The sequence below is a fragment of the Janibacter limosus genome, from assembly GCF_004295485.1.
Classification (GTDB): domain Bacteria; phylum Actinomycetota; class Actinomycetes; order Actinomycetales; family Dermatophilaceae; genus Janibacter; species Janibacter limosus_A.
The window spans coordinates 848,804-961,803 of sequence record NZ_CP036164.1 but is presented as its reverse complement, the minus strand read 5'-3'; the positions used below and the strand labels follow the sequence as shown (position 1 = coordinate 961,803).

At 70.5% G+C, this 113,000-nt stretch carries 109 protein-coding genes and 1 riboswitch (2 of these 110 running past the window's edge); of the genes, 47 read left to right on the top strand and 62 right to left on the bottom strand.

What is annotated here, in order from left to right; genetic code table 11:
- Positions 1–1,284: the 5' portion of a sensor histidine kinase gene (locus EXU32_RS04665; RefSeq protein ID WP_207233876.1), read on the bottom strand. 252 nt of this gene lie to the left of the window's left edge; 1,284 of the gene's 1,536 nt are visible here — the first part of the coding sequence; its start codon is at positions 1,282–1,284; the stop codon falls past the left edge of the window.
- 143 nt (positions 1,285–1,427) lie between these two features.
- On the opposite strand from EXU32_RS04665, the gene EXU32_RS04660 reads away from it, so the two are divergent.
- Positions 1,428–1,730, top strand: a complete 303-nt coding sequence (locus EXU32_RS04660; RefSeq protein ID WP_130628853.1) for a hypothetical protein — start codon at positions 1,428–1,430, stop codon at positions 1,728–1,730.
- A 32-nt stretch (positions 1,731–1,762) separates the two neighbouring features.
- Here the strand turns inward: EXU32_RS04660 and EXU32_RS04655 are convergent, their stop codons facing one another.
- The 3 genes from EXU32_RS04655 to EXU32_RS04645 are packed head-to-tail and all read right to left on the bottom strand — an operon-like array spanning position 1,763 to position 4,545.
- Positions 1,763–3,082 carry a uracil-xanthine permease family protein gene (locus tag EXU32_RS04655; protein WP_130628852.1) on the bottom strand — a complete coding sequence of 440 codons (1,320 nt, stop codon included), beginning with the start codon at positions 3,080–3,082 and terminating at the stop codon, positions 1,763–1,765.
- 15 nt (positions 3,083–3,097) lie between these two features.
- Positions 3,098–3,571: a hypothetical protein gene (locus EXU32_RS04650; RefSeq protein WP_130628851.1), complete on the bottom strand. Its 474-nt coding sequence runs from the start codon at positions 3,569–3,571 to the stop codon at positions 3,098–3,100.
- On the bottom strand, positions 3,568–4,545 hold the full coding sequence (locus EXU32_RS04645) for a GNAT family N-acetyltransferase (RefSeq protein ID WP_165399574.1): 978 nt from the start codon (positions 4,543–4,545) through the stop codon (positions 3,568–3,570). The genes EXU32_RS04650 and EXU32_RS04645 overlap by 4 nt, the downstream gene beginning before the upstream one ends.
- Before the next feature lie 46 nt (positions 4,546–4,591).
- On the opposite strand from EXU32_RS04645, the gene EXU32_RS04640 reads away from it, so the two are divergent.
- From EXU32_RS04640 to EXU32_RS04625, 4 genes are read left to right on the top strand one after another with little or no spacing between them, the layout of a single operon-like run.
- The gene (locus tag EXU32_RS04640) at positions 4,592–7,177 is read left to right on the top strand and encodes a DEAD/DEAH box helicase (protein WP_130628849.1); all 2,586 of its coding nucleotides are present in this window, start codon (positions 4,592–4,594) and stop codon (positions 7,175–7,177) included.
- Between the two features lie 24 nt (positions 7,178–7,201).
- Positions 7,202–8,677 carry an ABC transporter substrate-binding protein/permease gene (locus EXU32_RS17640; protein WP_130628848.1) on the top strand — a complete coding sequence of 492 codons (1,476 nt, stop codon included), beginning with the start codon at positions 7,202–7,204 and terminating at the stop codon, positions 8,675–8,677.
- Positions 8,664–9,497: an amino acid ABC transporter ATP-binding protein gene (locus EXU32_RS04630; protein ID WP_130628847.1), complete on the top strand. Its 834-nt coding sequence runs from the start codon at positions 8,664–8,666 to the stop codon at positions 9,495–9,497. The genes EXU32_RS17640 and EXU32_RS04630 overlap by 14 nt, the downstream gene beginning before the upstream one ends.
- Positions 9,498–9,504: 7 nt before the next feature.
- Positions 9,505–9,789 (top strand): DUF4031 domain-containing protein, encoded by a 285-nt coding sequence (locus EXU32_RS04625; protein WP_130628846.1) that lies wholly within the window; start codon positions 9,505–9,507, stop codon positions 9,787–9,789.
- Here EXU32_RS04625 and EXU32_RS04620 read toward each other — a convergent pair.
- Complete coding sequence (locus EXU32_RS04620) at positions 9,746–10,405, bottom strand: HD domain-containing protein (RefSeq protein ID WP_130628845.1); 660 nt, start codon at positions 10,403–10,405, stop codon at positions 9,746–9,748. The genes EXU32_RS04625 and EXU32_RS04620 overlap by 44 nt on opposite strands.
- An 18-nt stretch (positions 10,406–10,423) precedes the next feature.
- Here EXU32_RS04620 and EXU32_RS04615 point away from each other — a divergent pair, with 18 nt between their 5' ends.
- A complete protein-coding gene (locus EXU32_RS04615) occupies positions 10,424–11,923 on the top strand; it encodes a purine-cytosine permease family protein (RefSeq protein ID WP_130628844.1) in 1,500 nt (499 codons plus the stop codon).
- A complete protein-coding gene (locus EXU32_RS04610; RefSeq protein ID WP_278044456.1) occupies positions 11,920–12,489 on the top strand; it encodes a cysteine hydrolase family protein in 570 nt (189 codons plus the stop codon). The genes EXU32_RS04615 and EXU32_RS04610 overlap by 4 nt, the downstream gene beginning before the upstream one ends.
- A 3-nt stretch (positions 12,490–12,492) precedes the next feature.
- Here EXU32_RS04610 and EXU32_RS04605 read toward each other — a convergent pair whose 3' ends face one another.
- Positions 12,493–12,912 carry a VOC family protein gene (locus tag EXU32_RS04605; protein ID WP_130628843.1) on the bottom strand — a complete coding sequence of 140 codons (420 nt, stop codon included), beginning with the start codon at positions 12,910–12,912 and terminating at the stop codon, positions 12,493–12,495.
- A gap of 9 nt (positions 12,913–12,921) precedes the next feature.
- Positions 12,922–13,839, bottom strand: coding sequence for a LysR family transcriptional regulator ArgP (locus tag EXU32_RS04600; RefSeq protein ID WP_130628842.1), 918 nt, complete (start codon positions 13,837–13,839; stop codon positions 12,922–12,924).
- Between the two features lie 69 nt (positions 13,840–13,908).
- Here EXU32_RS04600 and EXU32_RS04595 point away from each other — a divergent pair, with 69 nt between their 5' ends.
- Positions 13,909–14,502: a LysE/ArgO family amino acid transporter gene (locus EXU32_RS04595; protein WP_130628841.1), complete on the top strand. Its 594-nt coding sequence runs from the start codon at positions 13,909–13,911 to the stop codon at positions 14,500–14,502.
- Positions 14,503–14,508: 6 nt separating this feature from the next.
- On the opposite strand, the gene hflX is transcribed toward EXU32_RS04595, so the two are convergent.
- The gene (hflX, locus tag EXU32_RS04590; RefSeq protein WP_207233875.1) at positions 14,509–16,008 is read right to left on the bottom strand and encodes a GTPase HflX; all 1,500 of its coding nucleotides are present in this window, start codon (positions 16,006–16,008) and stop codon (positions 14,509–14,511) included.
- An 82-nt stretch (positions 16,009–16,090) separates the two neighbouring features.
- On the opposite strand from hflX, the gene EXU32_RS04585 reads away from it, so the two are divergent.
- A complete protein-coding gene (locus EXU32_RS04585) occupies positions 16,091–17,506 on the top strand; it encodes an amino acid permease (protein WP_242612883.1) in 1,416 nt (471 codons plus the stop codon).
- Here EXU32_RS04585 and EXU32_RS04580 read toward each other — a convergent pair.
- Positions 17,476–19,002 carry an alkaline phosphatase D family protein gene (locus tag EXU32_RS04580; RefSeq protein ID WP_130628839.1) on the bottom strand — a complete coding sequence of 509 codons (1,527 nt, stop codon included), beginning with the start codon at positions 19,000–19,002 and terminating at the stop codon, positions 17,476–17,478. The genes EXU32_RS04585 and EXU32_RS04580 overlap by 31 nt on opposite strands.
- Before the next feature lie 67 nt (positions 19,003–19,069).
- A complete protein-coding gene (locus EXU32_RS04575; protein WP_130628838.1) occupies positions 19,070–20,776 on the bottom strand; it encodes a glycerol-3-phosphate dehydrogenase/oxidase in 1,707 nt (568 codons plus the stop codon).
- 59 nt (positions 20,777–20,835) lie between these two features.
- Here EXU32_RS04575 and glpK point away from each other — a divergent pair, with 59 nt between their 5' ends.
- Positions 20,836–22,368 carry a glycerol kinase GlpK gene (glpK, locus tag EXU32_RS04570; RefSeq protein ID WP_130628837.1) on the top strand — a complete coding sequence of 511 codons (1,533 nt, stop codon included), beginning with the start codon at positions 20,836–20,838 and terminating at the stop codon, positions 22,366–22,368.
- Positions 22,369–22,381: 13 nt separating this feature from the next.
- Here the strand turns inward: glpK and EXU32_RS04565 are convergent, their stop codons facing one another.
- Complete coding sequence (locus EXU32_RS04565; protein ID WP_165399573.1) at positions 22,382–24,028, bottom strand: HNH endonuclease; 1,647 nt, start codon at positions 24,026–24,028, stop codon at positions 22,382–22,384.
- 145 nt (positions 24,029–24,173) lie between these two features.
- On the opposite strand from EXU32_RS04565, the gene EXU32_RS04560 reads away from it, so the two are divergent.
- Complete coding sequence (locus EXU32_RS04560) at positions 24,174–24,785, top strand: class I SAM-dependent methyltransferase (RefSeq protein ID WP_130628835.1); 612 nt, start codon at positions 24,174–24,176, stop codon at positions 24,783–24,785.
- Here the strand turns inward: EXU32_RS04560 and EXU32_RS04555 are convergent.
- Together EXU32_RS04555 and EXU32_RS04545 are read right to left on the bottom strand one after the other, a co-directional pair.
- A complete protein-coding gene (locus tag EXU32_RS04555) occupies positions 24,748–25,653 on the bottom strand; it encodes a hypothetical protein (RefSeq protein ID WP_130628834.1) in 906 nt (301 codons plus the stop codon). The genes EXU32_RS04560 and EXU32_RS04555 overlap by 38 nt on opposite strands.
- Before the next feature lie 697 nt (positions 25,654–26,350).
- Positions 26,351–26,761, bottom strand: coding sequence for a hypothetical protein (locus tag EXU32_RS04545; RefSeq protein WP_130628833.1), 411 nt, complete (start codon positions 26,759–26,761; stop codon positions 26,351–26,353).
- Positions 26,762–26,771: 10 nt separating this feature from the next.
- Here EXU32_RS04545 and EXU32_RS04540 point away from each other — a divergent pair, with 10 nt between their 5' ends.
- Both EXU32_RS04540 and EXU32_RS04535 read left to right on the top strand, forming a co-directional pair.
- Entirely contained in the window at positions 26,772–27,146 is a 375-nt protein-coding gene (locus tag EXU32_RS04540) for a DUF6318 family protein (protein WP_130628832.1), read from the top strand.
- Between the two features lie 308 nt (positions 27,147–27,454).
- Complete coding sequence (locus tag EXU32_RS04535; protein ID WP_130628831.1) at positions 27,455–28,081, top strand: hypothetical protein; 627 nt, start codon at positions 27,455–27,457, stop codon at positions 28,079–28,081.
- Positions 28,082–28,272: 191 nt separating this feature from the next.
- Here the strand turns inward: EXU32_RS04535 and dapF are convergent, their stop codons facing one another.
- The 4 genes from dapF to EXU32_RS04515 all read right to left on the bottom strand — a co-directional run bounded on the left by dapF (position 28,273) and on the right by EXU32_RS04515 (position 31,324).
- On the bottom strand, positions 28,273–29,142 hold the full coding sequence (gene dapF / locus EXU32_RS04530) for a diaminopimelate epimerase (protein WP_130628830.1): 870 nt from the start codon (positions 29,140–29,142) through the stop codon (positions 28,273–28,275).
- Positions 29,139–30,062, bottom strand: coding sequence for a tRNA (adenosine(37)-N6)-dimethylallyltransferase MiaA (miaA, locus tag EXU32_RS04525; protein ID WP_242612882.1), 924 nt, complete (start codon positions 30,060–30,062; stop codon positions 29,139–29,141). The genes dapF and miaA overlap by 4 nt, the downstream gene beginning before the upstream one ends.
- On the bottom strand, positions 30,059–30,670 hold the full coding sequence (gene def, locus EXU32_RS04520) for a peptide deformylase (RefSeq protein WP_130628829.1): 612 nt from the start codon (positions 30,668–30,670) through the stop codon (positions 30,059–30,061). Before def ends, miaA begins: the two co-directional genes overlap by 4 nt.
- Positions 30,671–30,760: 90 nt before the next feature.
- Positions 30,761–31,324 (bottom strand): YceI family protein, encoded by a 564-nt coding sequence (locus EXU32_RS04515; RefSeq protein WP_130628828.1) that lies wholly within the window; start codon positions 31,322–31,324, stop codon positions 30,761–30,763.
- A 193-nt stretch (positions 31,325–31,517) separates the two neighbouring features.
- On the opposite strand from EXU32_RS04515, the gene EXU32_RS04510 reads away from it, so the two are divergent.
- Entirely contained in the window at positions 31,518–31,697 is a 180-nt protein-coding gene (locus EXU32_RS04510) for an Rv0909 family putative TA system antitoxin (protein WP_130628827.1), read from the top strand.
- Between the two features lie 74 nt (positions 31,698–31,771).
- On the opposite strand, the gene miaB is transcribed toward EXU32_RS04510, so the two are convergent.
- The 10 genes from miaB to EXU32_RS17405 all read right to left on the bottom strand — a co-directional run bounded on the left by miaB (position 31,772) and on the right by EXU32_RS17405 (position 41,618).
- Positions 31,772–33,310 (bottom strand): tRNA (N6-isopentenyl adenosine(37)-C2)-methylthiotransferase MiaB, encoded by a 1,539-nt coding sequence (gene miaB, locus EXU32_RS04505; protein ID WP_130628826.1) that lies wholly within the window; start codon positions 33,308–33,310, stop codon positions 31,772–31,774.
- Between the two features lie 22 nt (positions 33,311–33,332).
- Entirely contained in the window at positions 33,333–34,181 is an 849-nt protein-coding gene (locus tag EXU32_RS04500) for a transglutaminase family protein (protein ID WP_130628825.1), read from the bottom strand.
- Entirely contained in the window at positions 34,178–35,098 is a 921-nt protein-coding gene (locus EXU32_RS04495; RefSeq protein ID WP_130628824.1) for an alpha-E domain-containing protein, read from the bottom strand. The genes EXU32_RS04500 and EXU32_RS04495 overlap by 4 nt, the downstream gene beginning before the upstream one ends.
- Complete coding sequence (locus EXU32_RS04490) at positions 35,098–36,654, bottom strand: circularly permuted type 2 ATP-grasp protein (RefSeq protein ID WP_130631046.1); 1,557 nt, start codon at positions 36,652–36,654, stop codon at positions 35,098–35,100. Before EXU32_RS04490 ends, EXU32_RS04495 begins: the two co-directional genes overlap by 1 nt.
- 166 nt (positions 36,655–36,820) lie before the next feature.
- On the bottom strand, positions 36,821–37,501 hold the full coding sequence (locus EXU32_RS04485) for a regulatory protein RecX (protein ID WP_242612881.1): 681 nt from the start codon (positions 37,499–37,501) through the stop codon (positions 36,821–36,823).
- An 8-nt stretch (positions 37,502–37,509) separates the two neighbouring features.
- Positions 37,510–38,517 carry a recombinase RecA gene (gene recA, locus EXU32_RS04480; RefSeq protein WP_431603060.1) on the bottom strand — a complete coding sequence of 336 codons (1,008 nt, stop codon included), beginning with the start codon at positions 38,515–38,517 and terminating at the stop codon, positions 37,510–37,512.
- 311 nt (positions 38,518–38,828) lie between these two features.
- Positions 38,829–39,620, bottom strand: coding sequence for an ABC transporter permease (locus EXU32_RS04475; protein ID WP_130628822.1), 792 nt, complete (start codon positions 39,618–39,620; stop codon positions 38,829–38,831).
- Entirely contained in the window at positions 39,617–40,432 is an 816-nt protein-coding gene (locus EXU32_RS04470) for an ABC transporter permease (RefSeq protein WP_130628821.1), read from the bottom strand. The genes EXU32_RS04475 and EXU32_RS04470 overlap by 4 nt, the downstream gene beginning before the upstream one ends.
- A complete protein-coding gene (locus tag EXU32_RS04465; RefSeq protein ID WP_130628820.1) occupies positions 40,432–41,367 on the bottom strand; it encodes an ABC transporter ATP-binding protein in 936 nt (311 codons plus the stop codon). Before EXU32_RS04465 ends, EXU32_RS04470 begins: the two co-directional genes overlap by 1 nt.
- Positions 41,364–41,618 (bottom strand): DUF3046 domain-containing protein, encoded by a 255-nt coding sequence (locus EXU32_RS17405; RefSeq protein ID WP_130628819.1) that lies wholly within the window; start codon positions 41,616–41,618, stop codon positions 41,364–41,366. The genes EXU32_RS04465 and EXU32_RS17405 overlap by 4 nt, the downstream gene beginning before the upstream one ends.
- Positions 41,619–41,693: 75 nt before the next feature.
- Between EXU32_RS17405 and EXU32_RS04455 the strand changes: the two genes are divergently transcribed.
- The 4 genes from EXU32_RS04455 to EXU32_RS04440 are packed head-to-tail and all read left to right on the top strand — an operon-like array spanning position 41,694 to position 44,856.
- Positions 41,694–42,740: an agmatine deiminase family protein gene (locus EXU32_RS04455; RefSeq protein WP_242612880.1), complete on the top strand. Its 1,047-nt coding sequence runs from the start codon at positions 41,694–41,696 to the stop codon at positions 42,738–42,740.
- The gene (locus tag EXU32_RS04450) at positions 42,737–43,423 is read left to right on the top strand and encodes a lysoplasmalogenase family protein (RefSeq protein ID WP_130628818.1); all 687 of its coding nucleotides are present in this window, start codon (positions 42,737–42,739) and stop codon (positions 43,421–43,423) included. Before EXU32_RS04455 ends, EXU32_RS04450 begins: the two co-directional genes overlap by 4 nt.
- A gap of 39 nt (positions 43,424–43,462) precedes the next feature.
- The gene (locus EXU32_RS04445) at positions 43,463–44,323 is read left to right on the top strand and encodes an SDR family NAD(P)-dependent oxidoreductase (protein WP_130628817.1); all 861 of its coding nucleotides are present in this window, start codon (positions 43,463–43,465) and stop codon (positions 44,321–44,323) included.
- On the top strand, positions 44,320–44,856 hold the full coding sequence (locus EXU32_RS04440; RefSeq protein WP_130628816.1) for a carboxymuconolactone decarboxylase family protein: 537 nt from the start codon (positions 44,320–44,322) through the stop codon (positions 44,854–44,856). The genes EXU32_RS04445 and EXU32_RS04440 overlap by 4 nt, the downstream gene beginning before the upstream one ends.
- Positions 44,857–45,026: 170 nt before the next feature.
- On the opposite strand, the gene EXU32_RS04435 is transcribed toward EXU32_RS04440, so the two are convergent.
- Positions 45,027–46,253, bottom strand: coding sequence for an IS110 family transposase (locus tag EXU32_RS04435; protein WP_130628815.1), 1,227 nt, complete (start codon positions 46,251–46,253; stop codon positions 45,027–45,029).
- 247 nt (positions 46,254–46,500) lie between these two features.
- Here EXU32_RS04435 and EXU32_RS04430 point away from each other — a divergent pair, with 247 nt between their 5' ends.
- A complete protein-coding gene (locus EXU32_RS04430) occupies positions 46,501–51,108 on the top strand; it encodes an ATP-dependent helicase (protein WP_130628814.1) in 4,608 nt (1,535 codons plus the stop codon).
- Positions 51,109–51,111: 3 nt separating this feature from the next.
- On the top strand, positions 51,112–51,975 hold the full coding sequence (locus EXU32_RS04425; RefSeq protein ID WP_130628813.1) for an Fpg/Nei family DNA glycosylase: 864 nt from the start codon (positions 51,112–51,114) through the stop codon (positions 51,973–51,975).
- Positions 51,976–52,081: 106 nt separating this feature from the next.
- On the opposite strand, the gene EXU32_RS04420 is transcribed toward EXU32_RS04425, so the two are convergent.
- From EXU32_RS04420 to EXU32_RS04400, 5 genes are all read right to left on the bottom strand, one after another.
- Complete coding sequence (locus EXU32_RS04420; RefSeq protein ID WP_130628812.1) at positions 52,082–52,381, bottom strand: helix-turn-helix domain-containing protein; 300 nt, start codon at positions 52,379–52,381, stop codon at positions 52,082–52,084.
- Between the two features lie 81 nt (positions 52,382–52,462).
- Positions 52,463–52,939 carry a CinA family protein gene (locus EXU32_RS04415; protein WP_130628811.1) on the bottom strand — a complete coding sequence of 159 codons (477 nt, stop codon included), beginning with the start codon at positions 52,937–52,939 and terminating at the stop codon, positions 52,463–52,465.
- On the bottom strand, positions 52,929–53,579 hold the full coding sequence (gene pgsA, locus EXU32_RS04410; RefSeq protein ID WP_431603047.1) for a CDP-diacylglycerol--glycerol-3-phosphate 3-phosphatidyltransferase: 651 nt from the start codon (positions 53,577–53,579) through the stop codon (positions 52,929–52,931). Before pgsA ends, EXU32_RS04415 begins: the two co-directional genes overlap by 11 nt.
- Positions 53,576–54,982, bottom strand: a complete 1,407-nt coding sequence (rimO, locus tag EXU32_RS04405; protein WP_130628810.1) for a 30S ribosomal protein S12 methylthiotransferase RimO — start codon at positions 54,980–54,982, stop codon at positions 53,576–53,578. Before rimO ends, pgsA begins: the two co-directional genes overlap by 4 nt.
- A 51-nt stretch (positions 54,983–55,033) precedes the next feature.
- Complete coding sequence (locus tag EXU32_RS04400) at positions 55,034–55,738, bottom strand: ion channel (RefSeq protein WP_130628809.1); 705 nt, start codon at positions 55,736–55,738, stop codon at positions 55,034–55,036.
- Positions 55,739–55,760: 22 nt separating this feature from the next.
- Between EXU32_RS04400 and EXU32_RS04395 the strand changes: the two genes are divergently transcribed.
- Positions 55,761–56,789, top strand: coding sequence for a TlpA family protein disulfide reductase (locus EXU32_RS04395; RefSeq protein WP_130628808.1), 1,029 nt, complete (start codon positions 55,761–55,763; stop codon positions 56,787–56,789).
- Here the strand turns inward: EXU32_RS04395 and EXU32_RS04390 are convergent.
- Complete coding sequence (locus EXU32_RS04390; RefSeq protein ID WP_130628807.1) at positions 56,773–59,634, bottom strand: DNA translocase FtsK; 2,862 nt, start codon at positions 59,632–59,634, stop codon at positions 56,773–56,775. The genes EXU32_RS04395 and EXU32_RS04390 overlap by 17 nt on opposite strands.
- A 110-nt stretch (positions 59,635–59,744) precedes the next feature.
- On the opposite strand from EXU32_RS04390, the gene EXU32_RS04385 reads away from it, so the two are divergent.
- Both EXU32_RS04385 and EXU32_RS04380 read left to right on the top strand, forming a co-directional pair.
- Positions 59,745–60,389 (top strand): prepilin peptidase, encoded by a 645-nt coding sequence (locus EXU32_RS04385; RefSeq protein WP_130628806.1) that lies wholly within the window; start codon positions 59,745–59,747, stop codon positions 60,387–60,389.
- Positions 60,390–60,463: 74 nt separating this feature from the next.
- Positions 60,464–60,579, top strand: a riboswitch (SAM riboswitch).
- A 40-nt stretch (positions 60,580–60,619) separates the two neighbouring features.
- Positions 60,620–61,834: an aminotransferase class V-fold PLP-dependent enzyme gene (locus EXU32_RS04380; RefSeq protein WP_130628805.1), complete on the top strand. Its 1,215-nt coding sequence runs from the start codon at positions 60,620–60,622 to the stop codon at positions 61,832–61,834.
- A 70-nt stretch (positions 61,835–61,904) separates the two neighbouring features.
- On the opposite strand, the gene EXU32_RS04375 is transcribed toward EXU32_RS04380, so the two are convergent.
- Positions 61,905–63,590 (bottom strand): ribonuclease J, encoded by a 1,686-nt coding sequence (locus EXU32_RS04375; protein ID WP_130628804.1) that lies wholly within the window; start codon positions 63,588–63,590, stop codon positions 61,905–61,907.
- Positions 63,587–64,483, bottom strand: a complete 897-nt coding sequence (gene dapA, locus EXU32_RS04370; protein ID WP_130628803.1) for a 4-hydroxy-tetrahydrodipicolinate synthase — start codon at positions 64,481–64,483, stop codon at positions 63,587–63,589. The genes EXU32_RS04375 and dapA overlap by 4 nt, the downstream gene beginning before the upstream one ends.
- Before the next feature lie 43 nt (positions 64,484–64,526).
- Here dapA and EXU32_RS04365 point away from each other — a divergent pair, with 43 nt between their 5' ends.
- Genes EXU32_RS04365 through EXU32_RS04350 form a run of 4 tightly spaced genes read left to right on the top strand, consistent with a single transcriptional unit; the run spans position 64,527 to position 67,745 of the window.
- Positions 64,527–65,336: a thymidylate synthase gene (locus tag EXU32_RS04365; protein ID WP_130631043.1), complete on the top strand. Its 810-nt coding sequence runs from the start codon at positions 64,527–64,529 to the stop codon at positions 65,334–65,336.
- Complete coding sequence (locus EXU32_RS04360; RefSeq protein WP_130628802.1) at positions 65,333–66,295, top strand: dihydrofolate reductase; 963 nt, start codon at positions 65,333–65,335, stop codon at positions 66,293–66,295. Before EXU32_RS04365 ends, EXU32_RS04360 begins: the two co-directional genes overlap by 4 nt.
- 59 nt (positions 66,296–66,354) lie before the next feature.
- Positions 66,355–66,984 carry a SatD family protein gene (locus EXU32_RS04355; RefSeq protein WP_130628801.1) on the top strand — a complete coding sequence of 210 codons (630 nt, stop codon included), beginning with the start codon at positions 66,355–66,357 and terminating at the stop codon, positions 66,982–66,984.
- Positions 66,981–67,745 carry a hypothetical protein gene (locus EXU32_RS04350; protein ID WP_130628800.1) on the top strand — a complete coding sequence of 255 codons (765 nt, stop codon included), beginning with the start codon at positions 66,981–66,983 and terminating at the stop codon, positions 67,743–67,745. Before EXU32_RS04355 ends, EXU32_RS04350 begins: the two co-directional genes overlap by 4 nt.
- Before the next feature lie 21 nt (positions 67,746–67,766).
- Here the strand turns inward: EXU32_RS04350 and EXU32_RS04345 are convergent, their stop codons facing one another.
- Positions 67,767–68,756: an SMP-30/gluconolactonase/LRE family protein gene (locus EXU32_RS04345; RefSeq protein WP_130628799.1), complete on the bottom strand. Its 990-nt coding sequence runs from the start codon at positions 68,754–68,756 to the stop codon at positions 67,767–67,769.
- 75 nt (positions 68,757–68,831) lie between these two features.
- Between EXU32_RS04345 and EXU32_RS04340 the strand changes: the two genes are divergently transcribed.
- Genes EXU32_RS04340 through EXU32_RS04325 form a run of 4 tightly spaced genes read left to right on the top strand, consistent with a single transcriptional unit; the run spans position 68,832 to position 71,137 of the window.
- Entirely contained in the window at positions 68,832–69,554 is a 723-nt protein-coding gene (locus tag EXU32_RS04340; protein WP_130628798.1) for an enoyl-CoA hydratase-related protein, read from the top strand.
- Positions 69,554–70,108, top strand: a complete 555-nt coding sequence (locus tag EXU32_RS04335; RefSeq protein WP_130628797.1) for a GNAT family N-acetyltransferase — start codon at positions 69,554–69,556, stop codon at positions 70,106–70,108. Before EXU32_RS04340 ends, EXU32_RS04335 begins: the two co-directional genes overlap by 1 nt.
- On the top strand, positions 70,098–70,820 hold the full coding sequence (locus EXU32_RS04330) for an AzlC family ABC transporter permease (protein WP_130628796.1): 723 nt from the start codon (positions 70,098–70,100) through the stop codon (positions 70,818–70,820). Before EXU32_RS04335 ends, EXU32_RS04330 begins: the two co-directional genes overlap by 11 nt.
- Positions 70,817–71,137: an AzlD domain-containing protein gene (locus EXU32_RS04325; protein ID WP_130628795.1), complete on the top strand. Its 321-nt coding sequence runs from the start codon at positions 70,817–70,819 to the stop codon at positions 71,135–71,137. The genes EXU32_RS04330 and EXU32_RS04325 overlap by 4 nt, the downstream gene beginning before the upstream one ends.
- A 30-nt stretch (positions 71,138–71,167) precedes the next feature.
- Here EXU32_RS04325 and dapB read toward each other — a convergent pair whose 3' ends face one another.
- Positions 71,168–71,908, bottom strand: coding sequence for a 4-hydroxy-tetrahydrodipicolinate reductase (dapB, locus tag EXU32_RS04320; RefSeq protein WP_130628794.1), 741 nt, complete (start codon positions 71,906–71,908; stop codon positions 71,168–71,170).
- 114 nt (positions 71,909–72,022) lie between these two features.
- On the opposite strand from dapB, the gene EXU32_RS17120 reads away from it, so the two are divergent.
- A complete protein-coding gene (locus EXU32_RS17120; RefSeq protein ID WP_165399572.1) occupies positions 72,023–72,184 on the top strand; it encodes a hypothetical protein in 162 nt (53 codons plus the stop codon).
- Positions 72,185–72,254: 70 nt separating this feature from the next.
- On the opposite strand, the gene EXU32_RS04315 is transcribed toward EXU32_RS17120, so the two are convergent.
- Both EXU32_RS04315 and EXU32_RS04310 read right to left on the bottom strand, forming a co-directional pair.
- Positions 72,255–74,123 carry an acyl-CoA synthetase gene (locus tag EXU32_RS04315; protein ID WP_165399571.1) on the bottom strand — a complete coding sequence of 623 codons (1,869 nt, stop codon included), beginning with the start codon at positions 74,121–74,123 and terminating at the stop codon, positions 72,255–72,257.
- Positions 74,116–74,880, bottom strand: coding sequence for an IclR family transcriptional regulator (locus EXU32_RS04310; RefSeq protein WP_130628792.1), 765 nt, complete (start codon positions 74,878–74,880; stop codon positions 74,116–74,118). The genes EXU32_RS04315 and EXU32_RS04310 overlap by 8 nt, the downstream gene beginning before the upstream one ends.
- A gap of 159 nt (positions 74,881–75,039) precedes the next feature.
- Here EXU32_RS04310 and EXU32_RS04305 point away from each other — a divergent pair, with 159 nt between their 5' ends.
- The 7 genes from EXU32_RS04305 to EXU32_RS04275 are packed head-to-tail and all read left to right on the top strand — an operon-like array spanning position 75,040 to position 83,182.
- A complete protein-coding gene (locus EXU32_RS04305; protein ID WP_130628791.1) occupies positions 75,040–75,918 on the top strand; it encodes an ABC transporter ATP-binding protein in 879 nt (292 codons plus the stop codon).
- Complete coding sequence (locus EXU32_RS04300; RefSeq protein ID WP_130628790.1) at positions 75,911–77,896, top strand: AMP-binding protein; 1,986 nt, start codon at positions 75,911–75,913, stop codon at positions 77,894–77,896. Before EXU32_RS04305 ends, EXU32_RS04300 begins: the two co-directional genes overlap by 8 nt.
- Positions 77,893–78,765 (top strand): branched-chain amino acid ABC transporter permease, encoded by an 873-nt coding sequence (locus EXU32_RS04295; protein ID WP_130628789.1) that lies wholly within the window; start codon positions 77,893–77,895, stop codon positions 78,763–78,765. Before EXU32_RS04300 ends, EXU32_RS04295 begins: the two co-directional genes overlap by 4 nt.
- A 7-nt stretch (positions 78,766–78,772) precedes the next feature.
- A complete protein-coding gene (locus EXU32_RS04290) occupies positions 78,773–79,837 on the top strand; it encodes a branched-chain amino acid ABC transporter permease (RefSeq protein ID WP_130628788.1) in 1,065 nt (354 codons plus the stop codon).
- Positions 79,838–79,888: 51 nt separating this feature from the next.
- Complete coding sequence (locus tag EXU32_RS04285) at positions 79,889–81,085, top strand: ABC transporter substrate-binding protein (protein ID WP_130628787.1); 1,197 nt, start codon at positions 79,889–79,891, stop codon at positions 81,083–81,085.
- Entirely contained in the window at positions 81,082–81,924 is an 843-nt protein-coding gene (locus EXU32_RS04280; protein ID WP_242612879.1) for an ABC transporter ATP-binding protein, read from the top strand. Before EXU32_RS04285 ends, EXU32_RS04280 begins: the two co-directional genes overlap by 4 nt.
- Before the next feature lie 40 nt (positions 81,925–81,964).
- Positions 81,965–83,182, top strand: coding sequence for a phenylacetate--CoA ligase family protein (locus EXU32_RS04275; RefSeq protein ID WP_130628786.1), 1,218 nt, complete (start codon positions 81,965–81,967; stop codon positions 83,180–83,182).
- 19 nt (positions 83,183–83,201) lie between these two features.
- Here the strand turns inward: EXU32_RS04275 and EXU32_RS04270 are convergent, their stop codons facing one another.
- The 11 genes from EXU32_RS04270 to EXU32_RS04220 all read right to left on the bottom strand — a co-directional run bounded on the left by EXU32_RS04270 (position 83,202) and on the right by EXU32_RS04220 (position 95,635).
- Positions 83,202–84,830, bottom strand: coding sequence for a hypothetical protein (locus EXU32_RS04270; protein ID WP_130628785.1), 1,629 nt, complete (start codon positions 84,828–84,830; stop codon positions 83,202–83,204).
- A gap of 176 nt (positions 84,831–85,006) precedes the next feature.
- Entirely contained in the window at positions 85,007–87,439 is a 2,433-nt protein-coding gene (locus EXU32_RS04265) for a polyribonucleotide nucleotidyltransferase (RefSeq protein ID WP_130628784.1), read from the bottom strand.
- A gap of 167 nt (positions 87,440–87,606) precedes the next feature.
- The gene (gene rpsO, locus EXU32_RS04260) at positions 87,607–87,876 is read right to left on the bottom strand and encodes a 30S ribosomal protein S15 (RefSeq protein WP_130628783.1); all 270 of its coding nucleotides are present in this window, start codon (positions 87,874–87,876) and stop codon (positions 87,607–87,609) included.
- A 199-nt stretch (positions 87,877–88,075) separates the two neighbouring features.
- Complete coding sequence (lpdA, locus tag EXU32_RS04255; protein ID WP_130628782.1) at positions 88,076–89,473, bottom strand: dihydrolipoyl dehydrogenase; 1,398 nt, start codon at positions 89,471–89,473, stop codon at positions 88,076–88,078.
- Positions 89,474–89,665: 192 nt separating this feature from the next.
- A complete protein-coding gene (locus tag EXU32_RS04250; RefSeq protein WP_130628781.1) occupies positions 89,666–91,657 on the bottom strand; it encodes a penicillin-binding transpeptidase domain-containing protein in 1,992 nt (663 codons plus the stop codon).
- Positions 91,654–92,142 carry a rod shape-determining protein MreD gene (locus EXU32_RS04245; RefSeq protein WP_130628780.1) on the bottom strand — a complete coding sequence of 163 codons (489 nt, stop codon included), beginning with the start codon at positions 92,140–92,142 and terminating at the stop codon, positions 91,654–91,656. Before EXU32_RS04245 ends, EXU32_RS04250 begins: the two co-directional genes overlap by 4 nt.
- Entirely contained in the window at positions 92,139–92,915 is a 777-nt protein-coding gene (gene mreC, locus EXU32_RS04240) for a rod shape-determining protein MreC (RefSeq protein ID WP_130628779.1), read from the bottom strand. The genes EXU32_RS04245 and mreC overlap by 4 nt, the downstream gene beginning before the upstream one ends.
- On the bottom strand, positions 92,915–93,961 hold the full coding sequence (locus EXU32_RS04235; protein WP_130628778.1) for a rod shape-determining protein: 1,047 nt from the start codon (positions 93,959–93,961) through the stop codon (positions 92,915–92,917). Before EXU32_RS04235 ends, mreC begins: the two co-directional genes overlap by 1 nt.
- Positions 93,962–93,965: 4 nt before the next feature.
- Positions 93,966–94,394 carry a nucleoside-diphosphate kinase gene (gene ndk, locus EXU32_RS04230; protein WP_130628777.1) on the bottom strand — a complete coding sequence of 143 codons (429 nt, stop codon included), beginning with the start codon at positions 94,392–94,394 and terminating at the stop codon, positions 93,966–93,968.
- A 14-nt stretch (positions 94,395–94,408) separates the two neighbouring features.
- A complete protein-coding gene (locus EXU32_RS04225; protein WP_130628776.1) occupies positions 94,409–95,236 on the bottom strand; it encodes an undecaprenyl-diphosphate phosphatase in 828 nt (275 codons plus the stop codon).
- Between the two features lie 3 nt (positions 95,237–95,239).
- Positions 95,240–95,635, bottom strand: coding sequence for a DUF4233 domain-containing protein (locus tag EXU32_RS04220; protein WP_130628775.1), 396 nt, complete (start codon positions 95,633–95,635; stop codon positions 95,240–95,242).
- Positions 95,636–95,674: 39 nt separating this feature from the next.
- Here EXU32_RS04220 and EXU32_RS04215 point away from each other — a divergent pair, with 39 nt between their 5' ends.
- The gene (locus tag EXU32_RS04215) at positions 95,675–97,879 is read left to right on the top strand and encodes a DUF4185 domain-containing protein (RefSeq protein WP_130628774.1); all 2,205 of its coding nucleotides are present in this window, start codon (positions 95,675–95,677) and stop codon (positions 97,877–97,879) included.
- A gap of 9 nt (positions 97,880–97,888) precedes the next feature.
- Here EXU32_RS04215 and EXU32_RS04210 read toward each other — a convergent pair whose 3' ends face one another.
- Together EXU32_RS04210 and EXU32_RS04205 are read right to left on the bottom strand one after the other, a co-directional pair.
- Positions 97,889–99,325 (bottom strand): bifunctional folylpolyglutamate synthase/dihydrofolate synthase, encoded by a 1,437-nt coding sequence (locus EXU32_RS04210; protein WP_130628773.1) that lies wholly within the window; start codon positions 99,323–99,325, stop codon positions 97,889–97,891.
- A gap of 19 nt (positions 99,326–99,344) precedes the next feature.
- Positions 99,345–100,943: a bifunctional NAD(P)/FAD-dependent oxidoreductase/class I SAM-dependent methyltransferase gene (locus EXU32_RS04205; protein WP_130628772.1), complete on the bottom strand. Its 1,599-nt coding sequence runs from the start codon at positions 100,941–100,943 to the stop codon at positions 99,345–99,347.
- A gap of 87 nt (positions 100,944–101,030) precedes the next feature.
- On the opposite strand from EXU32_RS04205, the gene EXU32_RS04200 reads away from it, so the two are divergent.
- The 5 genes from EXU32_RS04200 to EXU32_RS04180 are packed head-to-tail and all read left to right on the top strand — an operon-like array spanning position 101,031 to position 105,552.
- A complete protein-coding gene (locus EXU32_RS04200; protein WP_130628771.1) occupies positions 101,031–101,579 on the top strand; it encodes a helix-turn-helix domain-containing protein in 549 nt (182 codons plus the stop codon).
- A 53-nt stretch (positions 101,580–101,632) separates the two neighbouring features.
- Positions 101,633–102,667 (top strand): iron-siderophore ABC transporter substrate-binding protein, encoded by a 1,035-nt coding sequence (locus EXU32_RS04195; RefSeq protein ID WP_130628770.1) that lies wholly within the window; start codon positions 101,633–101,635, stop codon positions 102,665–102,667.
- A 10-nt stretch (positions 102,668–102,677) separates the two neighbouring features.
- Positions 102,678–103,697, top strand: a complete 1,020-nt coding sequence (locus tag EXU32_RS04190) for a FecCD family ABC transporter permease (RefSeq protein WP_242612878.1) — start codon at positions 102,678–102,680, stop codon at positions 103,695–103,697.
- Positions 103,694–104,752: a FecCD family ABC transporter permease gene (locus tag EXU32_RS04185; RefSeq protein WP_130628768.1), complete on the top strand. Its 1,059-nt coding sequence runs from the start codon at positions 103,694–103,696 to the stop codon at positions 104,750–104,752. The genes EXU32_RS04190 and EXU32_RS04185 overlap by 4 nt, the downstream gene beginning before the upstream one ends.
- Complete coding sequence (locus EXU32_RS04180) at positions 104,749–105,552, top strand: ABC transporter ATP-binding protein (RefSeq protein WP_130628767.1); 804 nt, start codon at positions 104,749–104,751, stop codon at positions 105,550–105,552. The genes EXU32_RS04185 and EXU32_RS04180 overlap by 4 nt, the downstream gene beginning before the upstream one ends.
- Positions 105,553–105,591: 39 nt before the next feature.
- Here the strand turns inward: EXU32_RS04180 and EXU32_RS04175 are convergent, their stop codons facing one another.
- Complete coding sequence (locus EXU32_RS04175; RefSeq protein WP_130628169.1) at positions 105,592–106,896, bottom strand: ISL3 family transposase; 1,305 nt, start codon at positions 106,894–106,896, stop codon at positions 105,592–105,594.
- Positions 106,897–107,020: 124 nt separating this feature from the next.
- Complete coding sequence (locus tag EXU32_RS04170; protein ID WP_130628766.1) at positions 107,021–107,356, bottom strand: cupin domain-containing protein; 336 nt, start codon at positions 107,354–107,356, stop codon at positions 107,021–107,023.
- Between the two features lie 54 nt (positions 107,357–107,410).
- Between EXU32_RS04170 and EXU32_RS04165 the strand changes: the two genes are divergently transcribed.
- Both EXU32_RS04165 and EXU32_RS04160 read left to right on the top strand, forming a co-directional pair.
- The gene (locus tag EXU32_RS04165; RefSeq protein ID WP_130628765.1) at positions 107,411–107,746 is read left to right on the top strand and encodes an ArsR/SmtB family transcription factor; all 336 of its coding nucleotides are present in this window, start codon (positions 107,411–107,413) and stop codon (positions 107,744–107,746) included.
- Positions 107,743–108,249, top strand: a complete 507-nt coding sequence (locus tag EXU32_RS04160; RefSeq protein ID WP_130628764.1) for an SRPBCC domain-containing protein — start codon at positions 107,743–107,745, stop codon at positions 108,247–108,249. The genes EXU32_RS04165 and EXU32_RS04160 overlap by 4 nt, the downstream gene beginning before the upstream one ends.
- Positions 108,250–108,307: 58 nt before the next feature.
- On the opposite strand, the gene EXU32_RS04155 is transcribed toward EXU32_RS04160, so the two are convergent.
- From EXU32_RS04155 to EXU32_RS04125, 7 genes are all read right to left on the bottom strand, one after another.
- Positions 108,308–109,453, bottom strand: coding sequence for an ABC transporter permease (locus tag EXU32_RS04155; RefSeq protein ID WP_130628763.1), 1,146 nt, complete (start codon positions 109,451–109,453; stop codon positions 108,308–108,310).
- The gene (locus EXU32_RS04150; protein WP_130628762.1) at positions 109,454–110,173 is read right to left on the bottom strand and encodes an ABC transporter ATP-binding protein; all 720 of its coding nucleotides are present in this window, start codon (positions 110,171–110,173) and stop codon (positions 109,454–109,456) included.
- Entirely contained in the window at positions 110,170–110,928 is a 759-nt protein-coding gene (locus tag EXU32_RS04145; RefSeq protein WP_130628761.1) for a hypothetical protein, read from the bottom strand. Before EXU32_RS04145 ends, EXU32_RS04150 begins: the two co-directional genes overlap by 4 nt.
- A gap of 134 nt (positions 110,929–111,062) precedes the next feature.
- Complete coding sequence (locus EXU32_RS04140; RefSeq protein WP_130628760.1) at positions 111,063–111,530, bottom strand: hypothetical protein; 468 nt, start codon at positions 111,528–111,530, stop codon at positions 111,063–111,065.
- Between the two features lie 126 nt (positions 111,531–111,656).
- Positions 111,657–111,890, bottom strand: a complete 234-nt coding sequence (locus tag EXU32_RS04135) for a hypothetical protein (protein WP_130628759.1) — start codon at positions 111,888–111,890, stop codon at positions 111,657–111,659.
- Between the two features lie 281 nt (positions 111,891–112,171).
- Positions 112,172–112,879 carry an LrgB family protein gene (locus EXU32_RS04130; protein ID WP_130628758.1) on the bottom strand — a complete coding sequence of 236 codons (708 nt, stop codon included), beginning with the start codon at positions 112,877–112,879 and terminating at the stop codon, positions 112,172–112,174.
- On the bottom strand, positions 112,876–113,000 hold the 3' portion of the coding sequence (locus tag EXU32_RS04125; RefSeq protein WP_130628757.1) for a CidA/LrgA family protein. Its footprint extends 235 nt past the window's final position; only the last 125 of its 360 coding nucleotides appear in the window; the start codon falls outside the window, past its right edge — the gene reads right to left on this strand; the stop codon is at positions 112,876–112,878. The genes EXU32_RS04130 and EXU32_RS04125 overlap by 4 nt, the downstream gene beginning before the upstream one ends.

Below are 113,000 nucleotides of genomic sequence, written 5' to 3'. Positions count from 1 at the left end.
CTCGATGCTGATGGTCAGGGCCCGGCCGAGCTCGGGGTCGTCGACGAGCTGCGAGGACAGGGTGATCGCGTCGCCGTCGGCGGTGTGCTGCACGGCGTTCTGCGCGAGCTGGAGCACCGCCTGCGTGATCCGCTGCGTGTCCAGGCGCGCGGTGCCCTCGGCGATCTGGCTGACCTGCCAGCGCCGGGAGGCCAGCGCCGAGACCTTGGCCTCGAGCGAGACGGTGAGCAGCGCGACGTCGACGTCGTCGGTGGGGCGGATGAAGTCGGGCCGGTCGGAGGTGGCCAGGGCGAGCAGGTCGGTGACGATGCGCCCCATCCGGTCCAGCTCCTGGGTGACGATGCGCAGGGTGACCTCCCGCGACGCGGGGTCGTCGTCCATCAGCTCCAGGTGGCCCCGGATGACCGTGATCGGCGTGCGCAGCTCGTGGCCGGCGTCGTCGACGAAGCGCTGCTCCGCGCGGAAGGCCTCCTCGAGCCGGTCGAGCATCCGGTTGAAGGTCGAGGCCAGCCCGGACACGTCGTCGTCACCGACGTCGATGCGTCGGGTGAGGTCGTGCTCGGTGATCTCCTCGGCAGCCGTCTGCACCAGACGCACCGGGTGCAGCAGTCGGCCGGCGACCAGCCAGGAGACCACCCCGGCGAGGAGCAGCGCGACGAGCGAGACCAGGGCCAGGGTCTGCACGATGCGGTCGGCCTCGGCGCGGTCACCCTGCGTGAAGACCGCCACGAGGAGCATGGCGTCGTCGCCACCTCGCACGTCGACGACGGTGCGGGCCCAGCGCATCTCGCCGGCGGGCGTCTCGCTCGTGCCGGACGTGGAGCGCTCGGCGGCCCGGACCAGGGCGGTGTCGCGGGTCAGGTCGTACTCCTGCAGCGAGGGCGTACCGGGACCGTGGGAGATGGTCACCACGCCCTCCTTGCCGACGTACCCGACGATCACCTCGCCGTTGCTCGGGCTCTGCCGTGACAGGTAGACCTGCAGCAGCCGCTCCGCCGAGGTGAAGGGCTTGGCGGTCTCGGGGTCGACGCCCTCCTGCGTGAAGGTCCGGAACTCCTCGATCTCCTGCGCCACGTCGGCGTTGGCCCGCTCGGTCACCGACAGGTGGAGGCTCTCGCGCACGACGATGACGACGCTGAGCAGGCTGACGAAGAGGACGAGCACCATCCAGCCGACGATCGTGTCCCGGGCCAGACGTGGCCGGGGGCGACGAGCCCGCCCGGGGGCCGGCTCAGTCGTCATCGTCCCCGTCGTCCCCGTCGTCGTCGTCCCCGTCGTCGTCATCATCGTCACCGTACGACGGAACGTCGGTCTGCGACGTCCAGGTCGGTGTGCGAGTGGGCGTCCACGTGGTGCGCGGGGCTGCGGGCGGCGGTTGTGTGGTCCTCGGCGCAGAGGTCCTCGTCGAGCTCGGGGACGATGTCGGCGTGGGCCGCTTCGTCGAGGATGATGAGGTCTTCGTCGAGGACTTCGTCGAGGTCTTCGTCGGTGACGTGGTGGTGGTGGTCGGCCGCGGTGACGGGGTCTCGCTGGTCAGCTGGATCGACCGTTCTTCGACGGGCGGCGGGTCCGACGGTGACGCCGCCACCCGGAACCCCAGCAGGACGAGCAGGGGCACGCAGAGCATGGCGGCGATGAGGACTCCGTCGCGGCCGACGCGACGGCGGGGGCTGGGCTTCATGGGCCTCACGCTAGGCCGACGGGATGAGCCGTGGGTGAGCGCTGGATGAGGAGATCTTCATCTTCGGTGCTCACCCGGTGCTCACGCGGTGGGCGTGAGCGGGTCGGGCACGGCTCGGGTCACGAGGTTGATGCCGCGCATGAGGTGGAAGCCGACGAGCGCGGCGACCGTGCCGAGGGCGATCCCTGCGAACTGCAGGTCGCCGACCGACCAGGTGAAGTCGGCGATGCCGATGATCAGGGCGACCGCGGCCGTCATCAGGTTGATCGGGTTGCCGAAGTCGACCTTGGCCTCCACCCAGATCTTGGCGCCCAGCAGTCCGATCATCCCGTAGAGGACGACGCCCGCGCCGCCGAGCACGCCCTGGGGCACGGTCGCGATGGCCTCGCCGAACTTGGGCGAGAAGGACAGCAGGAGCGCGACGACCGCCGCGACCCAGTAGGCGGCCGTCGAGTACACCCGGGTCGCCGCCATGACCCCGATGTTCTCGGCGTAGGTCGTCGTGCCGGACCCACCGCCAGCCCCCGCCAGGGTCGTCGCCAGCCCGTCGGCGATGAGCGCACGCCCGGTGATCGGGTCGAGGTCCTCGCCCGTCATCGAGGCGACGGACCGCACGTGCCCGACGTTTTCGGCCACGAGGACGAGGACGACGGGGATGAAGAGCCCGGCCACGGCGATGTCGAAGTGGGGCGCGGTGAAGGTCGGGGCACCGAGCCAGTCGGCCGTCTGGACCTTGGCGAAGTCGACCTCCCCACGAACGACAGCGGTGAGGTAGCCCGCCGCGACACCGACCAGGATCGCGATGCGGGAGAAGAGGGTCCGTGTCGCGACGGTGACGAGCAGGATGACGGCGACCGTCACGAGGCCGGTCACGGGCGAGACGATGAAGTTGGTCTTCGCGCTCGGCGCGAGGTTGAGCCCGATGAGCGCGACGATCGCGCCGGTGACGGTGGCGGGCATGATCGCCCGTAACCACCGGTCTCCGGCGAGCTGGACGACGACCCCGAGCAGGGCCAGCGTGATGCCCGCCATGACGACGCCGCCGAGGGCGGTCGGCATGTCATGGCTCGTGGAGGCCGCGGCGAGAGGTGCGATGAAGGCGAAGGAGCTGCCGAGGTAGCTCGGCACCCGCCCCGCGGTGATGAGCAGGAAGAGCATCGTGCCGACGCCGCTGAAGAAGAGCGTCGTCGCCGGCGGCAGTCCGGTGATGAGCGGGACGAGGAAGGTCGCGCCGAACATCGCGACGACGTGCTGCGCCCCCAGGCCGATGGTCCGCGGCCAGGACAGCCGCTCCCCCGGCGTGACGACCTCGCCCGGCAGGACCTCGCGGCCGTCGCCGTGCAACCGCCACCCCAGGCCGAAGGGGGGTCGGGTCTCGGTGTCCTGATCGGTCTGGGTCATGCGCCGAATGCTAGGTCAGCGGCGGACGAGCTTGGACCACAGCCACGGTGTGCGCGAGGGGATCTCCACGGAGGCACCCGTCGGCGGGCCCTCGTCGACGTCGTCGAAGAGCAACGCGTGGCCCGGCACCTCGCCGGTGAGGGTCCTCGGGTCGATGCTCTCGACCGCGGCCCGGGCGAGCACGTCCTCGCCGGTGCCGGGGTCACCGGCCGTGTCGTAGAGGAGCACCTGCGTCCCCAGCAGCGCCGCGAGGGAGCTCAGCCGCCTGGACGAGATGCCGGCCAGCCCGGCACTCACCGCGAGGGTCCAGCGACCGGTCGCCCCGGGCAGCGGAGGCAGCAGCCCCGTCGCGGAGGAGGCCCGGACGGCCTCGGCTGCCTCGACGGTGCGACCACCGGTCAGGCCGAGCGCCTCGGCGACCTCGGCCTGGGACCGGTCGAGGACCGCGAGCCACGCCGTCGCCTGCCCGAAGGGCTCGAGGTGGGTCACAGCGAGCGCGCCATGATCACACCGTCCCGGTCGTCACCGGGGGCGACGCGGACCCCGCCGGGGATGCGGCCGACCTCGGTGTAGCCGTACCGGGTGTAGAACTCGCCGAGGCCCGTGCCTCCCCGGTAGTCCAGGGTCACCAGCTCGACGCCCATCTCCCGGGCGGCCCGGTGCAGGCCCGCCACGAGGAGCGCACCGTGGTTGGTGCCACGACGGGCCGGGTCGGTCATGATCCGCTCGAGGTTGGCGGTGTGCGCCACCGTCGCCCCGGTCGAGCGCGCCACGAAGCCGAAGCCGAGCAGCTCTCCGAGCGGGGAGTTCAGCGCGACGCAGACGGTGCGGCCCTCCGCGAGCCTGGCGATGTAGCCGTCGAGGACCTCGGCCACGTCGTCCTGGCCGGCCCCGGGGGCGAAGCCCACCGCGCCTCCGGAGTCGTTGACCTCGACCCACATCGCGAGCATCGCCTCGCGGGCGCGTGCCGGAACCCGGTCGGCGATGCGGACATAGGGCAGCTCCAGCACCTGCCACTCGTCGCCGTCGACCGTGTGGTCCAGGTCCGGTGCGTGCGCCATGCCGGCGGCCTGGGCGACGAGACGGGTCGCGACGTCGTCGGGAGCGATCCGGATGCGCAGGGGCAGGTCGGGCAGCCACTCGAGGGCGTGCGCGACGACCAACCGCAGCGCCCGCGTGGCCAGGTCGTCACCCCCTTCACCCTCGGTGACGCGGATCGTGACGCGGATGAAGTCGGGATGTGTCCGCAGGCCGACGAACCCGAGCCGGCGGCCGGCCGCGTCGGTGATGATCCACGTCCCGTAGCCGTGCTCGTCCCAGTGCTCGCGCCACATGCGCACGATCTGCGCGGGACGCTCGGCGGTGATCGGCACGCCCATCAGCTCGGCGACGAGCTGGGTGTCGTCGTCGAGCGGCGGGCGCAAGGACAGGTCGTCAGCGGTGATCAGTCGCGGTGTGGTCACGGACCCCATGGTGACACCCGGGTGACGCCGCTGGGACGATGGGCGGATGGCAGCCCCGCTCACCGTCCCCGTCGGTACCGAACCCGACGACCTCTTCGAGCGGTTCTCGGCCTGGACGGCCGGTCGCGGGCTGACGCTCTACCCGCACCAGGAGGAGGCGCTCCTCGCCCTCCTCGGCGACGACCACGTGGTCCTCGCGACGCCCACCGGCTCCGGCAAGTCCCTCGTCGCGACGGGCGCGATCGCCCACGCGATGGCCAAGGACGAGGTCGCCTTCTACACCGCGCCCATCAAGGCGCTCGTCTCCGAGAAGTTCTTCGACCTGTGCGAGACCTTCGGCGCGGACAACGTCGGCATGCTCACCGGGGACGCGTCGGTCAACGCCGACGCGCCCGTGATCGTCTGCACCGCAGAGGTGCTCGCCAACCTCGCCCTGCGCGAAGGGAGCGAGGCCGACGTCGGTCTCGTGGTCATGGACGAGTTCCACTACTACGCCGAGCCCGAGCGTGGCTGGGCCTGGCAGGTCCCGCTGCTGGAGCTGCCGCAGGCGCAGATGCTGCTGATGTCCGCGACGCTCGGGGACACCCGGGCGATCGAGGAGGACCTGCTCGAGCGCACCGACCGCGATGTCGTCGTCGTCAAGGACGCCGAGCGACCCGTGCCATTGACCTTCTCGTGGGCGCTCACCCCGATCCAGGAGACGATCGAGGAGATCCTCGAGTGGCGCCGGGCTCCGGTCTACGTGGTCCACCAGACCCAGGCCAATGCCGCCGAGCACGCCAGGCTGCTGCAGACGCTCAAGCTGCTCGACAAGGACGAGAAGCAGGCGATCGCCGACCGGCTCGCCGGCTTCCGCTTCTCCGCGGGCTTCGGCCGGACGTTGAGCGGCATGCTGCGCCGCGGCGTCGGCGTGCACCACGCCGGCATGCTCCCGCGGTACCGACGGCTCGTCGAGCAGCTCGCCCAGGCGGGGATGCTCAAGGTCATCTGCGGCACGGACACGCTCGGCGTCGGCATCAACGTGCCGATCCGCACGGTCCTCTTCACCTCCCTCACCAAGTTCGACGGGTCGCGCCACCGGGTGCTGCGGGTGCGCGAGTTCCTCCAGATCGCCGGCCGCGCGGGTCGCGCCGGCTACGACACCGAGGGCTACGTCGTCGTGCAGGCCCCCGAGCACGTCATCGACAACCACCGAGCGCTGCTCAAGGCGGGCGACGACGAGAAGAAGCTCAAGAAGGTCCAGCGCAAGAAGCCGCCGGAGGGCTTCGTCGTGTGGACCGAGGAGACCTTCACCAAGCTGACGACCAATGCGCCGGAGACGCTGCGCTCACGGATGAAGGTCGACAACTCGATGATCCTCAACGTCGTCGCCCGCCCGGGCGACCCGGTCACCGCGCTCTCGCGGCTCACCCGGGACAACCACGAGGACGCTCGCGGACGCACCCGTCTGGCGCAGCGGACCATCCGCCTGGGCCGCAGCCTGCTCGACTCCGGTGTGCTGGAGCGCCTCCCCGAGCCGGACGAGACCGGCCGCACCGTGGCCCTGACCCTCGACCTGCCGCGCGACTTCGCGCTCAACCAGCCGCTCGCCCCCTTCGCGCTGGCGGCTCTGGACCTGCTCGACGAGGACTCCCCCACCCACGCCCTCGACGTGGTCTCCACCATCGAGGCGGTGCTGGAGGCTCCCTTCGCCGTGCTCATGGCCCAGCAGCACGCCGCCCGTGGCGAGGCGATCGCCGAGATGAAGACCGACGGCATCGAGTACGAGGAGCGGATGAAGCTCCTCGAGGAGATCACCTGGCCACGACCGCTCGCCGACGAGCTGGCAGCGGCCTTCGAGACCTACCGGCAGACCCACCCGTGGCTGCCGGAGGAGTCGCTCATCCCGAAGTCGATCGTGCGACTGATGTGGGAGGAGGGCATGTCCTTCGCGGACTTCGTGCGGCGCTTCACCCTCGGCCCGCGCGAGGGCCTCGTCCTGCGCTACCTCACCGACGCCTACCGCACCCTCATGCGCACAGTGCCCGATGTGCACTCCTCCCCCGAGCTGGAGGAGATCATCGACTGGCTCGGCGAGACCGTGCGCCAGACCGACAGCTCGCTGCTCGACGAGTGGGAGGCGCTCGCCGACCCGGACTCGGTCGCCGCCCTCGCCCAGGGGCGCGACGCGGCCCCGCCGCCACGCCCGCTGAGTGCCCGCACCGGCCCCTTCCGCGCGATGGTGCGCGGCGCCCTGTGGCAGCGGGTGGACAAGGCCGCGCGCGACGACCTCTCCGCGCTCAGCGCGATCGAGACCGCCGCGGCCGAGCTCGCCGACGACGACCGCTCACCGGTCATGCGCCACGACGACTGGGACACCGCCCTGGGCGACTACTGGGAGGAGCACGACCGCATCGGCACCGACCAGGACGCCCGCGGACCCCACCACCTGCACATCGAGGAGGCGACGGGTCGCCCGCCCGGCGTCGACGACGCGGCCGAGGTCGACGACGCGCGGCTGTGGCGGGTGCGCCAGACCCTCGCCGACCCTGCCGGTGACCACGACTGGGTCATCGAGGCCGAGGTCGACCTCGATGCGTCCGACCGCATCGGTGAGGCCGTCGTGCTCGCGACCGCCCTGCGCCGGCTGTGACCCCGGGCATATCCTGAGCCCCTGATGATCACGCTCCCCCGGCGCCTGGCGCACCTCGTCCTCGCCCTGGCGATCGCGTTGACCCCCGCGCTGCTGTCCGCACCCGGGGCAGCAGCGGCCCCGAGGTCGGGCTCGGTCGCGCCGGCCGCCGCCTCGGACGCCATCCCCAACCCCCTGCGGGTCGGCACCGAAGGGGTGTACGCCCCCTTCTCCGTCAAGAAGGGCGACGAGTTCACCGGATTCGACGTCGAGGTGATGAAGGCCGTCGGCGAGCATCTCGGGGTGGAGGTCGAGTTCGTCGGGACGCCGTGGGACTCGATGTTTGCCGCCCTCGGCGCCGGGCGCTTCGACATCGTCGCCAACCAGGTCAACGTCAACCCCGAACGCAAGCAGCTCTACGACCTGTCCGATCCCTACGTCGACACCTCGGGTGTCCTCGTCGTGGCCGAGAACAACCCCGAAGGCATCACCAAGCTCACCGATCTCAAGGGCAAGCGGTCCGCGCAGAACATCACGAGCAGCTGGGCCGGCGTCGCCAAGGACTACGACGCCAAGATCATCGGCGTCGACGGCATGAACGAGGCGATGGCCAGCCTCAAGGAGCACCGCGTCGACGCGATCGTCAACGACAAGCTCGCCGTGCGCAACTACATCGCGACCAGCCCCGACCCGGGGGTCAAGATCGTGGCCGAGACGGACGAAAAGGCCCAGTCCGTTTTTGCCGCGAAGAAGGGCTCGGGCTACATGCCCGCCATCAACAAGGCCCTGGCCGAGATGGAAGCGGACGGCAGCACCCAGGCGATCTACGACAAGTACTTCACCGCCGACAACGCCACGCCGGGCGCATGGGAGCTCATCAAGGCCAATGCCTGGCCGATGGCCGTCGCCGCAGTCAAGGTGACCATCCCCCTGACGGCGATCTCGTTCGTCGTCGGCTTGGCTCTCGCGCTTGCTGCGGCCCTGGGCCGGATGTCGACCTCGGCCGTGCCTCGCGGCATCGCCCGGGCCTACATCTCGATCATCCGCGGCACCCCCCTGCTCGTGCAGCTGTTCCTGATCTTCTACGCGTTGCCCGAGATCGGCATCGACCTGCCGCCCTTCGTCGCCGCGGTCATCGCCCTGTCGCTCAACGTCGGTGGCTATGCGGCAGAGGTGATCCGCTCGGCGGTCGAGTCGATCCCCAAGGGGCAGTGGGAGGCGGCTCAGACGATCGGCATGAGCCGGGCGACCGCGATGCGACGGATCGTCCTGCCGCAGGCCACCCGCACCGCGATCCCACCCTTGTCCAACACGCTGATCTCCCTGCTCAAGGACACCTCACTCACCTCGATCATCCTCGTCGTCGAGCTGACCCAGGCGGCGCGGTTCGCGGCCGCCCCGACCTTCCAGTACATGCCGATGTTCGGTCTCGCCGCTCTCTACTACTGGATCATCTGCACCGTCCTGTCGCTCGTGCAGGACCGCGCCGAGGAGAGGTTCAGCCGCTATGTCGCCGTCTGACGCACCCGTCACCACGCCCCGTGTGCCCGCTGCGTCCGGCACGCCGGTCGTGTCCGCGCGCAATGTGCGCAAGAGCTTCGGGGACAAGGAGGTCCTGCGGGACATCTCCTTCGACGTCCCCGAGGGTGGCGTGACCGTCGTCCTCGGTCCCTCCGGGTCGGGCAAGACGACCCTGCTGCGGGCCCTCGGAGGTCTCGAGCGCCCTGACGCCGGCACCATCACCATCGGTGACGCGAGCGTGGACTTCGCGCAGCTGACACCCAACCGGCACGGCCGCCTGCCCCGCGCCCAGCGTGAGCAGGAGGACGCCCTGGCCGCGCAGAGCGGCTTCGTCTTCCAGGGGCACAACCTCTTCGCCCACAAGACCACCCTCGACAACATCACCGAGGGACCGATCGTCGTCCAGGGCGAGGACCCGCAGTCCGCTCGCGAGCGGGCGAAGGCACTGCTGGAGCAGGTGGGCCTGTCCGAGCACGCCGACAAGTACCCCTTCCAGCTCTCGGGCGGTCAGCAGCAGCGGGTCGGCATCGCCCGGGCCCTCGCCCTGCGGCCCTCGGTCGTGCTCTTCGACGAGCCGACCTCCGCGCTCGACCCGGAGACCGTCGGCGAGGTGCTCACCGTCATGCGTGACCTGGCCGAGCAGCGCTGGACCATGGTCGTCGTCACGCACGAGATCCGCTTCGCCCGCGAGGTGGCCGACGACGTGCTCTTCATCGACGGCGGTGTCGTCGTCGAGCGAGGCGCCCCGGAGCAGGTCATCCTCGAGCCGCAGGAGCCTCGCACCCAGGCCTTCCTCAAGCGCATCCTCGACCCGCTGTGAGCCACGCGTGATCCTTGTCGACCCGCCCACCTGGCCCGGCTGGGGACGCGTCTGGAGCCACCTGGTGTCCGACTCCTCGCTGGAGGAGCTGCACGCCTTCGCCGAGGGGGTGGGCATCCCGCGCAAGCTCTTCGACGAGGACCACTACGACGTGCCGATCGAGCGCTACGACGAGGTCGTCGCCGCGGGGGCGAGCGAGGTCAGCGGGTCCGAGCTGATCCGTCGGCTGATCCGCAGCGGGCTGCGGATCACGCAGGCCCAGCGAGACGGGCGATCTCCCGACGCAGGTTGAGCCGGGCGCGCTGGGTCCAGTGCTCGTGCGCGTGGTCGGTGAGGTAGAGGCGCTCCCGCTCGACGAAGGGGGTCAGCACCGCGATCCGTCCGCGTGCGTAGTCCGCGGGGGCGAACATCCCGTACTCGATGCGGACCTGGTGGCAGTAGGCGTCGAAGCGCTCGGCCGGTGCCGAGAGGATCCACAGGTCGGCGTCGTGGAAGGCGCGGGTCGCCGGGTCGTCGGCGGTCATCTCGTGGGTGGCGCTCTCCCGCACCAGCATCGCCACGGTGTCCGTCAGCTCCGCCGGCAGCCCGATGGCCGGCAGGCGCTCCTCCGCCAGGCGCGCCGAGGCCTCCTCGTTGGCACCGGGCGCGGCAGCCGGGTCGTAGACCGCGTCGTGGTACCAGGCCACCAGACCGGCCAGGTGACGCTCGCGAGCGGGGAGGTCACCCCCTTCGTGCAGCTCGTCGAGGGCCGCGAGGACCTCGGCCAGGTGCACCGCGTCGTGGTACGAGCGGTGGTCCTCCAGCCAGCGATCGAGCAGGTCGGTCCCCTCCGCGGCGAGCAGCGAGCGGTCCGCCGCCGGGCACAGTGCGACGACATCGGCGTGCCATCGGCTCCTGAGGGTGTCCACGTGTGCAATTCTGCCCGAATGAGCGCTGATACCCGCAGGGGCGACACCCTCGACTCGGTCCGTCGTGCCGGGGTCGAGACCACCGGCATCGAGATCATCGACGAGGCCGACCGCACCGCCAAGCCCGCGGACCTCTTCTGGCCGTGGTTCGCCGCCAACGTGTCCGTCTTCGGGATCTCCTACGGCAGCTTCGTCCTCGGCTTCGGGATCTCCTTCGTCCAGGCGCTGGTCGTCTCGGTGCTGGGGATCGTCATCTCCTTCCTGCTCTGCGGGCTCGTCGCCGTCGCGGGCAAGCGGGGCTCGGCCCCGACGATGGTCATCTCCCGGGCCGCCTTCGGCGTGCAGGGGCAAAAGCTCCCCGGTGTCGTCTCGTGGATCGTCTCGATCGGCTGGGAGACCTTCCTGGCGATCATGGCGACCCTGGCGACCGCCACCGTCATGCGCGAGCTCGGCTGGGGCGGTGGGACACCCACCAAGATCATCGCGATGCTCGTCGTCGCCGCCCTCATCGTCACCGCCTCCGTGGCGGGCTACCACCTGATCATGCGGATGCAGTCCCTGCTCACCTGGCTGACCGGCATCGCGACCATCGTCTACATCGCCCTGACCGTCGGGCACATCGACTTCTCGGCCCTCACCGCGCTCGAGGGCGGCTCGCTGCAGCAGGTGCTCGGCGCGCTCATCATGGTGATGACCGGCTTCGGCCTCGGGTGGATCAACATCGCCGCCGACTGGTCGCGCTACCAGAGCCGGGAGGCCTCCTCCGGCGCCATCGTCGCGTGGAACACGCTGGGCGGTGCCCTCGCCCCGGCCCTGCTCGTCGCCTACGGCATCGGGCTCGCCGGGTCGGACGCCACGCTGAGCGAAGGCATCGCCGCCGACCCGGTCGGCACCCTCGCGACGATCCTGCCGACCTGGTACCTCGTGATCTTCGGCGTGGCCGCCGTGCTCGCGCTCGTCTCCGGCGCCGTCCTGGGCATCTACTCGTCGGGGCTGACGCTGCTCAGCCTCGGGGTGCGCATCCCGCGTCCCGCCGCGGCCGGCGTCGACGGGCTGCTGCTCACCCTCGGCACGATCTACGTCGTCTTCTTCGCGGAGAACTTCCTCGGCCCCTTCCAGTCCTTCCTCATCACCCTCGGGGTCCCGCTCGCCGCGTGGGCAGGGATCTTCCTGTCCGACTTGGCGCTGCGCCGCCGGGACTACGACGAGGAGGCGCTCTTCGACTCCCGCGGCCGCTACGGCGCCGTCGACTGGATCTCGGTCGGCACGATGGTGCTCACCTCGATCATCGGCTGGGGCCTGGTCACCAATGCCATGCCCGACTCCACATGGAACAACTGGCAGGGCTACCTGCTCAAGGCCTTCATGGGCACCGAGCTCGTCGAGGACCCCACCGGCAACTATTGGAACGGCGACTGGTCCTATGCCAACCTCGGCGTCCTCGTCGCGCTCGTGCTGGCCTTCGTCATCACCTACATCGCCCGCCGCGGCGTCGTGCGCCGTCAGGAGCAGGTGTGAGTGACCTCCCCGACCTGAGCGACGCCTGGCTCGTCGTCATCGACCCGCAGAGGATCTTCGCCGACAGCGGCAGCGAGTGGGGCTCGCCGATGTTCGACGCGGCACTAGGCCCGATCAAGAGCCTGCGCTCGGGCTTCGGCGCGGACCGCACCATCGTCACGCGCTGGCTGCCGGGCACCGACAGGGATGGCTCCTGGGGGCCCTACTTCGAGCGGTGGTCCTTCGCCGACAAGCCCGACACCGACCCACTCTTCGACCTCGTCTCCCCCGCCAACGGCTGGAGCAGCCGCGGCACGGTCGATGTCTCGACCTTCGGCAAGTGGGGTCCGGGCCTGACCCGGCTCACCGGCGAAGCGCCCACCCTCGTCCTGGCCGGGGCGGCCACGGACTGCTGCGTCATCTCCACGGCCCTGCCCGCCGCCGACGCCGGCGCCACCGTCGTGGTGGCCGCCGACGCCTGCGCCGGGTCGAGCGAGGACAACCACGCCGCGGCCCTGCAGGTCATGGGGCTCTACGCCCCGCAGATCGAGGTCGTGAGCAGCGCCGAGGTCCTGGCGGCGCGCTAGGACTCAGCCCGGCTGACCCGGGCCAGCGATGTTGACCATCCACGGGATGCCGAAGCGGTCGGTGAAGGAGCCGTACTCGTCGCCCCACATCTGCATCTCGAGGGGCATCTCGATGGTGCCGCCCTCGGTCAGACCCGCCCAGTAGCCACGGAGGCGCTCGGTCTCGTCGCCGCTGATGCTCACGGTGATGCTGGTGCCCGGCGTGGACTGCATGCCGGGCGGGGTGTCGCTGGCGAAGATCGTGTAGCCGGCCTCGGTCTGCAGGCTGGCGTGCATGACCTGGTCGGCGATGTCGCCGGCGTCGGGCATGTACTCGCCGAAGGTGTTGATGACCAGGTCACCCCCGAGGACCGACTGGTAGAACTCCATCGCCTCGCGGGCGTTGGCGTCGAAGTTGAGGTACGGGTTGAGTGTGGAAGCCATGCGCCAACGCTAGACCTGCGCACCGACAGCCGGAAGACTCGATCGACGAACGGGTCTCAGCCCACGAGCGGCGGCGTGGACGGCCTCGGTGAGGCGGGTGATCCTGGGCGTCTGCAGCGTCCAGACCTGCCAGTGGAGGGGCACGTCCCGGTGCGCCCGCTGGCGCAGGAGCACCAGCGCGCCGCTCTCGAGATCGTCACCCAGCTGCGCCTCGGGCACCATCGCCCACCCCAGGCCGGCCTTCACCGCCGCGACAAAACCCTCCGACGACGGCACCTGGGAGGCCGGCGGGGCCACCGTGACGCCGAGATCCCGCAGCACCCCCTGCTGCAGGTCGTCCTTGGCGTTGAAGCGCAGCACCGGCATCGCGTCCCACGCGTACCCGCGACCTCGGGCGAAGCGCTCGGCCAGCTCGGGTGACGCCACCGGCAGGTAGCGCATCGCTCCCAACGGCTCGGTGCGGCACCCCGCGACCGGCACCGGGTCGGCCGTCACCGCGCCGACCACGGCTCCCCGACGCAGGTGGTCGGCGCTGTACTCCTCGTCCTCGACCTCCAGGTGGAGCAGGGTGTCGTCCCACCCGGCTGCTGCCGCGAGGACCGGCACGAACCAGGTCGCGAGGGAGTCGGCGTTGACGGCGACGGGCAGGTGGACGGCGGCAGCACCCCCTTCGCCAGCGTCGCCGAGCGCCACCCGCACGTCCTCCTCGAGGAGGACCATCTGGCGCGCTGCCCGCACGATGGTCTCCCCCGCGTCCGTCGCGCGGCAGGGGGTCGTGCGCTCGACGAGGACCCGACCGGTGTCGCGCTCGAGCGCCTTGATCCGCTGGCTGACGGCGGAGGGGGTGAGGTGCAATGCCCGCGCCGCCGCCTCGAAGGTGCCATGGTCGAGGACCGCCAGGAGCGCGCGCAGCTGATCGAGGTGCATGCAGCAACTCTAATGATCGGATCAAAACATTCGCTGGGCTTCACGAGACCAGCGACCTAGTGTCATCGCGTGACCCTCTCCGCGCTCGCCGGCCTGCTCACCGGCCTCACCCTCATCGTCGCCATCGGCGCGCAGAACGCCTTCGTCCTGCGCCAGGGCATCCGACGCGAGCACCTCGCCCCCGTGGTGCTCATCTGCATCGTCGCCGATGTCCTGCTCATCGGGCTGGGCACCGCCGGCGTCGGAGCACTGGTGAGCGCTCACCCCGGGCTCGTGCGGGTCGTCACCTGGCTGGGCGCGGCCTACCTCGTCGGCTACGGCCTGGTCGCGCTGCGTCGGGCAGCCCGCCCGGAGGCGTTGTCCGCCTCGGTGGCGGCCTCCCGCGGGTCGGTCGTGGCGACGACGCTGGCCATCACCTTCCTCAACCCGCACGTCTACCTCGACACCGTGCTCATGCTCGGGTCGATCGCCAACGGTCACGGGGAGCAGCGCTGGGCCTTCGCGGGAGGCGCGGCCGCGGGCAGTGCGATCTGGTTCACCGCCCTGGGTCTGGGCGCCCGCGCGTTGGCCGGCCCGCTCGGCCGACCGGGGACCTGGCGGGTCCTCGACGGGGTGATCGGCGTGACGATGGTCGGCCTGGCGGTCCTTCTCGTGACGAGGTGAGGAGCCTCAGCCAGCAGCGGCGAAGGGGGTCAGCTCCGATGCGAGGTCGGGGTTGACCCGGGCGCGCAGACGGGTGCCGTCGGCGACGTGGTCCTCCGAGAGGATCTCGGCCTCGTCGTGCAGCCGGCTGACCAGGTCACCGCGCGCATAGGGCACGAGGACCTCGACATCGATGTCCGGCTTGGGCAGCTCCTCGGCGATCAGCTCCAGGAGCTCGGGGATGCCCCGGCCCGTGCGGGCGGACACGGCGAGGGAGTGCTTCTCGTGCAGGAGGATACGGTCGATGACCTCGGGGTCGGCGGCATCGGCCTTGTTGATGACGATGACCTCCTTGACGTCGGTCGCCTCGACATCGGCCAGCACGCTGCGCACCGCCGAGATCTGCCCCTCGGGGTCGGGGTGCGAGCCGTCCACGACGTGGAGCAGCAGGTCGGCCTCGCCGACCTCCTCGAGCGTGGAGCGGAAGGCCTCGACGAGCTGCGGCGGCAGCTCGCGGACGAACCCGACGGTGTCGGCGAGGGTGAACTCGCGCCCGTCGACCGTCTCGGAGCGCCGCACGGTGGTGTCGAGGGTCGCGAAGAGCTGGTTGTCGACGAGCACCCCCGCGTGGGTGAGGCGGTTGAGCAACGTCGACTTGCCGGCGTTGGTGTAGCCGGCGATGGCGACGGACGGCGTGCCGTTGCTGCGGCGGGAGGAGCGCTTGGTGTCGCGGTGGGTCTTCATCCCCGCGATGTCGCGCTTGAGCTTGGCGATGCGGGTGTTGATGCGACGGCGGTCGAGCTCGATCTTGGTCTCACCGGGACCACGCGACCCCATGCCCTGGCCACCGGCCGCCTGACCACCTGCCTGACGGGACATCGACTCGCCCCAGCCACGCAGACGAGGCAGCAGGTACTGCAGCTGGGCCAGCTCGACCTGTGCCCGGCCCTCACGCGACTGGGCGTGCTGGGCGAAGATGTCCAGGATCAGCGCGGTCCGGTCGATGACCTTGACCTTGACCACGTCCTCGAGCGCGCGCCGCTGGCTCGGGCTCAGCTCGGTGTCGCAGACGACGGTGTCGGCGCCCTGCGCCTCGACGATCTCCCGCAGCTCCAGCGCCTTGCCGGAGCCGAGATAGGTGCCGGGGTCGGGGTTCTGCCGGCGCTGCAGGACGCCCTCGAGGACCTCCGAGCCGGCCGTCTCGGCGAGGGCGGCGAGCTCGCGCATCGAGTTCTCGGCGTCCTCGACGCTGCCCTGCGTCCACACGGCCGCGAGGACCACGCGCTCGAGGCGCAGCTGGCGGTACTCGACCTCGGTGATGTCCTCGAGCTCGGTCGACAGGCCCTGCACACGGCGAAGGGCGGAGCGTTCCTCGCGGTCGAGCTGGTCGCCGTCGTAGGTCCCGCCGTCGACGAAGCCGTCGTCGTCGGCCAGCGCCTGGGCGCGGCGGGAGAGGACTCGGTCGATCGTGGCGTCGATGGCGCCTTGGTCGCTCGTCACGTCGTGGTCGTCAAGTGGTTCTGTCATGTTCTCCTCAGGATCTCACCTTCCAACCCCATCGATCCACCCATTAGTCCCCCATCGCGCTCCGCGCGTAGTCTCGGACCTCGTGTCCGACCACCTCGAGCGGGGCCTGAACCCTCGCCACGTCCAGTTCATCGCCCTCGGTACCGCCATCGGGACCGGCCTCTTCTTCGGCTCGTCCGAGACGATCCAGGCCGCCGGACCGGCGGTGCTCATCGCCTACCTCGTGGCCGGCGCGATGGTCTTCATCGTCATGCGGGCACTCGGTGAGATGGCCGTGCGCCACCCCGTCGCAGGGTCCTTCGCCCAGTACTCCGGGTCCTTCCTCGGGCCCTTCGCCGGATTCATCACCGGGTGGGTCTTCTGGCTCGAGCTGGCGGTCGTGGCCGTTGCCGACATGACGGCCGTCGCCACCTACATGGGGCTGTGGTTCCCCGACGTGCCCGGCTGGGTGTGGATGGTCGCCGCCATCGCCTTCATCGGCTGCCTCAACCTGATGGCCGTGCAGGTCTTCGGCGAGATGGAGTTCTGGTTCTCCCTCATCAAGGTGCTGGCGATCATCGCCCTCGTCATCGGCGGGCTCGCGCTCATCGTCTGGGGCAAGGAGGTCGGCGGGACCACCCCCGACTTCGCCAACCTGTGGAGCAACGGCGGGTTCGCCCCCTTCGGCCTGTGGGGGATCATCATGAGCCTGAGCGTCGTCGTCTTCTCCTTCGGCGGGATCGAGACGCTCGGCATGACCGCCGGCGAGGCCGACGACCCGGACCGCTCGATCGCCCGGGCGGTCAACACGGTGCCCTTCAGGATCCTGCTCTTCTACGTCGCCGCGCTCGCGGTCATCATGTCGATCATCCCGTGGAGCGAGGTGACCGGCGAGACCTCACCCTTCGTCGAGGTCTTCGCCGCCCTCGACATCCCGGCGGCCGAGCACATCATGAACTTCGTCGTCCTCACCGCCGCCCTGTCGGCGATGAACGCGATCTTCTACGCCTGCTCCCGCACCATGTACGGCCTCGCCGAGCAGGGGCACGCCCCTCGCTCCTTCCTACGGCTCTCACGCCACGGCCACATCCCCGTCGTGCCCGTGCTGTGCATGTTCGTCACCGGCGCCGTGGGCATCGCGCTCTACCTGACCATCGAGGACCGGCTCTTCTTCTACGTCGCGGCCATCGCCACCTTCGCCACGGTCTTCACCTGGCTGATGATCCTGCTCGCCCACTGGCGGATGCGGGCGCGGATGGCCCGCGAGGGCGCGGCGGCGACGAGCTACGCGATGCCGCTCTTCCCCGTGCTCAACGTCGTCGCGATCGCCTTCATGGTCGGGGTCATCGTGCTGCTGGCGACCACCGACTCGGGTCGCAACGCCTTCTACGTGGGGGCCGGCGCGCTGGTGCTGCTCACCGCCGCGTACTTCGGCTTCGTGCGAGGCGTTGGGAGGGAGCCGATCGTGCTCCCTCCCCACACCGTCGATCAGCGCTCGGGCGACAGCTCCCGCGTGTAGAGCACGCTCCCCTTCGCGTCCCTCAGGGTGATGGTCAGGGCCCCGTCGTCGTCGATGTCGGCGTGCCCGAAGAACTGGTTGCCGCCGCGCGGCGACTGGTTGGCGTAGTCGGCCGTCTTGATGAAGTCGACCCGCGGGCCGAAGGTCGCATCCATCTCGTTGGGCCCGAAGGTCCCCGCGTTGATCGGGCCGGCGACGAACTCCCAGAAGGGAGAGAAGTCGGTGAAGGCGGCCCGCTCGGGGCTGTAGTGGTGCGCCGCGCAGTAGTGCACGTCAGCGGTGATCCACACGACGCCGGGTACGTCCTTGATCTCGCGCAGCAGCCAGGCCAGCTCGATCTCCTTGCCCAGCGGGGCGCCCGGGTCCCGGTTGGACAACGACTCCTGCAGGTCACCGTCCGGCACGACGATGCCGAGCGGCAGGTCGGCGGAGATGACCTTCCACGTCGCCGTGGAGCGCTTCAGCTCGGTGACGAGCCAGCGGACCTGCTCGTCACCGATGAGGCTCGTGCGCTCACGCTCGAGGCCGGGCGTGTTGGGGTCCTTGAAGGTGCGCATGTCGAGGCAGAAGACGTCCAGGTGCTTGCCCCGGGCGACCTTGCGGTGGATGCGCTGACCCTCCCGACGGTCCTGGCCGTTGCTGATCGGCTGCCACTCCCACCACGCGCGCTTGGAGCGCGTCGCGAGGACGTCGACCCGACGCTCCACGTCGTAGCGCGGGTCCTCGAGGACCTCGCCGGGGTACCAGTTGTTGGTCGTCTCGTGGTCGTCCCACTGGGCGAGGACGGGGACCTCGGCGTACATCCCGGTGAGGTTGTCGTCCAGGTGGTTGTAGCGGTGGCGCCCGCGGAACTGGGCGAGGGTCTGCGCGACCTCGGTGACCTCCGGGATGACCAGGTTGCGCCAGACCTGCCCGTCGGGCTCGGTGACGCTCGCCTCGATGGGTCCGTCGGCGTAGATCGTGTCGCCGCAGTGGACGAAGAAGTCGGGGCGGGTCGCGTGCATCGTCGCGTAGGCGGTGTAGCCGCCGAGGTCGGGGTTGATCCCCCAGCCCTGCCCGGCGGTGTCGCCCGTCCAGACGAAGGACTGCCCGGCCCGCCCCGTGGCGGCGGTGGTGAAGGACAGGTCGCGGGTCTCCCCCCTTCGCCCGTGCTCGTCCTCGAAGGCGACCTCGATCTCGTGGCGACGACCCGGCGCGAGGTGGCGCAGGTCGATCTTGCCCGTGTGGTCCGTGCCCGGGGTCACCCACGGCCCGCGGATGGTCCGGCGGGAGCGCCCGGGGCCCCGGAGGGTGGCGACCATGCGCGAAGGGCGGTCCGCCCGGGCCCAGATGACGCCACCGTCGGTCGTGACGTCACCCGAGGCGACGCCGGAGGGCATCAGGGGGCGACCACGGTGGACCTGGGCGGGAGCCGCGGAGGCTGCCGCCGGGAGCGACAGTGCCCCGGCGGCGACGGCGGTCGTGGACAGGACGGTACGACGGGTGATCTCGGCCATGCGGCCAGAGTGACGCCCCCAGGTGTCCGTCACGTCCGACTTCGGTGACGAGCACGTGGACGGCGGGTCAGCCCTTGGCCAAGGTCCTGATGTCCGTCGCCTCGGTGCGCTCGGCGTCGGCCCGCTCGTCCTCGGTCATCTGCTGGCTCTCGATCTCGGCCTGCACCCGGCGCAGGTAGTGCTGCACCTCCGAGTGGGTCCGCTCCTCGTCCCAGCCGAGCTCTGCGGCCAGGATCGGGCCGGCGGTCTGGGCGGCGAGCACACCGCGGTCCTTGGTCTCGATGGAGATCCGGGTGCGACGGGTCAGCAGGTCGTTGAGGTGGAGCGTCGCCTCGTGCCGCGCCGCGTAGACGACCTCGACAGTGAGGTACTCCTCGGCGCCCACCAGCGGCGTTGCCAGAGAGCGGTCCTCGTCGATGAGGTGGAAGAGGTCGACGGCCAGCGAGCCGTAGCGGTCGAGCAGGTGCGTCAGGCGCCAGACGGGCAGGTCGTGGCGGCGGCTGAGGGTGTCGAGCTGGTTGACCAGGGCGGGGTAGCCCTCTGCCCCGATGAGCGGGATGTGCTCGGTGACGCTGTCCGGGACGCCGGGCGAGAGGTCCTCGCGCGCTGCGTCGACGGCGTCCTGCGCCATGATCCGGTAGGTCGTGTACTTGCCGCCGGCGATCGAGACGAGCCCCGGCTGGGGTCGGGCCACCGCGTGCTCTCGGCTGAGCTGCGAGGACTCCTCGGACTCCCCCGCCAGCAGCGGGCGCAGACCGGCGTAGACGCCCTGGATGTCGTCGCGGGTCAGCGGCGTGACGAGGACGCCGTTGATCTGCTCGAGGATGTAGTCGATGTCCGCGGACGTCGCCGCAGGGTGTGCCCGCGAGAGGTTCCAGTCGGTGTCGGTCGTGCCGATGATCCAGTGGGTGCCCCACGGGATGCAGAAGAGGACGGACTTTTCCGTCCGCAGGATCAGACCCGTCTCGGAGTTGACCCGGTCACGGGCCACGACGATGTGCACGCCCTTGCTCGCGCGCACGTGGAACCGGCCGCGGCCGCCGGCCATCCGCTGGATGTCATCGGTCCACACACCGGTGCAGTTGATGACGACCGAGGCTTTGACCTCGACCTCGTCGCCCGACTCGACGTCGAGGACCGTCGCACCCACGACCCGCTCACCTGCGTGCAGCAGGCCGGTGACCTTTGCGGAGTTGAGGACGGCTGCTCCGTAGGAGGCAGCGGTACGCACGACCGTCAGGGTGTGACGAGCGTCGTCGCACTGGGCGTCGTGGTAGAGCAGGCCGCCGTGGTGGACCGACGGCTTGAGGCCGGGGGCGATCCGCCGCACTCCCCCCTTCGTCAGCTGCTTGGTGCGGGGCACCGACCGGCCGCCGCCCATCGAGTCGTAGAGCGTGAGCCCTGCGGTCACGTAGGGCCGCTCCCAGATCGGGTGCGAGAGCGGGTAGAGGAAGGAGACCGGCTTGACCAGGTGGGGCGCGATGCGCGTGAGCATCAGCTCGCGCTCCTTGAGCGCCTCGCGGACGAGCCCGAAGTTGAGCTGCTCGAGGTAGCGCACACCGCCGTGGAAGAGCTTGCTGGATCGCGATGAGGTGCCCGAGGCGAAGTCGCGTTGCTCGACGAGAGCCACCTTGAGACCGCGGGTGGCGGCGTCCAGTGCGACACCTGCACCGGTCACGCCACCGCCGATGACGAGGACGTCGAGGTCCTCTTCGGCGATGCGGCGCCAGGCCGCGGCGCGCTGCTGAGGGTCGAGCGGGGTAGGATTCGGCATGGCACAACGGTAGTCGCGCTCCCCTCCATCGGCGAAGGCGACCTGACAGGATGCCGGACATGAGTGCACCGAAGACATACGTGCTGGCCATCGACCAGGGGACGACGAGCACCCGGGCGATGGTCTTCGACCGGGATGGCACCGTGATCGCGAGCGACCAGATCGAGCACGAGCAGATCTTCCCCAGGGCCGGCTGGGTCGAGCACGATGCCTTGGAGATCTGGGACAACACGCGCCGGGTCATCGGCGGCGCGCTCGGCAAGGCCAACCTCAACAGCGGCCACATCGAGGCCGTCGGGATCACCAACCAGCGCGAGACGACGGTCGTGTGGGACAAGGCCGACGGCCGGCCGATCCACCATGCCGTCGTCTGGCAGGACACCCGGACGCAGGGGCTCGTCGACGAGCTCGCCCGGGACGGTGGTCTGGACCGCTTCAAGGAGGTGTCCGGGCTGCCGCTCGCGACCTACTTCGCCGGGCCCAAGATCGCCTGGATCCTCGACCATGTCGAGGGCGCGCGCGAGCGGGCAGAGGCGGGCGAGCTGCTCGCGGGGACCATGGACACCTGGGTGCTGTGGAACCTCACGGGTGGTGGGGAGAACGCCGGCGTCCACGTCACCGACGTCACCAACGCCTCGCGCACGATGCTCATGGACCTGAAGACGCTCTCGTGGGACGAGGCGACCTGCGAGGCGATCGGGGTGCCGATGCAGCTGCTCCCCGAGATCCGTTCGTCGTCCGAGGTCTACGGCGAGTGCAAGCCCGGTGTGCTCAACGGGACGCCCATCGCCGGGATCCTCGGCGACCAGCAGTCGGCGACCTTCGGCCAGGCGTGCCTGACGCCGGGGTCGGCGAAGAACACCTACGGCACGGGCAACTTCATGCTGCTCAACACGGGGAGCGAGATCGTCACGAGCGACAAGGGTCTGCTGACGACCGTCTGCTACCAGCTGGGTGAGGAGCCGGCGGTCTACGCGCTGGAGGGGTCGATCGCCGTCACGGGGTCGCTCATCCAGTGGCTGCGGGACAACCTGGGCTTCATCAAGGGGGCCCCCGAGGTGGAGCAGCTCGCCGGGAGCGTCGAGGACAACGGTGGGGTGTACTTCGTCCCGGCCTTCTCCGGACTCTTCGCCCCGCACTGGCGACCGGACGCGCGGGGAGCGATCCTCGGGCTGACCCGATTCGCCAACAAGGGCCACATCGCGCGGGCGGCCCTGGAGTCCACGGCCTACCAGACCAAGGACGTCCTCGACGCGATGCAGGAGGACGCCGAGCGGGCCGGTGGGCGTCTCACCGAGCTCAAGGTCGATGGCGGCATGGTCGCCAACGACACGCTCATGCAGTTCCAGGCAGACGTGCTCGGTGTCGACGTCGTGCGGCCCAAGATCGCCGAGACCACCGCCCTCGGCGCCGCCTACGCCGCAGGTCTGGCCGTCGGGTACTGGGGATCGACCGACGAGATCGTCGACAACTGGGCCGAGGACCAGCGGTGGTCTCCGTCGATGGATGAGGACGAGGTGGCTCGGTTGCACCGCAACTGGACCAAGGCGATCAGCAAGACCTTGGACTGGGTGGACGAGGACGTGGTCTGACCGCAGCCGTGACCTATGCGGCCCCGAGCAGTCCCTCGAAGTGCACCTCGATCGCTGACCTCGTGGCGTCGATGGTGTCGACGGCGTTGACCGGGCGCCGTCGGGTCGCGTCGCCCACCGGGCGCCGTCGGGTCGCGTCGCCGACCGGGCGCCGTCGGGCCGTCTCCCCCGCCAGGGGTGGGCGCGACCGGGGTCGCCCGTGGCCCAGCAGGGGCGGCGCCGTGCAGGTGTACTCGTTGCCCGTGGGGGTGGTCAGGGTGACTTCGTGGGGACCGCCACCGGGATCCAAGCCGGTGGAGGTGACCTCGGCCCGCCAACCGGGAGCCTCCTTGACCAGGTTGTGGCCCTGGCAGTCACTCATCGCGTTCGCCGCCGAGGTCTCACCACCACGGGCATGCGGACTGACGTGGTCGATGTCGCGGATCGGCGCGCCACAGAAGGGCACCCGGCAGGTCGCATCCCGCAGCTCGATCAGCTGCCTCAGCACCCCGCTGAACAGTCTTCTCCTGGAGTCCATCGCGACCAGGTCGTTGCCGCCCGGAGCGGTCCACAACCGCCGCAACCACGTCGCGGTCCCCGCGTCACACAGACGCAGCAAGTGCTCGCGGGCCATGGCACCGGGCATCGCGCCCCACCCCGGGACCTCCACCTCATCCCGATCACCAGCACCACCAACATCTCTGGCGTAGGTGGAGTCGGCGGAGGCGCTGGCGACGCTAGTGCGGAAGAAGACCGAGCCAGCAGCATCGGCACCGGTACCTTCGCCGGTGCGCACGATCGCTTCCTCACGCATCACCAGAGCGACCTCGACCGGCTGCACCTGACCCTCACACCGGCCAGACAACAACTCCAGGGCGGTGTCGGCCATCCACGCGCCACGGCCACGTTCGTCGGCAGCTCGTGCCTCGTCCACGGCCGGGTCACCGGTCGCGACATACCGTGCCTGCTCGGCCTTCTTCAACGCCGCAAACGCCCCGACCACATCCGTGAGCGGACCCAAGATGCTCAACCACGCCATCCCATCCGCCGCAGGCCGCACACTCACATTCCTGGAAGCGACCGCCTTACGGCGACGCCGCACCAAAGCCTCCGCATCCAGGTCCGCACTCGCCCGATGCGCCGCCGCTGCCAGCTCCTTGTCACTGACCGAGGTCAAGCACCCCGCCAGCCTGCGGTCGGCCTCGACCCGATCCTCGTGGGACAGGCACGCGGTCTCACGGGCCACGATCGTCGCCCGCCACTCACTCAGCTCACCGGTCGTCAACGCCGCCATCGTGTACGGCAGGTCATGCACGAGCGCCTTGGCCAGGCCCACGTGCCGATCCGCCTGACTCGGCGCGCACCGCCGAGCCAACGCCAGCTCCGCCCGCGCCGCACGCCGACGACACGACGCCTCCCGCGCCGAGACCACCCCGTCCGCACGATCACGAGCGATCTGCTCGTCACGGTCCTCGACAAACATCGCCGTCGCGCGAGCCTGCAACGCGGCAGCCGCCCCCTTCGTCGCCTCCATCAGCGTGACCACCCGCAGCAGCTCCGCCTCCGACACCCCCTCCGCCCCAGCACCGCTCAATGCCTCAAGAGCACTAGAAAGACGATCAGGCAGCGCGTCCCCGACCACAGACCCACCCACTGTGGTGCCAGTCCCCTGATCGGTCATCGCGCCTCCCTTCGCTCCCACCATTATCGAACACATGTTCGAAGAATTCAAGAGGGTTGGGGACAACTTTCCCGACCCCGCCAGCCGTACTGCCGCCTGACGACCACAGTGCCACCGGCCCCGACAACGGACTTAGGGTTGTCCCGTGACCGACCACTACTTCACCGACTCCCCCGCGGCGACCGACAAGCAGCGACGGCCCCACGTCGTGGAGCTCGCCGGTCGGGAGGTCACCGTGGAGACCGCGGGCGGCATCTTCTCCCCCGCCGGGCTCGACCGCGCGACGGCCATCCTGCTCGATGAGGTGCCCGAACCCCCTTCTGCCGGAGACCTGCTCGACATCGGCTGTGGCTGGGGACCGATCGCCCTCACCCTGGCGATGCGCTCCCCCGAGGCCACCGTCTGGGCCATCGACGTCACCGAGCGTGCCCTCGACCTCACCCGCCGCAATGCTGCGTCGCTCGGCCTGGCCAATGTCCGGACCGCGCGCCCCGACGAGGTACCGGCGGACCTGGCCTTCGCTGCGATCTGGTCCAACCCGCCGATCCGCATCGGGAAGCCCGCGGTCCACGAGCTGCTGGGCACCTGGCTGCCCCGCCTGGCGAAGGGAGCCGACGCGCACCTCGTCATCGGCAAGAATCTCGGGGCCGACGGTTACGCGGACTGGATCGCCACCGAGCTCGGCCTGCCCACCGAGCGGGTCACGACGAGCAAGGGGTTCAGGATCCTGCGGACCAGCCAGCCCTCGGTGGGTTGACGAGGTCACCCTCCCAGCTGAGGTCGGCGTCCGCGTCGACCTCGAAGGCCTCGAGCCGCTCATCAGCGAGCACCGCGTCGATGAGTGACCGAGGCCCGGCGACGATCGTGCTGTCCCAGTCGATCTCGCTCGCGACCACCCAAGACCGGTCCGCCGGCCAGAGAAGCTGAGGGCTGATGGACGGCGGGAAGCCCGGCTGGAGCCCGAGCCCGGCGCCCTCGGCCCAGCTCGGATCACTCAGCTCGTCGCAGGACGTCGCGAAGAGGATCATCTCGCGGCCCGGCCACTCCAGGTGGGGCCCGTGCTCGGCTGCGAGGCGGATCTCCGGGCGGAGCGACTCCCGCTGCTGCCGCTCGGCCTCCCGCTGGAGCCGGCGCCGCGTGAGCCACGCCCAGAGCCTGCTCCCCTCGATCGCGTAGAGCGCGCGGCCGCTGCCAGTCAGCTCTCCCCAGCCGTTCCAGATCCCCGCGACAAGGTGCTCGGGCGTCGTGGTCGCCGGCGCCAGGTGTTCGGTGAGTGCGGCCAGCAGGTCGAGGTCGAAGTAGCCCTCTCGGGTCTGCCCGAACTGCCAGCCGTCCGCGAAATCCACGCCGTAGTCCAGGTCCGCCAGCCGGTTCCACTGCACGAGCGGGTGCATCGTGAGCCCCTGCCGGCCCGCTGCCTGCGACCAGGTCCACCGCGACTCCTCGAGCACCGGGTGTCCACCCCACTCGTCGGTGATCGACAGGTCCACCCGCGTCGCGGGCACCGGGTGCAGGATCCGTGCGTAGGCCTCGAAGCCCGTGCCCGCCACACCCCCGACCCGACCCCAACCGCCGACCCGCTCGAGCAACCAGTCACCGCAGGACACATCCGTCATCAGCTGCACACAGGCAGCGTAGGACGCGCAGCGCGGCCGACGCGCGTTCAGTCATGGTCGCCCCCATCGCCGACCCGCCACCGACTCGGTGCGGCCCACTCCTCGGCCATCACCTCGACCTGGTCGGCCCCGCGCGCCAGTCTCACGGTCCGGGCGCCTTGCGTCGCGCGGCATGGGACCGAGGAAGAACTCGATGAGCTCGAAGGCCGACCCGGACCGACATGCTGCGCAAGATATCGACCACCTGGCCGCAGCACGCGATGGATCTCGGGCCAGTCGGGCCGAACCGGGTGCCGCGCGGTCACGAGCTCGACCCTCTCGGTCTCCAGCGGCAGCGCCGCGCCCGCCTCGGTCTCGAGGACCCGCACACCGCGGGGGCCGAGCAGGGTCCGGGCTCGCGCGGCGTTGGGCGGCCAAGACTCGGTGACGAGCATGGTCGGGGGCAGCCTCGGCTCTCAGCGATGACCTCGCCTCTCCTGTGTCGTGGTCAACGGCGGAGTCGACCTCCGCCAAGTGCTGATCCAACAAGGCTGAGTACCCCCCACGGTGGCCGATCCTCGGTGGCGCGCCCGTCGAGCCCGTCGAAGCCCCATCCAGTCACGTCCGCGGCCACTGCCTCAGCCACGAGCTCGTCGAATATCCGCATGGGTTCAGGCGCCACGCAGGTCGTGATGCAGCCAGGGCGCTTGGCAAGGGAAAAGGTCCTTCACTCCTCCATCCAATCCGGTACCGATAGCAGACGCCACCGAGTTCCCACGTCGTGCCGGGTCTGCACCGGCTGCCTGTGGAAACTCAAGATGCGAACTGGTCCGATCTCAATACGCTGGATGCCTGACAGGCGCCGAGATGGGCGCTCGAGGGAGGACAACAACGTGCGACTGGTGCGACGCCCTGCGGCCTTGGTGGCTGCGACCTGCTTGGCGATCAGCGGCCTGTCCGCCTGCGGCGGCGACGCTGACGGCGAAGGATCCAGCTCGACCACAGTCAGCCCGCTCCCCGGCGACTCGACCACGAGCAGCTCCAGCTCGTCGACGAGCTCGACGTCTTCGTCGAGTACCAGCACGAAGGGGGGCGACGCGGCACCTGCGCTTCCTGCCGCGGCCAGGAAGAACACCAAGGATGGCGCTGTGGCCTTCGCGAAGTTCTACTGGAAGGAGACCAGCCGCGCCGCGTACGTCGGCGATACCTCTCTTCTCAAGACGCTGTACTCGCCAGATTGCGCCCCGTGCAAGGCCTATGTGGACATCGTCAACAAGGACATAGCAAACGGGCTACGGACCGACATCCTCGCCACCAGCATCAAGAAGTCCACATTGGCAGCAAAGACCGACGGCAAGTCAGACGAGGCCGTTTCTCTGACAGCAACAGATGCCGCGTATGAGCTCGTCGACGCCTCAGGGAAATCGGCAGGTAAGACCGACCCACTCACGTACAGGATCATCATCTACGTCGACTGGGAAGGCGGCGAGTGGACCGTAGTCGACAGCTACATGATCACGTGAGGGTCATCGGTGTCGTCGTGGCGGCGCTGTGCCTGGCCCTCGGCACGTCAGCTGCTCAGGCTGTCGACGTCAAGCCCAAAATGACAAACCGCCATGCGACTGCTCAAGCCAGCACCGGTAGACAGCACACGAGCGCAGCGACCTTGGCCAAGGACGCCAAGATTGGTCAAGACACTGACTCCAAGAGCACAGGCAGGGCCAAGGACGTCAAGGTCAACGCTCCGCCGCTGAAGTGGGAGACCAAAACAGTCACCTGCACGAGCGGAAGCGTCGACCCAGCCTGCAGCGCCACGATCATCGACTGCAACATGACTCCAGGCGCATCCGGCCAACCTCGTCTGATCTGGATGCGGCAAGAAGGCACGACCCAGTGGTACGGGCCCCAGCAGATGTGCCTGCCCGGCTACCCGCCAGCCCCCGACGTCAACGACCCCACCATCCCCCCGACGCCCCCGCCGCCACCCGCGCCGACGATCGCCCAGATCCGCTCCGCCTTCCTCGAGCTCCCCTTCGCCAAGCCGTCGGTGTCCATGGAGCCCGTCGGCAACAAGACCCTCGTCGGCCTGCCGACGTACTACCGAGCGGACTGGCCCGACACTGACGACCTCCAACCCGGCGACACAAGCAACTCCGTGAAGCTGCTGTCCTGGACCATCCAGTTCAAGATCGAGGCCAAGGACTACCGCTACACCTACGGCGACGGCACCAAATCAGGGTGGACGACGAGCCAAGGCGGCGTCCACCCGGACGGGGACATCACACACACGTACGAGAGGACCGGCACCCGCTCGGTCAAGGTCGACGCACGACTCGTCGGCCAGTACCGCGTCAACGGCGGCGCCTGGCAAGACCTCGGCGCCGTCGCAGACCTCCAGGACGAACCCGTCACCGAGCTCCAGGTCGTCGGCACCCGCACCCGCCTCGTCACCAACTGAGAGTCCGACGAACCACAACCTCCAGGACAACGGCGGTGTGCGTGAAATGGGCTTCCAGGGAGAGCTGCCGGCCCACTGACTACCACTTCAACGCACGGCCAAGCGGGGCGCGACGACGCCCACGTCCCATGCCACCCACGCTAGGTGTATGCGCATCACTCGCATGTCGAGAGCGGGCGAAGGGGAGGTCCTCAGACGAGCGTCGTCGTCCCGTCCGCGACGAGTACCGCAGGGCCCGCCAGCTCGACCTCGCGGCCGGGCAGCAGGCGCACGCGCAGCGTGCCGCCGGGCACCTCGACCGTCATCTCACCGGTGGCGTCGACGTCGCCCGACCAGAAGGCGGTGCCGATCGCCGCGACGCACACGCCGGTACCGCAGGAGCGGGTCTCGCCGACGCCGCGCTCGTGCACCCGCATCGAGATGCGGCCCGGGCCGAGGACGCGGACGAACTCGACATTGCTGCCCTCGGGCGGCACCGGGTTGACGGCCGGTGGCCGCCGCAGCCGGATGCCGTTGAGGTTGACGTTCTCCGGCAGCGCCACGACGGTGTGCGGGTTGCCCAGGTCGAGCGAGAGCGCCGAGTACGGCTCGGTGATGTCCTCGGCCTCGTCGACGTGCACCAGGGAGTCGAAGCCCTGCGACTGCGCCTTGGCCTCGTCGACGAAGCGCCAGGTGCCCATGTGGGTCACGACGTCATCTCCCTCGAAGCGGATCCGCCGCAGGCCCGCCCGGGTGGCGATGGCGAAGGACTCCCCCACGAGACCCTCGCGGCGCAGCCAGGTCGCGAAGACTCGCGTGCCGTTGCCACACATCTGGGCGAGCGAGCCATCGGCGTTGCGGTAGTCCATGAACCACTCGGCCTCGTCGGCCAGCGCCGCGATGTCCGCCTCCGCGGCGCGGGCGGTGCGCACGATGCGGATCACGCCGTCGCCGCCGATGCCCGCCTGGCGGTCGGCGAGCAGCGCGACCTGCGCGGGGGTCAGGTCGAGCTCGCCGTCGAGGTCGGGGATGAGCACGAAGTCGTTCTCCGTGCCGTGACCCTTGGTGAAAGGCAGGTTCATGGGGTCCATTGTGTCGGACGCGCGGCCAACTCCAGCGCCGCCTCCCGCAGCCCGGCCCCCGCGGCGTCGAGCCACTCCACGCGCGGGTCGGGACGCCACCACGACTCCTGCCGCCGGGCATAGCGCCGCGTCGCGCGGGCGGTGTCGTCGATCGCCTCCACCCGCCCCCAGCGCCCGTCGATCTCACCGAGCGCCTGCGCGTAGCCGATGGCGCGCGAGGCGGTCCGGCCGCCACGCAGCCCGGCCGCGTCGAGTCGGACCACCTCGTCGAGCAACCCGTCCTCCCACATCCCACGGGCCCGGCGCTCGATCCGCTGCGTCAGCGCCGCCCAGTCGTCGCGCAGCCCGATGACGAGCGAAGGGCGCCGGTAGCGCTTGGTCGGTGCCGTCGCCGAAAACGGGCGGCCGGTGATCTCGACGACCTCGAGGGCGCGGATGATCCGCCGGATGTTGTTGGGCTCGATGGCGTCGGCGGCGGCCGGGTCGAGCTCACGCAACCGATGACGAAGGGCGTCGCTCCCCCCTTCGCCCTCGGCCTGCTCCTCGAGCCGGGCCCGCACGACGGGATCCGTCGGTGGGATCTCGAGGTGGTCGAGGGCGGCACGGACGTAGAGCCCGGACCCACCCGCGAGGATCGGCACGAGCCCGCGTCCGAGGACGTCGACGATGGTCGTCTCGACCCGCGACTGGTAGTCGGCCAGCGTCGCCTCGTCGGTCACCTCGAGGACGTCGAGGAGGTGGTGCGGGATGTCGCGCCGCTGCTCGGCCGGCAGCTTGTTGGTGCCGATGTCCATGCCGCGGTAGAGCTGCATGGCGTCGGCGTTGACGACCTCGCCACCGAGCTCCTCGGCGAGGTCGAGCGCGAGATCGGACTTGCCGGTCGCGGTCGCGCCGACGACCGCGATGACCTGGGGGATCACTCGCCGTCGAGGTCCGGGTCGTCGAGGTCCGGGTCGTCGTGACCGAAGGGGTCGGGCCCCTCCCCCGGCAGCCAGGTCAGACCGGGGACGCCCCAGCCCTCCGCCTTGACGGCCTTGCGGGCCTTCTTCTTCCACTTGTCGCCCAGCCGGTCGACGTAGAGGAAGCCGTTGAGGTGGTCGTACTCGTGCTGCATGCAGCGGGCGAACCAGCCGGTGGCACCGAAGGCGATCTCGTTGCCGTCCCAGTCGTACCCGGTCACCTCGGCGCTCTCCCCCCGACGAAGGGGGAAGGAGTACCCGGGGACGGACAGGCAGCCCTCGGACTCGTGGTCGCGGTCCGGCTCGCCGACGGCCGGCTTCGCGGCCTTGACGTACGGGTTGATGACGTGGCCCAGGGTGGGGACGCCGTCGTCGTTGGCCATGCTCCACGTGTAGATCCGCAGGCCGATCCCGATCTGGGGTGCGGCCAGGCCGACGCCGTGGGCGGCCTCCTGCGTGGCGTACATGTCCTCGACGAGGGTGCGCAGCTGCGCGTCGAACTCGGTGACCGGCTCCGCACGGGTGTGCAGGACCGGCTCACCCGTGATGGTGATGGGGTGGATCGTCATGGAGGGGATCCTATGCGGCACCACGCCCGGGCATGACGAAGCCGGGACCGGACAGGGGTTCCGGTTCCCGGCTCCGCGGGAGGTCGAGACTCAGGCCTGCTTGATGGCCGAGATCTCGAGGTTCAGGGTGACCTTCTTCGAGACGAGGACGCCACCGGTCTCGAGGCCGGCGTTCCAGGTCAGGCCCCAGTCCTCGCGCTCGACGACGGTGGAGGCGCTGAAGCCGGCGCGCAGGTTGCCGAAGGGGTCCTGGGCGGTGCCCTCGAACTCGGCCTTGAGGACGACCGGCTTGGTGACACCGAGGATCGTCAGGTCACCGGCGAGGTCGAACTCGTTGCCGTCGACGTTGGAGATGCCGGTGGAGACGAAGGTGATCTCCGGGTGGTTCTCGACGTCGAAGAAGTCGGCGGACTTGATGTGGCCGTCACGGTCGGCGGAGCCGGTCTCGACGGACGCGGTCTTCATCGTGGCGCTCGCGGTTGAGGCGGCGAAGTCGTCGGCGACGGTGATCGCGCCCTCGAGGTCGCGGAAGTAGCCGCGGACCTTGGTGACCATCGCGTGGCGGGCGACGAAGCCGGCCTCGCTGTGGCTGACGTCGACGACGTAGGTGCCGGCGGCGAGGTCCTGCAGGGCGGTGGTGGTGACGTCAGTCATGTGGAGCTCCTTGGGGGTGATCAGGTGGTGTGAGGAACAAGCACGACACTAGAGGCTTTTGGTTGTCGTGTCAACTATTGGTTTTTCAACCACACCTCATCCTGCCTCGCTTCCGGTTGAAGCGCGAGGGATGCCATGTTTCGCTGTACGGGTACGGCCCACACCGGGCGACTCACCACAGAAGGAGAACACCATGGGGTTCGACGATCTGACGGGCAAGGCCACCGACGCTCTCGGCGAGAACAGCGACAAGGTCGAGCAGTTCAGCGACCAAGGCCTGGACAAGGCCGGCGAGTTCGCCGAGGGCAAGGGCCTCGACGCCGAGAAGACCGACCAGGGCCGGGAGTTCCTCGACGGCAAGATCGGCGAGTGAGCTTCCGCTCCTGACGACGAAGGGGGTCGGTCACCATCACGGTGACCGACCCCCTTCGCCATGCCCGGGTGCGCTCAGGCCCCGCAGGCGGGTGCGCTGACCTCGACGGGGTCGGGGGCCCCGATGCGCGGCATGCCGAGCGAGACGCTGGGCTTGACGACGACCCCGTCGCCACCCTGGTCCTGCAGCGCCGCCCAGGCGTCGCCTCCCTTCGTCCGGCGGACGGCAAAGGCGCCGCCCTCGAGTGCCGAGTCGGCGACGAGGTGGTGCGGAGCGCCGTAGGTGACGCCGACGGTGACCATGTCGCCCGGCCGAGGGCGCTCTGCCTCGGGCAGGTCCGGCGGCAGCGAGAAGTGGACGAGGCGGTTGTCGCGGGCCCGCCCGCTCAGGCGAGCGGTCGCGGAGTCCTTGCGCCCCTCGCCCGTCGCGACGAGGACCTCGAGCTCGCGTCCCTCCTGCTCACGGTTGCCGGCCCAGGAGACCTCCTCCTGCAGGGCGACGAGACGCTCGTAGCGCTCCTGGACGACCTCCTTGGGCACCTGGTCGGCCATCGTCGCGGCCGGCGTGCCCGGACGGATCGAGTACTGGAAGGTGAAGGCGGAGCTGAAACGCGACTCGCGCACCACGCGCAGCGTCTCGGCGAAGTCCTCCTCGGTCTCGCCCGGGAACCCGACGATGATGTCGGTCGTGATCGCCGCGTCCGGGATCTGCTCGCGCACGCGGTCGATGATGCCGAGGAACTTCGCCGAGCGATAGCTGCGGCGCATGTCCTTGAGGACCTTGTCGGAGCCGGACTGCAGCGGCATGTGCAGGCTGGGCATGACATTGGGCGTCTGCGCCATGGCCTCGATGACGTCGTCGGTGAAGGCAGCCGGGTGGGGGCTGGTGAAGCGCACCCGCTCCAGCCCCTCGATGGCACCGCAGGCGCGCAGCAGCTTGCCGAAGGCGAGCTTGTCGCCGAACTCGACGCCGTAGCTGTTCACGTTCTGCCCCAGCAGGGTCACCTCGAGGACGCCCTGGGCGACGAGCGCCTCGACCTCGGCGAGGATCTCGCCCGGCCGGCGGTCCTTCTCCTTGCCGCGAAGGGCGGGGACGATGCAGAAGGTGCAGGTGTTGTTGCAGCCGACCGAGATCGACGTCCAGCCCGAGTAGGCGGAGTCGCGTCGGGTGGGCAGGGCCGAGGGGAAGGTCTCGAGGGACTCGAGGATCTCGACCTGCGCCTCCTCGTTGTGCCGCGCCCGGTCCAGGAGCGCCGGCAGGGAGCCGATGTTGTGCGTGCCGAAGACGACGTCGACCCAGGGCGCCCTGTCGACGATCGTCGCCCGGTCCTTCTGCGCCATGCAACCGCCGACGGCGATCTGCAGGTCGGGGTTGCGCTGCTTGAGCTGGCGCAGCTGGCCGAGGTTGCCGTAGAGCTTGTTGTCGGCGTTCTCCCGCACGGCACAGGTGTTGAAGACGACGACGTCGGCCACCTCACCCCGGTCGTCGGTGGGCAGGCTCGCGAGGTCCACGTAGCCGGCGGTCTCGAGGAGACCGGCCAACCGCTCGGAGTCGTGGACATTCATCTGGCACCCGTGGGTGCGCACGTCATAGGTCTTGGGCGTCGCAGTCATGGCCCGTCAAGGGTACGTCGGCTCACCCGAGGCGGGTGTAGGTGATCTCCAGCTCGAGGTCGGTGATCTCCGGTCCGACGAACATCCCACGGAAGGGAGAGACATCGTCGTAGTCACGCCCACGGCCGACGACCACGTGGTCCAACCCCACCGGGCCGACATTGGTCGGGTCGAGCGGGTGCCACCCGCCGTCCCACAGCTCGATCCACGCGTGGTTACGGGCCTGGACCGTGGCGCCGCGGGCGACCTCGCCGTCCTCGACGGTGAGGTACCCGCTGACGTAGCGGGCCGGGATCCCGACGCTCCGCAGGGCGCCGAGCGTCAGGTGGGCGAAGTCCTGGCAGACGCCACCACGGCGCTCCCAGACCTCGGCCGCGGTGGCCTGCCACCCGGTGATGCCCCTCTCGTAGGTCAGTGCCTCGTGGACCCGGGCGACGATGTCCATGGCGGCAGCGCGGGGCGTCGGCGCCTCGGCGTACTCGCGGGCGAGTGCAGCGACCTCCTCCGGAGGGTCGGTCCGCTCGGTCTGCGCGAGGAACTCGCTCAGGTCATCGACCGTGCGGGGCGCGCGCACGGCCTCCCAGCCGACGTCCTCGGCCTCGACGGGCAGCTCCGAGCGCTCCACCGTGCTCGTGGCCTCGATCTCGAGGACGTCGTGAGGAGTCTGTGACTCCATCGCCATGACCTGGGTGCCCCAGTGGTCCTCGTAGACATTGCTCCAGGTGAGCGGGCGCACGCGGACGCGGGCCTCGAGGGTCGCCTGCCCCGGCTCGCTCACGGGGATCATCCGCAGCTCGTTGTGCGCTGCGGTGACCTCGCCGTCATAGCGCATCGTCGTGCGGTGGACGATGCGGTGGCGCCTGCTGCTCATACGATCTCTCCCGTCCACTCCTGGACCGGCGCGGACATGAAGTAGCGCGCTCCGATCGCGTCCGATGCCGCCGTGACGGCCTCCTGCACCAGCTGCATCCGCTCGGGCAGGTCGTGCAGCACCGTGGCGGGGTTGCTGAACTCCAGCGACGTGCGGATCTGCCCGAGGATGCGGCGGGCCTCGTCGGAGAAGCCCACCCGGTCCTTGTCCGGCGACAGGTTGATCAGCCGGTCCTCGGCCTCCTTGAGCGCGGCGATGACCGACCGCGGGAAGCGTCGGTCCAGCGTGAGGAAGGCCGCGGCCGTGCGGTCGGTGACGACGCCACGCATCGTGCGCAGCATGGCCTGCTGCGCACCGCAGCTGGCCAGGACCGAGCCCCACCCGGGACCGAAGTCGCTGGCCCCCGTCGCCACGAGGCGGGCGGTCATGTCGGCGCGCTCCAGCGCGCGACCCAGCACGAGGAAGTCCCAGGCGTCGTCGTGGCTCATCGTGGTGTCGGTCAGCCCGTCGAGGAGGGCGGCTCGCTCGCGCACCCATCCGAGGTGGTGCTGGGTGGCCCGGCCCGGGGTGAAGGCGTTCCACCGGTGGTAGGTCGTGTTGATCGCCTCCCACATCTCGGTGGAGACCGTCTCGCGGGCGCGACGGGCGTTCTCGCGAGCCTGGTGCCAGGACCCCGAGACGGCGTTGGGGTTGCCGGCGTCGAAGACGAGCATGCGACTGGTCCCGAGATAGTCGACCTCGCCGACGTCCTCGTAGCCCATGATCCCGCGCAGGACCATCGTGCAGGCGGTCTGCTCGTCCGCTGCCGGGTCCTCGAGCAGCTGCAGGCGCAGCACGTCGACGATCCGGGCGGTGCCGTCGGCGCGCTCGATGTAGCGGCCGATCCAGAAGAGTGAGTCCGCGATCCTGCTGAGCATCACAGCTCCTCCTCGCTCGGGGTCTGGGACTGCGACTGGGACTGGGACTGAGTCGGCTCCGGCTCCGGCTCCGGCTCGGCATCGAGCTCGTGCGTCCCCGTGCCGGTGCCGAGGAAGATGACCTCACGCTCGTCGTCGGCCGTGTGGGACAGGCGGTTGTAGCGACCAGCGAGGACCCAGGTGTCCTTGGACCCACCGCCCTGGCTGGAGTTGACGACGAGCTGGCCCTCGGGCAGGGCCACACGGGTGAGTCCACCCGGAAGCACCTGCACGTCGTTGCCGTCGTTGACGGCGAAGGGCCGCAGGTCCACGTGCCGGGGTCGCAGCTTGCCGTCGATGAGGGTGGGGACCGTCGACAGCTGCACCACCGGTTGGGCGATCCAGCCGCGTGGGTCCTCCGTGAGCTTGGCTCGCAGGTCGTCGAGCTCCCGGCTGCTGGCGGCGGGACCGACGACCAGGCCCTTGCCGCCGGAGCCGTCGACCGGCTTGGTCACCATCTCGTCGAGCCGGCCCAGCACCTCCCGCAGGGCCTCGGGCTCCTGGAGGCGGTAGGTGTCGACATTGGGCAGGATCGGGTCCTCGTCGAGGTAGTAGCGCGTCAGGTCGGGCACGTACGAGTAGACGAGCTTGTCGTCGGCGACGCCGTTGCCGATGGCATTGGCGAGTGTCACCCGACCGGCGCGGACCGCTGAGATCAGACCGGTCACCCCGAGCATCGAGTCGCGCCGGAAGTGCACCGGGTCGAGGAAGTCGTCGTCGATGCGTCGGTAGATGACGTCGACCCGCTCCTCGCCATGGGTCGTGCGCATGCGCACCTCGCCCCCGCGGACGACGAGGTCGCGACCCTCGACGAGCTCGACGCCCATCATCCGGGCGAGCAGGGTGTGCTCGAAGTAGGCGCTGTTGTAGACGCCGGGGGTGAGCACGACCACCGTCGGGTCGGCCCTCCCCTCGGGAGCCGAGGCGCGCAGCGCCTGCAGGAGCATCCGGGGGTAGTCGTGCACCGGCCGGATGCGCATGGTGGCGAAGGCCTCGGGGAAGACATTGGTCATCGCGCGACGGTTGGCGATGACGTACGAGACGCCGGACGGTACCCGCACGTTGTCCTCGAGGACGCGGAAGGTGCCCTCCTCGTCGCGGATCAGGTCGATGCCGCTCACGTGGGCCCGGACACCGTTGGGCGGGCGCAGCCCGGTCACGGCGCGGTGGTAGTGGCTGGAGGTGGAGATGAGCTTCCACGGGACGATGCCGTCCTCGACCGCTCGCGGCAGACCGCTCGGCCGGCTGTAGATGTCGTCGAGGAAGGCCTCGAGCACCTTGACCCGCTGGGCGACACCGAGCTCGACATCGTGCCAGGCCTCGGCGTCGATGACGCGTGGGACCGCGTCGAGCGGGAAGGGTCGCTCCTCGCCGGCGTGGTCGAAGGTCACGCCCTGCTCGAAGAACATCCGGGCCAGAGCATCCGCGCGGTCCTTCAGCTCCTGCGGCTCCATGGAGCGAAGGGTGTGGTGGATCGGCTTGTAGGGCTGGCGGGGATCGCCCCCTTCGTCCAGCATCTCGTCCCATGCCGCGCCGCGGGCGTAGGTCCCGAAGAGAGAGTCGTTGTCCGTCACGGCGCCCACACTACGCACGCGAGCGCCCCGGTCGCCGCGTTGCGGTGCGGTGCGGCGGTGCGGCGACGAGCACGTACCGCGCCGGGCTCGGAGCCCGCACCGCTGGGCGTCAGTCGCGCTGGTGCTCCGGCTGGGCGTCGAGAGCCTCGGCGATGACGACCCTGGTGACATCGCTGCCGTATCCCTTGCGGGCGAGCATGCCCGCCAGGCGGCGCGTCTGGACCGTGCGGTCCAGGCCGTGCATGGAGCGCAGCCGCTTGGCCACGAGCTCGTGCGCACGCTCCCGCTCGTCCTGCGGGTCGACCTCGTCGAGCACCGCCTGCGCGAGCTCGTCGTTGACGCCCTTCTTGCGCAGCTCGTGGGACAACGCCCGGCGCGCCAGACCTCTCCCGGCCTGCTTGGACCGGACGAAGGCCTGCGCGTAGGCCTCGTCGTCGACCAGCCCCACCTGCTCGAAGCGGTCGAGGACCTCGGCCGCCACGTCGTCGGGACAGCCCTTGCGGCGCAGGGCCTTCTCCAGCTCGGAGCGCGACTTGGGCGCCCCGGTGAGCAGCCGCAGGACGACGGCGCGCGCGACGGCGTACGCATCCGCGTCCGCATCCTTGGCCTGTGGGTCGGGCGGCGGGATCCGTCGAGACGGCTGCTGCACGGCCGGCTGCGGGATCGCGGTGCCCGCCTCGACAGCGGAGACCGCCGCACGCAGCCCTTCGAGGCTCGTCGCTGGCGCTCCTCGCACCTCAGGACGGCGCCCTTCGAGCGTGCGTGCGGCGGCAGCCTCGTCAGTGCTCATGTCGCGGCTCAGAAGTCGACCGGGACCTCGGCCGGCTCGTCGGCCGACTCGTCGACCGGCCGGACACCGATGCCGAGCTTGGTCTTGATCTTGGCCTCGATCTCCTCGCCGAGCAGCGGGTTGTCCTTGAGGAACTTGCGGGCATTCTCCTTGCCCTGGCCCATCTGGTCGCCCTCGTAGGTGTACCAGGCGCCGGCCTTGCGGACGAAGCCGTGCTCGACACCCATGTCGATCAGACCGCCCTCGCGGGAGATGCCCTGGCCGTAGAGGATGTCGAACTCGGCCTGCTTGAAGGGCGGCGAGACCTTGTTCTTGACGACCTTGACGCGGGTGCGGTTGCCGACCGCGTCGGTGCCGTCCTTGAGCGTCTCGATGCGACGCACGTCGAGGCGGACCGAGGCGTAGAACTTCAGCGCCTTGCCACCCGTGGTCGTCTCGGGCGAGCCGAACATGACGCCGATCTTCTCGCGGAGCTGGTTGATGAAGATCGCCGTGGTGCCCGAGGTGCTCAGCGCACCCGTGATCTTGCGCAGGGCCTGGCTCATCAGACGGGCCTGGAGACCGACGTGGCTGTCACCCATCTCGCCCTCGATCTCGGCGCGGGGCACGAGCGCGGCGACGGAGTCGATGACGATGATGTCGAGCGCACCGGAGCGGATGAGCATGTCGGCGATCTCGAGCGCCTGCTCACCGGTGTCCGGCTGGCTGACGAGGAGGGCATCGGTGTCGACGCCCAGCTTCTTGGCGTAGTCGGGGTCGAGCGCGTGCTCGGCGTCGATGAAGGCCGCGATGCCACCGGCCCGCTGGGCGCTGGCGACGGCGTGCAGGGCGACGGTCGTCTTTCCGGAGGACTCCGGACCGTAGATCTCGACGACGCGGCCGCGAGGCAGCCCGCCGATGCCGAGGGCCACGTCCAGCGCGATCGATCCGGTGGGGATGACCGCGATCGGGGGACGGATGTCGTCGCCGAGGCGCATGACCGCGCCCTTGCCGTGGGCCTTCTCGATCTGGCCCATGACATTGTCGAGGGACTTGAGCTTCTGCTCCTGGAGCTTGCTGTCGATGGCGGTGACGTCAGCCATGCCACACCTTCCTGATTCATCGTGTCGGGCGCGTCCACCGGCGACCAGATCTGCACAGTGGGACGTCTCGTGCTGTCTGGTCAGACGCTAGGAGCCACCACCGACAACGGTCCGCAGCTGCCCTGAGGCTGTGGACACCGGTGTCATCGGTCGAGCACCTGTGGACGACGTTACCCGAACACGTGTTCGAGGGTGGGAGCGGCGCGCCGACACGCCGCGGCTCCCCCCTTCGTCCTGCTCGCCCCTCAGGACCGCAGCAGCGTCTCGATCCGACGCGACGTCGCCCAGACCCCGACGACACCCAGCACGACGAGGTAGCCGACGTGCCACAGCAGGCCCCAGCCGACCTCGCCGAGCATGAGCCCACGCTCCAGCGCGACCCCGTGGTAGAGCGGCGTCGCCTGCACGATCGGCTGCGCCCATCCCGGGTAGGTGGCCAGCGGGAAGAAGGTCGCCGACAGCAGGAAGAGCGGCTGGATGACGAGCATGATCCAGTCGAAGTCGACCCAGGAGCGCATGAAGGTCGTGGCGAACATGCCGACCGCGGCGAAGGCCAGGCCGATGAAGATCGCCGCAGGTACCGCGAGCAGCGACCACCACGACTCGACGACCCCGACCGCGAGCGCGACGAGGTAGAAGACGAGCGCGTAGACCCCGCCCCGGATCAGCGACCAGACGACCTCGCCGACCGCGATGTCGCGAGGAGCCAACGGGGTGGCGAGCATGGCGTCGTAGATCCGCGCGTACTTCAGCTTGAAGAAGACGTTGAAGGTCGAGTCCATGACCGCGCCGTTCATCGCCGAGCTGGCGAGCATGGCCGGCGCGACGAAGGCCGCGTAGGAGACCTGCGACCCCCCGTCGGTCATGACGAAGGGGACGAGCGACCCGACACCGATGCCGAGGGAGAAGAGGTAGAAGACCGGCTCGGCGAAGCCGGTGACGAATGCCGCCCACTGCCGCCGGAAGCTCACGACATTGCGCTCCACGACCGAGCGCCACATCGCCAGGCCGGGCGTCAGGACACCACTGGCACTCATGAGACCAACCTCGCGGTCATCCCGGTGCGGGCGTAGACCCACCCGACGGCGATGAAGACCAGCAGCACCACCAGGTGCACGAGGTCGAAGGGGGCGAAGCTCCCGTGGGCGGACGAGCGCACCAGCTCCACGCCGTGCCACAGCGGCGTCACCCAGGCGAGCGCCTCGAGGACGATCGGCAGCCGGTCGACGGGGAAGAAGACGCCGGAGAAGAGCATGAGGGGCGTGATGACGAGCCGGTAGACGACGTTGAAGGAGGAGTCCCCCTTCGCCCGCGCGGTGAACCCGAAGAGCGGCACGGCGAAGGCGAGGGTCACGAGGACCCCGACCGGGACCGCGAGCTGCACCCACCACGACGTGAAGCTGCCGAAGAGGGCCGCCACGAGCACGAAGGCCGCGGCGGCGAGGCCGCCCTGTGCCGCGATGACGCCGAGGTGGCCCAGCAGGATGTCGCTGACGGTCAGGGGCGTGGCGAGCATCGAGTGGTACATCCGGTTCCACGTGAAGAGGCCGTAGACCGGGTAGGTCGACTCGCTGACCGCGCTGAGCATCGCCTGGACGGCGACCATCCCGGGCGCGACGAAGAGCAGGTAGGGGACGCCGTCCACTCCCCCGGACGCGCCGTCGACGAGCGAGCCGAGTCCCAGGCCCATCGCCAGGAGGAAGAGGAGCGGCGAGACGAAGCGGCTGAAGAGCGAGCCCTGCCAGGTCCGCTTGTAGACGACGAGGAAGTAGCCGGCGACGGCCCGGACGCGCTCCGCGGGACGAAGGGGGGTCCGCTCGCCGTGGACGTGGCGGGAGACTGCGGTCATCAGTCGACCAGGGTGCGCCCGGTCAGGCGCAGGAAGACGTCCTCGAGGGTCGAGCGACGCACGATCGAGGTGATCGGCTGCAGACCGCGGGCGTGCACGGCCTCGAGGGCGCCGTCGCCGTGGTCGGTGTAGACGAGCAGACGGTCGGGCAGCGCCTCGACATAGCTGCCGACGCCGTCGACCAGGTGGACGACGTCGGAGTGGTCGGCGCGCTCGTCCAGCGGCAGCCGCAGCTCGAGCACCTCACGGGTGGAGTGCTGCTCGATGAGCGAGCGCGGCGAGCCCTCGGCGACGATCCGGCCGTGGTCCATGACGACGAGCCGGTCGCACAGCTGCTCGGCCTCGTCCATGTAGTGGGTCGTGATGATGAGCGTGACGCCCTGCCGCTTGAGCCGGAAGAGCCGGTCCCACAGCACGTGCCGCGCCTGCGGGTCCAGGCCGGTCGTGGGCTCGTCGAGCAGCAGGATCTCGGGGTTGTTGATGAGGGACCGGGCGATCGTCAGCCGGCGCTTCATCCCGCCGGACAGCGGCTCGACCTTGTCCCCCCGCCGCTCGGTCAGCTGGGCGAAGTCGAGCAGCTCGTCGGTGCGCTCGCGGATCACCTTGCGCGGCAGGCCGAAGTAGCGCCCGTAGACGTGCAGGTTCTCCTCGACGGTGATCTCCTCGTCGAGGTTGTCCTGCTGGGGGCAGTTGCCCAGGCGGGCGCGCACGGCGGCGCCCTCGGTCACCGGGTCGAGCCCGAAGATGCGCAGCTCGCCACCGCTGGGCGGGGAGGTCGCAGCGACCATCTTCATCGTCGAGGACTTGCCGGCGCCGTTGGGTCCGAGGAACCCGAAGGACTCCCCACTGGTCACCTGCACGTCGATCCCGTCGACGGCGGTGAAGTCACCGAAGGTCTTGGTCAGTCCTCTGGCGCTCAGCAGGACGTCGTTCACCCCGGCCCCTCGTTGGCGATCTCGGGCGGGACCTCCACCGGTGGCCGGTCGAGGCCCAGACGGCGGTGGCTGGGGATGTCGAGGTCCTCGCAGAGCGTCTCCCACACCCGGCGGGGCGACTCCCCTTCGTCCAGCGCGACGGTCACGGTGCGGTCCCCGAGGGCCTGCACGACGTGGCCACGCGCGAGCGTGTGGGCATAGGTCTCCCCGAACTCGTCCTCCATGAGGGTCCAGAATCGGCTGACTCGCACGCCCTGCAGTGTAGGTGCCACGCAGGACGGCGAGGGACGGCATACTGCAGCCACGACGACCTAGGAGGGCGCCCGATGGGCCTGACGACCCAATGGCGGATGCCCGCCGAGTGGGCCGACCACGAGCGCACGTGGATGGCGTGGCCGAGCAACGGCTACACGCTCGGCGAGACCCCCGCCGATGCCGAGATCGCCCGGCGCACCTGGACGGACGTGGCGCGCGCCGTCGCGCGCTTCGAGCCCGTGACGATCGTCGTGCCCCCCAACGACATCCACCTGTGCCGCGAGTACATCCGCAACGACACGCGCCACCCGATCGACATCGTCATCGCCGACCTCGACGACGCGTGGATGCGCGACATCGGACCGACCTTCGTCCTCGCCCCGGACGGCGAGCTGGGTGGGGTCGACTGGATCTTCAACGGCTGGGGCGGGCAGGCCTGGGCCACCTGGGGGTTCGACGCACGGATCGCCTCGCAGGTGGCGGATGCGGCGGGGGCCCACCACATCCCGTCGTCGATCGTGGGCGAAGGGGGTGGCCTGCACGTCGACGGGGAGGGCACCATCCTCCTCACCGAGACGGTCCAGCTCGACCCGGGCCGCAACCCCGGAGCGACGAAGGGCGACATCGAGTCCGAGATGGGACGGCTCCTCGGCGTCGACACCTTCATCTGGCTGCCGCGTGGGCTGACCCGCGACTACGGCGAGTTCGGCACACGCGGGCACGTCGACATCGTCGCGACCTTCACCGAGCCCGGCCACGTGCTGCTGCACTGGCAGGAGGACGAGTCGCACCCCGACCACGCGGTCAGCCGGGAGGTCGAGGCCCTGCTGCTGGCCGCCACCGACTCCGCGGGCCGCTCCCTCGAGGTCACCCGCATCCCCGCGCCCCGGACCCTCACCGACGACGAGGGCCCGGTCGACTGGTCCTACGTCAACCACCTCGTGTGCAACGGCGGGGTGGTCGCCTGCTCCTTCGACGACCCGCACGACGAGCGCGCGCTCGAGGTGCTGCGTGAGGCTTACCCCGGGCGTGAGGTCGTCACGGTCGACGCCCGCCCCCTCTTCGACCGCGGTGGGGGGATCCACTGCATCACCCAGCAGCAGCCGGAGTCGTCGTGAGCGCCTTGCCAGCGATCCGTTCACGCGCTGACCTGCTCGCCTACGTCCCGCTCGCTGTCGCGACGACCCTGGCCGACGTCGCGGGTCGCGACCGCACCCATGCCGCGACCAAGGTGCTCCTGGCTCCGACGCTCGCAGCCGGGGTGGTGGCGACACGCGACCAGCGGACCCCCACCAGGACCGGGACGCTGCTGGCCGCCCTGGCCGGGTCGACCGTCGGCGACTGGTTCATGTACCGATCGAGCCGCTCCGAGGGTCAGACGTCCCGTTCGCTGATGCGCGTGGGCGCGAGCGCCTTCGCCATGCAGCAGACCGGCCTCATCGGCCTGCTCGTCGCCGATGGCGCCAGGCCTCGAGGCCTCCCGACCGCGATGGCGGTGACGACGCTCGCCGGGCTCGCGGTGCTCGACGCCGACGGCGGCGCCCCCGACCCCGTGCTCACCGGGTACGGCCTGCTGCTCGGCTCGATGTCCGCGCTGGCGATGGGCGAAGGGAGCAGACCCCGCCACGGTCGCACCATCGCCCTCGGCGGCGCCCTCTTCCTGGTCTCCGACGCCGCGATCATCGTCGGGGAGCGCTTCGCGAGCACGCCTCGGGCGCAGGCGATCTCGTCCGGCGTCATCCTCTCGACCTACACGGCGGCGCTCGCGCTGCTCGTGCACGGGCTGCGCGACGAGTCCTGAGGGGTCGCCACCGACTGCGTTCGTTGTTACCGTCTGGTAATGCCCCTCTCCCCTCGCCCCAAGTACACCCCGGCCCTGCGTGGCCGTCGCGTCCTCATCACGGGGGCAGCGCGCGGCATCGGGGCCGGGATCGCCGACCTCCTGACCGCCCACGGCGCTCGTGTCGCCCTCGCCGGCCTCGAGCCCGAGCTGCTGGCCGAGGTCGCTCGCCGCAACAACGCCCCATGGCGAGAGTGCGATGTCTCCGACCCCGACGCGGTCGACCGGGCCGTGGAGGAGCTGGTCACCGAGCTGGGCGGACTCGATGTCGTCATCGCCAACGCTGGTCTGGCCAAGCAGCTGCCGATCATCGGCGGCCAGCCCGATGTCATGGAGGCCCACCTGCGGGTCAACACCCTGGGTGTCTTCTACACCCTGCGCGCGACGGGTCCCCACATCTCGCACCCCAGCGGCTACGCGATGGCGACCTCCTCGCTCGGCGGCGCGGTACACGTCCCTCTCCTGGGGGCCTACAGCGCGAGCAAGGCTGCGGTGGAGGCGATCGGCAACACCCTTCGCCAGGAGATCAAGCCCAGCGGAGCCAAGGTCGGCGTGGCCTACTACTCCGAGCTGGAGACCGACATGACCAGCCGCGGCTTCGCGACGACGGCCGGCAAGAAGCTGACCGGTGGCGGCACCGTCAGCGGTGTTGCGCCCATCGAGGCCGGCCTGCGTGCCCTCGAGCGCGGCATCGCCCGGCGCAGCCGTCGGATCACGGCCCCGGCCTGGGTCGGCCCGGTCGTCCCCCTTCGTCATGTCGCGCAGCGGGTCGTCGAGCTCAAGCCGCTGCCCCACCTCGTGGAGTCCCTCGAGATCGCGCGCACGGAGCAGGTCGAGTACACGACGGAGCAGCCAAAGTGACGGCCCGGATCGCCCCGGGCACCCTCCGCGAGCTCGGGCCGGTCCGCTGGGGCTTCGCTCGCGCCGCCGGTCGGGTGACGGGGACCGAGCCGCCGGCGATCTTCACGACGCTCGGGCGGACCAAGGGCCTGTTCACCGGCTGGCTGCACTTCGCCGGTCGGCTCATGCCCTTCGGCTCACTGCAGCGAAGGGAGTCCGAGCTGGTCATCCTCACCGTCGCCACCGAGCGTGGCTGCGACTACGAGCGCGAGCACCACCGCCTGCTCGGCCGGCGTGCCGGGCTGACGACTGCCGAGATCGAGGCGGTCCTCGCCAACACCGTCGTCGACAGCCTGAGCCCCCGTGAGGCGGTGCTGCGCGAGAGCGCGCAGGTGCTCGTGCGCACCCAGGACCTCGACGACGCGCAGTGGGAGCGGCTGCGCTCGGTGACGACCGAGCGCGAGGCGATCGAGCTGCTCCTGCTCGTCGGTCACTACGACATGCTCGCGACGACGCTCATGACGCTGAGGCTGGAGCCGGACAGGCACCGCTGACGGTTGTCCACAGATGTGCGTTTGGGCAAGGTCGACTCGCTCGCGACCCAGATCGCCCACGTGCTGGACCTCCTGAAGCGCTGAACCTCGGAGCCTCGGCGTCGAGGCTCGCCGCGGAGGGACCCGCACCTCAGCCAGTGTCAGGGCGTGGTTGATGCTCCTATTGATTGTCAAGCGGCGGTGAGCCAGGCGCGGTAGGCGTTGGCGAGGTCGTCGTCTCGTCTGGTGCCTCGTTCGAGGGTGGAGATGCGTGCGGGCCAGACGCCGAAGTGTTGGGCGGCGCTGGTCAAGGTGATGTTCTTGGCCTGTCTCATCGGTCGTAGGTCGTCGATGGCGGGCACGGTGATGGTCCGGGTGAGGTATTTGAAGATCTCGCGGGCGATGGCTCGCTTGAGGCGGCGCAGGATCTCCTTGCTGGAGCGGCCTTTGTCGCGTTGTCGCTGGACGTAGCCGCGGGTCTGGGCGTGGCTGACCATGCGCACCAGAGCGATGCGGTGTAGTGCGCTGTTGGCCGCGCGGTCTCCTCCTCGCGACAGCCGGTAGCGGTTGGTTTTGCCCGAGGACGCGGGTACGGGCGCAGTCCCACACAGCGCGGCGAACGACGCCTCGTGGCTGAGGCGTTCGGGGTTGCCCCCGGCGGTGATCAGCAGTTGTGCTGCGGTGTCCGGGCCGACGCCGTGGGCGCCGAGCAGGCCGGGGTTGAGCGTGCGGACGATGGCCGTGATGTCGGCTTCGAGGTCGCTGGCCTGCTCGTCCAAGAAGGCGTGGCGGGCGGCGAGGTCTTTCATCGCTCGCAGCACGGCGCCACCGACCAGGTCATCCCGGTTGGGGCGACAGCGAGCGAGTGTCTCGACCAGTCGAGCGTTGTTCAGGTCGCGGTACTTCTCCCGGATGCCGTCGGGGGCGGTGATCAGGAGTTGTTGGATCTGGTGGATCGTCGCGGTGCGGGCCTTGACGGCTGAGCGTCGCGCGGTGTGCAGGGCGCGCAGACCGAGGATCTTCTCGTCCTTGGGCGCCGAGGTCGATCGCCCCGACAGCACGGCGCGGGCTGCGTGGTAGGCGTCGATGGGGTCGGACTTGCCTTGTTTGCGGCGCACGGTCTTGTCGGGTCGCAGGACTTCCCGCACGTCCATACCGGCCGCGGCGCAGGCCCGGGCGATGCCTGCCCCGTAGGAGCTGGTGCCCTCGATCCCGACACGCTCGATCACGCCATGGGCCTGAAGGAAGTCGGTCGCTGCGCGGTACCCGGCGAGCGTGGTGAGGAATTCTTCGTCGGCGACATCGCGCCCTACAACGGTCACCACGGCCACGTGGATGGTGTCGGCGTGGGTGTCGATGCCGCCGACGACCTCCTCCACGGCTTCGTGGTCTGGGTATGTCGGTGCTGCTGCTGTCATGCTGGAAGCGCCCTTCTCGGCTGTCGTCGACTGGGTGACGTCGGCCGTGGGCGGTCAGACAGGACACTGGTGAGGAACTGCCAAGCTCTTATCAGGTCATGACCGCCCCGGCCGGCGGCGAGCCCGAGGGGCCGGACAGATCAACTGGAAGGCAACCCAACAGGGCGCCAGTCGGAGGGTGAGTCACGACCCCTCGGACCCTGATTCCATCATCAGTGTCGGGGGTCGGTGGCAGGCTGGGGCTGCCATGACAGACGTCCTCGACAGCTTCTCCCCCGCGACCGCGACGTGGTTCCGCGACAGCTTCGCCGCGCCCACCCCTGCGCAGGTGGGGGCCTGGAGCGCGATCAACGCCGGCAGTCATGCACTAGTCGTCGCGCCGACCGGCTCGGGCAAGACCTTGTCCGCCTTCCTCTCCGCCCTCGACCGGCTCTCCTCGGCTCCCCGACCCGAGGACCCCAAGGCCCGCTGCCGGGTCCTCTACATCTCCCCGCTCAAGGCGCTGGCCGTCGACGTCGAGCGCAACCTGCGAGCACCGCTCGTGGGCATCGGCCACGCCGCGGACCGGCTGGGGCTCCCGGCGCCGCAGGTCTCGGTCTCGGTCCGCTCGGGCGACACCCCGGCGAGCGAGCGTCGCGCCTTCGCCAGGACCCCGACCGACGTCCTCATCACGACACCGGAGTCGCTCTTCCTCATGCTCACCTCCGGGGTGCGCGACGCGCTCCGCGGGGTCGACACGATCATCATCGACGAGATCCACGCCCTCGCGGGCACCAAGCGCGGTGCCCACCTGGCGCTGTCGCTGGAGCGTCTCGACGCGCTGCTCGACTCCCCCGCCCAGCGCATCGGGCTGTCCGCGACGGTCCGCCCGGTCGACGAGGTCGCCCGCTTCCTCGCGGGCGGCCGACCCGTCGAGATCGTCCAGCCCACCTCGACCAAGTCGTGGCAGCTCGACGTCGTCGTCCCCGTCGCCGACCTCACCGAGCTCGGCGAGTCGACCGGTGACCTCTCCGGCGCGGCGGCCGGCGAGGAGCGCCGGGCGTCGATCTGGCCGCACGTCGAGGAACGGGTCGTCGACCTCGTCGAGCAGCACCGATCGACCCTCGTCTTCGTCAACTCCCGTCGCCTCGGCGAGCGCCTCACCGGACGGCTCAACGAGATCCACGCCGAGAGGACGACGCCGCCGGAAGCGGTCGAGGCCACCGGGGCGACCACCCCCGGCAGACCGCCCGCAGAGATCATGGCCCAGTCGGGTACCTCCACCGGTGCGCCGCCCGTCCTCGCCCGTGCCCACCACGGGTCCGTGAGCAAGGAGCAGCGGGCCCTCATCGAGGAGGACCTCAAGGCCGGACGCCTGCCCTGCGTCGTCGCGACGTCGAGCCTGGAGCTCGGCATCGACATGGGCGCCATCGACCTCGTCATCCAGATCGAGTCACCGCCCTCGGTGGCCTCGGGCCTGCAGCGCGTCGGTCGCGCCGGGCACCAGGTCGGCGCCGTGAGCCACGGCGTCGTGCTGCCCAAGTTCCGCGGCGACCTCGTCCAGTCGGCCGTCGTCGTCGAGCGGATGCGCGCCGGCGAGATCGAGGCCATGCACGTCCCGGCCAACCCGCTCGACGTGCTCGCCCAGCAGGTCGTCGCGATGTGCGCCCTCGACGACTGGCAGGTCGAGGAGGTGGAGGCGCTCGTGCGGCGGGCGGCCCCCTTCGCCTCCCTGCCGAGCACGCTGCTGCACGCGACCCTCGACATGCTGGCCGGGCGCTACCCGTCCGAGGACTTCGCGGAGCTGCGACCACGCATCACGTGGGACCGGGTCGCCGGCACGATCGTCGGCCGGCGTGGGGCGCAGCGGCTCGCGGTGACGAGCGGCGGGACCATCCCTGACCGCGGGCTCTACGGCGTCTTCCTCGCCTCCGGCGACGGTCCCGGACGACGGGTCGGCGAGCTCGACGAGGAGATGGTCTACGAGTCCCGCGTCGGTGACGTCTTCACCCTCGGCACGAGCAGCTGGCGCATCGAGGACATCACCCACGACCAGGTCCTCGTCACGCCCGCCCCCGGTCAGCCCGGCCGACTGCCCTTCTGGCACGGCGACCAGCTGGGGCGACCGGCCGAGCTGGGCGCCGCGGTCGGCGCCTTCGTCCGCGAGGTCGGCGCACTGCCGGCGAAGGGAGCCCACGCGCGCCTCGAGCAGGCCGGCCTCGACGATTGGGCCCGCGACAACCTGCTCGCCTACCTCGAGGAGCAGCGCACCGCCACCGGTCACCTGCCCGACGACCGCACGATCGTCGTCGAGCGCTTCCGCGACGAGATCGGCGACTGGCGGGTCGCCCTGCACTCGCCCTTCGGCGCGCAGGTCCACGCCCCGTGGGCGCTGGCCATCGCCGGCCGCATGCGCCAGCACTTCGGCATCGACGTGCAGGCGATGCACGGTGACGACGGGATCGTGCTGCGGCTGCCGGACCTCGAGCTGGACCCCACCGGCTTCGCCGAGGTCCTCGACCTGATCACCCTCGACCCGGCCGACGTCGAGAGGGCCGTCACCGAGGAGATCGGCGGATCGGCGCTCTTCGCCGCGCGCTTCCGCGAGTGCGCAGCACGTGCTCTGCTGCTCCCCCGACGTCGCCCCGACCGACGACAACCGCTGTGGCAGCAGCGCCAGCGGTCCGCCGCGCTGCTCCAGGTGGCGAGCGGCCACTCCGACTTCCCGATCGTCCTGGAGGCCGTGCGCGAGTGCCTGCAGGACGTCTTCGACGTCCCCGCCCTCACCCAGCTGATGACCCACATCGCAGGACGGCGGGTCACCCTCGTCGACGTCGAGAGCCAGCGCCCCTCCCCCTTCGCCGCGTCGTTGATGTTCGGCTATGTCGCTCAGTTCCTCTACGAGGGCGACTCCCCTCTCGCCGAGCGACGGGCCGCCGCGCTGACCCTCGACCCGAGCCTGCTCGCCGACCTGCTGGGCCGCGGCGAGCAGCTGGCCCTCGCGGACCTGCTCGACCCCGCCGCCGTGGAGCGCACCGCCGCCGAGCTGCAGTGCCTGACCCCCGAGCGTGCCGCCCGCGACGGTGAGGACCTGCTCGACCTGCTGCGGGTCCTCGGACCGCTCGGCGTCCCCGAGCTCGACCGGCGCAGCCGGCTCGACGAGGCCGCGGTCCGCGCCGCGCTCACCGACCTCGAGGCGAGTCGCCAGGTCATCCCCGTCAGGGTGGCCGGCGAGGACCGCTGGGCGAGCACCGAGGACGGCGCCCGGCTGCGCGACGCCCTCGGCGTGAGCCTGCCGCAGGGACTCGCGGACTCGATGCTCGCACCGTCGGGTGACCCCCTCGGCGAGCTCACCAGCCGCTACGCCCGCACCCACGTCCCCTTCGCCGCGACCGACCTGGCCGCGCACTACGGCATCGGTCGTGCGGTCGCCACCGACGCGCTGCGCCGTCTGGTGCAGACCGGGCGCCTCGTCGAGGGCGACCTGCTGCCCGTCGAGTGCGGCGGGCGCGGCGGGGAGTTCTGCGACGCCGAGGTGCTGCGCACCCTGCGCCGGCGCTCTCTGGCTGCACTACGGCACGAGGTCGAGCCCGTCGAGCCTCGCCAGTACGCGCGCTTCCTGCCGGCCTGGCAGGGAGTCGGGACCCGCATGCGCGGCCGCGACGGCGTGCTGCGGGTCGTCGAGCAGCTGAGCGGCGTGCGTGTGCCGGCCAGCGCCTTGGAGTCACTCGTCCTGCCGGCCCGCATCGACGACACCGTCGGCCCACTGCTGGACGACCTCATGGCGACCGGCCAGGTGCTGTGGGCAGGTCACGGCAGCCTCCCCGGCGACGACGCGTGGATCAGCCTGCACCTCGCCGACGGAGCCGAGACGACACTGCCGGCCGCCGACACCACGGACCTGACCGACGTGGAGGCACGGGTGCTCGCGGCCCTCTCGGGCGGCGGCGCCTACTTCTTCCGCGACCTGTCCGACGCCGTCGCCCGCGATCGGGTCGAGGGCCAGGACCCCGTCGACGACGACGCGCTCGCCGACGTCCTGTGGTCGCTGGCCCACCGGGGACTCGTCACCGGGGACACACTCGCCCCGGTGCGCGGGTTGCTCGCCGGCGGGCGGACGGCCCACAAGCCGCAACGGCGGCCGGCTGCCCGCGGTCGCTACGGCGGTCGACCGAGGCTGGGCCGCGCCAGCCTGCCGCAGCGCAGCGGACCCCCACGTGCGGCCGGACGATGGTCGGTGCTCCCGGCCGCAGAGACCGACCCCACCCTCCGGCTCCACGCCACGGCAGAGGGGCTGCTCGACCGCCACGGCGTCGTGACGCGCGGGGCCGTCGTCGCCGAGGAGGTCCAGGGCGGGTTCGCCGCCGTCCACCGGGTGCTCGGCGCCGCCGAGGAAGCCGGTCAGGTGCGACGCGGGTACTTCATCGAGGGTCTGGGCGCCTCGCAGTTCGCCGTCCCCGGCGCAGTCGACGAGGTGCGCTCGTCCCGCGCGCCCGAGGGTGCCGTGGTCCTGGCGGCCACGGACCCGGCCAACCCGTGGGGGGCCGCGCTGCGCTGGCCCGAGCGGGACTCGGGGCACCAACCCGGGCGCAAGGCCGGCGCACTCGTCGTCGCCGTCGACGGGCAGCTCGTCCTCTATGTCGAGCGAGGTGGTCGCACCCTGCTCTCCTGGGAGAGCGACGAGGACTCGCTGTCCCTGGCCGCGCGTGGTCTCGCCGACGCCGTCCACCGTGGGGCGCTCGGGCGCCTGACGGTGCAGCGCGCCGATGGCGCCCCCGTGCTCGGGTCCGACGACCCGCTCGCCCAGGCCCTGACCGGTGCGGGCTTCACGATGACGCCCCGCGGCCTGCGACTTCGGCCCGGCGGGCGGGGCTGACCGGTGCCCGAGGGAGACACCGTCTGGCGCACCGCGCAGCGGCTCCACGCCGCCCTGGCCGGGCGGCCGGCGACGCTCGTGGACATCCGGTGGGGCGAGGTCGACGAGGCGCCCCTGCGCGGCGCCGTCGTCGACGAGGTGGTGCCGCGCGGCAAGCACCTGCTCCACCGACTCGACTCGGGATGGACCCTCCACACGCACCTGCGCATGGAGGGGTCGTGGCGGGTCGAGGCCGCCGGGTCGGACGCAGCCGCCCGCGCCCTGCGACGACCCGACCTGCGCGCTGCGATCGGCAACGACGACTGGACCACCCTCGGGCTGCGACTGGGCGAGCTCGACGTCGTGCGCCGCACCGACGAGCACCTGCTCGTCGGTCACCTCGGCCCGGACGTGCTGGGCGCCGACTGGGACCCGGCCGACGCGGCCCGACGCATCCTCGGGTCGAGCGCCGGCACCTCGATTGCCGCGGCACTCCTCGACCAGCGGGTCCTGGCCGGGGTCGGGACGTTCTGGGCGAGCGAGGCGCTCTTCGTGCAGCGACTGCACCCCTGGCGCGAGGCGAGCGCCCTGTCACCGGAGGAGGCCGATGCCCTCGTCGCGCGGGTCCACGAGCTCATGCTGCGCGGTCGGGAGCATGCGATCCAGTCCTCGACCGGCATCCTGCGCAACGATGCGCGCTCGTGGGTCCACGCTCGCTCCGGTCGTCCCTGCCGGCGCTGCGGCGAGACCGTGCGAGTGGCTCCGCTGGGCCGGCTGGGTCCGGACCGGGTCTTCTTCTCCTGCCCGCAGTGCCAGGGCGGTCTCGCCCCCACGGACGACGGACGGCCACAGGCCCCGCTGGGTGCACGTCGACGCGCACGACCTTAAGGAGATGCGCCCCACCTGCGCATGACCTCAAGGAGATGCGGTGCCGGGGATGCGGGTGTGACGGGAAGTGATGTGAGGCGAGGCGGGGTGGGGCTCGGCCGACAACTCAGGCGGCGGAGACGACGTCCTCGGACCGGGTGGGCACGGGCAGGGTGACGGGCGCGCTCGCGCGCTCGACCCTGCGGGCCCGGTGGGCGACCTCGGTGAAGACGATCGACAGCGGCATGTCGAGGGCGGAGCAGATCGAGGCGAGCAGCTCGGAGCTGGCCTCTTTTTCGCCGCGCTCGATCTCACTCAGGTAGCCCAGGGAGACCGAGGCCCTGGCGGAGATGTCGCGCAGGGTGCGCCCCTGCCCACGGCGTGCGTCACGCAGCACGTCTCCGAGCTCCTCGCGTAGCAACACCATCAGGTCCACCTCCTTGCCTCGTCGTCTGGCACCACGGTACAACGCTCCACCGTCAACCGTCAGGAGGAGTCCCGCACAGGGTCAGGACGCGCCCATGACGGCCCCGTGAGCGAGGTCGATCACCGCGACCACGGCTGCGACACGCACGGTCGCTCGCCCTCCGGTCAACGCCAGCCGACGGGTCGTGATTCCTGACGGCGTCGCGCAGGCCAGCCACACGGTCCCCGCGGGATGTCCCTCGCTGGGGCCGGGACCGGCCACGCCGGTCGTCGCGACGGCGACGTCCACGCCGAGGCGACGCTGTGCCCCCTTCGCCATCTGGGTGACGACCTGCTCGTCGACGGTGCCGACCCGCTCGACCAGGTCGGGATCGACGTCGAGGAGCGAGATCTTGATCGCGGGGTCGTAGGCGACCACGGAGCCGGTGAAGACCCGCGACGCGCCGGGCACCTCGACGAGCGTCGCGGCGACGAGGCCACCGGTGAGCGACTCCGCGGTCGCGAGCGTCCATCCCCGCTCGGCGAGGAGGGCGAGCAGTGCTGCGGCGTCAGCGCTCACGCGCGGCCTTGCGCTCTCGCTTCAGCCGGGCGCGGTCGCTCGTCGAGCGCAGGGTCAGTGCCTTCATGACGTAGTCGGCCGCCGTGGCGATCGTGACCACGAGGGCCGCGATCAGGATGGCCCACGCCAGGCCGCGCCAGAGCCACTCGAGCGGCAGGGTGTCCAGCGGGATGACGAAGAGGCCGATCGCCAGGGCCTGGAGGAAGGTCTTGATCTTGCCCCCGCGGCTGGCGGGCATGACGCCGTGCCGGATGACCCAGAAGCGCATGGCCGTGATGCCGAGCTCGCGGGCGATGATGACCACGGTGATCCACCACGGGATCTCGTCGATCATCGACAAGGTGATGAAGCCGGCGCCCGTGAGCGCCTTGTCGGCGATGGGGTCGGCGACCTTGCCGAAGGTCGTGACCAGTCCCTTGGCCCGCGCGATGTCCCCGTCGATGCGGTCGGTGATGATCGCGACGGCGAAGACGCCCCATGCCCACCAGCGGGTGCCGGTGTCCTGGCCGCCGTCGCTCAGGACGAGCCACACGAAGACCGGGACGAGGAGGATGCGCATCACCGTCAGGGCGTTGGGCAGGTTCCACGGGCTCGGCTCGGGGACGGGCATGGAGATGCCGTCGGAGTCCTGGGTGCTCACCGGTTGACCTCTGCGACGAGGTCGATGCCTTCGGTGCCGACCACCACCGCGGTGACGAGCGCACCCACCTCGACCCCGGAGAGGTCACCGGCGAGCAGCGTGACCCCGTCGACGTCGGGTCCCTGGTGCTCGGCCCGGCCGCTCATCTCGCCGGTCTCCGCGTCGACCTCCTCGACGAGGACCTGCAGGACCTCGCCGATGCGCTCCTCGGCGCGCTGGGCGGTCAGCTCCTCGACGAGGTCCCGGATGCGCTCGACGCGCTCGGCGATGGTGTCCGCGTCGATCTTGCCGTCGAGCAGCTCGCCCTCGGTGCCGTCCTCGTCGGAGTACCCGAAGACGCCCACGACGTCGAGGCGGGCGGCGAGGAGGAAGCGCTCGAGCTCGTCGACATCGGCCTCGGTCTCGCCGGGGAAGCCGAGGATGACATTGGAGCGGATACCGGCCTCAGGCTGGCGCTCACGGATGCCGTCGATGAGCGAGAGGAAGGCGTCGGTGTCGCCGAAGCGCCGCATCCGGCGCAGGAGCGGCCCCGACGCGTGCTGGAAGGAGATGTCGTACCACGGGACGACCCCGGGGATGCTCGCCATGGCCCGCAGCAGCCCGGGACGGATCTCGGCGGGCTGCAGGTAGGACACCCGCACCCGCTCGACGCCCTCGATGGCCACCAGCTCGGGCAGCAGCGCCTCCATCAGGTCGAGGTCGCCGAGGTCCTTGCCGTAGGACGTGGAGTTCTCGCTGACGAGGAAGAGCTCGCGCACCCCCTGGGAGGCGAGCCACCTCCCTTCGGCCACGACATCGCTCGGGCGACGTGAGACGAAGGCCCCGCGGAAGGTCGGGATGGCGCAGAAGGAGCAGCGGCGGTCGCAGCCCGAGGCGATCTTGAGCGGGGCCCAGGGCCGGTCGTCGAGCCGGGCCCGGGGCAGGTCGCCGCCCGTGTTGTGCCCCGGGAGGGCGACGTCGCTGGCGTCGCGGTCGACCGGGGAGATGGGCAGCAGCTTGCGACGGTCGCCGGGCGTGTGCGCCTCGGGTGCGTGACCGTCGAGGACGGCGCGCAGGTGGCTGGACATGTCGGCGTAGGAGTCGAAGCCGAGCACGGCGTCGGCCTCGGGCAGCTCGTCGGCCAGCTCCTTGCCGTAGCGCTCCGCGAGGCAGCCGACGGCCACGACCTTCTGCGTCCTGCCGTGCTCGCGCAGGTCACTCGCCTCGAGGATCGCGTCGATCGAGTCCTTCTTGGCCTGCTCGATGAAGCCGCAGGTGTTGACGACGGCGACATCGGCCTGCGCAGCATCGTCGACGAGGGTCCAACCCTCGGCGGACAGGCGGCCGGCGAGCTCCTCGGAGTCCACGTCGTTACGGGTACAGCCCAGGGTGACGAGGGCGACGCTGCGGGAGGGGACGGACATGCCCCCACTCTAGGCGGCCGACGCAGGTCCGTCGGCCACCGGCGGGCCGGGTCAGTTGCGCGAACGCATCACGGCCATGGCCACGAGACGGGAGATGACCATGGCGACGTAGAGGGCCCCACCGAGCTGCTCGAGGATCACAGCGGCTCGTGCCTGCGGCTCGACGGCCGCGATGTCCGACAGCCCGACACCGGCCAGGTTGGCCGCCGAGAAGGACAACAGCTCCAGGAAGCTGCGGTGCTCCCCCGGCGCGAAGCCGACGAAGGAGCCGGGGGCCAGCGTCTGGATCGCCCCGTAGAGGTAGGCGAAGGCGAAGAGGAGGACGGTGAAGGCCGCCCCGACGGCGAACATCTCGTCCTTGGTCACCCACGAGTCGGCGAACATGTAGGCCACGAGGCCGTAGGCGACGTACATGTAGAAGATGGCGAGCAAGAAGTAGGCGAGGAAGGCCACGGCGGTGTTGTCCTCGTCGATCACCGACCAGACCTCGAAGATGAAGGCGGGCAGGCCGATGAGCAGGGCCAGCCAGGTCAGTCCCGGGGTGGAGCGCACGACCCAGATCCCGAAGGTCACGGCGACGAGGGACAGGCTGGTGATGACCGCCCGACCCCAGTACGCGGACTCCACCCACGGGAGCAGCAGGATCGCCAGGAGCTGGATGCTCACGAGGATCGCCGACGGTTGCTTGCGGACGACCGCGGCCCAGTACCGGGTTCCGGTCGGGCGGCTGTCCAGCTCGTACCAGGCCTTCGTCATGGGGCAACCCTAGACTCGCACCGTGCCCGACAGCCCCCTCATCCTCCCGCCGCTGCTCATCGCGGTCCTCCTGCTGATCAGTGGTGCCGCCAAGGTGCGTCACCCCGAGGAGACGCGCAGCGCCTTCAGCCAGCTGCGCCTGCCCGGACTGCTCACCGACAGCCCCGCCCCGCGGGTCCTGCCGTGGGCCGAGATCGTCCTGGCCCTCGCCCTGCTGGCGGTCCCGGCCCCCTTCGCCGTGGTGGTCGCGGTCGTGGCGCTGGCGCTCTTCGTCTCCTACCTCGTGGTGATCGTGCGGGCGCTGGGCTTCGGCTACCCGGTCACCTGCAGCTGCTTCGGTCGGCTGGGACTGGGCGAGGTCACCCGACGCACGGCCGTGCGCAATGTCCTGCTCGTCGTCCTGGCGCTGCTCGCCGTCTGGTCGGCCACCGCACCGGACTCCGTCGTCGTGCGGCTCGCGACGGCCCGGGCCGAGACCTGGCTGTGGCTGGCGCTCGTGGTGCTGACGGTCGCCGTGGTCGTCGTGACCTTCGGCGGGACGAAGGGAGGGCCCCTCGCGTCCCCCATCGCCACCGACGACGCTGCCGAGGGCGAGATCGTGGATTACGCCCGCCAGCCCCTGCCCTACGCCGCGCTCGAGGACGAGACCGGCCAGTCCCTGTCGCTGCGCTCCCTGGTGAGCAACGGCGCGACGATGCTCGTCTTCGTCTCCCCCGGCTGTGGGCCCTGCGCGACGCCGATCGAGCGGATCCCCGCGTGGGACGAGCTGCTCGGCCCGGTGGCGGTGCGAGCCGTCGTGTCGCTACCGCTCGAGACGACGCTGGCCGCGGTGCCGCACCTGGCCGAGCGCATCCTGCACGACCCGCAGGCGACCCTGGCGCGGATCTTCGGCATCGGCACCCCCGGCGCGGTGCTGCTGGGTGGTGACGGCCTGCTGGCAGGTGGTCCGGTGCAGGGCAGCACCGAGGTGCTGGCCTTCGTCGACGACGTGCACGCCGAGCTGGTCGAGGCGGGTGTCGTGGAGGCCGGGGAGATCAGCCCCGGTCAGTGAGCGACCAGGCGTCCTCGTCGTCGTCCTCGCTCCACTCCTCGACCACCTCGGTCCCGATCGGGTCCTCGGGGTAACGGTTGTAGGGCTGCGCGGGTGGCCCCGTGCGCACGTCGATGACTGCGGTGTCGTCGGTGACCGGCACCGGCGGTGCGGCGTCGACCGACTCGATCGGCTCGTCGTCCTCGGCCTCGGCCGTGGGCTCCTCGAGGGGCGGCGGCTCCTCCCCCTTCATCAGGGCGAGGGTGGTCGGGAGCTCCTCGGGCGTGATGAGCACGTCGCGGGCCTTGGACCCCTCGGAGGGGCCGACGACGCCGCGCGACTCGAGCAGGTCCATGAGGCGCCCGGCCTTGGCGAAGCCGACCCGCAGCTTGCGCTGGAGCATCGACGTCGAGCCGAACTGCGTCGTGACGACGAGCTCGGTCGCCTGCAGCAGCACGTCGAGGTCGTCACCGATGTCCTCGTCGATGTGCTTCTTGGGTGCCTCCACCGGGGCCACGTCCTCGCGGTAGACCGGCTTGAGCTGGCCGGTCACGTGCGCGACGACGTCCTCGATCTCGGACTCGGTGACCCATGCGCCCTGGACACGCATCGGCTTGGACTTGCCCATCGGCAGGAAGAGCGCGTCACCCTGGCCGAGCAGCTTCTCCGCGCCCGGCTGGTCGAGGACGACCCGGGAGTCGGCGAGCGAGGAGGTCGCGAAGGCCATCCGCGAGGGCACGTTGGCCTTGATCAGACCGGTCACGACGTCCACGGACGGGCGCTGGGTCGCCAGCACCAGGTGGATGCCGGCCGCACGGGCCAGCTGGGTGATGCGCACGATCGAGTCCTCGACATCGCGCGGGGCGACCATCATCAGGTCGGCGAGCTCGTCGACGATCACCAGCAGGTAGGGGTAGGGCTGGATGACCCGCTCGCTGCCCGGGATCGGCTGTACCTTGCCCGCCCGGACGGCCTTGTTGTAGTCGTCGACGTGCTTGTAGCCGGAGCTGGCGAGGTCGTCGTAGCGCATGTCCATCTCGCGCACGACCCACTGCAGCGCCTCGGCGGCCTTCTTGGCGTTGGTGATGATCGGGGTGATGAGGTGCGGGATGCCCTCGTAGGCCGTCAGCTCCACGCGCTTGGGGTCGACGAGCACCATGCGCACCTCGTCGGGCGTGGAGCGCATGAGTATCGAGGTGATCATCGAGTTGACGAAGGAGGACTTGCCCGAGCCGGTGGCGCCGGCCACGAGGAGGTGGGGCATCTTGGCCAGGTTGGCGATGACGTAGCCGCCCTCGACGTCCTTGCCGACACCCATGACCATCGGGTGCTCGTTGTTGCGCGAGACGTCCGAGCGCAGCACGTCGCCGAGGCAGACCATCTCCTTGTCGGCATTGGGGATCTCGATGCCGATGGCGGACTTGCCCGGGATCGGGCTGAGGATGCGCACGTCCGCCGAGGCGACGGCGTAGGCGATGTTCTTGGACAGCGCGGTGACCCGCTCGACCTTGACACCCGGGCCGAGCTCGACGACGTAGCGGGTGACGGTCGGTCCGCGGTGGAAGCCGGTGACGTGGGCGTCGATGCCGAACTCGTCCAGCGTGTTGGTGAGGGCCTCGACGACCTTGTCGTTGGCCGCCGAGCGCTCCTTGTGCGGAGCCCCCGGCTTGAGGTGGCTGCTGTCGGGGAGGGTGTAGGTGACGTCCCCCGCGAGGGCCAGCTGCTCGACCCGCTGCGGCAGCTGCGTCGTCGGCGGTGCCTCGAGGACCGTCTTGTCGGTCGGCTTGATCGGGGCGACGACGGGGTTCTTGGTCGGTCGCTTCTCTCCCGGGCGGGGACCGCCCGCCTCCGCCTGCGCGGTCTCGGCGCTCTCGTCGACCTCCGCGGTCGCCGCCGTGGTGGAGCCTGCGTCGGCGGCGCCGCGGCGCTTGCGGCCCCTGCCGACCGGCTGCACGACCGCGGCCTGGTCGAAGGCGGTGTCGCCGTCACGCTCGCCCGAGAGCGCGTCGTCGGCGGGGTCGATGACCCGGCGCCGGCGGGCCCGGGTGACCGCGGCCTTGGGCGCGTCCTGGCGCGCGTCGACCTCGGCCGAGGTCACGTGGCTCGGAACCTCTCCGGTGAAGGCTGCCCGCACGTAGGCCAGGCGCTGCGGGACCTCGTGCAGCGGGGTCCCCGTGAGGAGCAGGAGGCTGAAGAGCCCCAGCAGGACGAGCAGGATGGTGGCCGGCCACGGCGTGACCGCGGTGGCCAGCGGGTCGGAGGCGAGGAAGCCGAAGATGCCACCGGCGTCGCGCATCGGACCGGCGCCGTCGGGCGGCTGCGGGATGTCCTTGGCGATGTGGGTCAGCCCGGAGGCGGCGAAGAGGCCCATGATCGCGCCGAACCCCAGGCGGGCGTCGGCTGCGGAGTCGCCCTCGGAGCGGAGCAGACGCACGCCGAGGAGGAGCAGGACGATGGGCAGGGCGTAGGCCACCCGACCGAAGGTGCCGGCGAAGACGGCGTGCACGATGTCACCGAAGGTGCCCGACAGGCCCCACCACTCGCGCACGGCCACGACGAGCGCCAGCGCGAGGGCGAGGAAGCCCCACCCGTCGCGGCGGTGCTCAGGCTCGATCTGGCTGGCGCTGTGGCCGATCCGCCGCACTCCCGAGCCGGTCGCGTGGGCGACGCCCATCCAGGTCTTGTGCACCGCGGCCAGTGGCAGGGGCAGGCCGCCCCCTGAAGCCGATGAGGTGCGGGAGGCGGAGGTCTTCCCCTTGGCAGCGGTCTTGGCAGGGGCCTTGCGACCCGCTGGGCGGGTGCTGCCCTTGGGGCGCGACGAGGCGCCCTTGGTGCTGCGCGAGGTGGTCGACGGACGAGTGGCCATGTTCCGCAGGGTAGGCGAAAGCCACCCCTGACACACGCGTCACACGCGCAACAGGGCCAACCTGTGGGTATCCGTCGGCGCGCGGCTCGTGCGCCCAGTAGCGTCGCCGCATGGACCCCCGCACCCCGCTCGTCGTGCTCGCGGCGCTCGCCTGCGGTCTCGTCGGGTGGCAGTGGTTGCGCGCCGGCACCTACCGACGACCGGGCGAAGGGGGTCCCCTCCCCCGCCATCTCTGGGTCCCGGCGCTCGCTCCCTTCGTCGGGCTGGCCGTGGAGCGCTCGCTGACGGACCGCCCCTGGCCGGTGCTGCTCGCCCCCCTGACCCTCGGCCTCGTCGGCCTGGTCCTCGCGGCAGTCGACGCCGACGTCCACCGCCTGCCCAACGCGCTCACCGTGCCGCTCGTCCCGGTCGCCGCGGTCCTGCTCACCGGAGCCTCCGCCGCGACCGGCGACTGGGGTGCTCTGGCCAGGGCCACCGTCGCAGCGGTCCTGGTCGGCGGCGTGGCAATCCTCCTGGCCTTCTTCCTCCACGGCCGATCCATCGGCATGGGCGACGCCAAGCTGCTCGTCTCGATCGCCCCGACCCTGGCGTGGCTGGGGTGGGCGCAGCTCGTCGTGGGGATCTGGTTGGGCTTCGTCCTCGGCGGGATCGTCGCTCTCGCACTGCTGCTCGCCCGGCGGGCGACCCGCTCGACGCAGCTGGCCTTCGGCCCCTGGCTCGTCGCCGGCGCGGTCCTGGCCATCGCCCTGGCCTGATGTCCCACGTTGCGAGACGACCTCGGTGAGCGCTCGACAGCCCCCCGAACCGGTGCGCTACTGTCCTGACCCAAGGTCACGAGTACCAGCGACAAGCCCCGGCTAGCTGGTCGGCAACCCTCCTTCCGCGGTGGGGTGCTCCGGGTGACGACCTGGCCGGCGACGACCAGTTGCCCGGCAAGCGCGGACCCGTGGCGACGCTCGGGTCCACAGGACCCAGGAGCACTGTCATGACCGTTTCCGATGTGCACACCACCACCCTCCTGCCCGAGCTCGTCTCCGCCGGGCTGAGCTACCGCGACAAGGACGGCTCGGTCGTCGAGTACGCCCACCTCGACCACGGCGCCACCACGCCCGCCTTCGCCGCCGTCGCCCAGGAGGTGGCCGCCGCTGCGGTGACCTACTCCTCCGTGCACCGCGGCGCAGGCTTCGCCTCGCGCGTGACCAGCTCACGCTACGAGCAGGCCCGCGAGAGCGTCGCCGACTTCGTCGGGGCGCGCGAGGACGACCAGGTCGTCTTCACCCGCAACACGACCGACTCCTTCAACCTGCTGGCGCGGGCACTGCCCGAGGGGACCAAGGTCTTCGTCTTCGCCTCCGAGCACCACGCCGCGCTGCTCCCGTGGGGCGATGCGCTGCGCCTGCCGGTGCCGCACAGCCACGACGAGGCCGTCGACCTGCTCGACCAGGCCCTGCGCAACCACCCTGCCGAGCACCGACTGGTCGTCGCGACCGGCGCCTCCAATGTCACCGGTGAGCACTGGCCGATCGAGCGGCTCTCGGCGCTGGCCCGCCAGCACGGCGCCCGCTTCGCCCTCGACGCCGCCCAGGTCGCGCCCCACCGCCGGGTCGACATCGAGGCCCTCGGCATCGACTGGGTCGCCTTCAGCGGTCACAAGATCTACGCCCCCTTCGGCGCCGGGGTGCTCGTCGGCCGCAGGGACTGGCTCGACGCCGCCGACCCCTACCTCGCCGGCGGCGGCGCGTCGGCCCACGTCGGGCCCGACACGACCGAGTGGGCCTGCGGCCCGGCCCGCCACGAGGCCGGCTCCCCCAACGTCCTCGGCGCCGTCGCGCTGGCCACGGCCTGCGAGATCATCGCCGAGCACGAGCGGGCCATCGTCGACCACGAGCAGGCACTGCGCATCCGACTCCTCGCGGGCCTCGCCGGGATCGAGGGCGTGCACGTGCACACCCTCTTCGGTGGTGGGGACGGCGCTCCCGTCGCGTCGATCACCGTCGACGGGTACGACAGCGGTGAGGTCGCGCGCATCCTCGGCGACGACCACGGCATCGGCGTGCGGGACGGCAAGTTCTGCGCCCACCTGCTCGTCGACGACCTGCTCTCGGAGCACGAGCAGGACAGCGCCGTGCGGATCAGCGCCGGCCTCGGGAGCACCCCCGAGCACATCGACCGGCTCCTGGCCGCGCTGCGCGCCCTCTGACCGAGCCCTCCTCGGGCGAGGCGAAGGGAGGTCCCGGCAGGCTCCCTTCGCCTCGGCAGGAGGTACCCGCTCAGGCCTCGATGACCACCGGGATGATCATCGGGCGCCGGCGGATCTTGCCGCCCACCCAGCCACCGATGGCGCGGCGCACGACGCGCTGCAGCTGGTGGGTGTCGGTCGTGCCCTTGCTCGCGGCCTCGTCGAGGGCCGCGATGATCGTGGGCTTGACCTGGGTGAAGATCTCGTCGTCCTCGGCGAAGCCGCGGGCGGTGATCTCCGGACCGGCGATGACCTTGCCGGTCGAGGAGTCGACGACGATGGTCACGGAGATGAAGCCCTCGTCGCGCAGGATGCGGCGGTCCTTGAGCAGGTCCTCGGTGGCCCCGCCGACGCTCGAGCCGTCGACGTAGACGTAGCCGCACGGCACGGACCCGACGATCCGGGCGCGCCCGTCGACGAGGTCGGCCACGACACCGTCCTCGGCGAGCACGACATGGTCGGGGTCGACGCCGGTCTGCATCGCCAGATCGGCATTGGCGACGAGGTGGCGCCACTCGCCGTGGACCGGCATGACATTGCGCGGCTTGACGATGTTGTAGCAGTAGAGCAGCTCGCCGGCACTCGCGTGGCCCGAGACGTGCACCTTGGCGTTGCCCTTGTGGACCACGTCGGCGCCGAGCCGCATCAGGCCGTTGATGACGCGGTAGACGGCATTCTCGTTGCCGGGGATGAGGCTGGAGGCGAGCAGCACGGTGTCGCCGTCGCCGACGTCGATGCGGTGGTCGCGGTTGGCCATCCGTGACAGTGCCGCCATCGGCTCGCCCTGGCTGCCGGTGCAGATGAGCACGATCTCGTCGTCGGGGAAGGTGTCGAGCTTCTTGACGTCGACGAGCACGCCGTCGGGGACGTGGAGGTAGCCCAGGTCGGCGGCGATGCCCATGTTGCGCACCATCGAGCGTCCGACCATCGCGACCTTGCGGCCGTTGCGCTCGGCGGCGTCGAGCACCTGCTGGACGCGGTGCACGTGGCTGGAGAAGCAGGCCACGATGATCCGGCGCTGGGCCGTGCGGAAGACGGTGTCGATCGCCGGCGCGATCTCCCGCTCGGGGGTCGTGAAGCCGGGCACCTCGGCGTTGGTGGAGTCGGTGAGGAAGAGGTCGACCCCCTCCTCGCCGACCCGGGCGAAGGCGCGCAGGTCGGTCAGCCGCTTGTCCAGCGGCAGCTGGTCCATCTTGAAGTCGCCCGTGTGCAGCAGGGTCCCGCCCGCGGTGCGCACGAAGACGGCCAGGGCGTCGGGGATCGAGTGGTTGACGGCGATGAACTCGCAGTCGAAGACTCCGAAGGACTCGCGCCCGCCCTCCTTGACCCCGAGGGTGAAGGGCTTGATCCGGTGCTCCTTGAGCTTGGCCTCGATGAGCGCCAGCGTGAGCATCGACCCGACGAGCGGGATGTCGGGCTTGTGACGCAGCAGGTAGGGCACCGCGCCGATGTGGTCCTCGTGCCCGTGGGTCAGCACGATCGCCTGGATGTCGTCGAGACGGTCGAGGATGTACTCGAAGTCCGGGAGGATCAGGTCGACGCCGGGCTGGTGGTCCTCCGGGAAGAGGACCCCGCAGTCGACGACGAGCAGCTGCCCCTCGTGCTCGATGACCGTCATGTTGCGCCCGACCTCGCCCAGGCCGCCCAGCGCGACGACCCGCACCGCGCCCGGCTCCAGCGGTGGAGGAGACGCGAGGTCCGGGTGCGGGTGGCTCACGCAGCGACCCCGATCCCGGAGGCGGACAGACCGGCGCGCAGGACCTCGAGGTGCTCCGGCGGGCCCTCGACGTAGGGCAGCCGGACGGTCGCGTGCGCGATGACCCCGAGCTCGACGAGCGCGGCCTTGGCCATGATCGCGCCCTGCGAGGTCGACATCAGGGCATTGACGACCGGGATGAGGCGGTGGTGGATCGACCGGGCGGTCGCCAGGTCGCCGGCGTCGACTGCGGCGACCATGTCGGCGTACTGGCGCCCGGCCACATGGCCGACGACGGAGACGATGCCGTGGGCGCCCTGCGCGAGGTGCGCGAGGTTGTGCTCGTCGGCGCCGGAGTACCAGAGCAGATCGGTCGCGGCCATGACCTGCGAGGAGGCCCACAGGTCTCCCTTCGCGTCCTTGACGGCGAGGATCCGCTCGTGGTCGGCCAGCGCGACGAGCGTCTCCACGGCGAAGGGGGTCGCGGTGCGCCCCGGGATGTCGTAGAGCATGATCGGCAGCTCGGCAGCGTCGGCGATGGCGCGCGTGTGGGCGAGCAGACCGGACTGGGTGGGCTTGTTGTAGTACGGGGAGACGACGAGCAGACCGTCGGCGCCGGCGCGAGTTGCCTCGCCGGCCATCTGGATGGCGTGCGCCGTGTTGTTGGACCCGACTCCGGCCGTGACGGCGAGACGGTCGCCGGCGGCGGCCTTGACGGCTTCGACCATCGCGATGCTCTCGGCGGAGCTCAGCGTCGGGGACTCGCCGGTCGTGCCGTTGACGACGACGCCGTCGTGCCCGGTCGCGACGAGGTGCTCGACGACAGCGGCCACACCCTGGGTGTCGACCGAGCCGTCAGGGTTCATGGGGGTGACCATCGCGGTGATCACCCTGCCGAAGGGGGAAGTCGTCATGCTGGTCAGCGTAGCCGTCGGTGGGGGCGTCTATCGTGACGCCATGCGCCAGTACCTCGACCTCCTCGAGCACGTCCGCGACCACGGGGTCGACAAGTCCGACCGCACCGGTACGGGGACCCGCAGCGTCTTCGGTCACCAGATGCGCTTCGACCTGTCGCAGGGCTTCCCGGCCCTGACGACCAAGAAGCTGCACCTGCGATCGATCATCGGTGAGCTGCTGTGGTTCCTGCGTGGTGACACCAATGTCCGGTGGCTGCAGGAGCGCGGGATCTCCATCTGGGACGAGTGGGCCGACGAGCAGGGTGACCTCGGTCCGGTCTACGGCCACCAGTGGCGCTCCTGGCCGGCGCCCGACGGGTCGACCATCGACCAGATCAGCCAGGTCATCGATGCCCTGCGCACCAACCCCGACAGCCGCCGTCACATCGTCTCCGCGTGGAATGTCGCGGAGGTCGGCGAGATGGCCCTGCCCCCGTGCCACACGATGTTCCAGTTCTACGTGACGCCGGCTCAGGACGGTCACCGGGCGAAGCTGTCCTGCCAGCTCTACCAGCGCAGCGCCGACATCTTCCTTGGCGTGCCCTTCAACATCGCCTCCTACGCCCTGCTGACGATGATGGTCGCCCAGCAGGTCGACATGGACCCGGGTGAGTTCGTCCACACCCTCGGTGACGCGCACCTCTACAGCAACCACCTGGAGCAGGCCGACCTGCAGCTGACCCGCTCCCCCGGCCCCTTGCCGCGCATGGAGATCACGCCGCGCGACTCGATCGACGCCTACGAGCTCGACGACTTCACCCTCGTCGGGTACGAGGCCGCGCCCACGATCAAGGCACCGATCGCCGTATGAGGCTGCCGCGACCGACTCCCGAGAGCCTGCGGGGCAGGGTCCCGCTCCTCGCCGCGTCCTACGCCGTGATGACCCGGACGAGCGAGGACGAGGGCGTCGAGGTCCTGCTGCAGCTGCGGCAGGGCACCGGCTTCATGGACGGCTGGTGGGCCTGCGGCGCCGCCGGTCACATCGAGGACGCGGGCTCACCCGTCGAGGCCCTGCACCGTGAGGTCGAGGAGGAGCTCGGGGTCCGGGTCCTCGCCGCGGCCCCGCTCACCACGGTCCAGCGCAGCACGCTCGCCGGCCCGCGTGAGCAGCGCGCCGACTTCTTCTTCCACGTCACGCAGTGGTCCGGCGAGCCCACCCTGCGCGAGCCCGACAAGGCGGCCGAGCTGCGCTGGTGGCCGCTGGCGCAGCTGCCCGAGCGGGTCGTGCCGCACGAGCGCCTCGTGCTCGAGGGGCTGCGCGACGGGGGGCTGCCCCCCTTCGTCGAGATGGGTCACGACCAGCGGCTCGTCCTCGTCGCCGCGCTGGGAGCCAACCGCGCCATCGGGGTCGACGGCGGCATGCCGTGGCACCTCCCCGAGGACCTCAAGCACTTCAAGGCGCTCACGATGGGTGGCGTGATGCTCATGGGGCGGCGCACCTGGGACTCGATCGGCCGGGCCCTGCCCGGCCGGACGACGGTCGTCATCACCTCCGACCACGACTGGAGCGCTCCGGGCGCCATTGCCGTGCACTCCCTGGCGGAGGCCCTCGTCGTCGGCGGGCCCGGTGAGGTCTTCGTCGTCGGCGGCGGCGAGATCTACCGACAGACGATCGACCTGGCCTCCCGGCTCGAGCTGACCGAGATCGACGCGTCGCCCGACGCCGAGGTCTTCTTCCCGCAGATCGACCCGCAGGTGTGGCGCGAGGTCCGCCGCGACCCGCGTGACGGCTTCGACTTCGTCACCTACGAACGTAACGTCATTGGTTGATTCACCCTTGGATCGACTCCACAGGTTTATTTGTTGGTGAATCACGCTAGGGTGTTCAGATGACCATGATGGCCACCCTCATCGGCGACGTCGTCGGCTCCCGCACGGCAGCCGACCGCGGGCAGCTGCATGCCCGTCTCGAGGAGGTCATCGCCGAGGTCAACGTGGCCACCCAGCCGGTGCACCCGGTCCGGATCACCGTCGGCGACGAGTTCCAGGGCGCGTGGGAGCGCCGTGGCCAGGCCTCGCACGCCGCCCTGCTCCTGCGCACCGGGCTGCTGCCCGAGGTCGAGACCCGCTACGGCCTGTCCTACGGCGAGGTCGCCTCCCTCAGCGAGGACGGCAGCGTGCAGGACGGCCCCGGATGGTGGCGGGCCCGCGAGGCCATCACCTTGGCGAAGGGGGCCGAGGGCTCCGCCCGCGCGGACAGCCGTCTCGTGCGCACCCGGTGGCGCGAGGACTCCTCCGTCGGACTGGTGCTCGATGCCGCGCTGCAGCACCGGGACCTGCTCCTCGCCGACCTCGACGACCGGTCCCGACGCCTGCTGCGCGGGCTGCTCGCCGGCACCACCCAGAAGGCCCTGGCGCAGGCCGAGCAGATCTCCCCCACCGCCGTCTCCCGCCGGGTCCACCGCGACGCCCTCGACCACATCGTCACCCTCGACACCGAGCTGGAGGCCCTGCCGTGACCGTCCTGTCAGCCCTCCTCGTCGCGATCGGTCTCGCCGACCTGCTGCGCAGCCTGCATCCCCGGCCGGCCGCCTCCGCGCGCGAGATCCGCTGGGTCCCCATCGCCGGTGTGCTCGTGCTCGTCGTCATCGCTGCGACCTGCGGGCTCCTCGCGACGTGGGGCGGTGTGGTGCTGACGACCCTGGCGGTCATCGGCCTCGTCGCCTGGTTGATCTGCGCCGAGGAGGCCGACCGCGGCACCGGCCACCGGCGGGCCCTGGCTGTCTTCGCCGGAGCCCTGCTCGTCCAGCTCCTCGGGTCGGGCTGGGCACCGCCGGTCACCGGGTGGCTCGCGCGGTGGCTGACCTGGAGCCAGCTGCCCTGGCAGCCGGAGCCGGACCGGGCCCTGCTGCTCGCCGGGCTCGTGCTCGTCCAGCTCGCCACGGGCAACCGGGTCGTCCGACTCGTCCTGGTCACCACCGGCGCGCTCCCCCCGGGGCCGCTCGCCGGCGGGGCCGACGGCGAGCTGCGCGGCGGTCGGCTGCTCGGCCCCCTCGAGCGCATCTTCATCCTGGGACTGGGTCTGGCCGGTGAGCTCACCGCGGCGGGACTCGTGATCGCGGCCAAGGGGCTCATCCGCTGGCCCGAGCTGAAGTCGCACTCCAGGACCGACGAGGACGGCCGCCGACCGTCGGACATCGACAAGGTCACCGAGTACTTCCTCGTCGGCAGCTTCGTCAGCTGGCTGGTGGCGATGACCGCCCTCGTGCTCGCCTCCTGAGCCCCAGCGTCGCGGCCACGGTCAGCGCGGCACGTCGATATACGCGATCGCGGGCTCGACGAGACTGCCCAGCCAGACCCGCCCGTCGTGCTCACGCACCCCGGTCGCCATGTGCCACTGCGTGGCGTCCGCACACAGGTCATGGACGAGCCTCCCCTCGTCGTCGTGGGCGGTCACGCGCACGGTGCGCTGCGGGCTGGGCTTGAGTGCCTCCGGCAGGCGCAGCGCCAGGTCGCGCAGCCGTTGCGGTCCGCGTTGGAGCAGCCCCAGCACCGGGTCGGGCGGCGACGCGATGGCCGACCAGATCAGTCCGTCCGACCCGCGGGAGATGTTGTCGGGGTACCCGGGCAGGCCGCTGACGAAGACCTCGTCCTGCGCGGGCTCGACCTCGCTCCCCACCTCGGCGACGACGTGGCCGGCCATCGGCCGACCATCGCTCAACCGCACCCGTCGGATCCGACGCCGGGCCAGCTCGGCGACGAGGACCATGCTCTCGTCCCTGGCGAGCGCCACCCCGTTGGCGAAGGCCACCCCGTCGAGGACGGTGGTCACCGTGCCATCGACGTCGCGCCGCAGGAGGCGCCCGCTGCGGGTGTGCTCGACGAGGTCGGACTTCCAGGCGTCGATGCCCCACCGGCGCGAGGAGTCGCTGAACCAGATCGTGCCGTCGGCGGCCACCGCCGCGTTGTTGGTGAAGAGCATCGCCGTGCCGTCGACATGGGTCACGAGCTCCTCGACGCCACCGTCCCCGTCGACGTCGACCGCGAGCAGGCCGCGCACGGCGTCGCACACGAGGAGGCGGCCGTCGGGCAGCCACTCCAGGCCCAGCGGCCGGCCTCCGGTCTCGACGACCCGCTCGCTGTGCCGTCCGTCCGGGGAGACGGCGATGATCGCGCCGTCCACCGTGCCCGTCCACACCCGCGAGTCCGGGCCGACGAGCACGTCCTCGGCACCGGTCCCGGGGACCGGCACCCGGGTGAGCGCGACCTGTGTCGGTGAGCCTGTGTCCATGCGCTCAACCTAGGCCCTCCACCCTGCCGAAGGGAGGGCTGCGGCACCCCCTTCGCCGCTCCGTATGCTGGCTCGGTGCCCATCCTCAGCGAGACCACCGATGCCGTCACCGTCGTGACCATCGACCGAACCCACCGCCGCAACGCGCTGGACCTGACGGCTCTGGAGGAGCTCCACGCAGCGGTCGTCACGGCCCTCGACGCCGGGTCGCGCGCGCTCGTGCTGACGGGCGCCGAGGGGCACTTCTGCGCCGGAGCGGACCTCACCGAGCTCGAGGACGTCTCCTTCACCGAGCGTCTCGCCGAGGTCCTGCAGCACCTCGCCGCCGCACCGATCACCACCATCGCCGCGATCTCCGGGTCGTGCATGGGCCTGGGCATGCAGCTGGCCGTCGCGTGCGACCTGCGGGTCGTCGACTCCCCCGCTCGCTTCGCCGTCCCCGTGGCAAAGCTGGGGCTCATGGTCGACAAGTGGACGCTCGACCGGGTCGCCCGCCTCTGGGGCGAGGGCGCTGCTCGCCACATGGTCCTGACCGCCGCCGTGCTCACCGACGACGACGCCTGGCGCCTCGGCTTCGCCCAGGAGCGCGGCGACCTCGACGTCGCCATCGACCTGGCCCGCCGGGCAGTACCGCTCGCCCCGCTGTCGCAGTCCGGGTCAAAGCTCGGCATGGGCGCGATCCCCGCCCCCGATGCCGTCTACTCCGAGGCCTTCGCCCGGGCCTGGGCCAGCAAGGACCTCGTCGAGGGCCAGCGCGCCTTCGGCGAGCGGCGCACCCCGTCCTTCGAGGGGCGCTGATGACCTCCGCCGACGCGAGCGTCCGCAGCGCCACGGTCAACGACGCGCCCGCGGTCGGGCAGACCCAGGCCCTCGTCTGGCAGGAGGCCTACGACGGCATCGTCCCGCCACAGGTGCATGCCGCCTTCGACCCGCAGGCCTTCGCGGCCGGCTGGAGGGACTCCCTTCGCACCCCACCGGAGGGGGTCCACCGCCTCCTCGTCTCCTGTGCAGGCGACGCGGTCGTCGGGTTCGTCGCGATCGGACCGAGCCAGGACCCGGACGCCGGCCAGACGACGGGCGAGATCACCGCGCTGGGCGTGCACCCGATGCACCGCCGGCAGGGCCACGGCTCACGCCTGGTCAACGCCGCCGTCGACATCCTGCGTGAGGCGGGGGCCGAGCACGTGGCAATCTGGTGCCTGGTCGAGCACGAGTCGCTGCGCGCCTTCCTCACCGGCTCAGGGCTCACCCCCGACGGCGCCTTCCGCGACCGGGTCATCTCGCCGGAGGAGGACACCGCCCGCGAGGTGCGCCTCGTCGCCACCCTCGTGGAGGAGCCGGGTGACGACTGACCCACTGGTCGTCGAGCACGCCGCAGCACGTCGTCAGGGACTCTCCGTCGGCCTGGCGACCGGCATCTACGGCGTGAGCTTCGGAGCGCTGGGGATCGCTGCCGGGCTCGACCTGTGGCAGACCGTGGCCCTGTCGCTGCTGCTCTTCACCGGCGGGTCCCAGTTCGCCTTCATCGGCATCATCAGCGCCGGCGGCAACCCCGTCACCGCTGTCGTCACCTCGACCCTCCTCGGGATCCGCAACGGCCTCTACGGTCTGCAGCTCGCACGGGTCCTGCGCCTGACGGGCTGGCGCCGGGCCGCTGCCGCCCATCTGACGATCGACGAGTCGACCGCCGTCGCCCTCGCCCAGCAGGACCCCGCCGTCCAGCGGACCGGCTTCTGGGCCGGCGGACTGGGTGTCTTCACCTTCTGGAACCTCTCGACCCTCGTCGGCGCCGTCGTCGGCAACGCCATCGGGGACCCACGGGTGTGGGGGCTCGACGCAGCGGCTGCCGCCGCCTTCGTCGGGCTCATCTGGCCACGGCTGCGGGACCGCACGGGTCGGGTGACCGCGGCCCTGGCCGCGGCCATCGCGCTCATCGCCTTCGGGCCGACGCCCGCCGGCGTCCCGGTGCTCCTCGCTGCACTCGCTGCCGTCGTCGTCGGCCTGATCTCCTCCGCACCGAGCCGCGCCCGCGACCTCGAGCAGCCCGAGGGAGACCTGCTGTGAGCACCACCGTGCTGTGGGCCGCGGTCCTGGCCGCCTGCGTCCTGGGTTTCGCGACGAAGTACCTCGGTCACCTCGTCCCCGAGACGCTCGTCGACGGGCCTCGACGCTCGCGGGTCATCGGCCTGCTGCCGGTCGCCCTGCTCGCCGGCCTCGTCGTCACGCAGACGGTCGGCGGCGACGAGGGCATCGTGCTCGATGCCCGGCTCGTCGCCGTCGCCCTGGCCGTCGTCCTGCTGTGGCTGCGGGCCAACTTCGTCATCGTCGTCCTCGCCGCGGCCGCCCTCGCCGCCGCGCTGCGAGCGCTGGGCTGGGGCTGACCGCGGGCCGACGGGCCGAGCGACCCGGGCCTACAGACCCAGGACGTGCTCCAGACCCACGGTGACCCCCGGGTGCTTGCCGACCTCACGCACGCCCGTGAGGACGCCGGGCATGAAGGAGACGCGGTCGAAGGAGTCGTGACGGATCGTGAGCATCTCCCCCTCGTTGCCCAGGAGGACCTCCTGGTGTGCGACCAGTCCCCGCAGGCGGACCGCGTGCACCGGGATGCCCTCGACGTTCGCCCCGCGAGCGCCATCCGGGTCGTCGGTGGTGGCGTCAGGGACGGCACCCAGTCCGGCCTCGGCGCGAGAGCGGGCGATCAGCTCGGCGGTGCGCGTGGCGGTGCCACTGGGCGCGTCGACCTTGCGCGGGTGGTGCAGCTCCACGACCTCGACGGACTCGTAGAAGCGGGCCGCCTGCTTGGCGAACTGCATCATCAGCACGGCCCCGATCGCGAAGTTGGGTGCGATGAGCACGCCCACGCCCCCCTTCGCCTCGACCTCGCCGCGCAGCTCGCTCGCCTTGTCATCGGTCCAGCCCGAGGTGCCGACGACGACGTGGACGCCGCGCTCGACGCAGTGGCGGACATTGCGCTCGCTGGCCGCCAGGACGGTGAAGTCCACGACGACCTGCGCGCCACCGAGGTCACCCAGGTCGTCGCCGTCGTCGAAGCGTGCGACGAGCTCGAGGTCCTCAGCACCCTCCACCGCCTCGCACGCCGTCGCACCCATGCGCCCCTTGGCGCCGATCACTGCCACCTTCGTCGTCATGGGCACAGCCTACGAAGGGGGCGACCCGCGACGAGCACCGACGTGTCGTTCACCTTCTGTTCACCTTCGTGCTAATGTTGTAAGTGAACAAGACATGAACAGGAGGTGTCCACCATGACCGTGACGACACTGAAGAAGGCCGAGACCTCTCGACCCGCTCCGAAGCTGACCTGCACGTGGGTCGCCGTACGCGGCGACGACGGCCGGACTCGGATGGAGATGCGCTGGGCCGCGGCCGACGAGACCGCCCACCGCGCTGCCCGCCACGCCGCCTGACCGAGCCTCGGCTCCCCCAGCACGCAGGCCCCCGACACCACACGGTGACGGGGGCCTGCTCATGCTCCGATCACTGGCCGGCGGCGGCGAGGACCTGTGACCACGTGACCTCGCGAGGCGCACCGACCCGGTCGGGCGTGGCCAGGGTGGCGATCGCCCGGGCCCGCTCGAGCCGACCGAGCTCGTCGCCGAATCGGTCGATGACCAGCAGGGAGCGCGGGCGCGCAAGGCCGCCCATGATCTCCCGCACGGCGTTCATCAGTCCCACTGCCACCTCGTCCAGGTCCGGGTCGGGGCCGACCTGGGGATCGAGGACGACCGCGGCGACGAGCGCGCGACCCAGCTCGGCGTCCTTGCGCCAGGTCACCTCCGCGGCCGAGACGTAGGGGTGGTCCTCGAGGACCTCGCGGACCTCTCGGAGCGACACCAGCTGACCGGAGATCGAGACCACCCCGTCGGTACGACCGAGGAAGGCGATGTGGCCACGCTCGTCCCGCGACGCGAGGTCACCGGTGGCGTAGCACCCGGGGTGGCGCGTCCAGTGCGACTGCGCGACATCGGCGTGGTCGCCCTCGACGTCGACGAGCGTGCCCGCCCACGGGAGGCGCAGCACGGCCTCGCCCGCACGCCCCGGGGGCGTGGGCTCGCCGGCAGCATCGACGATGTCGAGGTCGCAGTCGGGCAGGGCCGTCTCCCCTCCTGCTCCGCCAAGCCCGGGGTCCGCGGTGTCCATCACCCGCACGATCCCGCTGAGCTCGAGCTGGCCCCAGGCGTCGAGCACCTGCAGGTCCTTGGCCCCGAAGGCCTGCGTCAGCCACTCGGCGAGGTCGCTCTCGACGGGCTCACCGGCCGTGGTCACCCGCAGCAGGGACGGGATGCGCGAGACCTCGGGCAGCTCCCGCGCCCAGCCCCGCACTGTGCGCATGACGGAGGGCGTGGACACCATGCTCTCCACGCCGTAGCGCGCGATGATCTCCCAGGCCCGGGTCGGAGCCGGCTGGTCGAGCGTCCCCTCGTACATGACCGCCGTGTCCCCGTAGGCGAGCGGGCCGTAGATGCCGTGGAACTGGGTGACGGCCCAGGAGATGTCCCCGGCGCACCAGAAGACGCCGCCGGTCCGCAGCCGCCGGTGGACGGCGAGCGCACCGGCCAACATCGTCGCGGCCCCATGGAGGACGGACACGGGCTGTCCGCCCTTGGTGGCCAGCGGGACGATGGAGATGGGGTGGTCCGCCGGGAGGGACACGGGTGCGCCGAGGTCGCCCTCGTCCTCGCCAGACTCCGCCGGCGTGCGTCGGGTTGGTCCGACGATGTCGTGGTACCACCGATCCCCTTCGAACCAGGCCACGTCCATGCCGGTGCGGCGCACGACGATGGTGTGCTCGACCGACCCGCTGGCCAGCAGCGCCTCGTCAGCACGCGCCTTGGTCGGCAGCACGGTCCCGTGCCGCCAGGCGCCGTCCTGGGTGAAGAGCACCTTGAGGTCCAGCGCGCCCAACCGGTCGGCGAGGGGCTCGATCGGCAGCGGAGCGGGCAGGACCGCGTGGATCGCCCCCAGGCGCGCACAGGCGAGCATGGCCACGACCGTCTCGGGCAACCAGCCCAGGTGCAGGCCCACCCGGTCGCCGACCCCGACCCCCATCCCGCGCAGGGCACGGGTGAGGACGACCACCTGCTGGTGCAGGTCCGCGTAGGTGAGCGAGCGCCGGTCGCCCGGCTCTCCCTCCCAGTGCAGAGCGACCCGGTCGGCGCCGTCGACGAGGTGGCGGTCGATGCAGTTGGTCGACAGGTTGGCCATCGCATCGGCGAACCAGCGCCCCGACCGCGGACCCGGGGTCCAGAGCGCGGCGTACGGGTGGTCGAAGTCGATGAGCCCGGCGATCTCCGCCCACGCCGGGTCCGGCGGCGTGCTCCCCGGGTACGGCTCACGATCAGGCATGTCCCAGCGTCCTCCCCGCTGCCCGAGCCGCTCGGCCCAGATGGACGGCCGCCTTGGTGACGGCCTCGGTGTCGGCAGCATCAGGGACGGTGGCAGCGAGCGCCGCCACCGTCAACCCCTGTCCGTCCACCAGGCCCACGGCGACCTCTGCGGGCAGCGCCGGGTCGGCGGGCGTGAGAGCCAGGTGCTCGAGCGAGGCCCATCGGGCCCGCTCGGCGTCGGTCGCCACCTCGCGGTCCTCCCGCGTCGCCCGTGCCAGCGCTTGTCGCCACTCGTCATCGCTCGCCCGGGCGGCGATGATGCGACCTCCGGCGCAGGACAGGGCCGAACCCACCCGGTGGGTCTCGCGGTAGGGGTCCCGCTCGGCGCCGTCGACGCGGTCGACGTAGATGACCTCGCCGTGCACGAGGATCTGGACGTGCACGGTGCGGCCCAGCTCGTCGCGCAGCTGGGACAGGTAGGGGCTGAGGGCGCCGAGCAGCGGCAGCCGCGAGAGGTAGTGGTTGGACAACCGGGTCAGCTCTGGCCCGAGGCCGTAGCGGGAGGACTGGGGGTCCTGGACCACGAGGTCGGCCAGCACGAGCGAGCGCAGGAGTCGATGGACCGTGGGGATCGACATCTGCGAGCGCTCGGCGAGGTCGGTGAGGTGCTGCAGGGCGGGTCCCTCGCCCAGCAGGTCCAGCAGGACGACTGCGTTGCGGACGGTCCCGAGTCCACCTCGCCCGACGCTGCCCTCGCTCGCTCGACCGCCTGCCATGCGACCTCCTCCGCCTGTTGATGTCGACAGTTTCTTTGTGTCATGCAGTCAACCACAGTCCGTTGAACATTTCCGTAGAAGGTATTGCGCTTTCACATAGTGAAAACGTATTGTCGGATCGTTCCGGTTTCACTGTCGAAGCGGCGATCAGGAGGGTCAGTGCTGACCAGGTCCTACAAGCACTCCTTGCGAGGCGGTCATCTCCCGGCGGGAGAGCCACTCCTCGACATCGAGGAGGCAACTCTGCGGTTCGGGGGCGTCACCGCCTTGAGCGAGGTGTCCTTCCGGGTCACCGAGGGACACATCCACGCCGTCATCGGGCCCAACGGTGCCGGCAAGTCCTCGTTGCTGAACTGCATCAGCGGGCTCTACCACCCGCAGGACGGGCGCATCCGCCTGCACACCGCGGACGAGGGCAGCGACGGAGAGGCCGGCTCTCGGCACGAGCACGAGCTGACCACCTTGGCGCCGCACCGGATCGCGCGCCTCGGCGTCGCCCGCTCCTTCCAGAACATCGAGCTCTTCCACGCGATGAGCGTGCTGGACAACCTCATGCTCGGCCGGCACATCCACATGCGCCACAGCGTCCTGCAGTCGATGCTGTGGTTCGGCCCGGCCAGGCGACAGGAGATCGCCCACCGACAGCTCGTCGAGGAGGTCATCGACCTCCTGCAGCTGCAGTCGGTGCGGACCAAGCCGGTCGGCTCGCTGGCCTACGGCGTGCAGAAGCGCGTGGAGCTCGGCCGGGCCCTGTGCCTGCAGCCCTCGCTCCTCCTGCTCGACGAGCCGATGGCCGGCATGAACGCCGAGGAGAAGGAGGACATGGCCCGCTACATCCTCGATGTCAACGAGCTGGCCAAGGTCTCGGTCGTGCTCATCGAGCACGACATGAACGTCGTCATGGACATCTCGCACCGGGTGAGCGTCCTGGACTTCGGGGTCCTCATCGCCGACGGGACACCTGCGGAGGTGATGGCCGAGCCGGCCGTCATCGAGGCCTACCTGGGCGCCGAAGAAGAAGGGGCCGTCAATGTCTGACCCGTCCGCGGACACCTTCCCGAGGCTGCTCGCCGGCCTCGCAGCGACTCGTCCCGACGCCGTCGCCATGCAGGAGAAGCTCTACGGCATCTGGCAGCCGCTCACCTGGTCCGAGTACGCCCAGCGGGTCCACGCGACCGCCCACGGGCTGGCGGCTCTGGGCGTCGAGCGCGGGGAGGTCATCGCCGTCCTGGGCGACAACCGTCCCGAGTGGCTCATCGCCGAGCTGGCCGCGCAGAGCATCGGCGCCGCCGTCGTCGGCATCTACCCCACGTCCATCGGCGAGGAGCTGCACCACATCCTGGCCACCTCGCGGGCGCGGGTCGTTGTCGCGGAGGACCAGGAGCAGGTCGACAAGCTGCTGCGGCTGCTCGCCGAGGAGGCGCCCGCGGACGCTGCACCCCTGCACATCGAGCGGATCGTGTACTACGACCCGCACGGCCTCGAGCAGTACACCGACCCCGTGCTCATGGAGTTCACCGATCTCGAGGCCACGGGCGTCGAGCGGGCCGTCGAGCTGCCGCACTGGCTCGCAGGGCAGGTGGAGCAGGGCGACGCGGACGACATCGCGATCATCTGCACCACCTCCGGGACGACCTCCAAGCCCAAGCTGGCCGAGCTCTCCCACCGCAACCTGCTGGCCATGGCCGAGCACCTGACCAGCATCGACCCGGTCTCGACCAAGGACCGCTACGTCTCCTTCCTCCCCTTCGCCTGGATCGGGGAGCAGATGCTCGCCGTCGCCTGCGGGCTCTCGCACGGCCTGACGATCTCCTTCCCCGAGGACGCCTCCACCCAGCGCAGCGACATGCGGGAGATCGGGCCGGACCTGATGTTCTCGCCACCCCGGATCTGGGAGTCGATGCTCTCCGAGGTCCAGGTGCGCATCGACGAGTCGGACTGGTTCAAGCGACGCATCTTCGGCTGGGGCTACGGCGTCGGGGACAAGGTGGCCGCGATGCGGGTCAGCGGGCGCAAGCCCGGACCGCTCCTGGCGCTGACCCACAAGGTGGCCGACGCCGTCGCGACCCGACCGGTCCGCGACCAGCTGGGTCTGGCGCGGATCCAACGCTGCTACACCGGCGGGGCGCCACTGGGACCGGACGTCTTCCGCTTCTTCCACGCCATCGGCGTCAACCTCAAGCAGATCTACGGTCAGACCGAGATCTGCGGGATCGCGGTGCTCCACCGCGACGACGACGTCCCCTTCAACACCGTCGGCACCCCGATCCCGGGGACCGAGCTGCGGATCGACGAAGGGGGCGAGGTCCTGCTGCGCTCGGCGTCCGTCTTCCGCGGCTACCACCGTCAGCCGGAGGAGACCGCCAAGGTCGTCGACGCCGAGGGTTGGCTCAGCACCGGCGACGCCGGGTACCTCGACGACGCCGGGCACCTGGTCATCATCGACCGGGCCAAGGACGTCCTGACCGCCCCCGACGGCACCCGGTACTCCAGCGCCTTCATCGAGAACAAGCTGAAGTTCTCGCCGTACATCGAGGAGGCCGTGGTCTTCGCGCCCAGCGGAGAGCGGCAGGGCATGACCGCACTGATCATCATCGACCCGGCGACCGTGGGCGCTTGGGCCGAGCACGAGCGCCTGAGCTACACGACCTTCACCGACCTCGCCGCCAAGCCCGAGGTGCAGGAGCTGGTCGCGGAGGAGGCGACCCGGGCCAACGAGGACCTCCCCGAGGGGATCCGGGTCGAGCGCTTCGTCCTGCTGCACAAGCAGCTGGACCCCGACGACGACGAGATCACCCGTACCCGCAAGGTGCGCCGCTCGGTCATCGCCGACCGCTACGGCGACATCATCGCCGCCCTCGGGCGCGGCGACGAGCAGGTCTCGGTGCGCAGCCGCGTGACCTACCAGGACGGCTCGAGCATCGACCGCGAGCTGGAGCTGACCATCTTCGACCTGACCACCTACTCGGTCCCGCCAGGCCGGGGCCGCCGACCCGTCTGGAGTGGTCGCCGATGAGCACCTTCCTCAACCAGCTGATCTACGGGTTGGCCGATGGATCCATCCTCGCCCTTGCTGCCCTCGGGTTCGTCCTGATCTACAAGGCGACCGGCGTCATCAACTTCGCCCAGGGAGAGTTCCTGCTCGTCGGGGCGTACACCTTCTACACCGCCTTCGTCGTGCTGCAGCTCCCACTCATCGCCGCCGCGCTCATCGGGGTCCTCGTCGCGATCGTGATCGGGGTCGTCGTCGAGCGCTTCATCCTGCGGCCGATGGTGGGCGAGAACCCGATCAGCATCATCATGGTGACGATCGGGCTGTCCGCGCTGCTCAACGCGCTGGTCCAGGCCTTCTTCGGCACCGCGCCCAAGAGCCAGCCGAAGATCCTGCCCACCGGATCGCTCAGCCTGCTCGGCGCCAGCGTGCCGATCAACAGGTTGTTGGCGATCCTCATCGCCGGCATCGTCCTGACCGCCTTCACCATCTTCTTCCGACGGTCCCGGCACGGCATCGCCATGCGGGCCGTCGCCGATGACCAGCAGGCCGCCATGACGATGGGGATCTCGGTACGCCGGATCTTCGCCCTCGCCTGGGCGCTGGCCGGCGTCAGCGCCCTGATCGCGGGGGTGCTCGTCGGTGACATCTCCGCGGTCGACCAGAACATCGCGTCCTTCGGGTTGCTCGTCTTCCCCGTCGTCATCCTGGGCGGGCTCGACTCCGTGCCCGGGACCATCGTCGGCGGACTGGTCATCGGCCTGCTGCAGCAGTTCACCGGTGGGTACCTCGACCCGGGTCTCGCCACCGTCATCCCGTACATCGCTCTCGTCCTGATCCTGCTCGTACGTCCGTACGGGATCTTCGGCGAGACCCGGATCGAGAGGGTGTGACCTGACGATGGCCGCCACCGCCACCGGTATCCACCACCGCACCTATGTCTCCGAGCTGCGCCTGCGGGCCACGCGTGCCGAGTACTTCCGTCTGGGCCTGCTCACGGTCCTGCTGCTCGTCCTGCCCTTCGTCCTCGACAACTACTGGCTCTCCCAGGCCAACCTGATCCTCATCGCCGTCATCGGCGCCGTGGGGCTGAACATCCTCGTCGGGTACACCGGTCAGATCTCCCTGGGCCAGGGCGGCTTCATGGCAGTGGGCGCCTACAGCTCGGCGATCTTCTCCGACCGCATCGGGCTCCCGACACCCCTGGCGATCATCGGAGCCGTCCTGCTCTCCGCCGCCGTCGGGACCTTCTTCGGACTCCCCGGCCTGCGCCTGAAGGGCCTGTACCTGGCGATCGCCACGCTCGCCAGCCAGATGATCATCGAGTTCGTCATCCGCCGCTGGTCGTGGCTGACCGAGGGCCAGGGCTACCTCAACGTCGACCGCTTCGAGGTCTTCGGCTTCCAGGTCGGCGCACGGGCCGTCTTCGAGCAGCAGTGGTACTGGATCCTGCTCGTCCTCGCCACGCTGACGGTGCTCTCCGCACGCAACCTCTTCCGGACCGGACTGGGTCGCTCCTTCATGGCGGTGCGTGACCAGGACATCGCCGCCGAGGCGATCGGGGTCAACCTGGCCCGGGTCAAGCTGACCGCCTTCGCCATCTCGTCCGGCTTCGTCGGCCTCGCCGGCGCCCTCACCGCCCACTACAGCGAGGTCGTGTCGTGGGAGAAGTTCACCCTCGACGTGTCGATCCTCTACCTCGCGATGATCATCGTCGGCGGGCTGGGCAGCATCGCCGGGGCCGTCTACGGAGCCATCTTCATGACGCTCCTGCCCGAGGTCATCCGCCAGGTCGCCAACTCGCTGGGCTCCTCGATGCCCTTCCTCACCGACCAGCTGCCGGCCGTGCGCAATGCCACCTTCGGTCTGGTCATCATCCTCTTCCTCATCATCGAGCCACGCGGTCTCGACCGCATCTGGCAACGGATGAAGGAGTACGTCAGGTTCTGGCCCTTCCGCTACTGATCACCCGCCACACCCACTGGATCTGTGCCCCACCCCATGAAGGAGACAACGATGTCTGCACGAACTCGCTCACTCGCCGCGATGGCCGCCGCCTCGGCCCTGCTGCTGTCCGCCTGCGGCGGTGGCGGCTCCGACGGAGCCGACTCCAGCTCGCCCATCAAGGTCGGCATCATCGCCGACCTCACCGGCGCCACCGGTGACGTGGGGACGCCCTACAACGAGGGCATGAAGGCCTACATCGACTGGCGCAACAGCGAAGGGGGCATCGAGGGCCGCAAGATCGAGGCGCTGTCCAACGACTACGCCTACGAGGTCCCCAAGGCCGAGACGCTGTACAAGCAGTACCTGAACGACGAGGTCGTGGCCATCCAGGGCTGGGGCACCGGTGACACCGAGGCGCTCTCGAGCAGCGTCGGCAAGGACGAGCTGCCCTTCATGTCGGGCTCCTTCGCCGAGCCGCTGACCGACCCCAAGGAGGCGCCGTACAACTTCGTCGTGGCACCCACGTACTCCGACCAGATGCGCATCGCCCTCAACTGGATCGCCGAGGACGCCGGCGGCAAGAGCGAGGTCGCGGTCTTCCACAACGACAGCCCCTTCGGTACCGCTCCCGTCGCGGACGGCAAGAAGTGGATCGGCGAGAAGAAGCTCGACCTCGGCTACACCTCCTACGCGATGCCGGGCGGCCAGCAGAACTACGTGGGCCTGCTCGCCCAGGCCAAGAAGCAGGGGGCGAAGTACATCGTCATCCAGAACGTCGCCTCCCCTGCCGCGCTGGTCGCCAAGGACATCGCCGCGCAGAAGCTGGACATGAAGATCGTCTGCCTCAACTGGTGCGCCAACGAGCTCTTCATCGACTCGGCCGGACCCAAGATCGCCGAGGGCCACATGCTCATCCAGCCCTTCGCCCCGATGTCTGCGGACAAGGAGGGCCACAAAGTCATCAGCGAGTACATCAAGGCCAAGGGCATCGACGAGAAGAAGGTCGGCACGTCGTGGGTCCAGGGCTGGTACGCGATGGCCATCATGGCCGGGGGCATGGAGAAGACCCTCAAGGACGGTGACGAGCTGACCGGCGCCAACATCCGCAAGTCGCTGGAGACCATGGGCGGCCAGGACACCGGCGGCGTCGTCGGCAACGGCACCGTGGAGTTCACCGCGGAGAGCCACCGCGGCTCCTCCGCCACCGGCATCTACACGGCCAAGGGCGGCAAGATGGTCGAGGTCAAGGCAGGCGCGACGCCGTGAGCCAGGTCGCCGCTCAGCAGCTCGCGGGGGCGTCCTCGGACGCCCCCGCGGGGGGCCTGCTCACCCTGAACAACGTCGAGGTCATCTACGACGACGTCATCCTGGTGCTGCGCGGACTCTCCCTGTCCGTACCCGAGGGCCAGGTCGTGGCCCTCCTCGGCTCCAACGGCGCCGGCAAGTCCACGACGCTGAAGGCCGTGTCCGGGCTCCTGCCGAGCGAGCGCGGGGCCGTCACCGACGGCTCGGTGACCTTCGCCGGCGAGGACATCACCTCGATGGACGCTGCCGAGCGCGTGCGACGTGGGATGAGCCTGTGCATGGAGGGCCGTCACGTCTTCTCGCACCTGACCGTCGCCGACAACCTCGTGGCCGGCGCCTACACACGCAAGGAGAGCAAGGAGGACCTCGAGCTCGTCTACGAGTTCTTCCCCAAGCTCGCCGACATGCGGGCCCGGATCGCCGGCTACCTCTCGGGCGGTGAGCAGCAGATGCTGGCCATCGGGCGTGCCCTGATGGCGCGGCCCAAGCTGCTCATGCTCGACGAGCCCTCACTGGGTCTCGCTCCGCTGCTCGTCCAGGAGATCTTCGGGTACATCAAGCGGCTCAACGTCGAGCAGGGGCTGACCGTCCTGGTCATCGAGCAGAACGCTCGACGGGCCCTCGAGATCGCCGACCACGGCTTCATCATGGAGCAGGGCCGGATCGTCCTCGAGGGACCCGCAGCCGAGCTGAGCGAGAACCCTGACGTCAAGGAGTTCTACCTCGGCCTCGGCGAGGAGGGCAGCCGCAAGAGCTACCGGGACGTCAAGCACTACAAGCGCCGCAAGCGCTGGCTGTGACCCACCCCCTTCCCCATCCGGACCTCCACGAGGAGCTGTCATGTCCCTCCACGTTGCGATCGGTGAGCACCTCGCCCACCGCGCGATGGATCAGGCCGTCACGGACCTGATCACCCGTGCCGGGGCGGTCCCGGGCCTGGCCGCACGACTGGACCGGGCCGGGATCGACCCCGGATCGGTCCGCTCGGTGGCCGACCTGAGCGCGTTGCCCGTGCTGTCCAAGGACGACCTCGTCGCCGAGCAGGCGAGCACTCCCCCCTTCGGTGGTCTGCTCGCTCCCGGTGCGGCCGTGCAGCGGGTCTTCCAGTCGCCCGGCCCGCTGTACGAACCCCAGCTGGACGCCCCCGACTACTGGCGCTGGGGGCAGGTCTTCACCCACCTCGGCGTCGGGTCCGGGGACACGGCGATCAACTGCTTCGGGTACCACCTCTCCCCCGCTGGCGCGATGATGGAGGAGGGCCTGCTCGCCACCGGCGCAGCGGTGCTCCCCGCAGGCATCGGCAACCAGGACCTGCAGGCCCGGGCCATCGCGGACCTGGGGGTGAGCACGTACAGCGGTCTGCCGAGCTACCTCAAGGCACTCATCGACCGCTTCGACGAGCTCGGGCTGCCGCCGCAGGCGTGGCAGCTGCGCCGGGCCATGGTCACGGCGGAGCCACTCCCGGACTCGCTGCGAGCCGCACTCACGGCCCGCGTCGACTCGGTGTGCATGGCCTACGGCACCGGCGAGACCGGTCTGCTCGCCTACGAGGTGGGCGACGGTGCCGGCCTGGTTCTGGCCGACGGCGTCCTGGTGCAGGTGTGCGACATCGGCACCGGGGAGCCGATCGAGGACGAGAGCGAAGGGGAGGTCGTCGTCACCGTGCTGCGTCCCGACTATCCCTTGGTCCGGTTCGGGACCGGCGACCTGTCGGGGTGGATGCTCGGGCCGGACGGCTCGCTCCGTCTGCGGGGTGTGCTGGGTCGTACCGGCTCGGCGGTGAAGGTGAAGGGGATGTTCCTCCACCCGGCGCAGACCGCGTCGGTCATGTCCCGGCTCCCGTCCGTCGTCGACCACCGCTTCGTCATCGGCCGCACCGACCACCTCGACACCCTGCGCTGCGAGGTCGTCCTGGCTCCGGGCACCGACCCCGCGGACCAGGTGCAGCAGGTCACCCAGCGGATCCGTGAGGGGCTGCGCTTCAGCGCAGAGGTCGTGGCGGTCGACCGGCTGACGCCCGCCGAGGGCCCGATCCTCGACACCCGGGTGTGGGACTGATCGGCCGGGACGGCTGCGGCTAGAGGACCCAGGACGTGCTCGAGCCGAGGACCCGCGCGTCCCCGGTGTCCGGCACGAGGGTCGCTGCGACGAGCGAGCAGCGCCGGTGCGAGACATTGCCGTTGGCACGGTTCCCGTAGACCGCCTGCTCCCGCTTCGACGGGTTCCACGTCCAGTCGGCCTTGAGGTAGTGGCTGCTGGTCCAGCGGATCTCGCTCAGCACGAGGAGACCCTCCTTCACCCGGATCGCCCGGACGGCGGGCTGCGCGTCACCCGTGTCGCGGGTACCGCCCCACGAGTCGGCCGAGTCGGCGATGCGCTCGACGCCCTTGGCCTTCTTGTGCAGCTCGGTGCGCGCATCCTTCATGTCCTGGTCCACGACCAACCCGTTGACCGCGCCACTCTCCGCCCACGTCTCCAGCAGGGTGTCCACGTCCTCTGCACGCTCCAGGTCCTGCGACGACGGAGCGGCCTCCTCGGGGCCCAGCGCCGTCGGCAGACCGTCGGCCAAGGACATGGAGGAGCTGGCCTTCCACTCGCCGGCCGCGTGGTCCTTGGTGTAGACGTAGAGCGTCTCCGCGCCGTCCTTGGCAGGTTTGGCGGGCTTGGCGGGCTTCATCTCGACCGCGGCCCACAGCGGGTAGGCCTGTTGCACGGGCGCGTAGACCCGTCCGCCCTCATGGGTGAGGGGTTTTGCCGCGCCCTTGGGCTTGTCGTAGGCGTCGAAGCGCGCCGACAGCTCGTCCTGGGCGAGCATCGGACCCGTGTCGGCGGTCTTCCACAGGCTGCCGTCACCCGTGTGTGACTTCTTGATCGCGGCGTTGTTGCGCACGTCGTAGTCGTCGAGCATCGCCTGGGCATCGGCCTGCTCGAGGGGCACGACCCCGGAAGAGTCCCCGTGGTCGACCTCCTGCGGGACCGTGCAGCCTGTCGAGAGCACTGCGATCGTGCCGACGAGGGCGACCCGGGTGGCACTGCGGGAGAGGCTCGCTGGGGCGACCGCCTGCTCGACAGGCCGCTCGACCGATCGGGCCTCGGCTCGGCGGGCGGCCGCGCGCCGGGCCCGGCGGCCCCAGAGGATCATTGCCGCCAGCAGCAGCAGACCGACGAGCGCCATCACGACACCGGCGACGAAGGCCCCGGGCAGCTGGTAGCCGATCCCGACCTGGGGGGCTGCTCCCTTCGCCGTGGCCGGCAGCGCCGCGATCTGGACGGGGGCGTCGGGCGTGAGCGGGACCTCGATCGCCGCCTCACGGCCCTGGTCCTGCTGGTCCCAGACGTCGAGCCGCGACGGAGGTGCGGCCGGGTAGTCCCGCTCCCCTGCCAGCTGCTGCGAGCCGCCGATCCCGTCGGCCGACAGCCCGGTGATCTCGGTACGCGTGACCTCGCCCAGGTAGTCCTGCACGTGCACGGGGTGGCCCGCCCCGACAAAGGCCTCACCCTCTGCCGCCGTGGCGCTGACCACGAGGTCGACCCCGGCGACGTTGAGCAGTCTGGGCGCCGTCGCGACGATCGGGGCCGCACCGTCGGGCAGGGCCGTCGGCTCACCACCCCACGTGTCGTCCGGTCCGAGCAGGACCGCGACCGCGGCCCCGACGACGACGAGTACGACGGCGATGATCCCGGCGAGGATGCGCGCGGCCTTCATGAAGATGTCCCCCTGCGTGTGTGGCGTGTGTGGCGTGTGCACCGCACCGTCCCAACGGTGCCGGACCACCGTAAGCCGGATCCGGCGACCTCGCCCGCCGAGTATCCACAGGGGGATGACGAAGGGGCCGGCCCTCCCGTGAAGGAGAGCCGGCCCCGTCGAAGGACCCAGAGGGGTCAGTCGTCCTGGGAGTCGCTGGACTCGGAGGAGCCGTTCTCGTTGGACGAGGAGTCGCTGGACGAGGAGTCGTCGCGGCGGCGACGGCGACGCCCGCCCTCGCGGCCACCACCCTCACGACCGCTTTCACGACCACCGTCGCGGCCACCCTCACGACCGCCGTCACGGCGACCGCCACGGCCACCCTCGTCATCACCCTTCGGGCTGGAGGCCAGCTCGGCCTCCTGCTCGGGGCTGAGGACGGCGGCGAGGCTCAGCTTGCCGCGCGGGTCGATCTCCTTGAGCTCGACCTGGACGGTCTGGCCCACGCCGAGGATGTCCTCGACGGCGTCGATCCGCTTGCCACCGACGAGCTTGCGCACCTCGGAGATGTGCAGCAGGCCGTCCTTGCCGGGGGTCAGGGAGACGAACGCACCGAAGGTGGTCGTCTTGACGACGGTACCGAGGAAGCGCTCGCCGATCTCGGGCATCTGCGGGTTGGCGATCGCGTTGACCGCGTTGCGCGCAGCCTCCGCGGAGGGGCCGTCGACCGCACCGATGAAGACGGTGCCGTCGTCCTCGATGCTGATGTCGGCGCCGGTGTCCTCCTGGATCTGCTTGATCATCTTGCCCTTCGGGCCGATGACCTCACCGATCTTGTCGACGGGGACGTTGACCGTGATGATCCGCGGCGCCGTGGGGGCCATCTCGTCGGGAGCATCGATGGCCTCGTTCATGACGTCGAGGATGTGCAGACGAGCGTCGCGGGCCTGGGTCAGCGCGCCACCGAGCACCGAGGCGGGGATGCCGTCGAGCTTGGTGTCGAGCTGGATGGCGGTGACGAACTCGCGGGTACCGGCGACCTTGAAGTCCATGTCGCCGAACGCGTCCTCGGCGCCGAGGATGTCGGTCATCGCGGCGTAGCGGGTCTCACCGTCGACCTGGTCGGAGACCAGACCCATGGCGATGCCGGCAACAGCGGCACGCAGCGGCACGCCGGCGTTGAGCAGCGACATCGTGGACGCGCAGACGGAGCCCATCGAGGTCGAGCCGTTGGACCCGAGGGCCTCGGAGACCTGACGGATCGCGTACGGGAACTCCTCGCGGGAGGGCAGCACCGGCAGGAGCGCGCGCTCGGCAAGCGCTCCGTGACCGATCTCGCGGCGCTTCGGGCTACCGACACGGCCGGTCTCACCGGTCGAGTAGGGCGGGAAGTTGTAGTTGTGCATGTAGCGCTTCTTGGTGACGGGGCTCAGCGAGTCGATCTGCTGCTCCATCTTGAGCATGTTGAGCGTGGTGACACCCATGATCTGGGTCTCGCCGCGCTCGAAGAGCGCCGAGCCGTGCACGCGCGGCAGGACCTCGACCTCGGCGCCGAGGGCGCGGATGTCGGCGAGGCCACGGCCGTCGATGCGGACCTTGTCGCGCAGGATGCGCTGGCGGACCTGCGCCTTCTGCGCGGAGCGGAAGGCAGCGGAGAGCTCCTTCTCGCGGCCGAAGAACTCACCGGGAGCGTCCTCGGTGCCGGCGAGGGAGGCCTTCATGGCGTCCTTGATCTCGTCCAGACGGCCCTCGCGCTCCTGCTTGCCCGCGATGGTGAGCGCGGTCGACAGGTCGGCGGAGGTGGCAGCCTCGACGGCGGCGTAGGCGTCGTCCTGGTAGTCGAGGAAGATCGGGAAGTCCTCGACCGGCTTGGCGGCCTTGGCGGCCAGCTCGGCCTGCGTGTCGCACAGCTGCTTGATGAACTTCTTGGAGGCGTCCAGGCCCTCGGCGACGACCTCTTCGGTCGGGGCGGTCTTGCCCTGGTTCTTCACGAGGTCCCAGGTGGACTCGGTGGACTCCGCCTCGACCATCATGATCGCGACGTCGTCCCCATCGACGACCCGGCCGGCGACGACCATGTCGAAGGTCGAGCGCTCGATGTCGCTGAAGTTGGGGAAGGCGACCCACTGGCCGTCGATGAGCGAGACGCGCACGGCGCCGATCGGACCCGAGAAGGGCAGACCGGAGATCTGCGTCGACAGCGAGGCGGCGTTGATCGCGAGGACGTCGTACTGGTGGTCCGGGTGGACCGACAGGACGGAGATGACGACCTGGACCTCGTTGCGCAGACCCTTCTTGAAGGTCGGGCGCAGCGGGCGGTCGATGAGGCGGCAGGTGAGGATGGCGTCCGTACCGGGACGGCCTTCACGGCGGAAGAAGCTTCCGGGGATGCGACCGGCGGCGTACATCCGCTCCTCGACGTCCACCGTCAGGGGGAAGAAGTCGAAGTGGTCCTTGGGGGTCTTGCCGGCCGTGGTGGTCGACAGGAGCATGGTCTCGCCGTCGAGGTAGGCGGCGATGGCGCCACCCGCCTGCTGGGCCAGACGGCCGGTCTCGAACCGGATGGTGCGGGTGCCGAACTGACCGTTGTCGATCGTGGCCTCGGCGAATGTGATCTCAGGACCCTCCATCGGGTCCTCCTTTTCTCTCTACGTGCCGGGCGCATCGTCGTTGTGCCCCGGTGTTGTCTTCGGTGATGACCATCTTCAGTTGTCCTACTGTTTGCCGGCGGTCCAACTGACCCCCGGATACGCGAAGAAGCGGCCCCCAGAGTCGGGAACCGCTTTTCGCGACGTACTTATCGGCGAAGGCCGAGGCGCTTGATCAGCGCACGGTAGCGCTCGACGTCGGTGCTCTCCAGGTAGCGCAGGAGGCGGCGACGCTTACCCACGAGGAGCAGCAGACCACGACGGCTGTGGTGGTCGTGCTTGTGCTCGCGGGAGTGCTCGGTGAGGTCCAGGATGCGCTGCGTGAGCATCGCGATCTGCACCTCGGGGGAACCGGTGTCACCCTCGACGGTCCCGTAGTCGGACATGATCTGCTTCTTGACTTCAGCGGTCAGCGGCATGCGGTGGCACTGCTCCATTTCTTGGGTTGTTGCGCGGCGCGCCCGGGCTGGTTCACCGGGGCTCTGTGGATCCGCGGCCGATCTAACGGCAACCCGAGCAGGCTACCAGCGTCCTCGGGCACTCCCCTAATCAGCGGCGACCCTACGAGACGGCGCTGGCGCGCCTCCTCAGGGCCCGGGGGCGGGCGAAGGGAGTGCGTCAGAGGTTGATCATGTGCCCCGCGATGCCCTCGACGGCCTCCTTGACCGCCTCGGACAGCGTCGGGTGCGCGAAGACATTGCGCGCGACCTCGTCCGCGGTGAGGTCCCACTTCTGCGCGAGGGTGAGGACGGGCAGCAGCTCGGTGACATCGGGACCGATCATGTGCGCGCCGAGGATCTCGTTGTGCTCGGCGTCGGCGACGACCTTGACGAAGCCGACCGGGTCGCCCAGACCCATCGCCTTGCCATTGGCGGTGAAGGGGAAGGTCGCCGTCTTGACGTCGTAGCCCTTCTCCTTCGCCTGGTCCTCGCTGTAGCCGAAGGAGCCGATCTGCGGGTGGCAGTAGGTCGCACGCGGGATGAAGTCGTACTCGACCGGCATCGTGTCAGCACCGGACATGTGCTCCGCGGCGACGACACCCTGCGCCTCGGCGACGTGCGCGAGCATGAGCTTCGCGGTGCAGTCACCGATCGCGTAGACATTTTCGACATTGGTGCGGCAGTACTCGTCGATCGCGACCGCGCCGCGCTCGGTGAGCTCGACCCCGATCGACTCCAGGCCGAAGCCCTCGACCCGCGGTGCGAAACCGATCGCGGAGAGCAGCTTGTCCGCCTCGAGGACTTGGGCGTCGCCCCCCTTCGCCGGGGTGACGGTGACCTTGACGCCCGAGCCGGTGTCCTCCACGGAGTCGACCTTGGTGGAGAGCATCACCTTGACGCCGAGCTTCTTGTAGTGCTTGGCGAGCTCCTTGGAGATGGCCGGGTCCTCGGTGGGGACCATGCGGTCGAGGAACTCGACGATCGTGACGTCGACGCCGAAGTTCTTCATGACGTAGGCGAACTCGACACCGATGGCACCGGAGCCGGCGATGATCATCGAGCCGGGCAGGTCGGCGTCGAGGATCTGCTCCTCGTAGGTGACGACGTTGTCGCTCACCTCGACACCCGGCAGCATGCGGGTGGTGGCACCGGTGGCGATGATCAGCTTGTCGAAGCTGATCTGCTTCTTGTCGCCGTCGTTGAGCGCCACGTCGACCGTGGTGGCGGAGGTGATCGTGCCCCAGCCGTCGATCTCGGTGATCTTGTTCTTCTTCATCAGGAAGTGGACGCCCTTGACGATGCCGTCGCTCACCTGGCGAGAGCGTGCGTGCGTCGGGCCGTAGGACATCGTGGCGTCGCCCTCGATGCCGAACTTCTTCTTGTCATGGGTCAGCGTGTGCGACAGCTCGGCGCTCTTGATGAGGGCCTTGCTGGGGATGCACCCGACGTTGAGGCAGACACCGCCCCAGTACTTCTTCTCCACCACGGCAACGCTCTTGCCGAGCTGGGCGGCACGAATCGCCGCCACATAGCCACCGGGTCCAGCACCGAGCACAACGACGTCGAAATCAGCCATGTGCGACAGCCTAGCCACACCGGGGCGACCTTCGAACAGGTAGTCCGGGTCACACGTCGAAACCCGCACCGCCCAGGGGGCCGTGCGGGTTTCGACGTGGAGCGAAGGGAGTGGACCGCCGGTCAGCGCCGCCCGGCGCCGAAGAGCTCCTTGCTCGACCCGCGGTCGAGCGGGTGAACGACCGGGGTGACCTCACTGCGTCCGCAGCTCCTCGTGGATCGCTCTGGCGATGGGCGCGGCGGTGGCACCACCGGTTCCGCCCTGGGAGACGACGACGGCCACGACATAGCGCGGCTTCGTGGCCGGCGCATAGGAGACGAACCACGCGGTGTCCTGCTTGCCGTAGACCTCCGCCGTGCCGGTCTTGCCCGCGACCGGCCACTGACGAAGGGGGAAGCCGGCGAAGGCCGAGTGGGCGGTCCCGCCCGGCGCGGCCACGACGTCCGTCAGCGCCGCCCGCAGGAGGCTGCCCGACCGGCCCGGCAGGTCTACCCGCTGGGCGGTCGGGAGGTCCACGGGCGTGCGGGCGCCGCCGGGCGCGATGCTCGCACGACCAAGGTGCGGGCTGGGCGCGCTCCCGTCCTGGGCGATGGTGCCGAAGACGCGGGCCATCTGCAGCAGCGTCGCGGTGACGTCGCCCTGCCCGATCGAGAAGTTGGCCTCGTCGCCGGGGCGGAACTGGTAGCCGCTCGAGCAGTTCTCCCTGGCCAGTGCGGTGAGGTACGCGCGGCGGGTGCGGTCGGCGATCTCGGGGTGCCCCCGGCGAGCCTCGCGGCAGGAGGCGTCCTTGGTCGCGTCCCACCACTCGCGCTTCCACGCGCGGTCGGGGATGCGCCCGGAGGACTCTGCTGGCAGGTCGACCCCGGTCGCGGCACCCAGCCCGAGCTCCCGGGCGGTGTCGATGAGCGGATCGCCGGAGTCGTCGGCCGACAGCCCACCCTGGTCGCGCCAGACCTGGTGGGCGACCCGGTAGAAGACGGTGTCGCAGGAGACCTTGATCGCCTCCCGCCAGCTGATCCGGCCGTAGGCGCGGGACTCGAAGTTGTTGAAGGTCCGGTCCCCGATCCGGTAGGACGAGGAGCAGCTGACGTCGTCGCGCAGGTCGGTGCCGGCGGCGACGGCCCCGGGCAGCGAGACCGCCTTGAAGGTCGAGGCGGGTGGCTGGGCAACACCGGTCACCCGGTCGATGAGCGGGCTGCGGTCCCCCGTGGTCAGCTGCTCGTACTTCTCCTGGGTGACTCCGGCGGACCAGACCGACGGGTCATAGGTGGGCACGCTCGCGGAGGCGAGGATCCCGCCGTCGCGCAGGTCGAGCACGACGGCTGCGGCGCTGTCGGCGCGATGTCCCTGGTCGCGTGCCTGCCGCACGCCGTCGGCGAGCGCCGCCTCGGTCGCTCGCTGCACCGGCAGGTCGAGGGTCGTGACGAGGTCGGAGCCGGCGACCGGCTCGGTGCGGCTCGTCTCCTCGACGGCGACGCCACGCGCGTCGACGCGCACCTCGCTGTAGCCGGGGGTGCCCCGCAGCAGCTCGTCGTACTGCTGCTCCAGTCCACCGGCGCCGACGAGGTCGGCGTCGGTGATCGCGCCGTCGGAGGCCTCGATGGTCTCGGCGTCGGGGCGGGTGAGGTACCCGGTGGTCTGCGGGGCACCGCCTCCCTTCGCCCGTGGGTAGTCACGCACCGGCTGGCTGGTCACGGCCACGCCGGGGTAGAGCTCGGGACGCTCGGTGAGGCTGGCGGCAGCGGCCGGCTCGACGCCAACCGCGATCGGCACCGGGACGAGCGCGGAGCCGGGCCAGCAGTCCGGCCGGTCCGCCGCACCGGGCGCACCGCACAAGGTGGTGCGCCCCCACAGGCTGTCGAAGGGGAGGTCCAGCGCCGTGGCGAGGCGGCGCACCGTGGCCCGACCCCCGTCGCGGGCGTCGGCGAGGGACTGGCGGTCGATGGTGACATCGGTGCGGACGGCGTTGTCCACGAGCGGCCGCCCGTCACGATCGAGGATGCGCCCGCGCAGTGCCGGGAGGGCGACGCGCGAGCTGCCCGGGAGGGCGACGCGGTCATCGCCCGCGGGGTGGTCGGTCAGCTGGAGCTGGCCGAGTCGCCCGATGAGGACCCCGGCCAGGAGCGTGAGCACGGCGAGCGACGCGAGCATGCGCGCCTGCAACCGTGGAGCGCGGCGCCTCATGCCCACCGCCTCCGCACGAGGCCCGCCTCGAGCCGCTCGACGACCGCGACGAGGACCAGGCCGATGGTGGCGGTGGCCAGGACCTGCCACGCGATGGCACCCCACGCGACCGGGCGGGCGCTGGCGAGGTCGACGAGCACCGGCGCGGCCCGGGTGACGAGGACCGCGGCCGCGACGACGGGGACCGACCACCACCACGGATGGCCGGAGCGACGGTGGGCCAGCCCGGCGACCCAGCCGGCCGCGGCGTACCCCAGGGCGGAGAGCCCCAGGGGCACGGCGACCGGTGGCGCGAGGTCGACGAGCCAGCCGCCGAGGAGGCCGGTGATCGCGCCGGGACCGGGCCCGGCGGACAGGGCGACGCCGACGACGACGATCAGGACGAGGTCCGGTGGGGTGAGCACCCCGCGGGCGCCCAGGGCGAGCACTCCGACGAGTGCGACGACCAGGAGCAGCACCCTCACCGGCCACCGCAGCCCGGTCATGTCGCGCGCTTCGCGGTACGACCCGGACCGGTGACGACCGCGACGACGTCGACCGTGGCCAGGTCGACAGCCGGCTCGACGACCGCCGTGTCGGTGAGTGCCCCGGGGGCCTTGGCGACCCGGCTGATCGTGCCGACCCGGATGCCGGGAGGGTAGGGGCGAGAGCCCGGGCTGCCGAGGGTGGTGACAGCGTCCCCGGCCGCCACGCGGTCCCGGGTGAGCTGGGTGATGACGAGCTCGTCCGCAGCGTGCGCGGTCGTGGGGTCCGACCCCGAGAGGGTGCCGATGACTCCCTTCGCCCCCGTGCGCACACCGACGCCGGAGCCGCCCGAGCCGATGACCTCGACGTCCGCGCTCCACTCGCCCACCGAGACGACCCGGCCGACGAGCCCACCGGGGGCGATGACGGCACTGTCGCGGTGCACGCCGTCACGACGGCCGACGTCCAGGGTGATCCGCTCGGGCCCCGAGGCGCCGGCCCGATCGAGTGCGACGACGCGGGCCGTGACGCTCGGCAGGTCGCCGGTGTCGAGGTCGCCGAGCTGGTCGGTGACGCCCTGACGGTCGCGCAGCCGGCGCACCTCCTGCGTCAGGGCGATGTTGTCGCGCTCGAGGCGGTCGCCCTCGCCACCGCCGGGGGCGACGAGCCGCTCCACCGGGCCGAGGACGGCGTCGCCGACCCCGCGGACCGGACCGAGGGGCGCGCCGGCGAGGTCGGCGAGGAGGACGAGCAGGGTGAGGACCAGCAGGACCGGCAGGATCCGGCGACGCATCAGAACCGGTGCCCGTCGACCAGGACCGGCTGCAGCGCGGCGAAGTCGTCGACGCAGCGGCCGGCGCCGCGCACCACGGCGCGCAGGGGTGCCTCGGCCACGCGCACCGGGACCCCGAGCTCGTGCCGCAGCCGCGCGTCGAGGCCGCGCAGCAGCGCGCCGCCACCGGTGAGGGTGATGCCCCGCTCGAGGACGTCGCCGGCCAGCTCGGGCGGGCAGCGGTCGAGGACGTCCCGCACGAGGACGACGATCTCCCCGACGGGTCGCGAGATGGCCCGACGGATCTCGGCCGAGCCGACGTCGACGGTCTTGGGCAGGCCGGTGACGAGGTCACGACCGCGCACGCGTGTGGTCACCTCGCGGGCGAGCGGGAACGCGGACCCCACCTCGACCTTGATGTGCTCGGCGCTGCGCTCCCCCAGCAGCAGGGAGAGGTTGCGCCGCACGTGCTCGGCGATCGCGTCGTCGACGGCGTCACCGGCCGTGCGGGTGCTGCGCGAGGCGACGATGCCACCGAGGGCGATGACGGCGACATCCGTCGAGCCGCCGCCGATGTCGACGACCATCGATGCCTCGGTGTCCGTCACGGGCAGGCCGGCGCCGATGGCCGCGACCATCGGCTCCTCGACGAGGTAGACCCGGCGGGCACCGACCCGCAGGGCGGCCTCCTCGACCGCGCGCCGCTCGACACCCGTGATGTCGCTCGGGATGCACACGACGACCCGGGGACGGAAGACGCTCGAGATCCCGACCCGGTCGGTGAACCACCGCAGCATCTGCTCGGTGGCGTCGGGCTCGTTGATGACCCCGGCCCGCAAGGGGCGCACCGCCCGCAGCGCACCCGGGGTGCGCCCGAGCATCTCCTTGGCACGCGTACCCGCGGCCACGAGCTCACCCGTCTCGACGCTCAGCGCGACCACGCTCGGCTCGTCGAGGACGACGCCCCGCCCCTGCTGGTGGATCAGGGTGTTGGCCGTGCCCAGGTCGATCGCCAGGTCCCGACCCAGCCACGGTCGGGCGCCCCGCGCCCTGCCGACCCCTGTCATCACGTCAGAGGCTCGGGAACCAGATGCCGATCTCACGGGCGGCGGACTCCGGGGAGTCCGAGCCGTGAACGATGTTTTCGTCCACGGTGCCGGCCCACTTGCGGCCGAGGTCGCCACGGATGGTGCCGGGGGCGGCCTCGGTCGGCTTGGTCGCTCCGGCGAGGGAGCGGAAGCCCTTGATGCACTCCTGGCCCTCGATGACGACGGCCGCGACGGGGCCGGAGGCCATGAAATCCAGGAGCGGCTCGTAGAAGGGCTTGCCCTCGTGCTCCGCGTAGTGCGCTGCCAGCTGCTCACGGGTCGGGGTGAGGACGGACAGGGCGGCGAGGGTGTACCCCTTCGCCTCGATCCGGCGGATCACCTCACCGGTGAGGCCACGGCGAAAACCATCGGGCTTGACGAGGATCAGGGAACGTTCGGTCTGCTCAGTCACGGGGCCCAGCGTAGTCACGCCGCGATCGTGCCTGTACCCAGCAGGGCGAAGAGCCCCAGGGCGAGCAGGATCCGGTAGATCATGAAGGGGGTGAAGGTGTGGGTGGTGATGTACTTCATGAACCACGCGATGACGGCGTAACCCACGACGAAGGCGATGACCGTGGCGACGATGATCGGTCCCCAGCCGGTCTCGCCGGTCCCCTCGCCACCCGCGATCTTGACGACCTGCAGGCCACCTGACGCGATGACGGCCGGGATGGCCAGCAGGAAGCTGTAGCGGGCCGCACTCTCTCGGGAGTAGCCCATGAAGAGACCACCGGCGATGGTGCCGCCACTGCGGGAGACCCCCGGGATGAGGGCGAGTGCCTGCCAGAGGCCGTAGAAGATGCCGTGCTTCCAGGTGAGGTCGCTCAGCTCACGGTCCTGCTTGCCGAAGCGCTCGGCGGCCAGGATGACCAGGGCGAAGACGAGGAGCATCGTCGCGGTGATCCACAGACTGCGCAGCGAGGTCTCGATGGTGTCCTGGAAGAGGACGCCGAGCAGGCCGATGGGAATGGTGCCGATGATGACGAGCCACCCCATGCGCACGTCGGGGTCGTTCTTGGCGACCTTGCCGGCGAGCGAGAGGAACCACTTGCGGATGATCGTCGTGATGTCGCGCCAGAAGTAGATGACGACGGCAGCTTCGGTCCCCAGCTGGGTGATCGCGGTGAAGGCCGCACCCGGGTCCTGTTGCCCCAGAAGGCGCCCCACGATCGAGACGTGAGCGCTGGAGCTCACAGGAAGAAACTCGGTGAGCCCCTGGACGAGTCCGAGAATCACGGCGGTGATGAAGTCCAAGGGTCAGCTCTCCTGCTGGGTCACGGCACGGGCGGCCTGCTCGCGGTCGACACGACGGCCGATGCGCTGGCAGTAGAAGTACAGGAGCGCGAAGACCACGCCCACGACGAACATCATCGTCACGAAAAATCCGGAGAGGATGGACAACAGCTGGACGATCCATCCAAGCGCCGGGCCGAAGGGGCGGCGCATGAGCCCGGCGGCGACGATCGCGAGCACCGCGAGCCCGCAGAGCAGGACGAAGGGGGTCAGCCCCCCGACCACGGCCGGCTGCTCCGGGTCGAGGCCGCGGCTGGTCAGGGCGCCGAAGAAGATGACGAGCGCCTGGCCGCCGAGGACGGTGGCGAGCATGCGCCACATGAACTTGCCCTGCGGGCGCGGCTGCTGGTCGGGAGTCACGGGTGACAGGGTAAGCGCCACACGGCTTAGTCTCGACGCGTGCCCACCACCCACCCCGGCGACCTCCCGCGCCGGCGACAGGTCCTGCCGCCGGCCGTCACCGCGCTCCTCGTGGTCGTCGTCCTCGCCGAGATCGCGTGGGCGGCCTTCGTCCTCGCGGGCTCCGACGACCTCGAGCCCCACGGGGTCCCGGCAGTCGTCGCCGCCGACCCGGTCGTCGCCGAGAGCGTGGCCCGCGGGTACGACGACCTGCCGGGTGACCCCTTCGACCTGCACGCGGTACGCGACGAGGACGACGCACGCTCGGCTCTCACCGACGGGACCGCCCGGGCGGCGCTCGTCGTCGACCTCGGCGGCTCCACCGACCGGCTCCTGCTCGCGTCGATCAACGACGACACCCTCGACCAGGCGATCCGCGAGCGGGTCGAGGAGGCCGAGCACCGCACCGGTCGCCAGGTCACCGTCGACGTCGTCGGGCCCGCCGATGCGGACGAGCGAAGGGAGGCCGCCCGCCTGGCCGTCGCCCTCGCGCTGCTCCTCGGCTTCCTCCTCGCCGTCGGGACCAGCCTGCGCTTCGGCCCGGTCGCCGGGGACCTGCGGCACGGGCTGCGTCGCGCGGCCGTCGTCGGGGCGCTGTCCGTGGGCAGCGGTGCGCTCATCGGGCTCGTCGCGCTGCACGACGCCGGCTGGGCGAGCGTGCTCGTGCCGGCCCTCGTCGCGGGCACCGCGGCCGCCTTCACCTTCGGGCTCGAGGCCCTCTTCGGCTGGGCCGGGCTCGGGCTGACGGTCGCTCTCTTCTTCGCCACCGGCGCGCCGGTGCTCGCCCGGGTCGACCCCTACCTCGTCGGCGAGCCCTGGAGCACCCTCGCCGGCCTCGGCGTGCCCGGCTCGGGGGTCGAGGCGGCGATCGCTGCCGGGACCGAAGGGGAGGTCGCGACCGGTCAGGTCGCCGTCCTGCTCGTCTGGCTGCTCTCCTCGCTCCTCGTCATCACCCTGGCCCGCGCCGTCCGTCGGCGCCGGCACGTCCCCGAGCCGGTCGGTGACGAGGACCTGGGCGAGCTCGCCGGCACGCGCGCCTGGCGGGTGCGGGTCCTCGGTGCCGTGGCCCCCCTGACCGTCGCGATGCTCGCGCTCGCCGTCGTCGTGCCCCGCGCCGAGGTGGCCGCCGCTCCCCGGCTGACCTCGCTCGCCGCGAGCTCCGAGTGCGTGCGGGCCGGGTCAGTGCGGTCGGTCGACGACCTCAACCGGATCGCGCGGCTGCGCGGCACGGACGACTTCCGCGGGGGCGACGTCGGCGCCGACGCGCTGCTCCAGGACGACCGGCGCGTCTGGCTCTTCGGCGACACCCTGCGCGGCGGGACCACGGGACCGACCTATGTGCGCAACTCCATGCTCGTGACCGACGGGCGGTGCCTGCGGGCCGTCGTGCCCGCGACCGGTGGCGCGCTCATCCCTGACCGGCCCGGAGGCGGGGACCACCCGGTCGGGCACTGGCCGATGTCGACGCTCGTCGACCACCGCACCGGCTACGACCTGCTCTACGTCACCACCCAGCGCGTGCGCACCACCGGGTCGGGCGCCTTCGACTTCGAGAACCTCGGGCTGTCCGTCGCGGTCTTCGTCGTGCCGGTCGGCGGCACGCCGCAGCTGCTCGACCAGCGCGACATCGGGCCGGACCGCACCGGCCGGGAGCACACCACGTGGGGCGCGGCGACCACCCTCGTCGGGACCGGTCGGGATCGCTGGGTCTACGTCTACGGCACCGCCAACCCGGGCACCGACCAGGCGTGGGGGTACTCCCTTCGCGTGGCGCGGGTGCGGCCCGACGACCTCGTGCACCGGTCCCGCTGGCGCTACTGGGACGGCTCCGGGTGGTCGCGTTCCGAGGCGGACGCGAGCGAGATGATCCCGGCCCGCGACGGTGTCTCGCAGACGCTGAGCGTCTTCACCCGCGGCGACCGGTGGTACGCCCTGAGCAAGCGCAACGACCTGCTCGGCAGCGACATCACCGTGTGGACGGCCGACTCCCCCACCGGGCCGTGGTCCTCCGGCGAGGCGGTGGCGAAGGTCGATCAGGGCGAGACCGGTCAGGTGAGGTACATGCCGCTGGCGCACCCGACGCTCTTCCCGGAGGACGGCAGCGTCGTCGCCTCGTACAGCACCAACGACACCGACAGCTCCCGGGTGCTGGAGGACCCGCTGCGGTACCGGCCGCACTTCGTGCGCGTGCCGCTGCCGCGGTGAGGCGGGCTCCTACTCCTCCGCCTCGAGCGGCACCTGGACCGGTCGCGGCGCGGGTGCCTCGACGTCCGTCACCCCGAGGAGCAGCCGCACCTCGCCGACGGTGACGATCGAGCCGGTCGCGACGACGCCACCGGCGACGCCCCCGTCGTCGGCCAGCTGGGCCGCCCGGTCGAGCGCGTCGGGCAGCTCGTCGACGACGGTGACGCGGTGGTCGCCGAAGACCTCCGCGGCGATCTCACCGAGGCGGTCCGGCCGCATCGCGCGGGGCGACGTCGAGCGGGTGACGACGACCTCGTCGAGCGCCGGCTCGAGGGCCTCGAGGATCCCGACGACGTCCTTGTCCTTGAAGATCGAGACGACGCCCACGAGGTGGGTGAAGGTGAAGGAGTCCTTGAGCGCCTCGGCGAGGACGGCCGCACCGTGCGGGTTGTGCGCCGCGTCGACGATGACGGTCGGGCTGCGGCGGACGATCTCGAGACGCCCCGGCGAGGTGGCCGCGGCCAGGCCGGCCGAGAGGACCTCCTCCGCGAGCGGCTGCTCTCCCCCGCCGAGGAAGGCCTCGACGGCCGCGACGGCGAGCGCGGCATTGCTCGCCTGGTGGGCGCCGTGGAGGTTGAGCAGCAGGTCGGGGTGGTCGCCGGCGAGGCCCCGCAGGGAGACCACCTGACCGCCGACGGCCACATCGCGCTCGAGGACGCCGAAGTCGAGCCCCTCGACCTTGAGCTGCGCCCCGACCTCGTCGGCCCGCTCGCGCAGGATCGCCATGACCTCGGGCTCCTGCGGGGCGCTCACGGCGATGGCGTCGGGGTGGATGATCCCCGACTTCTCGGTGGTGATCTCCTCGATCGAGCTGCCGAGGAAGTGCTGGTGGTCGATGCCGACCGGCGTGATGACGGCGACGTCCGCCTCGACGACATTGGTCGCGTCCCATGAGCCGCCCATGCCGACCTCGACGATCGCGATGTCGATGGGGGCGTCGGCGAAGGCCGCGTAGGCGAGCGCGACGAGCACCTCGAAGTAGGTCATCCTCGGGCCGTCCTCGGACGCCGAGCGGGTGTCGACCGCGTCGACGAAGGGGGCGATGTCCGCCCACGCGTCGAGGAAGGCCTCGCGGGTGATCAGCTCGCCGCCGATGGTGATCCGCTCGCGGATGTCCTGCAGGTGCGGTGAGGTGAACCGCCCTGTCTTCAGGCCCGACTCACGCAGGATCGACTCGATGATCCGCGCCGTGGACGTCTTGCCGTTGGTCCCGGTCACGTGGATGACCGGGAAGGTGCGCTGGGGCTCGCCGAGCAGGTCCATGACCGCACGGATGCGGTCGAGGCTGGGCTCGAGGTCGTGCTCGGGGGCGCGCGCGAGGATGTTGTCCTCGACCTGGCGCATCCGCTTGCGCAGCTCGAGATCGGCGGTGGCCTGGCGCTGGGCGGCATCGGGGGCGGGACTCATGCCGCAGATTCTCCCACCGTCAGGCGCTGCGCCGTGCATGCAGGACGATGTCGTGCACGTGCTGGGGGGAGGCGGCGCCTGCCGGGCGCTCCCGACGGTCGTTGACCGCGACGGTCCAGCCCGGCCGCTCGGCGATGGCGGCCACCAGCTCCTCGGTGGTGACGAAGGCCTTGTGGTCGAAGGGCCGGGTCTGCTCGACGTCGGCCCGATCCACGGCTGCGTCCATGTCCTGGGTGTCGTGGTTGATGACGACCAGACGACCTCCGGGTGCGACGGCGTCGAGCACATTGGCCGCACCGCGTCCGTCCGGGGTGCGTGGGAAGGAGGCGTAGGCGGCGGTCACCAGGTCGTGCTGCACGCCACCGAAAGGGTCCGACGCGTTGGCGTCGGCCTGCAGCAGCGCGATGTCGAGCCCGCGATCGCGAGCGGCCGCACCGACCCGCTCCAGGGCCAGGGCGGAGATGTCGCTGGCCGTAACCTGCCACCCCTGCTGCGCCAACCAGATGGCGTCGCCCCCTTCGCCAGCACCGACGTCGAGGGCGGAGCCGGGCGCGAGGCCCTCGACCTCGGCGACGAGCGACCCGTTGGGGTTGCCACTCCACTGCAGGTCGCCGGAGTACCGCCCGTCCCAGTCCGCGGCGTGGGCGCTGGGTCGGGCCGCGGCCTCCAGGTCCTCGTGGGCCAGGTCGAAGCTGACCATGCTGCCCACGCGGCTGCCCGCAGCGGCGGTCGGCAGGACCTGGAGCATGGGCTCCGCGATGGTCCCCGCGGCGTAGACCCCGGGGATGGCGGTCGCGCCGGTCATCGGGTCGGCCTCGACGTACGTGGCGACCCCGCTCGGGTGGTCGCTGGCGACCAGTCCCACCCCGGCGAAGGGGGCGACCCGGGCGTGCAGGCGGGTCCCGACCAGGATCGTGTCGGCAGCGACGACGGCGCCGTCCACCAGGGCGATCCCGCTCAGTGCCCCGCTCTCGTCGCTCAGGACGCGCTCGGCGCGGGCCACGACGACCCGGACGCCGGCGTCACGCAGCAGCTGCAGCTGCGGCTCGTCGGCGGACACGCCCTCGTGGACGAGCACGGTCAGATCGTCGGTGAGCTGACGGAGCAGCGGGATCGGGTGCAGCCCCATGGGCGAGGTCACGAGCGAGACGATCCGCTGGTCACGGGCCTCGTAGCCGTGGCAGAAGGGGCAGTGGATCACCGCACCGCCCCAGTGCTGCATCAGCCCGGGCACATCGGGCAGCTCGTCGGTCAGGCCCGTCGCGGCGATGACGCGGCGGGCGTGCACGACGTGGCCCCCGCTGAGCTCGATGCGGAAGCCGGCCTCCTCGCGGGTGACTGCATCGGCCCGGCCGGTGAGGACCTCGGCGCCGTAGGAGCGCACCTCCTCGCGGGCGATCCGCAGGAAGTCGGCCGGCGAGCGCCCCTCGTGGCCGAGATAGCTGTGCATCTGGTCAGCGGGGGCATTGCGCGGCTCACCGGAGTCGATGACGATGACCGACCGGCGCTGCCGGGAGAGCTGCAGGGTCGCGGCGAGGCCGGCGGCTGAGCCGCCGACGACGGCCACGTCGACGTGGCGCTCGATGACGGACGGGGTGCTGTGGTGGTGGGTGCTCATGACCTCACCGTAGATCGACTTGGCGTATAGTGCATACTCCCTTGCAGTATTCGCAAATCACCGCGGCCCTCGCCGCACGGAGGACCCATGAGTGAGATCGAGCAGACCGTCCGCACCCGCCTGCGCGGCCTGCGTCGGGCGCAGTCGCTCTCCCTCGACGACCTGGCCGAGCGCTCCCACCTCAGTCCGTCGACGATCAGCCGCATCGAGACCGGCAAGCGGGCCATCAGCCTGGACGTGCTCCTGCCGCTGGCCCGGGCCCTGCGCACGGACGTGGAGACCCTGCTCGCCGAGGACATCGACGAGGACGTCGTCATCCGTCCGACTCCGACGCGCGAGGAGGGCCGCACGACCTGGATGCTCACCAAGGCCACGGGCACCACGACCGCGATGAAGGTGCGCCTGGAGCCGAGCAGCCGCAGGCCCCAGCAGCAGGTCCACCCGGGGCACGACTGGTTCTTCGTCCTCGAGGGCCGCGTCCAGCTCTTCCTCGGGGACCGGGTCGTCATGGTCGAGACGGGAGAGGCCGCCGAGTTCGAGACGATGACCCCGCACTCCTTCGTCGCCACCGGCGGGCCGGCCGAGGTGATCATGATCTTCGACCGGGACGGACACCGGGTGCATCGCCACGACTGAGTGGCATAGGTTAGCCTCGCCTAACCATCCGTCGATCGACCAGAGGTTCCACCATGCCCCTGCCCCGCCTGCGCACCGCCGGTGCCGCCACGCTCCTGACCGCCGCCCTCGCCCTCAGTGCCTGCGGCAGCTCCGACGCCGACGATGCCGCTGCGACGTCCGAGGGCTCCGGCGACGGCGCCTTCCCCGTGAGCATCGAGTCCACCCTCGGCACCGCCGAGATCACCGAGAAGCCCGAGAAGGTCGTCACCCTCGGTCAGGGTTCGACCGAGACCTCGATCGCCCTGGGCGCCATCCCGGTGGGCATGGAGGAGTACGCCTGGGCCGCCGACAAGACGGGCTACACCCCGTGGGTCCACGAGGCCGTCACGGACGAAGGGGGCACCCTCCCCGAGTTCGTCGGTGCCGGTGAGGAGCTCGACCTGGAGAAGATCGTCGAGCTCGACCCCGACGTCATCCTCGCGCCGTGGTCGGGCATCACCCAGGAGCAGTACGACGCGCTGGACGCCATCGCCCCGACGGTCGCCTACCCGGACAAGGCGTGGAGCATCGACTGGGACCAGCAGATCGAGATCATCGGCAAGGCACTGGGTGAGCAGGACGCCGCCAAGGGCCTGATCACCGACCTCGACAAGCAGCTGGCCGACGAGGCCGAGAAGCACCCCGAGTGGGCCGACCACACCTTCTCGTACGTCTACACCACGCCCGACACCCTCGGCGTCTTCCTGCCGACCGAGCAGCGCGCCGACATCGTGCGCAAGCTGGGCCTCAAGAGCGACCCGGCCGTGAAGGAGATGAAGGAGACCGAGGGCACCGACTCGGCGGTCATCGGGTACGAGAACGCGGACAAGCTGAACGACAGCGACCTGATCTTCACCTTCTACAGCGACCCCAAGGCCAAGAAGCAGGCGCTGGACAACAAGCTCTACGCCTCGATCCCCGCGATCAAGCAGGGCGCCGTCGTCTCCAGCGACGACAACTCCTTCGTCACCGCCTCCTCGATGATCAACCCGCTCACCGTGCCCTACACGCTCGAGCGCTATCCCGAGATGATCGACAAGGCGATCGCCAAGGCCGACGCCAAGTGATCTGCGGCCGGTGACGGCAACCACCCCCGCCCGACGCACCCCACGGACCGTCCTGGTCCTCGTGGGGTGCGTCGCGGTGCTCGCCCTCGTCTGCCTGCTCTCCCTCGCCGTCGGCTCCAAGGCGACGTCGCTGCCGGAGGTGATCGACGCACTCACCGGGCGACCCGACGCCTATCTGGCGACCGTCCTCGACGCACGCATCGAGCGCACGCTCCTGGCCCTCGGGGTGGGGGCGGCACTGGCCCTGTCCGGGGCCCTGATGCAGGGAGTGACCGCCAACCCGCTCGCCGACCCGGGCCTGCTGGGCATCAACGCCGGCGCGGCCGCCGCGATGGTGACCGCGAGCGCCTTCTTCGGTGTCGCGACGGGCTCGACCGCCTCGGCCTGGGTGGCCCTGCTCGGCGGCGGCGTCGCGGCGCTCGTCGTCCACATGATCGGCACCGTCGGTGGCGGCGGTGCGAGCCTGGTCCGCCTGGTCCTCGCCGGGGCCGTGGTCGCGGCCGTGCTCACCGCGTATGTCCAGGGTCTGGCTCTGTCGATGCCCCAGCACTTCGACAGCTACCGCTTCTGGGTGGTCGGCTCCCTCGGTGACGGTGGCCTCGACCACCTGCGCTCGGTGGCCCCCTTCCTCGTCGTCGGGCTGGTCCTCGCCTTGCTCTCGGCGAGCGGCCTCAACGCCCTCGCCCTGGGCTCGGACACGGCGACCGGCCTGGGGGTCAACACGCTGCTGCTGCGCGTCACGGCACTCGGTGCGGCGACCCTGCTCTGCGCGGCGGCCACCGCGGCCGTCGGGCCGATCGCCTTCGTCGGTCTGGCCGTGCCGCACATCGTGCGAGCCCTCGTCGGTCTCGACGTGCGCCGACAGCTGCTCACCTGCCTGCTCGTCGGACCGATCGTCCTGCTCGGTGCGGACATCATCGGTCGGGTCGTGCTGCGACCCCAGGAACTCATGGTGGGCGTGGTGACGGCCTTCGTGGGCGCTCCCGTCCTCCTGCTCGCGGTCCGGCGCCTGGGGAAGCGGGCCGCATGAGCACCACGTGGACCACCTCCGAGCCGGTCATCGGCCTGGGCCGGCACGTCCAACTGCCGATGCGGCGAAGGGTGGCGCTCCTGGGCGTCATCCTCGTCGCCCTCCTCGTCGGCGCGACCTTGGCGACGCTGTCCATGGGTCGCCTTGGCATCCCGATCCTGGAACTGCCAGCGGGGATCGCCGACGTCCTGGGCGGCGATGCACAGGGCAAGGCCAACTTCGTCCTCGGCAACCTGCGCGGGCCGCGGCTGGTCGTCGCGCTCGGTGCGGGCGCGGCTCTCGGCGCCTCCGGAGCGCTCTTCCAGTCCGTGACCCGCAATCCCCTCGGAAGCCCCGATGTGATCGGGGTCAGCGCTGGTGCAGGGGCCGGGGCCGCCTTCGTCGGGTTGCTCATGCCCAGCGCAACCTCGATCGTCCTCGGGTCGGTCGCCGGCGCCGCGCTCGCCGTCGGCCTCGTCGCCGTGAGCACCGGGACCGGCCTGTCCAACCCCATGCGGATGATCCTCGCCGGCATCGGCGTCTCCGCGATGGCCTACGCCTTCACCCAGTACGTCGTCTACGTCATGGCCCGGGACAAGGCCTCGGTGCTCGCGGCGTACATCAACGGCAGCCTGAATGCCCGCGGCTGGGACCAGGCCGCGACGATCTGGATCATCCTCGCCGTGACGGCCGTGCCACTGGCGCTGCTGTCGGTGCCGCTCGGGATGACCGAGATGGGCGACGAGGTGGCGGCCGCCCTCGGTGTGGAGTCGGGCGCCGTGCGACGGTGGGCGGTGCTCCTGTCGGTCCTGCTGGCAGGCGGCGCCGTCGCGGTCGCGGGACCGATCTCCTTCGTCGCCCTGACCGCACCCCACATCACTCGCCGGCTGGCCCGCAGCGCGCGGCCCCTGCTCGGCCTGTCAGCCGTGATGGGAGCACTGCTCCTCGTCCTGGCCGATCTGGCCACCCAGCAGGTGCCGCTCTTCGACGGGCTGCCCGTCGGCATCCTCACCCTCGCGATCGGCGGCGTCTATCTCGGCGTCCTGCTGGTCGGTGAATGGAAGAAGGCGACATGACTCCCCCTTCGCTCATCGCGGCACACGACATCACCGTCGGCTACGGCGGTGACCCCGTCATCCACGCTCTCGACCTCGACGTGCGGCGGGGTGACTTCATGGTCATCGTCGGCCCCAACGGGTGCGGCAAATCGACCCTGCTCAAGGCCCTCGCCCGAGTCAACAGGCCGTCGGCCGGGCAGGTGCAGCTGGACGGAGAAGACGTGCACCGGATGCGCGGTCGCGCCGTCGCGAAGCGGGTCTCGCTGCTGCCGCAGAGCGCCGTCGCGCCCAAGGGGATCACGGTCGCCGAGCTCGTCGCCCGTGGTCGCCACCCACACCACTCCTTGCTGCGGCAGTGGTCACCCGAGGACGACCGCGCCATCGCGACGGCCCTGGAACGCACCCACCTGAGCGATCTCGCGGATACCGCGGTCGATGCCCTCTCCGGGGGTCAGCGTCAGCGCGTCTGGGTCGCCATGATCCTCGCCCAGGACACCGAGGTGATCCTGCTCGACGAGCCGACGACCTTCCTCGACATCGCGCACCAGTACGAGCTGCTCGAGCTCTTCGCCGAGCTCAACCGCGAGGGACGCACCATCGTCGCGGTGCTGCACGACCTCAACCAGGCCGCCCGCTTCGCGTCGCGCCTCGTCGTCATGAGCGCAGGGAGGATCCACGGCGACGGCCAGCCCGCCACCGTCCTCACCGAAGACCTCGTGCGCGAGGTCTTCGGACTCGGCGCCGAGGTCGTCGATGACCCACAGTCGGGCACGCCCATGGTCGTCCCCCACGTACGGCCACACCTCGCACGACCTTAAGGACGTGCCGCTACACCCCGCACGACCTTAAGGGGCTCTTCACAACTGAGGGTGTAGTTGGGGTCTGAAGCCGCCGGATTCTAGGAGGGATCTGGCGATGTAGTGGGTCAGGTTGCGAAAGCCCAGGGCCAGGCCGCGTAGGTGTTCCAGGCGTCCGTTGATGGCTTCGGTGGGTCCGTTGGATGAGCCGGGGTGGTCGAAGTAGGCCAGGACGTCCTCAGCGCGGTGGTGCAGGGTCTTGCCGAGCTTGCGTAGTTCGATCTGTTCGGGGGGCTGGGAGTTGAGGTGATCGATCAGATCGGCCATCCTCTGGCGTCCTCGAGCAGGCTTCTCGTCGCGGTAGGCGTTGATCATCTCTTGGTAGGCGCGCCAGGCCTGCGCGAGCTGGGCGTGGGCGGGATCGGCCAGCACGGGCGTGATGCGTTCGCTCTGGCGCTGGGTGCGCAACTGGTCGCCGACGAACAGTGCCCTGCGCACGCGGTACAACGGGTCGCCCTTGCGGCTGCGGCGCCCACACGTCTCTCGTTGCACCCGCTGTCGGCACCGGTTCATCGCCTCACCGGCCTGGGCGACGACGTGGAAGGGGTCCATGACCGTGACCGCGGTGGGGACCATTTTCGTGGCGGCAGCCTTGAATCCTGTGAACCCGTCCATCGCGACGACCTCGATGCCCTCACGCCAGGCTTGGGGCCGTTGGGCCAGCCACGCAGCGAAGACCTCCCCGGAACGCCCTTCGACCATGTCCAGCAACCGGGCCGTGCCGCCGTCCTGACGAGTAGGGGTCAGGTCGATGATCACGGTGACGTACTTGTCCCCGCGGTGGGTGTGGCGCCACACATGCTCATCGACACCCAGGACCTTCACCCCCTCGAAGCGGGCCGGGTCATCGATCAGCACCCGTCGCCCTTCGGCCAGGACCGCGTCGTTGGCGGTGTTCCACGCCACGCCCAAGCCCTCGGCGACCCGGGACATCGACAGGTGCTGGCACACGATCGCGCTCAACGCCCACGCCAGCCCCCCACGAGAGAGCTTGGCTCGAGGCTCAGCCGCCCGGGAGGTGTCCTGACGCCACACATGACCACAGTCGGTGCACGTGTAGCGGCGCACCCGCACCCGAAGGGTCGTGGGGCGCTGACCGAAGGGGGCATGCGCCAAGGAGCGCACCACGCTGCCGCGTGGCCGGCCCTGACAGCCACAGCGGTGGCACCAGTCATCCGGCTCGACCACCCGGCAGGCCAGCACCGCCTGCCCGGCCTCGAGGCACTGGCCAGTGACCTCCAGTCCGAGCTGGTCCAAGCGGGCGAACGTGGTCAGATCCGGGGCAGTGAAGGTAGCGTCAGACATGTCGAGGTCTTCCTGATGGGTTGTGTGAGAACTTCCATCATGTGAAGGCCTCGACGCCTACCCCGCCACCGCCACGCCGCCCGGGGCCACAAACCCAGTTACACCCTCATCTGTGAAGAGCCCCTTAAGGACGTGCGGCCGGGTCGAGCATGACGAGCTGGAAGATCGCGTCGGTGACGCCGCGCACCTCGTGCGGGACATTGCCGTCGAGGTTGGCGACGACGCCCGGCGTGAGCCTCACCGACTGATCCCCCGTGACGAACTCGATCTCACCCTGCAGGCACTGCACGAGGATCGGGAATGCGGCCGTGTGCTCGGCGAGCACCTGCCCGGCAGCGAAGCGCATCATCACCACGCGCGCGCCGTGACCGATGAGCGCCTTCTTGACCCCGGGTCGGTCCCCCTTGCCCTCGGGAGCCAGCTCGAGCAGTTCGTCCGCGGAGTACAAGGTGGTGTCCATGCTCCGCAGACTATCCGTTGACAGGTGACCAAAAGGTCACCTATTGTCGATGACGTGACCGACGACGACCTCGTGTTCAAGGCCCTGGCGGACCCGATCCGCCGGATGCTGCTGGACGCGCTCTTCGAGCAGGACGGACGGACGCAGTCCGAGCTCGAGGCGATCGTGCGGGAGCACACGGAGATGACGAGGTTCGGAGTGGCCAAGCACCTGCGGCTGCTCGAGGAAGCCAACCTCGTCGTCACCCGCAAGGAGGGACGGAGCAAGCTGCACCACCTCAACGCCGTCCCCATCAGGGCGATCCACGACCGGTGGATCGGCAAGTACACGGCGGCGCGGGTCTCCGCGCTGCTCGACCTCAAGCGAGTCCTGGAGGACGACGAGTCATGAGCGAGACCCAGATCCACCGCATCTTCATCAACGCCACCCCGGAGCGCGTCTGGGCGGCCATCACCACGCCCGAGTTCAGCCGGCTCTACGGGTACACCGGCGATGTCTCCTACGACCTCTCCCCCGGCGGCCACTTCGAGCACCGGGCCAGCGAGGAGATGAAGTCGATGAACATGCCCGATGTCGTCGTCACCGGCGAGGTGCTCGAGTGCGATCCCCCGCGCCGGCTCGTGCAGACCTGGGCGCCGGTGTGGATCGAGGACGAGGAGCCGGGCACCGTCACCTGGGACATCGAGGCCACCGCGGACGGCGCCACCCGACTCACCCTCACGCACGACCTCACCGGCCGCCCGACGACCGCCGAGCAGGTCGCCGGCAACCCCGACCCGATGGGCGCCGGTGGCGGTGGCTGGCCGTGGGTGCTCTCCGGCATCAAGTCGGTGCTGGAGACCGGCAAGCCGATGGAGGACGGGGTGTGGGAGCGGCAGGCCGACGCCGTCTGAGCCTGACGTAGGCAACGAGGGCGCTAGTCGCGAGAGCGCAACCCCAAGTCTTCCTTGGCTACCTGCGCTCCAGCACATCCAGCGGGTCAAGTCTCATTGCCTGAATCGCCGGGTAAAAGCCAGCGAGGAGCAAAACTACGCAGAAGCCGAGGAAGAGCTGCGGCAGCGCTGACAGGCGTAGGACGTGAAGCTCGACCTGGAAGGCCTCCCGGCCGAAGGAAGCTATCCCAGGTCCCGCGATCGCCAGGACGGTGATCGCGACAAGAAGCCCAGCTATGAGGACGAGCAGGATGTCTGCGATGACCAGCCAGGCGATGCTCCATCGACGGGCGCCGACCGCTCTGGCCAGGCCGAAGAACCAGGTCCTGTCACGAAGGACGATGAGTTCAGCGACGAGGAGACCGATCCCGCTGATGAGCAGCACGCCCCAACCGATGAGTCCATAGACGAGTCTGATGCCTGCGGAGGCCGATCGCACTGAGCCGCCTGAGTCCGCTCGCGTCACGACGACTGCATCGGTCGCCGGTACGGATGCCTGCTGGGCGTGCTGCCTTAGAGCGTCAATGGAACTGGTGCGCAACTGATCAGTGACGTCGTCGCTCTCACCCGTGGTCACAGCGATGAGATAGGTCGGCGGCCGGTCGGACGCGAGCCGAAGGACCTGCTCATAGACGGGGTCGACGACGATGGAGGCGTCGTACGTGTCTTTCTCATGGGCCGTGGCCTCCCGCAACGCATCTCGCGGCACAGCCAGCCCCGCGAGACACAGGTCGCCGTCTGCCGGCAATTTGCCCGGGGCGAATGGCTCAGGCGCTCCTGTGTCATCCCGCAGCACGATGGCGGTGACGTCGCCGAGCAGGTTGAAGGGCGGGCATTCGGGGTGGATCGAGGGGAAGCGTTCGGCCACGACGACGGGCTGGTCACTGACCTGATCGATGGGTGGCCGCAGGACGGCGAGCGTCTCGGACAGCGTGAGTCCCAGGTCACTCGACGCTTCCACCCGATAAGTCCCTGCGACCCCGAGGTCGGACTCGATGGCGGAGTCGAGGCTGTCAGTTGAGGCGCGCGAGAGCTCCGAGACGCCGAGGAAGACCAAGGTGCTCATGGCGACCAGGATGGTCAGCAGCGCAAACTTCACCGGAGACCTGCGGTTCATGGACAGAGCCAGTTGCAAGCCACGGCGGAACTCGGTGAAGGAAGACACCTAGACTCCCTCCCCGCGAGCACCGGGTTTGACTGCGTCGTGGTAGTTCAGCGTGCCGCGAGTGATCGAGATGCACCGTTCGGCCCGCTTGGCCACTTGCGTGTCGTGGGTGACGACCACGACCGCGCTGCCAACGGTGCCCGGCAACGCGTACAGGGCATCGCTCACTTGTAAAGCGGTGTCCTCGTCGAGGTTGCCGGTGGGTTCGTCCGCGATCAGCAGTGGAGGTGCAGTGAAGAGTGCGCGAGCGATGGCGACTCGTTGTCGCTGCCCTCCGGACATCTCCCCAGGAAGGCGACGAGCCAGGTCTGCGATGCCGAGCACCTCGAGCACCTCGAGCGCGCGCGCTCGTGCCACTCGTCGAGATCCGCCAGAACCGAAGTACCACGGCAGCATGACGTTATCCGCTGCGGAGAAAGTAGGGTCGAGGTGGAAGCTCTGGAAGACCGTGCCGACGAGGGTTGATCTCAGTCGGGAGAGGTCCGAGTCGCTGAGATGACCGATCTCCCGACCGAGAGCCCGGACGCTGCCGCTAGCCGGGCTGCGCAGCAGCGACAACACAGAGATCAGCGTCGACTTGCCGGAACCGGATCGACCCACGATCGCGGTGGAGCTCGCCGGCAGCACATCCATGCTCGCCTTGTCTAAGGCGGTGACTGTCTCTCTTCCCGTGGCGTATCGGACGCTGACCTCGTGCAGCGAAATGACCGGCTCGGTCACGATGGCTCGGGAAGAACGATGACATCGCCCGGCTCAAGGCCCTCGATCACAGTGCGTCGCACGCCGTCTGTGGCCCCGACGGTGATCTTCTGTTCGGTTGGCCTTCCGCCACGACGCAGCTGGACAACATAGTTCTGGCCGCCCTTGTCGAGGGAGATATACAGCACCGGGATGGTGATGACCTTCTCGAGTCGCTCGGAAGTGAGCGTGACGACTGCTGGCAGCCCGGGAGCCGTCTCGAAGTCTGCAGGGAGACGACAGTGGAGTGTGGCGCTCGAACCTGTCCCGTCCTCACCGGCGGACGGCTGGGGAGAGTCCTCGATCCACACAGATTGGCAAGTTCCTTCTTCCTGACCGAGAACAGTCTCGGTCGTGACGGAACCGGTGAACTCCATGCCTCGGTAGCGCAACTCCTGGAGGGGCTTCAGTGGGATGGCCACGTCTATGCCGGATGTGCTGACCTTGGCTGACCGACCGGTGAAGTGCACGCGCCCTGACGCGGGAGACCGCAAGGTGCGCAGACGGCTGCTCGTCATCGCCCGCCGCGACGCCTCGACCGTGCCCGCTGGCTCACTCGCGTCTGCGTCGGAGGGCTTCAACGTGCCCAACGCGTCCCCCAACGAGGTCGACGCGCCCGAGCGCGGAGCATCGGTCAGATGTGCTCCACGCGGAATGTCCACACCCACCGCGGCACTGTCAATGGTGAGGCCGCTTAGGCGGTAGGAGACAACGAATGTCGACTTCTGCACGGTCATGGTGGTCTCACCTATTGATGCAGAGGCCGCCGCTGAGGTTGGAGCAGTGCGGGCAGCGTCGCCTTCGCCACCGCTACAGCCAGCGACACCGACCATCACGCTCACGACAAGAGTGAGCACCCCTGCACACCTCGTCATCTGCCCGCCTTGACCGCATCAGCGATCGTTTGACCGCTCAGATCTCCCGGAGTGGCCGGGATCCACCCGCCGCACCCGTTCGCACTCGACAGCCGCTCACGGACCAACGAGATGTCGCCACTGTCCAGATCGTCACGGAAGAGTTTGATGTCGGCCTCCATGTCCCCCGCCGTAGGGGCCGGATTCGTCGGATTCGGTTGTCTCGGCAACCCCGGGCTTTCACCGCTCTTGAGCCACGTCTTGTAGGACGCATACGCATCCCGGCATAGGACGAAATTACGAACAATGCCTTGGTACCGAGCCGATGCGACCGCGGGGTCGTCACCAGCAACCCTGTCCTCCGCGACGGGCGAAGCCAACACTTCTTTGGTCACTTCGGAGTCCAGTCCCGCAAACGTCGGGTCGCTCGCCGAAAGTTCCGAGTCGGCCTTGGCAGAACACCCCGCTAGCAAGGCGACGGTCACGAATGGAGCAACTATGCGCGACGCAGACAGCCAAGTCATGAAAAAGTCCTGTCGTTGAGAGCGGACGATGCCGAACAGCGCTTGAGTGCGCCCTGTCCGGCATCGTCCGCCACTATCCTGATCGGCTCAAGGAGTAACGGTGAGAGCCAGGTTGGTGTTGCCGTTGCCCGGGAGCGCGCCGTTGCAGTTCTTGTTGAAGGCGATCGTGGTCTTGAACGTGTAGGTGCCGGACGCAACGCTGGTCCAGCTCACCGTCCCGCCGTCCGTCGTTGCCTTCCGAGAGACGGCATTGCCGTTCGACGAGACGGCCCAATAGAGCTGGTTCGTGTTTTCGGTCGAGCTCCGTTGCTTGACGGACATAGTTCCCCCGCCCGTCAGGGTGACGATGTTCTTGAAGTAGTTGGTACTGCAACTGGACGTGACAGTTCCATCCCATGCGCTGGCTGAGTCCGCCGCGAACCCTGTAACAGCGGCAGCCGTTACCAGGATAGCGACAACCCGACGTGTAGTCCGTGCCATGCCCTTTTGTTCCCTCTGATGGGCGACATCGTTGGCGCCCTGGCTGCAGTTTGCCCACCTTCCGCACGAAGTGGGTAAATCTTCACCGTTTCGTGATGTATGCCTGTGCGGCAGGAGTCCATCTAAAGCAGCAGGGCGACGACCACCGGGACGATCAGGCTCGTCGCCAGGGCCGTCAAACCCATCGACAGCCCGGCGAAGGCGCCCTCGACGGGGTCATCGTGCAGCGAGCGCGAGGTGCCGATCCCGTGCGAGACGGCACCCATCGCCAGGCCGCGGGCCATCGGGTCGTGCACCCGCATCAGCGTCAGCAGGGCCGGGCCGACCACCGCGCCCGAGATCCCGGCGATGACCGAGAAGACGGCGACGAGGCTGGTCATGCCCCCGACCTGGTCGGCGACCGCGATCGCGACGGGAGCGGTCGCCGACTTCGGCGCGAGGGTGCGGGCGAGCACGTCGTCCCCACCCAGCAGGTGGACCGTGGCCACCGCCGAGATGATCGAGGCCGCGGCCCCGATCGGGATGGCCACGAGCAGCGGCAGGAGCATCACCCGCAGCCGATGGGCCTGCCGGTACAGCGGGACCGCGAGCGCGACGGTCGCCGGCCCGAGCAGGAAGTGGATCATCGCGCCACCCTCGAAGTAGGTGTCGTAGTCGACGCCCAGCACGGAGACCACCGAGATGACGATGATGATCCCGACGAGGACCGGCTGCGCCAGCGGGTGGCCGCCCGTGCGGTCACGCAGCCACACCCCGGCCCGGTAGCCGGCGACGGTGACGAAGACCCAGAAGAGCGGCGAGCTGCGCAGGTAGTCCAGGGCCGCGGTCATCGTGCCGGGTCCTGACGGCGCAGCACCCAGGTCGTCAGGCCGGCGACGACGGCCAAGCCGATGCACCACGAGAGCACCAGGCCGCCGCCGATCGGCAGCCAGTCGGCACGCAGCTCACCGA

What these genes read in the sequence shown, in the direction of transcription:
- EXU32_RS04655 (WP_130628852.1), bottom strand. Translation starts at nt 3,082, where the DNA reads ATGACCCAGACCGATCAGGACACCGAGACCCGACCCCCCTTCGGCCTG.
- EXU32_RS04640 (WP_130628849.1), top strand. Translation starts at nt 4,592, where the DNA reads ATGGCAGCCCCGCTCACCGTCCCCGTCGGTACCGAACCCGACGACCTC.
- EXU32_RS17640 (WP_130628848.1), top strand. Translation starts at nt 7,202, where the DNA reads ATGATCACGCTCCCCCGGCGCCTGGCGCACCTCGTCCTCGCCCTGGCG.
- EXU32_RS04630 (WP_130628847.1), top strand. Translation starts at nt 8,664, where the DNA reads ATGTCGCCGTCTGACGCACCCGTCACCACGCCCCGTGTGCCCGCTGCG.
- EXU32_RS04615 (WP_130628844.1), top strand. Translation starts at nt 10,424, where the DNA reads ATGAGCGCTGATACCCGCAGGGGCGACACCCTCGACTCGGTCCGTCGT.
- EXU32_RS04605 (WP_130628843.1), bottom strand. Translation starts at nt 12,912, where the DNA reads ATGGCTTCCACACTCAACCCGTACCTCAACTTCGACGCCAACGCCCGC.
- EXU32_RS04600 (WP_130628842.1), bottom strand. Translation starts at nt 13,839, where the DNA reads ATGCACCTCGATCAGCTGCGCGCGCTCCTGGCGGTCCTCGACCATGGC.
- hflX (WP_207233875.1), bottom strand. Translation starts at nt 16,008, where the DNA reads ATGACAGAACCACTTGACGACCACGACGTGACGAGCGACCAAGGCGCC.
- EXU32_RS04580 (WP_130628839.1), bottom strand. Translation starts at nt 19,002, where the DNA reads ATGGCCGAGATCACCCGTCGTACCGTCCTGTCCACGACCGCCGTCGCC.
- EXU32_RS04575 (WP_130628838.1), bottom strand. Translation starts at nt 20,776, where the DNA reads ATGCCGAATCCTACCCCGCTCGACCCTCAGCAGCGCGCCGCGGCCTGG.
- glpK (WP_130628837.1), top strand. Translation starts at nt 20,836, where the DNA reads ATGAGTGCACCGAAGACATACGTGCTGGCCATCGACCAGGGGACGACG.
- EXU32_RS04565 (WP_165399573.1), bottom strand. Translation starts at nt 24,028, where the DNA reads ATGACCGATCAGGGGACTGGCACCACAGTGGGTGGGTCTGTGGTCGGG.
- EXU32_RS04535 (WP_130628831.1), top strand. Translation starts at nt 27,455, where the DNA reads ATGACTCCAGGCGCATCCGGCCAACCTCGTCTGATCTGGATGCGGCAA.
- dapF (WP_130628830.1), bottom strand. Translation starts at nt 29,142, where the DNA reads ATGAACCTGCCTTTCACCAAGGGTCACGGCACGGAGAACGACTTCGTG.
- def (WP_130628829.1), bottom strand. Translation starts at nt 30,670, where the DNA reads ATGACGATCCACCCCATCACCATCACGGGTGAGCCGGTCCTGCACACC.
- EXU32_RS04515 (WP_130628828.1), bottom strand. Translation starts at nt 31,324, where the DNA reads ATGACTGACGTCACCACCACCGCCCTGCAGGACCTCGCCGCCGGCACC.
- EXU32_RS04510 (WP_130628827.1), top strand. Translation starts at nt 31,518, where the DNA reads ATGGGGTTCGACGATCTGACGGGCAAGGCCACCGACGCTCTCGGCGAG.
- miaB (WP_130628826.1), bottom strand. Translation starts at nt 33,310, where the DNA reads ATGACTGCGACGCCCAAGACCTATGACGTGCGCACCCACGGGTGCCAG.
- EXU32_RS04500 (WP_130628825.1), bottom strand. Translation starts at nt 34,181, where the DNA reads ATGAGCAGCAGGCGCCACCGCATCGTCCACCGCACGACGATGCGCTAT.
- EXU32_RS04495 (WP_130628824.1), bottom strand. Translation starts at nt 35,098, where the DNA reads ATGCTCAGCAGGATCGCGGACTCACTCTTCTGGATCGGCCGCTACATC.
- EXU32_RS04490 (WP_130631046.1), bottom strand. Translation starts at nt 36,654, where the DNA reads ATGCTGGACGAAGGGGGCGATCCCCGCCAGCCCTACAAGCCGATCCAC.
- EXU32_RS04485 (WP_242612881.1), bottom strand. Translation starts at nt 37,501, where the DNA reads ATGAGCACTGACGAGGCTGCCGCCGCACGCACGCTCGAAGGGCGCCGT.
- recA (WP_431603060.1), bottom strand. Translation starts at nt 38,517, where the DNA reads ATGGGCCAGATCGAGAAGGCCCACGGCAAGGGCGCGGTCATGCGCCTC.
- EXU32_RS04475 (WP_130628822.1), bottom strand. Translation starts at nt 39,620, where the DNA reads ATGAGTGCCAGTGGTGTCCTGACGCCCGGCCTGGCGATGTGGCGCTCG.
- EXU32_RS04470 (WP_130628821.1), bottom strand. Translation starts at nt 40,432, where the DNA reads ATGACCGCAGTCTCCCGCCACGTCCACGGCGAGCGGACCCCCCTTCGT.
- EXU32_RS04455 (WP_242612880.1), top strand. Translation starts at nt 41,694, where the DNA reads ATGGGCCTGACGACCCAATGGCGGATGCCCGCCGAGTGGGCCGACCAC.
- EXU32_RS04445 (WP_130628817.1), top strand. Translation starts at nt 43,463, where the DNA reads ATGCCCCTCTCCCCTCGCCCCAAGTACACCCCGGCCCTGCGTGGCCGT.
- EXU32_RS04435 (WP_130628815.1), bottom strand. Translation starts at nt 46,253, where the DNA reads ATGACAGCAGCAGCACCGACATACCCAGACCACGAAGCCGTGGAGGAG.
- EXU32_RS04430 (WP_130628814.1), top strand. Translation starts at nt 46,501, where the DNA reads ATGACAGACGTCCTCGACAGCTTCTCCCCCGCGACCGCGACGTGGTTC.
- EXU32_RS04420 (WP_130628812.1), bottom strand. Translation starts at nt 52,381, where the DNA reads ATGGTGTTGCTACGCGAGGAGCTCGGAGACGTGCTGCGTGACGCACGC.
- rimO (WP_130628810.1), bottom strand. Translation starts at nt 54,982, where the DNA reads ATGTCCGTCCCCTCCCGCAGCGTCGCCCTCGTCACCCTGGGCTGTACC.
- EXU32_RS04400 (WP_130628809.1), bottom strand. Translation starts at nt 55,738, where the DNA reads ATGACGAAGGCCTGGTACGAGCTGGACAGCCGCCCGACCGGAACCCGG.
- EXU32_RS04390 (WP_130628807.1), bottom strand. Translation starts at nt 59,634, where the DNA reads ATGGCCACTCGTCCGTCGACCACCTCGCGCAGCACCAAGGGCGCCTCG.
- EXU32_RS04385 (WP_130628806.1), top strand. Translation starts at nt 59,745, where the DNA reads ATGGACCCCCGCACCCCGCTCGTCGTGCTCGCGGCGCTCGCCTGCGGT.
- EXU32_RS04380 (WP_130628805.1), top strand. Translation starts at nt 60,620, where the DNA reads ATGACCGTTTCCGATGTGCACACCACCACCCTCCTGCCCGAGCTCGTC.
- dapA (WP_130628803.1), bottom strand. Translation starts at nt 64,483, where the DNA reads ATGACGACTTCCCCCTTCGGCAGGGTGATCACCGCGATGGTCACCCCC.
- EXU32_RS04365 (WP_130631043.1), top strand. Translation starts at nt 64,527, where the DNA reads ATGCGCCAGTACCTCGACCTCCTCGAGCACGTCCGCGACCACGGGGTC.
- EXU32_RS04360 (WP_130628802.1), top strand. Translation starts at nt 65,333, where the DNA reads ATGAGGCTGCCGCGACCGACTCCCGAGAGCCTGCGGGGCAGGGTCCCG.
- EXU32_RS04355 (WP_130628801.1), top strand. Translation starts at nt 66,355, where the DNA reads ATGACCATGATGGCCACCCTCATCGGCGACGTCGTCGGCTCCCGCACG.
- EXU32_RS04345 (WP_130628799.1), bottom strand. Translation starts at nt 68,756, where the DNA reads ATGGACACAGGCTCACCGACACAGGTCGCGCTCACCCGGGTGCCGGTC.
- EXU32_RS04335 (WP_130628797.1), top strand. Translation starts at nt 69,554, where the DNA reads ATGACCTCCGCCGACGCGAGCGTCCGCAGCGCCACGGTCAACGACGCG.
- dapB (WP_130628794.1), bottom strand. Translation starts at nt 71,908, where the DNA reads ATGACGACGAAGGTGGCAGTGATCGGCGCCAAGGGGCGCATGGGTGCG.
- EXU32_RS17120 (WP_165399572.1), top strand. Translation starts at nt 72,023, where the DNA reads ATGACCGTGACGACACTGAAGAAGGCCGAGACCTCTCGACCCGCTCCG.
- EXU32_RS04315 (WP_165399571.1), bottom strand. Translation starts at nt 74,123, where the DNA reads ATGCCTGATCGTGAGCCGTACCCGGGGAGCACGCCGCCGGACCCGGCG.
- EXU32_RS04310 (WP_130628792.1), bottom strand. Translation starts at nt 74,880, where the DNA reads ATGGCAGGCGGTCGAGCGAGCGAGGGCAGCGTCGGGCGAGGTGGACTC.
- EXU32_RS04300 (WP_130628790.1), top strand. Translation starts at nt 75,911, where the DNA reads ATGTCTGACCCGTCCGCGGACACCTTCCCGAGGCTGCTCGCCGGCCTC.
- EXU32_RS04295 (WP_130628789.1), top strand. Translation starts at nt 77,893, where the DNA reads ATGAGCACCTTCCTCAACCAGCTGATCTACGGGTTGGCCGATGGATCC.
- EXU32_RS04290 (WP_130628788.1), top strand. Translation starts at nt 78,773, where the DNA reads ATGGCCGCCACCGCCACCGGTATCCACCACCGCACCTATGTCTCCGAG.
- EXU32_RS04285 (WP_130628787.1), top strand. Translation starts at nt 79,889, where the DNA reads ATGTCTGCACGAACTCGCTCACTCGCCGCGATGGCCGCCGCCTCGGCC.
- EXU32_RS04275 (WP_130628786.1), top strand. Translation starts at nt 81,965, where the DNA reads ATGTCCCTCCACGTTGCGATCGGTGAGCACCTCGCCCACCGCGCGATG.
- EXU32_RS04270 (WP_130628785.1), bottom strand. Translation starts at nt 84,830, where the DNA reads ATGAAGGCCGCGCGCATCCTCGCCGGGATCATCGCCGTCGTACTCGTC.
- EXU32_RS04265 (WP_130628784.1), bottom strand. Translation starts at nt 87,439, where the DNA reads ATGGAGGGTCCTGAGATCACATTCGCCGAGGCCACGATCGACAACGGT.
- rpsO (WP_130628783.1), bottom strand. Translation starts at nt 87,876, where the DNA reads ATGCCGCTGACCGCTGAAGTCAAGAAGCAGATCATGTCCGACTACGGG.
- lpdA (WP_130628782.1), bottom strand. Translation starts at nt 89,473, where the DNA reads ATGGCTGATTTCGACGTCGTTGTGCTCGGTGCTGGACCCGGTGGCTAT.
- EXU32_RS04250 (WP_130628781.1), bottom strand. Translation starts at nt 91,657, where the DNA reads ATGAGGCGCCGCGCTCCACGGTTGCAGGCGCGCATGCTCGCGTCGCTC.
- EXU32_RS04245 (WP_130628780.1), bottom strand. Translation starts at nt 92,142, where the DNA reads ATGACCGGGCTGCGGTGGCCGGTGAGGGTGCTGCTCCTGGTCGTCGCA.
- mreC (WP_130628779.1), bottom strand. Translation starts at nt 92,915, where the DNA reads ATGCGTCGCCGGATCCTGCCGGTCCTGCTGGTCCTCACCCTGCTCGTC.
- EXU32_RS04235 (WP_130628778.1), bottom strand. Translation starts at nt 93,961, where the DNA reads ATGACAGGGGTCGGCAGGGCGCGGGGCGCCCGACCGTGGCTGGGTCGG.
- EXU32_RS04210 (WP_130628773.1), bottom strand. Translation starts at nt 99,325, where the DNA reads ATGAGTCCCGCCCCCGATGCCGCCCAGCGCCAGGCCACCGCCGATCTC.
- EXU32_RS04205 (WP_130628772.1), bottom strand. Translation starts at nt 100,943, where the DNA reads ATGAGCACCCACCACCACAGCACCCCGTCCGTCATCGAGCGCCACGTC.
- EXU32_RS04200 (WP_130628771.1), top strand. Translation starts at nt 101,031, where the DNA reads ATGAGTGAGATCGAGCAGACCGTCCGCACCCGCCTGCGCGGCCTGCGT.
- EXU32_RS04195 (WP_130628770.1), top strand. Translation starts at nt 101,633, where the DNA reads ATGCCCCTGCCCCGCCTGCGCACCGCCGGTGCCGCCACGCTCCTGACC.
- EXU32_RS04185 (WP_130628768.1), top strand. Translation starts at nt 103,694, where the DNA reads ATGAGCACCACGTGGACCACCTCCGAGCCGGTCATCGGCCTGGGCCGG.
- EXU32_RS04180 (WP_130628767.1), top strand. Translation starts at nt 104,749, where the DNA reads ATGACTCCCCCTTCGCTCATCGCGGCACACGACATCACCGTCGGCTAC.
- EXU32_RS04175 (WP_130628169.1), bottom strand. Translation starts at nt 106,896, where the DNA reads ATGTCTGACGCTACCTTCACTGCCCCGGATCTGACCACGTTCGCCCGC.
- EXU32_RS04170 (WP_130628766.1), bottom strand. Translation starts at nt 107,356, where the DNA reads ATGGACACCACCTTGTACTCCGCGGACGAACTGCTCGAGCTGGCTCCC.
- EXU32_RS04160 (WP_130628764.1), top strand. Translation starts at nt 107,743, where the DNA reads ATGAGCGAGACCCAGATCCACCGCATCTTCATCAACGCCACCCCGGAG.
- EXU32_RS04145 (WP_130628761.1), bottom strand. Translation starts at nt 110,928, where the DNA reads ATGACCGTGCAGAAGTCGACATTCGTTGTCTCCTACCGCCTAAGCGGC.
- EXU32_RS04135 (WP_130628759.1), bottom strand. Translation starts at nt 111,890, where the DNA reads ATGTCCGTCAAGCAACGGAGCTCGACCGAAAACACGAACCAGCTCTAT.
- EXU32_RS04130 (WP_130628758.1), bottom strand. Translation starts at nt 112,879, where the DNA reads ATGACCGCGGCCCTGGACTACCTGCGCAGCTCGCCGCTCTTCTGGGTC.